Annotated in this window: 95 protein-coding genes and 4 pseudogenes (2 of these 99 only partly in view); 54 read left to right on the plus strand and 45 right to left on the minus strand. The window is 56.6% G+C overall.

Translation table 11 applies throughout. From position 1 onward, the window contains the following. Positions 1–1244: the 3' portion of a bifunctional folylpolyglutamate synthase/dihydrofolate synthase gene (locus SJY13_RS21155; RefSeq protein ID WP_377194060.1), read on the plus strand. It extends 31 nt beyond the left edge of the window; 1244 of the gene's 1275 nt are visible here — the last part of the coding sequence; its start codon lies beyond the left edge, outside the window; its stop codon occupies positions 1242–1244. Positions 1245–1304: 60 nt separating this feature from the next. Here the strand turns inward: SJY13_RS21155 and zapE are convergent, their stop codons facing one another. After that, positions 1305–2363, minus strand: a complete 1059-nt coding sequence (zapE, locus tag SJY13_RS21160) for a cell division protein ZapE (RefSeq protein WP_377194062.1) — start codon at positions 2361–2363, stop codon at positions 1305–1307. 146 nt (positions 2364–2509) lie between these two features. Here zapE and SJY13_RS21165 point away from each other — a divergent pair, with 146 nt between their 5' ends. Beyond that, a complete protein-coding gene (locus SJY13_RS21165; protein ID WP_377194064.1) occupies positions 2510–3748 on the plus strand; it encodes an MFS transporter in 1239 nt (412 codons plus the stop codon). Position 3749: 1 nt separating this feature from the next. Here the strand turns inward: SJY13_RS21165 and SJY13_RS21170 are convergent, their stop codons facing one another. The 5 genes from SJY13_RS21170 to SJY13_RS21190 form a co-directional block, all read right to left on the minus strand. Next, positions 3750–4370 carry an HAD family hydrolase gene (locus SJY13_RS21170; protein WP_377194066.1) on the minus strand — a complete coding sequence of 207 codons (621 nt, stop codon included), beginning with the start codon at positions 4368–4370 and terminating at the stop codon, positions 3750–3752. A 145-nt stretch (positions 4371–4515) separates the two neighbouring features. Beyond that, on the minus strand, positions 4516–4971 hold the full coding sequence (locus SJY13_RS21175; RefSeq protein ID WP_377194068.1) for a YaiI/YqxD family protein: 456 nt from the start codon (positions 4969–4971) through the stop codon (positions 4516–4518). Further along, entirely contained in the window at positions 4968–6416 is a 1449-nt protein-coding gene (sthA, locus tag SJY13_RS21180) for a Si-specific NAD(P)(+) transhydrogenase (RefSeq protein ID WP_377194070.1), read from the minus strand. Before sthA ends, SJY13_RS21175 begins: the two co-directional genes overlap by 4 nt. A 3-nt stretch (positions 6417–6419) precedes the next feature. After that, complete coding sequence (gene fghA / locus SJY13_RS21185; protein ID WP_377194072.1) at positions 6420–7253, minus strand: S-formylglutathione hydrolase; 834 nt, start codon at positions 7251–7253, stop codon at positions 6420–6422. A 95-nt stretch (positions 7254–7348) separates the two neighbouring features. Further along, positions 7349–8278 (minus strand): AEC family transporter, encoded by a 930-nt coding sequence (locus SJY13_RS21190; RefSeq protein WP_377194074.1) that lies wholly within the window; start codon positions 8276–8278, stop codon positions 7349–7351. A gap of 205 nt (positions 8279–8483) precedes the next feature. Between SJY13_RS21190 and SJY13_RS21195 the strand changes: the two genes are divergently transcribed. From SJY13_RS21195 to SJY13_RS21225, 7 genes are all read left to right on the plus strand, one after another. Further along, entirely contained in the window at positions 8484–9101 is a 618-nt protein-coding gene (locus tag SJY13_RS21195) for a TetR/AcrR family transcriptional regulator (RefSeq protein ID WP_085822227.1), read from the plus strand. 731 nt (positions 9102–9832) lie between these two features. Continuing rightward, complete coding sequence (locus tag SJY13_RS21200; protein ID WP_085822228.1) at positions 9833–11416, plus strand: ABC transporter substrate-binding protein; 1584 nt, start codon at positions 9833–9835, stop codon at positions 11414–11416. A gap of 66 nt (positions 11417–11482) precedes the next feature. After that, positions 11483–12577 carry a M24 family metallopeptidase gene (locus SJY13_RS21205; RefSeq protein WP_377194076.1) on the plus strand — a complete coding sequence of 365 codons (1095 nt, stop codon included), beginning with the start codon at positions 11483–11485 and terminating at the stop codon, positions 12575–12577. Further along, on the plus strand, positions 12577–13584 hold the full coding sequence (locus SJY13_RS21210) for an ABC transporter permease subunit (protein ID WP_085822230.1): 1008 nt from the start codon (positions 12577–12579) through the stop codon (positions 13582–13584). Before SJY13_RS21205 ends, SJY13_RS21210 begins: the two co-directional genes overlap by 1 nt. Next, entirely contained in the window at positions 13584–14486 is a 903-nt protein-coding gene (locus tag SJY13_RS21215; RefSeq protein WP_377194078.1) for an ABC transporter permease subunit, read from the plus strand. The genes SJY13_RS21210 and SJY13_RS21215 overlap by 1 nt, the downstream gene beginning before the upstream one ends. Before the next feature lie 4 nt (positions 14487–14490). After that, positions 14491–15468 carry an ABC transporter ATP-binding protein gene (locus SJY13_RS21220; protein WP_377194080.1) on the plus strand — a complete coding sequence of 326 codons (978 nt, stop codon included), beginning with the start codon at positions 14491–14493 and terminating at the stop codon, positions 15466–15468. Next, complete coding sequence (locus SJY13_RS21225) at positions 15465–16421, plus strand: ABC transporter ATP-binding protein (RefSeq protein WP_377194082.1); 957 nt, start codon at positions 15465–15467, stop codon at positions 16419–16421. The genes SJY13_RS21220 and SJY13_RS21225 overlap by 4 nt, the downstream gene beginning before the upstream one ends. A gap of 1 nt (position 16422) precedes the next feature. On the opposite strand, the gene SJY13_RS21230 is transcribed toward SJY13_RS21225, so the two are convergent. Then, positions 16423–17097: a GntR family transcriptional regulator gene (locus tag SJY13_RS21230; RefSeq protein ID WP_377194084.1), complete on the minus strand. Its 675-nt coding sequence runs from the start codon at positions 17095–17097 to the stop codon at positions 16423–16425. Between the two features lie 162 nt (positions 17098–17259). Between SJY13_RS21230 and SJY13_RS21235 the strand changes: the two genes are divergently transcribed. Then, positions 17260–18282: a GlxA family transcriptional regulator gene (locus tag SJY13_RS21235; RefSeq protein WP_377194086.1), complete on the plus strand. Its 1023-nt coding sequence runs from the start codon at positions 17260–17262 to the stop codon at positions 18280–18282. Positions 18283–18314: 32 nt separating this feature from the next. On the opposite strand, the gene SJY13_RS21240 is transcribed toward SJY13_RS21235, so the two are convergent. After that, positions 18315–18848 carry a hypothetical protein gene (locus SJY13_RS21240; RefSeq protein WP_377194088.1) on the minus strand — a complete coding sequence of 178 codons (534 nt, stop codon included), beginning with the start codon at positions 18846–18848 and terminating at the stop codon, positions 18315–18317. Between SJY13_RS21240 and SJY13_RS21245 the strand changes: the two genes are divergently transcribed. The 5 genes and pseudogenes from SJY13_RS21245 (at position 18838) to SJY13_RS21265 (ending at position 22543) form a co-directional block, all read left to right on the plus strand. Continuing rightward, positions 18838–18960 carry a hypothetical protein gene (locus SJY13_RS21245; RefSeq protein WP_377194090.1) on the plus strand — a complete coding sequence of 41 codons (123 nt, stop codon included), beginning with the start codon at positions 18838–18840 and terminating at the stop codon, positions 18958–18960. The two genes, SJY13_RS21240 and SJY13_RS21245, sit on opposite strands and share 11 nt — an antisense overlap. A 120-nt stretch (positions 18961–19080) precedes the next feature. Next, positions 19081–19392, plus strand: coding sequence for a hypothetical protein (locus SJY13_RS21250; protein ID WP_377194092.1), 312 nt, complete (start codon positions 19081–19083; stop codon positions 19390–19392). A gap of 367 nt (positions 19393–19759) precedes the next feature. Beyond that, positions 19760–20781: pseudogene (locus SJY13_RS21255) on the plus strand (aldehyde dehydrogenase family protein). 38 nt (positions 20782–20819) lie between these two features. Further along, positions 20820–21734 (plus strand): LysR family transcriptional regulator, encoded by a 915-nt coding sequence (locus tag SJY13_RS21260; RefSeq protein WP_377194094.1) that lies wholly within the window; start codon positions 20820–20822, stop codon positions 21732–21734. 104 nt (positions 21735–21838) lie between these two features. Then, positions 21839–22543, plus strand: coding sequence for an NAD(P)H-dependent oxidoreductase (locus SJY13_RS21265; RefSeq protein ID WP_377194096.1), 705 nt, complete (start codon positions 21839–21841; stop codon positions 22541–22543). A 79-nt stretch (positions 22544–22622) separates the two neighbouring features. Here SJY13_RS21265 and SJY13_RS21270 read toward each other — a convergent pair whose 3' ends face one another. From SJY13_RS21270 to SJY13_RS21305, 8 genes are read right to left on the minus strand one after another with little or no spacing between them, the layout of a single operon-like run. Next, positions 22623–23465, minus strand: a complete 843-nt coding sequence (locus SJY13_RS21270) for a fumarylacetoacetate hydrolase family protein (protein ID WP_377194098.1) — start codon at positions 23463–23465, stop codon at positions 22623–22625. An 18-nt stretch (positions 23466–23483) separates the two neighbouring features. Beyond that, entirely contained in the window at positions 23484–24239 is a 756-nt protein-coding gene (locus SJY13_RS21275; RefSeq protein WP_377194100.1) for an SDR family oxidoreductase, read from the minus strand. A gap of 8 nt (positions 24240–24247) precedes the next feature. Further along, entirely contained in the window at positions 24248–25750 is a 1503-nt protein-coding gene (locus SJY13_RS21280; RefSeq protein ID WP_377194102.1) for an aldehyde dehydrogenase (NADP(+)), read from the minus strand. Positions 25751–25763: 13 nt separating this feature from the next. Beyond that, positions 25764–26867 carry a fumarylacetoacetate hydrolase family protein gene (locus SJY13_RS21285; protein ID WP_377194104.1) on the minus strand — a complete coding sequence of 368 codons (1104 nt, stop codon included), beginning with the start codon at positions 26865–26867 and terminating at the stop codon, positions 25764–25766. Between the two features lies 1 nt (position 26868). Further along, positions 26869–27699 (minus strand): amidohydrolase family protein, encoded by an 831-nt coding sequence (locus tag SJY13_RS21290; RefSeq protein WP_377194106.1) that lies wholly within the window; start codon positions 27697–27699, stop codon positions 26869–26871. After that, positions 27696–28124 carry an RbsD/FucU family protein gene (locus SJY13_RS21295; RefSeq protein WP_377194108.1) on the minus strand — a complete coding sequence of 143 codons (429 nt, stop codon included), beginning with the start codon at positions 28122–28124 and terminating at the stop codon, positions 27696–27698. Before SJY13_RS21295 ends, SJY13_RS21290 begins: the two co-directional genes overlap by 4 nt. Further along, complete coding sequence (locus SJY13_RS21300) at positions 28114–29166, minus strand: aldo/keto reductase (RefSeq protein WP_377194110.1); 1053 nt, start codon at positions 29164–29166, stop codon at positions 28114–28116. The genes SJY13_RS21295 and SJY13_RS21300 overlap by 11 nt, the downstream gene beginning before the upstream one ends. Continuing rightward, on the minus strand, positions 29163–29900 hold the full coding sequence (locus SJY13_RS21305) for a GntR family transcriptional regulator (RefSeq protein ID WP_377194112.1): 738 nt from the start codon (positions 29898–29900) through the stop codon (positions 29163–29165). Before SJY13_RS21305 ends, SJY13_RS21300 begins: the two co-directional genes overlap by 4 nt. A gap of 83 nt (positions 29901–29983) precedes the next feature. On the opposite strand from SJY13_RS21305, the gene SJY13_RS21310 reads away from it, so the two are divergent. The 6 genes from SJY13_RS21310 to SJY13_RS21335 all read left to right on the plus strand — a co-directional run bounded on the left by SJY13_RS21310 (position 29984) and on the right by SJY13_RS21335 (position 37799). Next, a complete protein-coding gene (locus SJY13_RS21310) occupies positions 29984–31537 on the plus strand; it encodes a UxaA family hydrolase (RefSeq protein ID WP_377194114.1) in 1554 nt (517 codons plus the stop codon). A gap of 39 nt (positions 31538–31576) precedes the next feature. Further along, a complete protein-coding gene (locus tag SJY13_RS21315) occupies positions 31577–33103 on the plus strand; it encodes a sugar ABC transporter ATP-binding protein (RefSeq protein WP_377194116.1) in 1527 nt (508 codons plus the stop codon). Then, a complete protein-coding gene (locus tag SJY13_RS21320) occupies positions 33100–34107 on the plus strand; it encodes an ABC transporter permease (protein WP_377194118.1) in 1008 nt (335 codons plus the stop codon). The genes SJY13_RS21315 and SJY13_RS21320 overlap by 4 nt, the downstream gene beginning before the upstream one ends. A gap of 47 nt (positions 34108–34154) precedes the next feature. Beyond that, entirely contained in the window at positions 34155–35099 is a 945-nt protein-coding gene (locus SJY13_RS21325) for an ABC transporter substrate-binding protein (RefSeq protein WP_377194120.1), read from the plus strand. A gap of 197 nt (positions 35100–35296) precedes the next feature. After that, entirely contained in the window at positions 35297–35941 is a 645-nt protein-coding gene (locus tag SJY13_RS21330; protein ID WP_377194122.1) for a GNAT family N-acetyltransferase, read from the plus strand. A gap of 115 nt (positions 35942–36056) precedes the next feature. After that, positions 36057–37799 (plus strand): tetratricopeptide repeat protein, encoded by a 1743-nt coding sequence (locus tag SJY13_RS21335; RefSeq protein WP_377194124.1) that lies wholly within the window; start codon positions 36057–36059, stop codon positions 37797–37799. Between the two features lie 72 nt (positions 37800–37871). On the opposite strand, the gene SJY13_RS21340 is transcribed toward SJY13_RS21335, so the two are convergent. The 4 genes from SJY13_RS21340 to SJY13_RS21355 form a co-directional block, all read right to left on the minus strand. Next, a complete protein-coding gene (locus tag SJY13_RS21340) occupies positions 37872–38720 on the minus strand; it encodes a hypothetical protein (RefSeq protein WP_377194126.1) in 849 nt (282 codons plus the stop codon). Between the two features lie 150 nt (positions 38721–38870). Beyond that, positions 38871–40166: a hypothetical protein gene (locus tag SJY13_RS21345; RefSeq protein ID WP_377194128.1), complete on the minus strand. Its 1296-nt coding sequence runs from the start codon at positions 40164–40166 to the stop codon at positions 38871–38873. Positions 40167–40209: 43 nt separating this feature from the next. Then, complete coding sequence (locus tag SJY13_RS21350) at positions 40210–41523, minus strand: TfuA-like protein (protein ID WP_377194130.1); 1314 nt, start codon at positions 41521–41523, stop codon at positions 40210–40212. Next, the gene (locus SJY13_RS21355; protein WP_377194132.1) at positions 41520–42725 is read right to left on the minus strand and encodes a YcaO-like family protein; all 1206 of its coding nucleotides are present in this window, start codon (positions 42723–42725) and stop codon (positions 41520–41522) included. The genes SJY13_RS21350 and SJY13_RS21355 overlap by 4 nt, the downstream gene beginning before the upstream one ends. A 178-nt stretch (positions 42726–42903) precedes the next feature. Between SJY13_RS21355 and SJY13_RS23175 the strand changes: the two are divergent. The 3 genes and pseudogenes from SJY13_RS23175 to SJY13_RS21365 form a co-directional block, all read left to right on the plus strand. Next, positions 42904–43306 (plus strand): annotated as a pseudogene (locus SJY13_RS23175) (IS30 family transposase); the annotation flags it as partial. A gap of 303 nt (positions 43307–43609) precedes the next feature. Then, the gene (locus SJY13_RS21360; protein ID WP_377194134.1) at positions 43610–45331 is read left to right on the plus strand and encodes a type I secretion system permease/ATPase; all 1722 of its coding nucleotides are present in this window, start codon (positions 43610–43612) and stop codon (positions 45329–45331) included. Then, positions 45331–46647 (plus strand): HlyD family type I secretion periplasmic adaptor subunit, encoded by a 1317-nt coding sequence (locus tag SJY13_RS21365; protein ID WP_377194136.1) that lies wholly within the window; start codon positions 45331–45333, stop codon positions 46645–46647. The genes SJY13_RS21360 and SJY13_RS21365 overlap by 1 nt, the downstream gene beginning before the upstream one ends. A gap of 10 nt (positions 46648–46657) precedes the next feature. On the opposite strand, the gene SJY13_RS21370 is transcribed toward SJY13_RS21365, so the two are convergent. After that, complete coding sequence (locus tag SJY13_RS21370) at positions 46658–48697, minus strand: dockerin type I domain-containing protein (RefSeq protein WP_377194138.1); 2040 nt, start codon at positions 48695–48697, stop codon at positions 46658–46660. A 210-nt stretch (positions 48698–48907) separates the two neighbouring features. Here SJY13_RS21370 and SJY13_RS21375 point away from each other — a divergent pair, with 210 nt between their 5' ends. Genes SJY13_RS21375 through SJY13_RS21395 form a run of 5 tightly spaced genes read left to right on the plus strand, consistent with a single transcriptional unit; the run spans position 48908 to position 58397 of the window. Then, complete coding sequence (locus SJY13_RS21375) at positions 48908–52735, plus strand: beta strand repeat-containing protein (RefSeq protein ID WP_377194140.1); 3828 nt, start codon at positions 48908–48910, stop codon at positions 52733–52735. Positions 52736–52792: 57 nt separating this feature from the next. After that, positions 52793–53608 (plus strand): SapC family protein, encoded by an 816-nt coding sequence (locus tag SJY13_RS21380; RefSeq protein WP_377194142.1) that lies wholly within the window; start codon positions 52793–52795, stop codon positions 53606–53608. Between the two features lie 7 nt (positions 53609–53615). Then, entirely contained in the window at positions 53616–54959 is a 1344-nt protein-coding gene (locus SJY13_RS21385) for a TolC family protein (RefSeq protein WP_377194144.1), read from the plus strand. Beyond that, on the plus strand, positions 54956–57103 hold the full coding sequence (locus SJY13_RS21390; protein WP_377194146.1) for a type I secretion system permease/ATPase: 2148 nt from the start codon (positions 54956–54958) through the stop codon (positions 57101–57103). Before SJY13_RS21385 ends, SJY13_RS21390 begins: the two co-directional genes overlap by 4 nt. After that, positions 57087–58397 carry an HlyD family type I secretion periplasmic adaptor subunit gene (locus SJY13_RS21395; RefSeq protein WP_377194148.1) on the plus strand — a complete coding sequence of 437 codons (1311 nt, stop codon included), beginning with the start codon at positions 57087–57089 and terminating at the stop codon, positions 58395–58397. Before SJY13_RS21390 ends, SJY13_RS21395 begins: the two co-directional genes overlap by 17 nt. A 57-nt stretch (positions 58398–58454) precedes the next feature. Here the strand turns inward: SJY13_RS21395 and SJY13_RS21400 are convergent, their stop codons facing one another. The 4 genes from SJY13_RS21400 to SJY13_RS21415 all read right to left on the minus strand — a co-directional run bounded on the left by SJY13_RS21400 (position 58455) and on the right by SJY13_RS21415 (position 64737). Next, positions 58455–60221, minus strand: a complete 1767-nt coding sequence (locus SJY13_RS21400; protein WP_377194150.1) for an ABC transporter ATP-binding protein — start codon at positions 60219–60221, stop codon at positions 58455–58457. A gap of 279 nt (positions 60222–60500) precedes the next feature. Then, complete coding sequence (locus SJY13_RS21405; RefSeq protein ID WP_377194152.1) at positions 60501–61202, minus strand: response regulator transcription factor; 702 nt, start codon at positions 61200–61202, stop codon at positions 60501–60503. Next, positions 61202–63067 (minus strand): PAS-domain containing protein, encoded by a 1866-nt coding sequence (locus SJY13_RS21410; protein WP_377194636.1) that lies wholly within the window; start codon positions 63065–63067, stop codon positions 61202–61204. Before SJY13_RS21410 ends, SJY13_RS21405 begins: the two co-directional genes overlap by 1 nt. A 137-nt stretch (positions 63068–63204) precedes the next feature. Then, positions 63205–64737 (minus strand): sulfatase-like hydrolase/transferase, encoded by a 1533-nt coding sequence (locus tag SJY13_RS21415; protein WP_377194154.1) that lies wholly within the window; start codon positions 64735–64737, stop codon positions 63205–63207. A 295-nt stretch (positions 64738–65032) separates the two neighbouring features. Here SJY13_RS21415 and SJY13_RS21420 point away from each other — a divergent pair, with 295 nt between their 5' ends. Genes SJY13_RS21420 through SJY13_RS21435 form a run of 4 tightly spaced genes read left to right on the plus strand, consistent with a single transcriptional unit; the run spans position 65033 to position 68937 of the window. Then, positions 65033–66157 carry an ABC transporter permease gene (locus SJY13_RS21420; RefSeq protein ID WP_377194156.1) on the plus strand — a complete coding sequence of 375 codons (1125 nt, stop codon included), beginning with the start codon at positions 65033–65035 and terminating at the stop codon, positions 66155–66157. A gap of 1 nt (position 66158) precedes the next feature. Next, positions 66159–66974, plus strand: coding sequence for an ABC transporter ATP-binding protein (locus tag SJY13_RS21425; RefSeq protein WP_085822261.1), 816 nt, complete (start codon positions 66159–66161; stop codon positions 66972–66974). A 5-nt stretch (positions 66975–66979) separates the two neighbouring features. Beyond that, a complete protein-coding gene (locus tag SJY13_RS21430; protein WP_377194158.1) occupies positions 66980–68296 on the plus strand; it encodes an MlaD family protein in 1317 nt (438 codons plus the stop codon). Continuing rightward, positions 68293–68937, plus strand: coding sequence for an ABC-type transport auxiliary lipoprotein family protein (locus SJY13_RS21435; protein WP_377194160.1), 645 nt, complete (start codon positions 68293–68295; stop codon positions 68935–68937). The genes SJY13_RS21430 and SJY13_RS21435 overlap by 4 nt, the downstream gene beginning before the upstream one ends. A gap of 50 nt (positions 68938–68987) precedes the next feature. Here the strand turns inward: SJY13_RS21435 and SJY13_RS21440 are convergent, their stop codons facing one another. The 3 genes from SJY13_RS21440 to SJY13_RS21450 are packed head-to-tail and all read right to left on the minus strand — an operon-like array spanning position 68988 to position 73135. Next, positions 68988–70958, minus strand: coding sequence for a vWA domain-containing protein (locus SJY13_RS21440; protein WP_377194162.1), 1971 nt, complete (start codon positions 70956–70958; stop codon positions 68988–68990). Further along, complete coding sequence (locus tag SJY13_RS21445) at positions 70955–71494, minus strand: RNA polymerase sigma factor (protein ID WP_377194164.1); 540 nt, start codon at positions 71492–71494, stop codon at positions 70955–70957. The genes SJY13_RS21440 and SJY13_RS21445 overlap by 4 nt, the downstream gene beginning before the upstream one ends. 60 nt (positions 71495–71554) lie before the next feature. Continuing rightward, a complete protein-coding gene (locus SJY13_RS21450) occupies positions 71555–73135 on the minus strand; it encodes an FMN-binding glutamate synthase family protein (protein WP_377194166.1) in 1581 nt (526 codons plus the stop codon). A 195-nt stretch (positions 73136–73330) separates the two neighbouring features. Here SJY13_RS21450 and SJY13_RS21455 point away from each other — a divergent pair, with 195 nt between their 5' ends. Together SJY13_RS21455 and crcB are read left to right on the plus strand one after the other, a co-directional pair. Further along, positions 73331–73738, plus strand: coding sequence for a fluoride efflux transporter FluC (locus SJY13_RS21455; RefSeq protein WP_377194168.1), 408 nt, complete (start codon positions 73331–73333; stop codon positions 73736–73738). Next, entirely contained in the window at positions 73735–74097 is a 363-nt protein-coding gene (crcB, locus tag SJY13_RS21460) for a fluoride efflux transporter CrcB (RefSeq protein WP_085822266.1), read from the plus strand. Before SJY13_RS21455 ends, crcB begins: the two co-directional genes overlap by 4 nt. Here the strand turns inward: crcB and SJY13_RS21465 are convergent. The 6 genes from SJY13_RS21465 to SJY13_RS21490 are packed head-to-tail and all read right to left on the minus strand — an operon-like array spanning position 74094 to position 80630. Further along, the gene (locus SJY13_RS21465; protein ID WP_377194170.1) at positions 74094–75617 is read right to left on the minus strand and encodes a DHA2 family efflux MFS transporter permease subunit; all 1524 of its coding nucleotides are present in this window, start codon (positions 75615–75617) and stop codon (positions 74094–74096) included. The two genes, crcB and SJY13_RS21465, sit on opposite strands and share 4 nt — an antisense overlap. After that, positions 75614–76597 carry an HlyD family secretion protein gene (locus SJY13_RS21470; protein WP_377194172.1) on the minus strand — a complete coding sequence of 328 codons (984 nt, stop codon included), beginning with the start codon at positions 76595–76597 and terminating at the stop codon, positions 75614–75616. The genes SJY13_RS21465 and SJY13_RS21470 overlap by 4 nt, the downstream gene beginning before the upstream one ends. Before the next feature lie 35 nt (positions 76598–76632). Then, the gene (locus tag SJY13_RS21475) at positions 76633–76959 is read right to left on the minus strand and encodes a cytochrome o ubiquinol oxidase subunit IV (RefSeq protein WP_085822269.1); all 327 of its coding nucleotides are present in this window, start codon (positions 76957–76959) and stop codon (positions 76633–76635) included. Then, complete coding sequence (locus tag SJY13_RS21480) at positions 76952–77584, minus strand: cytochrome c oxidase subunit 3 (RefSeq protein ID WP_377194174.1); 633 nt, start codon at positions 77582–77584, stop codon at positions 76952–76954. Before SJY13_RS21480 ends, SJY13_RS21475 begins: the two co-directional genes overlap by 8 nt. After that, a complete protein-coding gene (locus tag SJY13_RS21485; protein WP_377194176.1) occupies positions 77581–79671 on the minus strand; it encodes a cbb3-type cytochrome c oxidase subunit I in 2091 nt (696 codons plus the stop codon). The genes SJY13_RS21480 and SJY13_RS21485 overlap by 4 nt, the downstream gene beginning before the upstream one ends. After that, positions 79668–80630: a ubiquinol oxidase subunit II gene (locus tag SJY13_RS21490; RefSeq protein ID WP_377194178.1), complete on the minus strand. Its 963-nt coding sequence runs from the start codon at positions 80628–80630 to the stop codon at positions 79668–79670. Before SJY13_RS21490 ends, SJY13_RS21485 begins: the two co-directional genes overlap by 4 nt. A gap of 186 nt (positions 80631–80816) precedes the next feature. Between SJY13_RS21490 and SJY13_RS21495 the strand changes: the two genes are divergently transcribed. The 7 genes from SJY13_RS21495 to SJY13_RS21525 all read left to right on the plus strand — a co-directional run bounded on the left by SJY13_RS21495 (position 80817) and on the right by SJY13_RS21525 (position 90312). Continuing rightward, positions 80817–82052 carry a lytic murein transglycosylase gene (locus SJY13_RS21495; protein ID WP_377194180.1) on the plus strand — a complete coding sequence of 412 codons (1236 nt, stop codon included), beginning with the start codon at positions 80817–80819 and terminating at the stop codon, positions 82050–82052. Positions 82053–82452: 400 nt separating this feature from the next. Then, positions 82453–84081 carry a peptide ABC transporter substrate-binding protein gene (locus SJY13_RS21500; RefSeq protein WP_377194182.1) on the plus strand — a complete coding sequence of 543 codons (1629 nt, stop codon included), beginning with the start codon at positions 82453–82455 and terminating at the stop codon, positions 84079–84081. 66 nt (positions 84082–84147) lie between these two features. Then, positions 84148–85071 carry an oligopeptide ABC transporter permease OppB gene (oppB, locus tag SJY13_RS21505; protein WP_085822274.1) on the plus strand — a complete coding sequence of 308 codons (924 nt, stop codon included), beginning with the start codon at positions 84148–84150 and terminating at the stop codon, positions 85069–85071. Between the two features lie 10 nt (positions 85072–85081). Next, the gene (locus SJY13_RS21510; RefSeq protein ID WP_377194184.1) at positions 85082–86011 is read left to right on the plus strand and encodes an ABC transporter permease subunit; all 930 of its coding nucleotides are present in this window, start codon (positions 85082–85084) and stop codon (positions 86009–86011) included. A 1-nt stretch (position 86012) separates the two neighbouring features. Continuing rightward, positions 86013–87818: an ABC transporter ATP-binding protein gene (locus tag SJY13_RS21515; protein ID WP_085822276.1), complete on the plus strand. Its 1806-nt coding sequence runs from the start codon at positions 86013–86015 to the stop codon at positions 87816–87818. Between the two features lie 311 nt (positions 87819–88129). Further along, positions 88130–89023: a UTP--glucose-1-phosphate uridylyltransferase GalU gene (galU, locus tag SJY13_RS21520; RefSeq protein ID WP_085822277.1), complete on the plus strand. Its 894-nt coding sequence runs from the start codon at positions 88130–88132 to the stop codon at positions 89021–89023. Between the two features lie 212 nt (positions 89024–89235). Beyond that, positions 89236–90312, plus strand: a complete 1077-nt coding sequence (locus SJY13_RS21525; protein WP_377194186.1) for a DUF2793 domain-containing protein — start codon at positions 89236–89238, stop codon at positions 90310–90312. 32 nt (positions 90313–90344) lie between these two features. On the opposite strand, the gene fcl is transcribed toward SJY13_RS21525, so the two are convergent. Then, the gene (fcl, locus tag SJY13_RS21530) at positions 90345–91322 is read right to left on the minus strand and encodes a GDP-L-fucose synthase (RefSeq protein ID WP_377194188.1); all 978 of its coding nucleotides are present in this window, start codon (positions 91320–91322) and stop codon (positions 90345–90347) included. A gap of 10 nt (positions 91323–91332) precedes the next feature. Beyond that, a complete protein-coding gene (gene gmd, locus SJY13_RS21535; protein ID WP_085822279.1) occupies positions 91333–92457 on the minus strand; it encodes a GDP-mannose 4,6-dehydratase in 1125 nt (374 codons plus the stop codon). A 158-nt stretch (positions 92458–92615) separates the two neighbouring features. Between gmd and SJY13_RS21540 the strand changes: the two genes are divergently transcribed. Next, a complete protein-coding gene (locus tag SJY13_RS21540; protein ID WP_377194190.1) occupies positions 92616–93920 on the plus strand; it encodes a UDP-glucose dehydrogenase family protein in 1305 nt (434 codons plus the stop codon). Between the two features lie 13 nt (positions 93921–93933). Here SJY13_RS21540 and SJY13_RS21545 read toward each other — a convergent pair whose 3' ends face one another. Beyond that, entirely contained in the window at positions 93934–94818 is an 885-nt protein-coding gene (locus SJY13_RS21545; protein ID WP_377194192.1) for a phytanoyl-CoA dioxygenase family protein, read from the minus strand. 103 nt (positions 94819–94921) lie between these two features. Here SJY13_RS21545 and SJY13_RS21550 point away from each other — a divergent pair, with 103 nt between their 5' ends. Further along, a complete protein-coding gene (locus tag SJY13_RS21550) occupies positions 94922–95812 on the plus strand; it encodes a LysR family transcriptional regulator (RefSeq protein ID WP_377194194.1) in 891 nt (296 codons plus the stop codon). Here SJY13_RS21550 and SJY13_RS21555 read toward each other — a convergent pair. Genes SJY13_RS21555 through SJY13_RS21565 form a run of 3 tightly spaced genes read right to left on the minus strand, consistent with a single transcriptional unit; the run spans position 95785 to position 98239 of the window. Next, positions 95785–96864, minus strand: a complete 1080-nt coding sequence (locus SJY13_RS21555; protein ID WP_377194196.1) for a helix-turn-helix domain-containing protein — start codon at positions 96862–96864, stop codon at positions 95785–95787. The genes SJY13_RS21550 and SJY13_RS21555 overlap by 28 nt on opposite strands. 59 nt (positions 96865–96923) lie before the next feature. Next, on the minus strand, positions 96924–97670 hold the full coding sequence (locus SJY13_RS21560; RefSeq protein ID WP_377194198.1) for a hypothetical protein: 747 nt from the start codon (positions 97668–97670) through the stop codon (positions 96924–96926). Next, positions 97667–98239 (minus strand): RNA polymerase sigma factor, encoded by a 573-nt coding sequence (locus SJY13_RS21565; protein WP_377194200.1) that lies wholly within the window; start codon positions 98237–98239, stop codon positions 97667–97669. Before SJY13_RS21565 ends, SJY13_RS21560 begins: the two co-directional genes overlap by 4 nt. Positions 98240–98287: 48 nt before the next feature. Here SJY13_RS21565 and SJY13_RS21570 point away from each other — a divergent pair, with 48 nt between their 5' ends. The 3 genes from SJY13_RS21570 (at position 98288) to SJY13_RS21580 (ending at position 102699) form a co-directional block, all read left to right on the plus strand. Continuing rightward, positions 98288–99226, plus strand: a complete 939-nt coding sequence (locus tag SJY13_RS21570; RefSeq protein WP_377194202.1) for a c-type cytochrome — start codon at positions 98288–98290, stop codon at positions 99224–99226. Positions 99227–99307: 81 nt separating this feature from the next. After that, positions 99308–100330: an Ldh family oxidoreductase gene (locus tag SJY13_RS21575; RefSeq protein ID WP_377194204.1), complete on the plus strand. Its 1023-nt coding sequence runs from the start codon at positions 99308–99310 to the stop codon at positions 100328–100330. A gap of 62 nt (positions 100331–100392) precedes the next feature. Then, positions 100393–102699, plus strand: a complete 2307-nt coding sequence (locus SJY13_RS21580) for a Tex family protein (protein WP_377194206.1) — start codon at positions 100393–100395, stop codon at positions 102697–102699. 47 nt (positions 102700–102746) lie between these two features. On the opposite strand, the gene SJY13_RS21585 is transcribed toward SJY13_RS21580, so the two are convergent. After that, complete coding sequence (locus tag SJY13_RS21585) at positions 102747–104006, minus strand: replication initiation protein (protein ID WP_377194208.1); 1260 nt, start codon at positions 104004–104006, stop codon at positions 102747–102749. A gap of 579 nt (positions 104007–104585) precedes the next feature. On the opposite strand from SJY13_RS21585, the gene SJY13_RS21590 reads away from it, so the two are divergent. From SJY13_RS21590 to SJY13_RS21610, 5 genes and pseudogenes are all read left to right on the plus strand, one after another. Further along, complete coding sequence (locus SJY13_RS21590; RefSeq protein WP_377194210.1) at positions 104586–105971, plus strand: AAA family ATPase; 1386 nt, start codon at positions 104586–104588, stop codon at positions 105969–105971. Continuing rightward, entirely contained in the window at positions 105964–107031 is a 1068-nt protein-coding gene (locus SJY13_RS21595; protein WP_377194212.1) for a ParB/RepB/Spo0J family partition protein, read from the plus strand. The genes SJY13_RS21590 and SJY13_RS21595 overlap by 8 nt, the downstream gene beginning before the upstream one ends. 391 nt (positions 107032–107422) lie before the next feature. Beyond that, a pseudogene (locus SJY13_RS21600) lies at positions 107423–108001 on the plus strand (IS6 family transposase); the annotation flags it as partial. A gap of 48 nt (positions 108002–108049) precedes the next feature. Further along, positions 108050–108760: an IS6 family transposase gene (locus SJY13_RS21605; protein ID WP_377194214.1), complete on the plus strand. Its 711-nt coding sequence runs from the start codon at positions 108050–108052 to the stop codon at positions 108758–108760. Positions 108761–109197: 437 nt separating this feature from the next. Beyond that, positions 109198–110067, plus strand: a complete 870-nt coding sequence (locus SJY13_RS21610; protein ID WP_377194216.1) for a LysR family transcriptional regulator — start codon at positions 109198–109200, stop codon at positions 110065–110067. Between the two features lie 78 nt (positions 110068–110145). Here SJY13_RS21610 and SJY13_RS21615 read toward each other — a convergent pair. Together SJY13_RS21615 and SJY13_RS21620 are read right to left on the minus strand one after the other, a co-directional pair. Beyond that, positions 110146–110322, minus strand: a pseudogene (locus tag SJY13_RS21615) (VOC family protein); the annotation flags it as partial. A 73-nt stretch (positions 110323–110395) separates the two neighbouring features. Then, positions 110396–110986 (minus strand): histidine phosphatase family protein, encoded by a 591-nt coding sequence (locus tag SJY13_RS21620; protein ID WP_377194218.1) that lies wholly within the window; start codon positions 110984–110986, stop codon positions 110396–110398. Between the two features lie 215 nt (positions 110987–111201). Between SJY13_RS21620 and SJY13_RS21625 the strand changes: the two genes are divergently transcribed. Next, on the plus strand, positions 111202–112893 hold the full coding sequence (locus SJY13_RS21625; protein ID WP_377194220.1) for a thiamine pyrophosphate-binding protein: 1692 nt from the start codon (positions 111202–111204) through the stop codon (positions 112891–112893). A gap of 485 nt (positions 112894–113378) precedes the next feature. Here the strand turns inward: SJY13_RS21625 and SJY13_RS21630 are convergent, their stop codons facing one another. Continuing rightward, entirely contained in the window at positions 113379–114185 is an 807-nt protein-coding gene (locus SJY13_RS21630) for a class I SAM-dependent methyltransferase (protein WP_377194222.1), read from the minus strand. 98 nt (positions 114186–114283) lie between these two features. Between SJY13_RS21630 and SJY13_RS21635 the strand changes: the two genes are divergently transcribed. Then, positions 114284–114973 (plus strand): winged helix-turn-helix transcriptional regulator, encoded by a 690-nt coding sequence (locus SJY13_RS21635; protein WP_377194224.1) that lies wholly within the window; start codon positions 114284–114286, stop codon positions 114971–114973. Positions 114974–115265: 292 nt separating this feature from the next. Here the strand turns inward: SJY13_RS21635 and SJY13_RS21640 are convergent, their stop codons facing one another. Continuing rightward, positions 115266–115343, minus strand: partial view of a pyridoxal phosphate-dependent aminotransferase gene (locus SJY13_RS21640; RefSeq protein WP_377194226.1) — the end only. Its footprint extends 966 nt past the window's final position; 78 of the gene's 1044 nt are visible here — the last part of the coding sequence; its start codon lies beyond the right edge, outside the window; the stop codon is at positions 115266–115268.

The raw sequence follows: 115343 nt of genomic DNA on the forward strand, positions 1-115343 counted from the left end.
AACGGATGATGGCGCTGCATCCCAAGATCATTGACCTGACTTTGGACCGTGTGTGGCGTTTGCTGGCGGCTCTGGACAATCCGCAGACAGAACTGCCACCCGTGATCCATATTGCCGGAACAAACGGTAAAGGTTCGACCCAGGCAATGATCCGCGCTGGGATCGAAGGGGCAGGGCTGTCGGCACATGCCTATACCTCGCCCCATCTGGCACGGTTCCATGAACGCATCCGCCTAGCCGGTGCGCTAATATCAGAACCCGACCTCAGCGCCGTTCTGGATGAATGTTACGCCGCCAATGGGGGCGAAAACATCACCTATTTTGAGATCACGACATGCGCCGCGCTGCTGGCCTTTGCGCGTGCGCAGGCTGATTTCACTCTGCTTGAAGTCGGCTTGGGCGGTCGTCTGGATGCAACCAATGTCGTCCACGAACCTGTCGTGACAGTGATCACGCCGATCTCTATCGACCACGAACAGTTTCTTGGCAACACGCTGGGCAAAATCGCCTCCGAAAAGGCGGGGATCATCAAACCGGGCGTTCCCTGTATCGTCGGCCCTCAACAGGATGAGGCGCTGGAAGTCATCGAATACACAGCCGCCCGCCTTGGCGCCCCGCTGCTGGTCCATGGCCAACATTGGCATGTGACCGAGGAAAACGGCCGTCTGGTCTATCAGGACGAAACCGGCCTGCGGGATCTGCCGCTGCCCAAACTGCTGGGCGCACATCAGATTCAGAACGCCGGGGCCGCTCTGGCGGTTCTGCGTCACCTCGATCTGGGCGACGACGCGTATGAGGCCGCAATGACGAAACCGGAATGGCAAGCCCGTATGCAACGGCTGAAAGCTGGCCCTCTGGTCGATCAGGCAGGGCAGGCCGAATTGTGGCTCGATGGAGGTCACAACGCCGCCGCCGGCGGTGCTTTGGCCGACGTGCTGACCAAGCTGCCCGCACGCCCCACCCATATGATCTGCGGTATGCTGAACACAAAGGATGTTACAGGCTATCTGGCCCCGCTCGCAAAGCAAGTCGACAGCCTGACCGCGGTTTCAATCCCCGGCGAGGCCAATACGTTAAGTGCCGAAGACACTGCCAAAGCAGCGACCCAAGTCGGTCTCAGCGCCGCGACGGCCGAAAGTGTCGCCGCTGCTTTGCAAGCCATTCTCGACAAAGATCCGCAAGCGCGGGTTCTGATCTCCGGCTCGCTTTATCTGGCAGGCAACATCTTGCGCGAAAACAGCTAGCTTCACCTGGCTCAAAATATTCCGGGGGAGGCGCGCGCTGCGCGACGGGGGCAGCGCACCCTATTTACCCCAGCCCTGATCCTGCATTTCCCGCAACCGTGATGCGGTGCGTTCAAACTCAAACGTTCCTTCGCCTTCGACATACAGCATTTCGGGCTTAGCCGCCGCAGAACAAATCAACCGGACTTTCGCTTCGTACAACGCATCGATCAGCGTGACAAAGCGCTTGGCTTCATTGAAGTTGTTGCGGGACAAGCGCGGAACGTCTTCCAACACCAGCACTTTCACTTCTTCTGCGATTGCCAGATAGTCCGCAGGCCCCAGCATCCGCCCGCACAGGTCATAGAAATTCGCCCGGGCCACCCCGTTGCGAAACGCGGGCAGTTCCACGGCACGACCGTTGACCTGAAGGATCAATGGTTCGGCCTCACCGCCTGCCAGATCGATCCAGACGCTGCGAATACTCTGCCGCGCTTCGGGCCCAATCGGCGTGAAATAGACCGGCGCACCCTCCAGCCTGTTCTGGCGATAATCAGTGGGCGAGATCAGCTCCCACACCTCAAGTTGTTCCTTGATATGCGCGATGAAGGGCAGGAACAGCTGCCGGTTCAGCCCATCCTTGTAGAGGTCATCCGGGTGACGGTTCGAGGTCGTGATCACCACCACACCACCGTCATGCAACATGTCAAACAGCCGACCCACGATCATGGCATCGGTGATATCGGTGATCTGCATCTCGTCAAACGCCAACACCTGTACCGATTTCACGACCGAAGCCGCCACCGGGGTCAGCGCATCCTCAACCCCGTCCTTGCGGGCCTTGTGCATACTCGCGTGGATTTCTTGCATGAAAGCATGGAAATGCACCCGCCGCGCCGGGATTTCACCCAGCCCATCGACAAACATATCCATCAACATGGACTTCCCGCGTCCAACACCACCCCACAGGTACAGACCCTTGGGCGGTGGGGGTGCCTTGCGAAACAAGCCGCGTTTGACCGGTTCGGCCAAAGCTGCGCGAATGCGTTCGAACTGGGGAAGAACGGCCTCTTGCGCGTCGTCTCTGGTCAGGGTGCCGTCGGCGACCTGCCTGTCATAATGCGAAATCAAACCCGTCATAACCCGAGGCATAGCGTCCGGCTTGCCCGTTGAAAACCCGCCTTTTTGGCGTCACATCAATTTTGCTGATCCCAAAGGGCAAAACTCCTGAATTGACGCCGAGCACAATCGGGATAACGTCAGGACAGAAATTCCCAGAGGTCATAATGCCCCAATCCGTCCGTCTTCTGAACCCGATCCTGATCGTTGGCTGCGTTATCATCACGGTCAATTTCGCGGTGCGCGGATCTTTTGGTGTGTTCCAGATACCCATCGCGGACGAATTCGGCTGGTTGCGCTCTGATTTCTCGATGGCGATTGCAATCCAGAACCTGGCCTGGGGCATCGGTCAGCCCATCTTTGGCGCCATCGCTGAAAAGGTCGGTGACCGACGCGCCATTGTTTTGGGCGCACTGGTTTATGCCGCAGGTATGGTTCTGTCGGCGTGGTCTGTCACACCGTTCGAACATCAGATGTACGCTTGGCTGGTCGGATTTGGTATCGCAGGAACCGGGTTCGGCGTGATCCTGGCCGTAGTGGGCCGGGCCTCGTCGGACGCAAACCGATCCATGTCACTGGCTATTGTCACAGCAGCAGGCAGTTTCGGACAGGTCCTGGGCGCCCCCACCGCGGAATGGATGCTGACATTTCTGCCCTGGCAACAGGTGTTCATCGTCTTTGCCATCGCAATTCTGGCAATGATCCTGACACTGCCGTTTATGCGCGCGCCGCAAGCGATCAGCCGGGCAGAACAAGAAGAAAGCATGAGCCAAATCCTGGGTAAAGCGTTCCGGGACCCGTCCTACACACTGATCTTCCTGGGGTTTTTCAGCTGCGGTTACCAATTGGGCTTTATCACCGCGCACTTCCCAGCCTTCGTGACCGAGATGTGCGGTCCAATTCAACCGGGCGGCGTTTTACATTCGATCGGGATCACATCAACCTCTGCACTGGGCGCGGTCTCGATTTCCTTGATCGGTCTGGCCAATATCGGTGGGACACTTCTGGCGGGCTGGGCTGGCAACCACTTTCCCAAGAAATACCTGCTGGCTGCCATCTATACCGCCCGAACACTGGCGGCCGCTGCGTTCATCGTGTTCCCGATCACACCGCTTTCGGTTATCGTGTTTTCACTGGTGATGGGCTCGCTCTGGCTGGCCACGGTGCCGCTTACCTCAGGCTTGGTCGCGCATCTTTATGGCCTGCGCTATATGGGCACGCTCTATGGCATCATCTTCTTTAGCCATCAGGTCGGCAGCTTCCTGGGCGTCTGGCTGGGCGGGCGGATGTATGACCAATACGGCGATTACACCACGGTCTGGTGGATCGGCGTCGCAATCGGAGCCTTTAGCGCCATCGTCCACCTGCCCATCCGCGAATACAGGTCAGCCCCCATCGCCGCCTAAGCTAGACGGCTTCGCCCCGCGTCAGCAAACCGGCAGACACCAGCCGATCTGCCCATCCCTGAGCGCCGGTGAAATGATGCGTCTGCCAGCCTCGCGCCCGCGCGGTTTCGATGTTGTCGATCCGGTCATCGGCAAACAGCAACCGCTCGGGCGGCACGCTACAATCGGCTTCGACCATCTCATAAATTGGCACATGAGGCTTCACTAGTTTCATACGGCCAGAGACATACTGACGGTCAAATTCGTTTAGAAACGGATAGACCGTGGTGGCATAGTCGAAATTCTGCACCCCGAAATTGGTCAGCGCAAATACCGGAAAACGCTTGGCGCGCAAGGCCCGTTGCAACCGTACAGAGTGGGGAATTTCCGGGGCCGCCAGTTCAATCCAATTGTCATGCCACATGCGGATTTCGTCACGCCACTCCGGGTACTTCTCGGCCCAGTTATAGATTGTGTCGGTGAAATGATGCCCCTGATCGACAAGGTCGTTCATCCCGTGCAGATCCACCTCGGCAAACATGGCCCGGCGGCGATCTTCGCCAATCACTTTGTCGTAATAGCGTTCTGGCTGCCACTCGATCAGGACATTTCCAATATCAAAAACAACGGCTTCAATCGGCATGGGTATTTCCCGTTCTCACAATCCCTGTTGCCGGTGACTGAACCAATCCCGGTCGGAATTTACAAGGTCCTAACCGCAGCGCACAGCGCTGCCTGGCCCAACCGGAGGTGGCGCATCCTTGATGCGTCTTCGACGAGCGGGAGCCTTACGTGTGCAACGCGGCCCGCAACTCCCGCTCCAGCGCGTCCAGAAATCGGGAGCGATCAGCTTTACCGAACGGCTTACCTCCGCCACCGGCACCCAGCGGATTAGCGGCCCGCAGATCGGCCATCAAATCACGCATCGCCAATTGTTGTCCGATATTGGCCGCAGTAAAAGCCTCTCCGTTTGGGCGCAGAACGCACGCGCCCGCCTCAACGCATTTCGCAGCCAGAGGGATATCGGATGTCACCACCACGTCTCCGGTCCCGCAGCGATCCGCTATCCATTTATCTGCCTCATCTGCCCCTTCGGCCACGATGACAACCTGCACCAGAGGGTTCGGCGATGGCCGTAATCCTCCGTTCGACACCAATGCCATCGCCACTTTGTGACGGGTGGCCACACGCTCCGCTTCGGCCTTCACAGGGCAGGCGTCGCCATCAATGAATAGCGTCGTCACGCCTTTTTTGCCTGTTTTTCAGGTGGCTTCTTACGCACCTTGAATTCTTCCGGGATTGGCATCCGGTTGAACGCGTCCAGACCGGCGATCTTATAGGCCTCGGCCAGCGTCGGGTAGTTGAACGTGTTCTGTACAAAGTAATCGACAGTGCCTTTCAGGTTCAGAACCGCCTGAGCGATATGGATCAGCTCTGTCGCGCCTTCACCCACGATCTGCACCCCAAGTACACGACGGGTTTTCAGCGAAAACAGCATCTTCAGCATGCCATGCTCTAATCCCATGATATGCCCGCGCGAGGTTTCGCGAAACCGGGCCACACCAACCTCATAGGGAATGCCGCGCTCTTGCAGCTCTTCTTCGGACATGCCGCAGGTTGAGATTTCGGGCACCGAATAGATGCCATAGGGATACCATGGGCTTTCTGGCAGGGTCGGGGTTTCCAGCGCATGACAGGCGGCCACGCGGCCCTGTTGCAAAGACGTAGACGCCAGCGACGGATGCCCGATCACATCACCGGTGGCATAGATATGCGGTACCGCAGTCTGATAGGTTTTGCGGTCCACGTCGATCCGGTTGCGATGGTCAGTTTCCACACCAACCGCATCCAGGTTCAGTGCCGAGGTCGCCCCCATCCGCCCGGCCGCAAACAACAGCATTTCCGCACGTACATGGCGGCCGTTTTCCAGTGTCACCTCAACATGCCCGCCAACGTCTTCGATCTTTTCAACGGCCGACCCCAATCGCAGGTCCACGCCGTTTTCGCGGATCTGATGGGTGAAATCATGGATCAAACGGGTATCGATAAAGTCCAGGAAAGTATCGCGCGGCTCGATTAAGGTGACCCGAACATCGAGGGTTGAGAACATGGTGGCGTATTCCACCCCAATCACCCCGGCACCAATCACCACCAGAGATCGTGGGATTTCCGCCATTTCCAGAAAATCGTCACCATCCAAAACCGTCTTGCCGTTGAACGGCACATAATCGGGCCGGTAGGTCTTGGTCCCCGTGGCGATCAAAAACTTGGCCGCTGTCAGACGTGTGGTTTCCCCGGCATCCGTGGCCACTTCAACGGTGTGTGGGCCGACAAATCTGGCCAGACCGTTCAGGGATTTAACATGGTTGCGGTTGAACTGATGTTCCAGCACGTCGACCTCATGGTCCAAAGTCATGTGCAGGCGGGCTTTCAGATCCTCGGCCCGGATTTGGTCTTTTACCCGGTACGAGCGCCCGTAAAAGCTGCGCTCGCGCCAGCCTGACAGATTCAGCACCGTCTCGCGCAGGGTTTTCGAGGGGATCGTCCCGGTATGAACCGAGACACCGCCGAACCGATCCTTGCGGTCGATCACCAGCACGCGCCGCTTCAACTTTCCCGCCTGAATGGCCGCCGAACGACCTGAGGGGCCGGAACCGATGATAATCAGGTCGTAATCGTAATCGCTCATGGCTCAGTCTCCGTACAGTGCCTCAGCGTGGAAGGTGATGTGATCTTCCATGAAGGTCGACACAAAGTAATACGAATGATCATAGCCGGGCTGCAGCCGGAAAATCGCCTGTTGGCGGCGCATGGCGATTGCCTGTGCCAGGGCTTCGGGGCGCAAAAGGTCGATAAACTGGTCATTGGCACCAGTGTCGATCAGGACGGGCCCGTCAAACCCCCTTTCCGCCATCAGGATTGAGGCGTCATGTTTGGCCCAAGCAGCCTCATCCGGGCCCAGATAGGCCTTGAGTTGCTTGCGCCCCCAATCCGCACCGGTCGGGTTTGAGATTGGCGCAAATGCCGAGACTGACTTAAACCGCCCCGGCAGATTCATCGCCATGGTCAGCGCGCCGTGCCCCCCCATCGAATGGCCGGTGATCGCCTGACGATCACTATCGATGGCAAAGTTCTGGGTCACCAAGGCGGGCAACTCTTCTGCCACATAGTCCCACATGTTGAAATGCGGAGCCCAGGGGGTTTGCGTGGCGTTCACATAGAACCCGGCACCTTGTCCCAGATCGTAATCTTCGTGATCTGCCACGCCTTCACCGCGCGGAGAAGTGTCCGGGAAAACCACAGCAATGCCCTGTTCCGCAGCCCAGGCCTGCGCGCCCGCTTTGGTCATCGCGTTTTCATGGGTGCAGGTCAGACCGGACAGATACCACAGCACTGGAACCGGGCCGTCCTTGGCCTCGGCCGGCAGAAACAGACCAAAGGTCATATCGCACTGGCACGCGGTTGACGCATGGCGATACACGCCTTGCACACCACCAAAACATGCATTCTCCGAGAGGGTTTCCATCAGGCATCATCCTTCGCTTTACGGTGCGACATGGCTAACGGCCCGGGTCCCTGACGTAAAGTCCGAGAGCCTCTGACAGGCGTAATTTCCACAAGTCAGGATGTGCCGACCCACGCGATGACGAAAGGTACCGTCAGAATGCTGGCAGCAGTGGACAACAGGATCGCTGCCGAAGCCCGGTGCGGTGCCACGCCGTAATGCGCGGCCAGCATATAGACATTGCCAGCCACAGGCAGCGCTGCTGCAGCAATCGCAACAGTGGCAGGGAAGGTTTCTATCGGAATAATCCAGATCAAAGCGACGGCAACACAGATGGGGTGGATGACAAGTTTGCAGAAACTCAGCCACGCGGCGATCTGTACCCGCTCGGCTGATTTGCTGGCCAGCGACGCCCCGATTGCGAACAAAGCCCCCGGTGTGGCCGCACCGCCGAGGATTGTCAGAAAGTCATTCAACGGAGTTGGGACCGGAACCTGCAGGGCAGACCAAAGCATTCCTGCGGAAATCGAGACGATCATCGGGTTTTTCAGCAAGCCCAACCCAATCAACCGGAATGTGGCCGGGGTTAGTCGCCCGTCGCGCCCGCCATTGATCAAAATGACAATCAGCGAAGAAAACACGACGAGATCAACCGTTAACACCAGCATCACGGGGCCAATCGCGGCCTCAGAAAACAGCAGAGCCAGCATCGGCAAGCCGAGGAAACCCACATTGCCAATCGCCGCGCATTGCGCCTCGACTGCGGCAGTAGGAATGTCGAGACCACGTAGCCACGCCACCAGAGTTGCCAGCGTATAAACAACCACGGTGCCCAACAGGTACCCAAACACCAGCCGACCGTTGAAAATCTCGGCAAACGGCAACGTCGCGGCAAAGCGGAACAGCATAGCGGATAGCGCAAAGTAAAAAACGAACTTGGTTAGATATGCGGTGGCGTCTTCGGAAAAAAACCGGCTGCGACCGGCCCAATAGCCCAAGCCGATAATTGCAAAAAAAGGAAGCGTACGCAGAAAGATATCGACCATGCGCAAACAGTTAACAGGGTTTTCACGGGCCGCAAGGCCAAGCCGGGCAACTCGGATTAACCGTTCATTGCCTGACCTGAGAGGGCGGTTTCTGACAATAAAATGATCGAAAAGCAAAGTTACGGTGGGTCGGAACACATGAGAATCGTTGTATCTGAACTGATCGGTTTATAGTTTCAGCTAATCATCTACCAAAGGAGAGGTCATGACCCAAGCCGCCGCCATTCTACGAACGGGCCGCAAATTCGATCAGGTTTTGCGCGGCGCCCGAGAAGTTTTCATGGCAGATGGGTTCGAAGGCGCAAGTGTGGATGACATAGCCCGCGCGGCGGGGGTCTCGAAGGCGACGCTGTACAGCTACTTCCCTGACAAGCGCCTGTTGTTCATGGAAGTCGCTCAAACCGAGTGTAAGCGAATGGCGGAAAATGTCATTGCCATGATCGACGACAGCAAGCCTGCGCGTGAGGTCCTGACAATTGCCGCGACTCAGCTGACTGCCTTTCTGGTCTCTGAATTCGCGCAACAAGTGTTCAGGATCTGTGTAGCTGAACGGGACAGGTTCCCCGAACTAGGCAAAGCCTTTTACGAAGCCGGGCCGCAGAATGGTCAGCGACAAATGGCAGAATACCTGGAAAAGGCTGTCAAAAAGGGCGAGCTGGCAATCGAAGACGTCCACATTGCAGCGGAACAATTCTCGGAACTGTGCAAAGTCAGAATTTGGCCCCGTGCAGCTTTTGGAATTCAAACAAGTTTTGAGAAATCCGAAATTGATGCGATCGCTTTGCAAGCAGTAGACATGTTCATGGCCCGCTACGGCGTCTGAATCTGTACAAAACTTTTGCACGCGCAAACCAGACCAATCGACAAAAAAAGTGGCTGAATATTGAGACTGACCAGCTTTCATCCAGACGGTCCATGCCCGGAGAAATTTGGTCAAAATGGTGGTTTCACCGAGCGGACATAGTGCCGGATGCGCAAGCGTATGTCCGTGATTTCCCAAAGCATCACTCCCTGCAGGGTGACGGCATATCCGTCATGCGGATGACTGCGCCATAATCTCGGCCTTGGCGGCAGAACAGGCCAAACGGGACAACTGACCCCAGAAGTTTGTGCCGTCAATGCTCCGGGGTATCTGCGTGATCTGGGTGCAGCCACACGCCCGTTGCTGGATCAGATTGGACCCCACAATCTGGAAATCCACCCGCGGTGGTGCCCCGACCTTTGCCCTGTGATCTCAGGCCAATACCCGCATGGGAAAGGTGCCAGGCCCTTTTCGGCACAGATGACTTTCGTCTTTGGAACTACAGTGTGCAGCACGGGCGACAGGCGTATTCATATTATGCACTTGCTCAGCGCCCGCAAAACTCTCAACGTGAGAGTGTACCCAAATCACTGGCAGACGAGACTGGGGTAGGTTCGGGAAGTCAGTTGACAATGGATTTTGTATTTTGGATACATTGGGCAGAGATGTCGCGGCGGCGAGAGTCGCCAAAGATTGCTCTGGCCAAAATGAGCAACGCGAATGTCTGAAAAAAACATTTCTGGGAGATACTCATGAAACTGAAATTAATGGCTGCAACTGCTGCGATCGCCTTATCGGGCGCTGCGGCACAAGCGAATACGCTGGTTTATTGCTCCGAAGGATCGCCCGAAGGGTTTGACCCGGCGCTGTTCACGGCTGGCACAACCTTTGATGCGTCTTCGCACCCGATCTATAACCGCTTGCTTGAATTTGAGACCGGCACAACCAACGTGATCCCCGGACTGGCCGAAAGTGTCGAGGCCAGCGATGATGGTCTGGAATACACATTCAAGCTGCGTCAGGGCGTCAAATTCCATTCGAATGACGAATTCACCCCGACCCGTGACTTTAACGCCGATGACGTGATCTTTTCATTCATGCGCCAGAAGGACGAAGGACACCCCTTCAACCAGGTTTCTGGTGGCACATGGGAATACTTCCAGGGCATGGGTATGCCGGATCTGGTTGAGTCCATCGAAAAAGTTGACGACTACACTGTGAAATTCAAGCTTTCCAAGCCCGAGGCCCCGTTCGTGGCCAACATGGCGATGGATTTCGCTTCAATCCTGTCGGCAGAATATGCCGACGCGATGATGGAAGCGGGCACACCTGAAAAGCTGAACACCGCGCCAATCGGCACCGGCCCGTTCTCGTTCGTGGCTTATCAAAAAGACGCGGTGATCCGTTACGCCAACAACGGCGATTACTGGAAAGCGCCTGCTGACGTGGACAACCTGATCTTTGCGATCACGCCTGACGCATCAGTGCGTTATCAAAAGTTGAAGGCGGGCGAATGCCACATCATGCCTTATCCGAACCCCGCCGATATTCAGGCGATGCAGGATGACGCCGACATCAACATGCTGGAGCAAGAGGGCCTGAACGTGGGCTATCTGGCCTACAACACCACCATGGAGCCTTTCGACAACCCCAATGTCCGCAAAGCGCTGAACATGGCGATCGACAAGAACGCAATCATCGATGTTGTGTTCCAGGGCTCAGGGCAAGTTGCCAAGAACCCGATCCCGCCGACAATGTGGGGCTATAACGACGCGATCACTGACGATGCTTATGATCCCGAAGCCGCCAAGGCCATGCTGGAAGCAGAAGGCGTGACCGACCTGTCGATGAAGGTCTGGGCGATGCCAGTGCAGCGTCCTTACAACCCGAACGCACGCCGTATGGCAGAACTGATCCAGGCGGATTTCGCCAAGGTCGGAGTGGATGTTGAGATCGTGTCCTATGAATGGGGCGAATATCTGTCGCGGTCGAAGGAACTGAACCGGGATGGTGCGGTTCTGCTGGGTTGGACCGGCGACAACGGCGATCCAGACAACTTCTTGGCGGTTTTGCTGGGCTGTGACGGTCGCGAAGCCTCGAACCGCGCGCAGTGGTGCCACGAGCCCTTCGAAGACCTGATCCTGAAGGCCAAGCAGTCCACAGATCAGGCTGAGCGCACCAAGCTTTATGAAGAGGCACAAGTCGTCTTCAAAGAGCAGGCGCCTTGGGCAACTATTGCGCATTCGGTTGTTTACATGCCGATGAGCAACAAGGTGCAAGGTTACAAAGTGCACCCGCTGGGCGGCCACATCTTTTATGGTGTGAGCGTCGAATAAACCACCACTCACTGACCGGAGCCGCCCACCAGGCGGCTCCGGTTTCTTTTTTGGAGGTCGGCCTGAATGCCGGATTTGTCCGAGTACCGTCACCTGGCAAAGGACATGTCAGTAGACGCCGTGGCCCTTGTGCCCGGCCCGAATTTCACCCGCGCCTTGGGAAAACCTTTCATGAGCCACGAGCGGCCCTTTGTGGTCGTGGTACCGGCCGAAGGGGCTCCGGCTGCAATTGTGCCCAATCTTGAACTGGGCTCGTGGGCACTGGTTGGTTTCGACGGCGCCGTCTTCGACTGGCGCGATCAGGCCGGCTATGATGACGCGTTCTCTGCCCTTGCAGAACATATGCCGCTGACTTCACTTGCCGTCGAAGGGCAGGTCATGCGGGTCTTTGTGTCCAAGGCCTTCACCCGCGCATTGCCCGATCTGAGGATCGTGGACGCCGAGCGCGAAATTTCTGGCCTGCGCATCATCAAGACCGAAGATGATATCGCGGCGCTGCAAACGGCGATTGATATCTCGGAACGCGCGCTGGACCGCGTGATCGCGGATGTGCGTGTGGGCCAGACAGAAAAACAGGTCGAACAGGCGCTGATACAGGCGCTGTTTGCCGAAGGTGCAGCCTCGCTGGCGTTTTCGCCTATCGTGGCCGCGGGTGACAACTCGGCGCAACCACATGGCACGGCACGCGATGACTACCAGATCAAACCGGGCGACGCGCTTTTGTTCGATTTTGGTGCCCGCAAACACGGGTTTGCCGCCGATATCACGCGGACCTTTTTTGTCGAAGAAGCCTCGGACGAGGGCAGGGCGGTCTATGACACCGTGCTGCGCGCCAATCTGGCCGGGTTCGAGGCCTGTCGCCCTGGCACAACCGCCCATGATATTGACGACGCGGTGATCGGCGTGCTCGAAGCCTCGCCCTATGCTGATCGTATCCGCACCAAGACCGGTCACGGGCTGGGCCGTGATGTGCACGAAGCGCCGTATATCATGCGTGGTAACGATCAGAAAATCCTTCCGGGTATGGTCTGGACCAATGAGCCGGGCCTTTATGATCTGGACAATTTCGGCGTTCGCATAGAAGATGACGTGCTTGTTACCGAGGACGGCTGTCGGTCTCTGACCCGCTTTCCCAAAGATCTCACAATAATAGGTCGCTGATGTTTGGCTACTTTCTCACACGCCTCGGCATGTTCATTCCGACATTTCTGGGCGTGACGCTGATTTCCTTCATGTTCATCCGGGTCCTGCCGGGCGACCCAATCATCGTCATGGCCGGAGAACGCGGCATGACCGAGGAACGCTATCAGGAACTGGTTGAAAAACTTGGCTTCGACAAACCGGTCCTGCAGCAATATTGGGACTATCTGACCGGCGTGATGCAGGGTGATCTGGGCGAAAGCTTTGTCACCAAAAAACCGGTCTGGGATGAGTTCTTTGCCCTGTTCCCCGCAACGATGGAGCTGTCGATCTGTGCGATGATATTTGCTGTTGCATTGGGTCTGCCTGCCGGTGTGATCGCGGCCGTAAACCGGGGCAAGTTCTTTGACCGGGCTCTGATGTCTTCGGCGTTGGTAGGGTATTCGATGCCGATCTTCTGGTGGGCGCTGCTGCTGATTATCGTGTTTTCAGGCAATCTGGGCTGGACGCCGGTCTCGGGCCGGATTGATCTGCTGTATTATTTCCCCGACGTAACCGGCTTCATGCTGATCGACAGCCTGTTATCCGGACAGGAAGGCGCATTTAAGTCGGCTGTACGACATTTGATCCTGCCAACAATTGTTTTGGGCACCATCCCTCTCGCTGTGATCGCGCGTCAAACGCGCTCTGCGATGCTTGAGGTTCTGGGCGAGGATTATATCCGCACCGCCCGTGCCAAAGGTCTTTCACCGTCGCGGATCAACGGTTTGCACGCGCTGCGCAACGCTCTGATCCCGGTGATCACCGTTATCGGCCTGTCGGTTGGAACACTGCTGGCGGGCGCGATCCTGACCGAAACGATCTTTAGCTGGCCGGGCATCGGCAAGTGGATGGTCGACAGCATTTTCCGCCGCGATTACCCGGTGGTGCAGGGCGGACTGCTGATGATCGCCGTGATCGTCATGCTGGTAAACCTGCTGGTCGATGTCCTTTACGGCGTCATCAACCCCAAAATCCGGAGGCGGTGATGGCTGAACTGTCCGCAACCCCACCCAAAACCGAGGACCGTCCCAGCGCCCTGCGCGAGTTCTGGTTCTATTTCAGCGAAAACCGCGGCGCAGTGATGGGCCTTTGGGTCTTTGCCGCCTTTGTATTCTGCGCCGCCTTCGCGCCTTTGCTGGCGCCGTATGACCCGACCGAGCAGTTCCGGAATCACATATTGCAGCCCCCTGCATGGCAAGAAGGCGGCAGCTGGGCCTTCCCTCTGGGCACCGATCCGCTGGGCCGGGATATGCTGTCGCGGCTGATCATGGGATCGCGATACTCCTTCTTTGTCGGCATCGTTGTTGTCTGTGTGGCAGTGACAGGCGGCGTGATTGTCGGCCTGCTATCCGGTTTCGCACCCAAATGGGTCGACACAATGATCATGCGGGTGATGGATATCATTCTGTCTTTCCCTTCGCTGCTGCTCGCGCTGGTTCTGGTGGCTATTCTGGGGCCATCCTTGACCAACGCGATGATCGCGATCGCCATCGTGTTCCAGCCCCATTACGTGCGCTTGACCCGTGCCTCAGTGCTGTCTGAGCGGCAAAAAGACTATGTGACCTCAGCCCGCGTGGCCGGGGCCAGCAAGGCGCGGCTGATGTTCAAAACCGTTCTGCCCAATTGTCTGGCTCCGATCATCGTGCAGGCGGCACTGTCGTTTTCTACGGCCATTCTGGACGCCGCCGCGCTTGGCTTTCTGGGTATGGGCGCGCAACCACCAACACCGGAATGGGGCACCATGCTGGCCGAGGCGCGCGAGTTCATTCTGCGTGCATGGTGGGTAGTAACCTTCCCCGGTCTGGCCATTCTGGTCACAGTGCTGGCCATCAACCTGATGGGTGACGGTCTGCGCGACGCGCTAGACCCGAAACTAAAGCGGAGCTGACGCCATGAGCTTGTTGGAAATCCGGAACCTCACGGTTGAATTTGCCACCGCTTCGGGACAATTCCGCGCCGTAGACGGCGTGGACCTCTCTGTCGACAAAGGTGAGCTGATGGCCATCGTTGGCGAAAGCGGCTCGGGCAAGTCCGTGTCGATGCTGGCGCTGATGGGGCTGCTGCCCTGGACGGCCACGATCACCGCTGATCAACTGAGTTTTGAGGGCATCGACCTTACCAAAATTTCGGCCCGGGAACGTCGCAAGATCATCGGCAAGGACATTGCGATGATCTTTCAGGAGCCGATGTCCTCGCTGAACCCCTGTTTCACAGTTGGCTTCCAGATCAAAGAAGCCCTGCGCATCCATCTGGGCCTGAACCGTAAGGATCGTCACCAGCGCGCGATCGAGCTGTTCGATCAGGTCGGCATCCCGGCCCCCGAAAGCCGTCTGAAAACGTTTCCGCACCAGATGTCGGGCGGGATGAACCAGCGCGTCATGATCGCAATGGCCATCGCCTGTACCCCCAAGCTGTTGATCGCGGATGAGCCGACAACTGCCCTGGACGTAACGATTCAGGCGCAGATTCTGGACCTGCTTTTGCGCTTGCGCGATGAACAGGGCATGGGCTTGGTGCTGATCACTCATGACATGGGCGTCGTGGCGGAAACCGCCGAACGGGTCCAGGTTCAATATGCCGGCCAAAAGGTCGAGGAACAGCCTGTCGCCGACCTGTTCCGTACACCGCGCCATCCTTATACAACGGCATTGCTCAGTGCGCTGCCCGAGCGGGCAACATCCAAGATGCTGCCGACCATCCCCGGCGTAGTACCCGGCCAGTTCGACCGGCCCAAAGGCTGCCTGTTCAGCCCAAGATGCCAACATGCGAATGATATTTGCAGAAGCCTGCCACCGACCCCGCATAGCGCCCAGTTTGGCAAAGCCCGGTGTCACCATGTCGAACAGATAACCGCCGGAGAACTGGCATGACCGCACCCATCGTACAAGCCAGTGCATTGGCCCGGCATTACATCGTCAAGGGTGGATTGCTGTCGAAACCGGCGACCGTCAAGGCGCTGTCCGGTGTGGATTTCGATCTGCAACCGGGCAAGACCCTGGCCATCGTTGGGGAATCCGGCTGCGGGAAATCAACCCTGGCACGGGTGGTAACGATGATCGAGGAGCCGACCTCCGGCAATCTGACCATCAACGGCGTCGACATCACCCCATCGAAATGGGCCGAAATGCGCGAGACGGTTCAGATCGTGTTTCAGGATCCCTATGGCTCGCTTAACCCGCGCCAGAGGATCGGGCAGATTCTCCAGGAACCGCTGATCATCAACCGCCCTGACATGTCAGCCGCCGATCGCGAAGCCCGCGCGCGCGAGTTGATTGAGCTGGTCGGTCTGCGCCCGGAACATTACGACCGCTACCCACATATGTTCTCAGGTGGACAGCGGCAACGGATCGCCATTGCCCGCGCATTGATGCTGAACCCCAAGGTGCTTGTGCTGGACGAACCGGTCTCAGCTTTGGATGTTTCGATCCAGTCGCAGATCTTGAACCTGTTGGTTGAATTACAGGATCGCCTGAACCTGGCTTATCTGTTCATCTCGCATGATCTGTCGGTCGTAAAACACTTCGCCGATGATGTGATCGTCATGTATCTGGGTCGCGCGGTTGAAAAGGCCCCCAAGGATCAGCTGTTCGCAGCGCCCCGGCATCCCTATTCCAAGGCACTTTTGTCCACGACGCCACGCGCTGACCCCGAAGCGCGGAAAGAACGGATCAAGCTGGAAGGTGAGTTGCCGTCACCGATGAATATCCCAAAAGGCTGCGCGTTTGCACAACGGTGCTGGCTGGCAACTGAGGAATGCCGTGCAGCACCCCCCGAGCTGAGCGGCGGCACGCATCAGGTTGCGTGCCTGCATCCTCTGGACTGACCTAATCGGCATTTCGCGTGGCGGTAACCATATCCAGCAACTGATCCTTGGTGCGCCGGATGTGTTTGGTCAACAGGTCACAGGCATCCTGCACTTGTCCGGCACGGGCCAGTGACAGCAATTGTCGGTGATCCTTCTTCGCTGGTTCGCGTTGTTCCATCACGCTCAGGTGCATGCGGACATACCGGTCAGACTGCCGGTTCACGCGCTGCAGAATCTCGTTCGTCAGCCCGCGATCTGCTGCGGCATACAAGGCCATATGATACTCGTAGTTCAGGCTGCCCCAACGTCCTACGTCATAAGCGTCATAGGATTTCTCCATCTCGTCCAGGATACGTTCGCATGTTTCATAGCCCGCTTTACGCATCCGGGGGATCGCATGCTGGAACAAATCCACTTCCAGCAGGACGCGCAGATCAAAGATCTCACCGATCTCTGACAGGGAATGCATGGTGACCGACGCGCCCCGGTTGTTCGTCAACTGCACCAGCCCTTCGGCATCCAACCGCTTCAGTGCCTCGCGGATCGGCATGCGCGAGACATCATAGTCCTCAGCCAGGGCTTCTTGTCGGATGGTCTCGCCCTCGGCCATTTCGCCACTCAGGATCCGCTCACGCAGATCATTTGTGATAACATCAGGCAGGCTTTGCCGGGGGATCGCGCGGGTTCTGGGCATACGGTTCGCCTTGGGTACTGGAAACTTGTATCCAAAATACAAAATGAGCGGGTGATTTCCAAGGGCCTTGCATGCAGAGATATCAATTTGGTGTTTTTTGTTTCAATGACCATAAATGAGACAGCCGGTCAGGGACGGTGCAACATCGAAAGGAGCCAATTGATGGACAGTCAGCGATTTCTGCCTAAAGGCGCGATCTCTGTTGACGTGCCTTATGACGGTCCGCCGAAGACCTTCTACTTTTTGCTGTTGCCTAAAACGACCATGCTGGCCTTCAGCGCCGCGATTGAGCCGCTGCGCATTTCCAACCAGCTGGCCAGAAAGCAACTGTTTGAATGGTATGTCTTGTCGCCAGACGGCGCTCCGGTAACCTGTTCGAACGGGATCGGCATTCAAGTCGACCATCAAATGCACGACCTAAGCAAAGAGGCATACACTTTCGTCTGCTCCGGGACAGAACCCATGGCCTCGCTCGACCCCACCGTTTTGAACTGGATCCGCCGCCAAAAAGCCCATGGTTGCGAGTTCGGCGGCATCTGCACCGGCGCCTTCGCCTTGGCGAAGGCCGGACTTATCGGCAGCAAACGTTTCACTGTGCATTGGGAAAACCGCCCCGGCTTTTGTGAGAACTTCTCGGCAATGGTCCCATCGCAGAACCTTTATGAAATTGACGGGCAACTTCGGACATGCGGGGGCGGGCATGCCAGCACGGACATGATGCTTGAGGTGATTGAAGAGATGTTTGGTAACGCCCTGGCGGTGAGCGTATCCGAGATGTGCCTGCATCGGCGGGCAGGGGACAGCGACAGCCAACAGATATCTTCTGTTTCAGCGGTTTTGGGCACGCGGAATGCCAAACTGATCGAGGCCGTGCAGATCATGCGAGACTACATTGAATCGCCCCTCAGCCTTGAGGCGGTGGCTAAGCAGGCCTCACTCTCCCGCCGCCATATGGAACGCCTGTTCCGGCAGCATACCAACATGTCGCCGGGGCAGTTCTACAACAACCTGAGGCTGGATCGCGCCTTTGCTCTGCTGAGCGAAACTGATCTGAGCGTATCCGAGATCGCCTTTGCTGCGGGATTTTCCAGCACCGACCGGCTGTCAGTACATTTCCGCAGCCGTTACAAGATTTCCCCCCATAATTTCCGCCGTTCCTGGGCGCAGGACGGGACACAAAAATAATCCACGGCTTCTATTGATTGGATCAATAGTTATTATCCAAACAATCTGTTGGATCGATGAATGCAATTGCACGAAATTGCGGCCAGTAACTGCGATCCAGATCGCAAACTCCAAAGTAGTGTCATGAACCCACAGGCGAATTCACTCAGGCTAATCTGAACTCCTGCGGCAATTACCTGATTGACCCTGACCGTGGCGAAGAAGTGATGATGAACGACGTGCGCATTTTGCGTGCGCCGACCATCTTTTCGCAATTCCAAGTCGCGGGCTATCACATGGCCATTGTCACGGCCAAAGACAAGTTGCGCGCTGTAGCCTTTTCCCCGGAACGTTCTGGAGCGACGACCAAGTCCGAACATGGCATCGAAACTGCCAGCGAATGGCTGGTCATGCCCGTGCCCGAAGTCTACTCGGCCGAGCTGTTCGAGTTTGTTTTTGCCGCCGGTGTCAAGCTGCTGAGGGAATTCAAACCGGGCATCATGTATCTGTCGACCACAGATCACATTCAACACAAGTTTGCCCCCGAGCAGCAAGGCTGCGCTGGATTTCCCTGCAATGTTCGACAAGTATCTGGCACAATTGGACGACCTTGGCGCCACAAATCATGGGCTGAAGCCCAAACACAATGCCGAAGGAAAACCGAATGTGATCTATGCGCAGGACCTTATTGATGAGTGACTAGGCAAAGATCAGGCCCGCGTGATCCTGCCGATTACCGACTCTTACGTCGTCCACCACGGTGCGCTGGGTGCTTTTGCCACAGCCTATCTGCCCGAAGATGCGGAATAAACTGAAATCATGGCAAGGCTTGACGCAATCGACGACATGGTCCTGGTGATCGACAAGGAAGAGGTGATCAATCGGTTTGAACTGCCCGCTGACCGCATCGGCGATATCGTCATGATCTCGGGCGAGAACATGACCATCGGAACCTCGGAACACCGTCACAACCTGGCTGCCCTCAAGGAACCCTTCCGCGGCCATGGGGGCCTGACAGAGCAAGAGGTGCCCTTTATCGTCAACCGTGTCGTCGATCTGGGCAACACTCCGGACCCGCGGAACTTCGACGCATTTTCTATGCAACTAAAGCTGCGGCGCAATAGGCGATGAAGGATCACATCATGGCCAAATCCGAGATCAGAAACGCAGGGATGCGCATCGCGCGGCGAGGTTGTTTTTACTGAAAAGACAATCCCCGTTCATTACCCCTATACCAACGAGGTTGTGGGCTATGTTCCGGCGGGCACCACAGAACACGCGCGCAACAACTTTGAGATTGCCGCGAACTGCACGCCAAAAAAATCACCCGGAATGAACGCAGCCAGATTCTGCAGCGTGCAGGCGAGCTGATCGGGGAAAAGCGCGAGTTTCTGGCGAAATGACTAACGCTGGTGCTGGGCATTTGCCACCAGCACGCGATTTGCGAGATCAGGCGCGCAGGATGTTTACCAATTCGCCGCTGCCGAGGCGCTGAAAGATGACGCTGAGATTTTCCTTCGACCTGACCGATAGCGGCAAAGAGCGCAAGAATTTCACCGAGCGCGTGCTGGTCAAAGCCATCAGCGCAATCACACTCTTCAACCACCCGCTGAACATGGTTAGCCATGAGTTCGCGCCGTCGATTGCGGCCAATAACTGTATGGTGTGCAAACCAACCGAACTGACGCCGCTGACCGCGCTGACCCTGGCTGATATCCTGTACTAGGCCGGTCTGCCGCCCGAGGTGTTCCAGGTTGTCACCGAATGGTCGCAAGACATCGATGATGAGACGAACACCAATGATAACATCGACATCATCACCTTCACCGGGAGCATGCCTGTCGGTAAGGTGATCGCTGAAAAGGCGGTCTATAAACGTCAAACTCTTGAGCTGGGCGGTAATGACCCGCTGATCATTCTCAATGACCTCAGCGCTGCTGATCTGGACAAGGCCACGACCATTGCCGAGGCCAGCGTTGTACGGCGATCAAATGCGTTCTGGTTCAGGACAGTGTCGCCGATAAGTTTGTCCCCCTGATGTTGGAAAAAGTCGAGGCAATCAGGTTTGGTGATCCGCAGGACCCCGGCACGCAACTGGGCTGCGTGATCTATGACCAGGGCGCTCAAATCCTCTGTCATCCCGGTCGTCAGGGGGCCTTGCTGCCGATTGTGATCGGCAAAGTGCCCCAGAACAGCGTGCTGGTGATGGAGGAAACCTTTGGTCCCATCGTTAGGGAGCTCGACAATGACCCAGAGGTCATTGCACTTTCAAACTCGACCGATTTCGGCCTGTCATCGGGTGTCTGCAACAACGATCAGAACCGGGCGATTGCCTCTATCAACGGGCTGGACGCGGGCACCTGCAACATCTGGGAACAGCCCGGTTATCGCATCGAGATGTCTCCGTTTGCTGGCATCAAGGACAGTGGCAATGGCGTCAAGGAAGGTGTGATCAAAGCGATGAAGTTCTTCAAAAACGCCAAGACTTACTCGCTGCCTTGGCTGCGGGTAACGACGTAGGCTGGCGCAGGCGAGAATTCCGTATTATCCCAAGACCCATGTCTTTTGATCTGAAAAACCTTCAACTGTTCGTCCGTGTGGCAACTTTGGGGGCTATCGGGCGGGCAGGGGCCGAGTTCGGATTTTCAGCGACAAACACGTCGCAACGCCTGCAGGCGCTGGAGTCAGAGTTGGACGTCAAGCTGCTGAACCGGACTACGCGCGCCATTTCTCTGACCCCGGACGGAGAACTGTTTCTGGATCACGCGAAACACATTCTCGAAGATATCGAGGATGCCCGCACCGCTCTGTCCCGCACTTCAGGGACTGTCTCAGGAAAGCTGCGGGTCACGGCATCTGCGTCTTTTGGTCGGTCTCATATCGTACCGTATGTGCCCGATTTTCTGGGCCTCTACCCTCATGTCCAGCTGGACCTGAACCTGACCGACACGGTGATTGACATTGTTGAACAGGGCTATGATCTGGCCTTCCGCATTGGCGATCTGGGCCCGTCCAGCTTGCTGGCGCAGAAGCTGGATGATGATCCCCGCATGCTGGTGGCATCGCCAAAGTATCTGCAGCGCGCGGGCATCCCGCAATCACCAGCGGACCTGACCAACCACGCCTGCCTGACCATGCAGCCCCGAGAGATCTGGCACCTGATTGACCGGTCTGAAACCATGCACGATGTCCGGGTGTCCGGGCCTGTAACCGTCAGCCTTGGTGACGCGATCGTCGATTGGACACTGGCGGGACTGGGTATCGGCAAGGCCTCGCTCTGGCAGACCGGAGAGCACATCCGCGCCGGGCGGCTGGTTCCAGTTCTGCCCCAGATGCGCGATTTGTCAGATTCCAAGATCTGGGCGGTGCGCCCGCCCGGTCGTTTGATGCACGCGCGCGTCAAAGCATTCCTCGACTTCATGCGCGCCCGCATCATTGAGACCAACAAAGCCTGCTATGCCGATCTGATCTGAGCCATTCTTTCGCAGGGCGGGATAATCATTGCCGAAAGCCGTAGATAGTGGCGACGGGCCGACAATCTTAGGTACGGTTCATCAACGAACCGGAGCCCATTCCCATGAAAGACCTCATCGACAACCACGATGTTCAGACCCAAATCATCGATGCCTTCAACTTTCGCCACGCAACCAAGGTTTTTGACCCTGACCGCAAAATTCCGAACAGCGAGTTCAACACTATTCTGGACGCAGCCCGCCTGTCTCCGACGTCCTTCGGCACCGAACCCTTCCAGCTTTTGATCGTCCAGTCGCCAGAAAAACGCGCGTTGTTTCGCGACTTCACCTGGGGTGCAAATGGGGCCAGCAATGGAACCGCGGGCCAGTTGGGAACCGCGAGCCACTATGTGATCGTCCTGTCCCATACCGGGGCAACCATGAAAGCAGGGTCAGAGTATCTGGCCAAACACAATCGCGAGGTCAAACAGCTGCCCGAAGACGTTGTCGAGATGATCCACGGGGCGTATAGCAAGTTTCAGGACAGCGATTTCCATTTGGAAACCGATGCGCACATCACCCAATGGGCCGCACGTCAAGCCTATATCGTGCTGGGCAACATGATGACTGCCGGGGCACTGATGGGGATCGATTCCTGCCCGATCGAAGGATTTGGACTCGACAAGACCGAAGCCGTTCTGCGCACGGAGTTCGGCATCGACACGCGCGTCTACAAACCCGCCGTCATGGTTGCGTTTGGCTATCGCGCGGATGGGCCGATGTTCCCTAAAACGCGTCGCGAGATGTCGGATATCGTAACCTGGGCCTGACGCCCCGCTACAAAAAGACCCCGGATTGGCAGTCAACCTGGGGTCCTGAATGTCTGGTCGAAGGTTCTGGCGAAGGGGCTTAGCCCTGCACAACCTCCTGTCGCTGTACGCCCAACCCTTGAATTCCCAGCTCAATCTTGTCGCCCGGCTTCAAATAGGTTTGCGGGTTTTGCCCCATCCCCACGCCCGGAGGTGTCCCGGTCGAGATCACGTCACCCGGCTGCAGCGACATGAACTGCGACAAGTGCGAAACGATCGTGGCGACGCCAAAATGCATCGTGCTGGTTGATCCGTCCTGGTACCTGTCGCCGTTTACCTCCAGATACATCAGCAGGGCCTGTGGATCGCCGACCTCATCCCGGGTCACCAGCCACGGGCCGATTGGGCCGAAGGTGTCCGCTGATTTCCCTTTGACCCACTGGCCCGAGCGGTGCAGCTGAAAGTCACGCTCGGACAGGTCATTGACCACGCAATATCCGGCAACGTGGTCCAGCGCGTCCTCTTCAGAGACGTATTTTGTTTCCTTGCCTATCACGATGCCCAGCTCGACCTCCCAATCGGTCTTGACAGAGCCGCGCGGGATTTCGACCGCGTCATTGGGACCCATGATCGCCGAGGTTGCCTTAAAGAAAACTACCGGTTCTTCTGGCAGTTCCAAACCGCTTTCCGCTGCGTGGTCCGCATAGTTCAGACCGATGCAGACAAATTTACCCACCTGACCGACGCAGGCGCCAATGCGGGGATTGCCTTCGACAATCGGCAGCGCCCCAAGGTCCACCCCCTGCAACTGTGCCAAGTTGTCCTGGCCCAGCATCGCCCCCGAGATATCGCTGACCACGCCCGACAAGTCGCGGATGTTGCCATCGTCGTCCATCACCCCGGGCTTTTCCAGGCCAACCGGTCCATAGCGTAATAGCTTCATTTCGTTTTCCCTTTCAACTCAGATAGTCCAGCCGCCGTCGATGGCAAAAGGCTGACCAGTTGTGTATTTGCTGGCGTCACTGGCCAGATACAGCGCAAGCTCGGCGATCTCATCCGCAGTGCCGATCCGCCCCATCGGCTGGCGTGCGATGAAATCAGCCATGGCTTGGTCATAATCGCCAGTCGCGCGCAGACGGTCATGCAAACTGGGGCTGTCGACTGTTCCAGGACAGATCGCGTTGCACCGAATGCCTTGGGTGACGAAATCCGCCGACACGGATTTGGTGAGCCCCAGTACCGCCGCCTTTGAGGCGCAATAGGCGAAACGGTTTGGCACGCCCTTCATCGACGAGGCCACCGACGACATATTGATGATTGAGCCACCCCCTTTGGCCAGCATTCCCGGCAATGTCAGACGGATCAGCCGGTACATCGCCTTCACATTCAGGTTAAAACTAAAATCCCAAGCGTCTTCGTCACACTCCAATATCGAACCACCCGCGACATAGCCGGCACAGTTGAACAGCACGTCCAGCGGCGGCATTTCGGCCACTGCAGACTGAACAGCCGCGGCGTCGGTGACGTCCAGTTTCAATGTTTGGATGCCGTTAACCACATCTAACTCGGCCAGGGCCGTCTGATTGATGTCACTGGCGATGACCTGCGCGCCTTCGGCTGCAAACAGCTCTGCCGTGGCTCGGCCGATGCCCTGACCTGCAGCGGTGATCAGAGCGGTTTTGCCGGACAGGCGATTGGATTGGGTGGAGTTGGTCATATGGTGCCTCACAGCTTTTCCGGCAGCAAGTCCACCGGGATGTCCTGATAGCAGACGGGGCGCAAGAAGCGCCGGATCGACAGGGTGCCTACGGATGTAGCGCCGAAGTTGGTTGAAGCCGGGTAAGGGCCACCGTGCACCATACTGTCGCTGACCTCGACTCCAGTTGGAAAACTGTTGGCCAAAAGGCGTCCGGCCTTGCGTTCAAGCAGCGGCAGCAATGACTGGGCCATCGGTTTGTCGCCCTTGTCCAGATGCAGGGTACAGGTCAGCTGGCCTTCGATTGCCCGGGCTATCTGAAACATCTGATCCGCATCGCGCACGCGCACGACGATCCCAAGCGGGCCAAACACCTCTTCTTGCAGTTTGTGATCGGCCAGCCAGTCATCCCCCGAGACGGTGAACAAGTAAGGGGCTGCAGCGCGAGTGTCACAACTGGTGCCCATCACTTGGGTCACTCCTGTGCCCGCAGCAACACGCGCCACACCATTGCGATAGGCATCCGCAATGCCGTCGGTCAGCATGGTTTGATCGGCAACTGCGGCCAGACCGGCCTCAGCCGCAGATTGGAAGGCATCCGCATCCGGGCCGTCGATCACTACGGCGATCCCCGGGTTGGTGCAGAACTGGCCTGCGCCCATGGTCAGGGATCCGGTCCAACCGGCACCAATTTCCGCCCCGCGTGCAGCGGTGGCCTGTGGCAACAGGAACATCGGATTGACCGACCCAAGCTCGCCGAAAAACGGAATGGGTTCATCGCGCCGGGCGCACAAATCAAACAATGCACGGCCACCGGCAAGGCTGCCTGTAAAGCCCACCGCACGGATCAGCGGATGCTGTACCAGTGAAGCGCCGACCTCAAGATTGCCGCCCTGCACCAGTGAAAACACGCCGGGATGAACACCCGTTGCCTTCACCGCCGCATCAATTGCCTGAGCGACGATCTCACCCGTGCCGGGATGGGCGGAGTGCCCTTTCGCCACAACTGGGCATCCTGCGGCTAGGGCCGCAGCGGTATCACCCCCTGCAACCGAGAAGGCCAATGGAAAATTCGATGCCCCGAACACGGCGACCGGGCCCAAGGGGCGCTGTATCATGCGCAGATCCGGGCGGGGCAGGGGCGCGCGCTCCGGCAAGGCCGGGTCGTGGCGTTGATCCAGATAGTCCCCTTGTTCGATGTGATCGGCAAACAGGCGCAGCTGACCCACAGTGCGTCCCCGCTCACCCTGCAAACGGGCGTCGGGCAGTCCGGTCTCCTGGGTTCCGATCTCGGTGATGGCGTCACCAAGCGCGTCGATCTCGTCAGCAATCCTGCGCAACAGCGCTGCACGCTCGGAACGGGAGGACCATCCGAATGAGGTGAACGCCTCTTCTGCTGCTTCTACCGCCGCATCCACGTGGGCCATTGTGCCGATTGCAAAATCGTGGCTGGTCCCGTGCGCGGGCTCTGAGGCAAACGTGGCCTCTGCGCTTACCCATTCCCCAGCAATCAGGTGTTTTCCGGTCAACATGTTTAGTTCTTTCTTACAGCAGGCCGCGTCGGGCAAGGTTTCGCATAAGGTGAGACGCACCAAACTGCCATTCAGGGCATTCGGTCGACAGCCGCACCGTATTGGTTAGCGCGCCCAGCTTGTCGTTTGAAATCGTGACGACATCGCCAAGCTTGTGGGTGAACCCCGCACCCGGAGTATCGCGATCTTGCGTTGGCGCAAAGAGGGTTCCGAGAAACAGCATGAAACCATCTGGATACTGGTGATGCCGACCGATCGTCTGAGTGACCAGATCGACCGGATCGCGGCTGATCTTCGCCATCGAGGAATGACCGTTCAGCACAAAGCCATCTGGTCCCGTGACGGTCAGCGTAAGTTCGGCGGTGCGCACATCATCCAGAGTAAAGTGCGCATCGAACACTCTGATCATCGGACCAATCGCGCATGAGGCGTTGTTGTCCTTGGCCTTGCTCAGCAACAGGGCGGAACGGCCTTCGACATCGCGCAGGTTGACATCATTGCCCAGTGCCGCGCCCTTGATATGCCCCTGCGAAGTAATGGCCAGAACCACCTCGGGTTCCGGATTGTTCCAGGTCGAGATCGGGTGCAGCCCAATATCCGCACCAAACCCAACCGAAGACAGCACCTGAGCCTTTGAAAACACCTCGGCATCCGGGCCGATGCCAACCTCAAGATACGGGCTCCACAACTCTTCCGTGATCAGTGCCTCTTTTACCTGTGCCGCTGCATCCGAACCAGGCACGATGTTCGACAAGCTGTCCCCAATCCGATCGCCAATGCGCGCGCGGATGGCTTCGGCCTTGGCGGGATCACCGGCGGCTTGCTCTTCGATCACCCGCTCGACCATCGACCCGGCAAAAGTGACACCACAGGCTTTGATGGCCTGCAGATCGCACGGGGCCAACCAGTGAAAATCGCCACTCAAAGCCTGGCCCGGCGCATTGCGCAGGTAGTCGGGCGCATCATTCCGTTCCAGAACATCCCGCACAGTCGGAGCGGTTTTGCACGTAATATCAAAGACCTGACCGTTTCGCAGGGTCACAATTGATGGGCCAATCCCCGCGCGCTCGACACGCCCAAGCCACAGCCCACCGGAATCCAGTTTCGGAGAGGTCATTTCAATCCCTGAGGTTATAGGCCCGGGCGGCATTGCCCCCCAAAACCGCTTTGCGTTCGCTGTCTGATACTGCGCCAAGCAGCACGTCTGTCGTTTCCAACCAACGGTCGTAACTGCTGGCCAAAGTGCACACCGGCCAGTCGCTGCCCCAGATCAGGCGAGAAGGGCCAAATGTATCAAGCAGGTGATCAACATAGGGCCGTAAGTCTTCAATTGCCCAATCCGACGCTGCTTCTGTGACCAAGCCAGAAAGCTTGCACCACGAATCTGTGTCGCGGGCAAGAGCTGCCATGTCTTCTGCCCAACCGGCCATCACGCCATCGCGGATCAGCGGCTTTGAGCCGTGATCGATGACCACACGCATGCTGGGATGTCGCGCCAACAGCCGCCGCAAAGGGCCAAGGTGCTGCGGCAAGGTCAAAGCGTCAAAGGTGAGGTTGTGGGTTTGCAGGGCATCAAAGGCGGGGGTCAAAGCCTTACCCATCATCCACAGCGGGTCGGCGATATCCTGTATCATCGGGCGCAAACCCACCAGCGCCGGGTGCGCAGCTAGCCCAGCAATCTGATCCGGCGCAATTGCGGCCTCAAAATCAACCCAGCCCACTACGCCTTTGATGAACCCGTTCTGATCCGCCAGAGACAACATGTATTCTGTTTCAGCCAGCGTTGGCGCGGCCTGCACCAGTACGGTGCCCTCAATTCTGTCTGCTGCCAGAATGGGGGCTAGATCGTCGGGCGCAAAATCCCTGTAAATCGTGGTTAAGTCCGGTGTGAGCCATCCATAGTCGCCGCGCGCCAGCGACCAAAAGTGCTGATGCGCGTCGATCCTCATGCAATCACACCTTTCTTGAGGATGATGTTGCCGTAAAGCCTGCGTTCCCCAGTCTGGACGATGGCAAAGGCAGTGGCGGCGCGATCGTAAAATGCAAATCGCTCTAAACCTTGAATGTGGGCGCCGTTGTCTGCCACCTCATCAATGATTGTCTGAAAGTCTGCCACTGCTTCGGGGATCGCCTCTGGTTCGCCAACCACTTGCATCGTCAGCGCCGGGTCGGGCACAAATGTGTCCAGTGGCATGACCGACAGGATCGCCCTTAGAACTTCGCTGGCCGAGGATCCATCAGCACGGATGCAATCCGGCCCGGTGCTGGAGCCCGGAAAGTTCGCATCCGCGATTACAATTTCGTCCCCATGCCCCATTGCCCGCAACGCGTGCAGCAGGTCGGGTGACAGGATCGGGTTGATGTTACGCAGCATCAGCAGCCTCCGTTGGTACAGGCGCATCGGGCCGGATCAGGCCCGCGCTTTGCAGATCAGACCAAAGACCCGGTGGAATATCACGATCCAAAAGCGCCACATTGGCTTGAACCTCAGCCGCGCTGACCGCACCGGGGATCACTGTTTTCACACAAGGATGACCCAGCACAAATTGCAAAGCGGCCGCAATCAGAGGCGTGTTATGAGCGGTACAGACGGCCTCGATATTGCGAACTTTGTCCAGAACCTCGGCCGAGGCGTCGGCATAGTTGTACTTGGCCCCTGGCACCGCCCCTGTGGCCAGAATGCCCGAGTTATAGGGCCCGCCCAGAATGATTCCGACATCGCGTTTTTCGCAAAGCGGCAGGAAACTGTCCAATGCCTCTTGTTCCAGCAGCGTATAGCGACCGGCCAGCAAAAAGCCGTCAAAATCACCCAACCCCAGAAGCCTTTCGCAGACCTGCCATTCGTTCACGCCTGCGCCAATCGCTGCGATCTCGCCCGCGTCGCGCAACTCGACCAGCGCCTTGTAGCCACCGCCATCGAACAGCTCACGCACTTTGGCGTCCGACATCTCCGGACTGCCTTGACTGAAGACACAGACGTCATGCACCAGTAGGATATCTGCATTGTCCACGCCGATCCGCTGTCGGCTAGCCTCGTAAGATCGCATTACGCCGTCATAGGTGTAATCGAACACGATCCGTTTCTGCGGCACGTCGACAAAAGCTTCGGGCGTCACTTCGTGAGCGGCACAGTCCAGCAACAGGCGCCCAATCTTGGTGGATAACTGTATGGTGTCGCGCCCGAACCGGGCAATCGCTTCGCCGAAACGCTGCTCAGATCGGCCCAACCCATATTGCGGGGCGGTGTCAAAGAACCGGATACCCGCATCAAAAGCGGCCTGCAACGCAGCTTGTGCGTCATCGTCCGAGACCTTGCGATAAAGGTTACCCAATGGTGCGCCACCAAACCCCATACGCGTCAGCGGAACGGGTCGGGCGGTACGATTGTTCAAAAGCTCTGTTTGGGAAACGGTCATCCGGCCTCTCGCGTCGATTGGTAAGTGATGTTGAACAGCTGAGGTTTTTCCTGTTGCAAAATCTCGATCCGCGGCATCAATTGTCCCAGATGATGGCGCATCGCGTTTTGCGCTGCCTGTTCGTCGCGGCTGAGGACCGCGTCATGAATGGCGCGGTGTTCATGCAGCGTCTCAGCGGTGCGTCCCGGTGTGGGCAGCAACAGCATCCGGGCGCGGGTGACTTGCAGAGACACGGTTTGGGCCACATCGGCCAGACGCTTGAAACCCGTGAATTCCATCAGCAGGGCGTGAAACTCTTCGTCTGCCTGATAGAAACCAGCAATATCTTCGTCCTCAATCAACAGTTCCTGCAAACGCATGTTGCGGCTTAGCTTCTTTTGCTGGTCCTCGGTCAAATCCCGGGCCACTTTTGCAACGGTGGCCAGTTCCAATGCCTGACGCAAAAATGCACCCTCGCGAATTTCGGACATTGAAAAGTATGAGACCCGCGTGCCCGATTGCGGTACCACATCCACAAGACCTTCGGCTGCAAGTCGAGCAATGGCTTCGGTCACCGGCGCACGCGATACACCCAAACGATCACAGATTGGCGCCTTCCTGAGGATGGCACCCGGCGCGAAATCCAGCGACAAGATGGCATGTTTGATCGCCAGGTACACCCGCTGCGCAAGTGAGCCCTCGACCGCGTTGATGTTGCCCAACACGTGTGCGTCGATGTCCTGAGGTTTGTTCATGATGTTCGCTCTAGCATACTAACATGTTAGTTGACAAGTAAGGGTTCGGTGTTTACCCATCTGTTTCAGCAAGTGGGGACAGGATGCAAGCTGACAGCACACCAAAGGCCCAGAAAGTGACGCACCGCGACACGGTCAAACTGAATCCGGTTGACAATGTGGTCATCGCATTGCGCGAGCTTGAGGTCGGCACGCAGCCCTTTGGCCTTTCTGTGCCGTTGGTCGCATCCATTGCGCGTGGGCATAAGATTGCTGTGACTCCGATCGCGGCAGGTGAGAATGTCATCCGCTACGGCCAGATCATCGGGCAGGCGAAAACGGAAATTGCGCCGGGCGAACATGTGCATGTGCACAATCTTGGTATGGGCGCTCACCAGCAGGACTATGCGCACGCCACGGCAAATGCGGCTTTGCCTGCGATCAACGAAGGGCGGGTGTTTCAAGGCTATCACCGCGCTGACGGCAAGGTTGGAACGCGCAACTATATTGGCATTCTGACAACCGTGAACTGTTCGGGCTCGGTGGCCCGATTCATTGCCGAGGCTGCCGAGAAAACCGGCCTGTTGGACGCCTATCCCAACATCGACGGCGTGGTGCCAATTGTGCACGGCACTGGCTGTGGCATGTCTGCCAAGGATGATGGCTATGCCACTTTGTTTCGCACTCTGGCAGGCTATGCGCAGCATCCGAACTTTGCAGGCATTTTGCTGATTGGTCTGGGATGTGAAGTGATGCAGGTGGCCGATCTGGTTGGCGGTCGGCCGATCCGCAAAGACGGCGCATTGCGGTATATGACCATCCAAACCGAAGGCGGCACCCGGCGGACCATCGAACGCGGGATGGAAGAATTGCGCGGTATCGCGGAACTGGCCAACCAGGTCACGCGCGAACCCGCCCCGGTCAGCGCCATGACAGTTGGAATGCAATGCGGAGGGTCCGACGGGTACTCTGGCATCACAGCCAATCCAGCACTGGGATATGCCTCGGACCTATTGGTGCGCCACGGCGGGACGACAATCCTGTCCGAAACCTCCGAGGTTTACGGGGCCGAACACCTGCTGACACGACGCGCGGAAACGGCTGACGTCGGCAAAAAGCTGATCGACCGCATCCGTTGGTGGGAGGCATATACCGAACGCAATGGCGGCGAGATGGACAACAACCCCAGCCCTGGCAACAAGCGCGGCGGGTTGACGACCATTCTGGAAAAGTCTCTGGGCGCTGTTGCAAAAGGCGGCACCGCGCCGCTGCGCGACGTGTATCAATTCGGCGAGATCATCGACAAAAACGGGTTTGTGTTTATGGACAGCCCCGGGTTTGACCCGTGTTCGGTGACGGGGCAGGTGGCCTCAGGGGCCAACCTGATTGTGTTTACCACCGGACGCGGCTCGGTCTCGGGCTATCAGCCGACGCCTTGCATCAAACTGGCCACGAACTCTGAGATGTATGCCCGCATGGCCGAGGATATGGATCTGAACTGTGGCGACATCGTCACCGACGGGGTCAGCATCGAGGCAAAGGGCGAAGAACTGTTTGAAATGCTGATCCGCGTCGCCTCGGGCGAACACACCAAAAGTGAGGAGCTTGGCTTCGGGGGCGTTGAATTCGTGCCCTGGCAAATCGGCGCGGTAATGTAAGCCGCACCCCCGTGGGGAGACGGGTCAATGGGAGAGACAATGGACAAACTGGTCGACATGACGGGGATCGATAAACACTTCCCCGGTGTGCACGCGCTTAAATCCGTGCAGTTCGATCTGTTTCCGGGTGAGGTGCACGCACTGATGGGCGAAAACGGCGCGGGCAAAAGCACGTTGATGAAAATCCTGTCGGGGATCTATCAGCGCGATGGCGGTGACCTTGTGATCGAAGGCAAATCCGTCAACCCAACAACCCCGCGGGAAGCACAGGATCTGGGCATCGGCATCATCCATCAGGAACTGAGCCTGATGAACGACCTGACGGTGGCGCAGAACATCTTTATCGGACGCGAACCGCGCAAAAGCTTTGGACGGCTCGATGAGGCCGCACTGAACGCTCAAACAGCCGGGATTTTCGCCACCATGAATCTGGCTTTGGACCCCAGGGCGCTGGTTGGAAGCCTGACCATCGCAAAACAGCAGATGGTCGAGATTGCCAAGGCGCTGTCATACCGTTCCAAGGTTCTGGTCATGGACGAACCGACGGCGGCACTAAATGATGCCGAGATTGCCGAGCTATTCGTGATCATTCGCCGCCTCAAGGCCGAAGGCGTGGGCATCGTCTATATAAGCCACAAGATGGATGAGCTGAAGCAGATCGCTGATCGCGTCACTGTCATGCGCGACGGCGAATATGTTGGCACTGTGGATGCCGTCGACACACCGATCAGCCGGATCATTGCTATGATGGTGGGGCGCGAAGTCAACGAAGACCCTCTGATTGTGCCGGATCTGGACGGTGCCGAGGTATCCTTACAGGTTGCGGGCCTGAACCGGGGCAATGTCCTTCACGATGTCAGCTTTTCGGTCCAGAAAGGTGAGATCTTGGGTTTTGCTGGATTGATGGGGGCAGGCCGTACCGAAGTCGCGCGCGCCATTTTCGGGGCTGATCCGAAAGACAGTGGCGAGGTTCGGGTGCATGGCAATCCGGTCTCAATCAAGTCCCCCAAAGACGCCGTGCAGGCGGGAATTGGGTATCTGTCCGAGGATCGCAAACACTTTGGCCTGGCCACGGGAATGAACGTTCGGGACAATATCGCGTTGGCTTCGATGGACCTGTTCACCGGGGCAGGGGGCGTGCTGAACGACAATGAAATCGGCACCGCCGCCAACAGCTACATCACTCAACTTGGTATTCGCACACCGTCGGACATACAGGAAGTCCGCCTGCTGTCGGGCGGGAACCAGCAAAAAGTCGTCATCGCCAAATGGCTGTTGCGCGACTGCGATATCCTGATCTTCGACGAACCCACGCGCGGCATAGACGTCGGCGCAAAATCCGAGATTTACAAACTGCTCGAAGACCTGGCCGAACAAGGCAAGACGATCATCGTGATCTCGTCGGAACTGCCCGAGATCATGCGCCTCAGCCACCGTATTGCGGTTATGTGCGAGGGACGGCTGACAGGCATTCTGCCCGGCGGAAAAGACACCACTCAGGAAGACATCATGCATCTGGCCACCCAAAGGGCAGCGGCAATGCAGGTTACAGGGACAGCTCAATGACGACAGCAACCGATATCGACAAGAAAAAGCCCCTGGCGGGCCTGTCGGAAAGCGGCGCGTATCAAAAGATGCTGGCCTTTGCCAGTCTGATCGCTCTGTTGATCGGCTTTTCGATTGCCTCGCCCAACTTTATGCAAACATCAAACATGATCGCCATTTTGCAGGCCACATCAGTCAACGGGGTGCTGGCGGTCGCCGCAACTTTGGTAATCATCACCGGCGGTATTGACCTGTCCGTTGGGACGTTGATGACCTTCTGTGCCGTGATCGCAGGTGTGGCGCTGACTTATCTGGGCTTGCCATTGCTGATCGGCGTTGCCGCGGCCATCGCGGCGGGCGCTTTGTGCGGGCTCTGCTCAGGCACGTTTGTGGCAAAGATGAAAATTCCGCCCTTTATTGCAACGCTGGGCATGATGCTGATCCTCAAAGGCCTGTCTTTGGTGATCTCGGGCACCCGGCCGATTTACTTCAATGACACGCCGGGCTTCGACCAAATCTCTCGCGGGTCGCTGATCGGCGAGGTCATTCCCGCACTTCCCATCCCCAATGGCGTTCTGATCCTGTTCCTTGTAGCCATTGCGGCATCCTACATTCTGGGGCGCACGGTTCTGGGCCGCTATACCTTTGCGCTAGGGTCGAATGAAGAGGCGGTGCGCCTGTCGGGTGTCAACACCGACGCCTGGAAGATGCGTATCTATGCGCTGGCCGGGGGCATCTGCGGGATCGGAGGTATCCTGATTGCGTCCCGCCTGAACTCGGCCCAGCCCGCCCTTGGCCTGGGTTACGAACTTGAAGCCATCGCCGCCGTCGTGATCGGAGGGACATCCCTGTCCGGCGGGCGAGGCACGATCCTGGGCACCCTGATTGGCGCTTTGATCATGGCCGTCCTGACCAACGGGCTACGCGTCCTTTCGGTGGCACAGGAATGGCAGACCGTTGTCACAGGGGCAATCATCATACTGGCCGTTTATGCCGACATGGCGCGGCGCAAAAAGACCGGGTGACGCGAACATACGCCCAAAAATCAAACCAACAACTGGAGGAAAAGAATATGTTTTCACGTCGTTTCATTCTGGGGGCACTCAGCGCGGCCGCCCTTGCAGCCCCGGCCTCGATGGCTGCGGCAGAGGATATTTATATCCCCTTGGTCTCAAAAGGATTTCAGCACCAATTCTGGCAGGCGGTGAAGTCCGGCGCCGAACAAGCTGCTGATGAATACGGGGTCACGATTACTTTTGAGGGGCCCGACAACGAAACCATGGTGGATCGCCAGATCGACATGCTGGCAGCCGCGCTGGCCAACAACCCCAAGGCGATCGGTTTTGCAGCGCTGGACAGTCAGGCGGCCATTCCGCTGCTGAAACAGGCGAATGATAAAGGCATCCCCATTATCGCCTTTGACAGCGGCGTTGACAGCGATATCCCTGTGTCAACGGCAACGACGGATAACCTGGCTGCGGCAAGTCTGGCGGCAGACAAGATGGCCGACATGATAGGCGGCAAGGGCAAGGTTGCGGTCGTGGCCCACGATCAGACCAGCCGCACCGGTATCGACCGCCGCGACGGTTTCGTGAACCGCATGGCCGAGAAATACCCGGACATCGAAGTTGTGACAGTTCAATACGGTCAGGGTGACCATCTGAAATCCACCGAGGTGACCAAAGCTATCCTGACCGCCAATCCTGATCTGAACGGCATCTTCGGCACCAACGAAGGCTCAGCCATTGGCGTGGTGAACGGCGTGCAGGAATTGGGTACCGAAGGCTTGATCATTATCGGCTACGACAGTGGAAAGGCCCAGAAAGACGCGATCAAAAGCGGCTTGATGGCTGGCGCGATCACCCAGAACCCGGTTGGCATCGGCTATGAAACGGTCAAGGCCGCTGTGGCCGCAATGAAGGGCGAAGACGTACCCGCGCTGATTGACACCGGTTTTTACTATTACGACGCCACCAACATCGACGATCCAAAGATTTCGGCTGTTTTGTACGATTAAGACCCAAACCACTCACGGTTTGCCGGCCCGCCCAAGACTGGTGGGCCGGTTTCCGTTTCACTGGTTGCGTCGAGCGGCTGTCAAATCGGTAAACATCCGCCAAAGGAAGTGGGTTTCCCATTTCGTATTTACGTCGTTTTTGTGTTAGTGTTTTATCAGTGTTTTATTTCTAACATTGATTAAAGGTAGTTTTTCCCGTGCCCGACAAACACACCAGCAGTTTTAAACTGCGACCTCTGGAAAAGGCCGACCTGGAAGTTGTCACCCCCTGGTTTCAGGATATCGAAGACCTTGCTCGGTTCGACCGGACCTCGCGGATTCCTCTGAACCTTGCGCAAACCGAAGAAAACTGGAGCGATGTCTTCAGCGCTTCGGCTGGCAGTGGCAAGTGCTGGTTTGTTGCCGAGTTGCATAGCGGCCAGATTGTCGGCATGTCCGGACTAGAGGCCATTTCCCCAATCAACCGCGACGCGATTGTAGCGATGTTTGTGGACAAGCCCACTCGGCGCCTTGGGGTCGGGATCAGAGCAACTGCTTTGGTCGTCGATTTCGCCTTCCGCCAGCTGGGCCTGAACAGGCTGACATCGTATTACCGCGTCGACAACGCCAACAGCCGGGATCTTGTGGCCAAGCTGGGTTGTCAGATCGAAGGGACAATGCGCCAGGCCTGGTTTGCCGACGGACAGTTTCAGGATATGGTTGTGGTTGGTCTTCTCAGACAAGATTGGGAAAAACAGCGCGTGAAACTGGCGGCAGAACTGGGTTCGGAAACGGTTGTCAGTTTTGGGCCCAGTTCCTCTACCGACTGGTCCTGGCCTCCTCAAATTCGGGGAAGCCAGTGAAAGGCATGCATTTGCTGCCGGTTTATCCAAGTTTTTTGCTATAGATTATACACCGGGTTTGAAAAAACCCCTTAAACGAGTATCGCCTGTGAACACCAACAGTCCCAACCCTCCTATGATGCAGAAACTGGGTGCAGTTCTGTTCGCCGACGTGGTCGGTTATTCCCGCCTGATGGGCGAGAATGAGTTGGATACATACAACACGTTGAAATCATTGATCTCTCAACTCGAGGCCACCTGTGCCCGCTTTAACGGCCGTGTGGTTGAAGTGCGGGGTGACGGGATTCTCGCACTGTTCGAAACTGCCACGAGCGCGGTGGAATTCGCAGTGGAATTGCATCGCATCGCAAGCGAGCACAATCAGTCGGATGACGAAAGCCTGCGAATCAAGTTTCGCGCCGGTGTACACTTGGGTGAAATCCTGATTGACGAGCGTGGAATCCACGGTGACAACGTAAACATTGCGGCCAGGCTTCAGGAAATTGCTGAACCCGAACGCGTTTACGTCAGTTCCACCGTCTACGATCAGGTCTGCAACCGGCTTCGTTATGGGTATGAGTTTCTGGGCCCAAAACAGCTCAAGAACATCCTCGCGCCGGTCTCGACCTATTGTGTTCGCAGCGAAGTCGCAGGCGCCACCATGGCCGGTACGATGCGACCGGAAGTACCCGGAGATCTGCTGGAACGGCCTGATACCCCATCCGTGGCCATCCTGCCGTTCAGCAGCAATAGCGGCGACGAATCCGACAGCTGGATCGCCGAAGGATTGACTGACGACATCATCATGAACTTGTCCAAATTCCGGAACCTGTTCATCATCGCGCGAAACTCCTCGTTTTTCTTCAAAACACAATCGATGCCACCCCAGGAAGCCGCACGAAAACTGAACGTGCGCTATGTTGCGCGCGGCAGTGTGCGCCGATCGGCCAGCCGTATCCGTATCACGGCTGAATTGGTTGATGCCAACACAGAACGCACCATCTGGGCGGAACGGTTCGACCGCAAGATTGACGATATTTTTGACATCCTTGACGAAGTGACCGAATGCATCGTGGCCGCCACCGCCGTAATGATCGAGTCACATGAAAAACAGCGCATGATACAGGCGGTCCCGTCCGACCTTGAGGCGTATGGTTCGGTTCTTCAAGGCCAGTACCACATTTTCAAATACACCCGGACCGACAACAGAAAAGCGCAGGACTTCTATCAATCTGCGCTCGACCGGGACGGCCGCTATGCCCGCGCAGCAGCTGCCCTGTCGCGCACGATGAATATCGACTGGCGCTATTCCTGGACCGAAGACCCCTCGAGCGCACTGGATCAGGCGCTTAGTTTTGCGCAACGCGCCATCGAGCTGGATCCAACGGATGCCCGTGGATTTGGTGAGTTGGGATATGTGCATCTGTACCGAAAAGAACATGATGCGGCGCTGCAATCCTATAGGCGGGCTTTGGCGTTGAACCCCAATGACGCCGACATGCATTCCGATTTCGCCGACGCACTGGCTCATTATGGTGACAACGAAACAGCAATCATTCATATCCAACAAGCGATGCGATTGAACCCATATTTCCCGGACCAATACCTGTGGCATCTGGGTGGGGCGTATTTCAACCTCAGGCGCTATCAGGAAGCCATTGAAACCGTCAACAAGATGAACAACCCCACGGAAGGGCAACGCTTGTTGGCGGCAAGCTATGCGCAGCTTGGCCAAACTGACCTTGCCCGTCAGGTCGCGGACAAGCATCGTGCCGCGCACCCGAACTTTTCACTGGATCGCTGGGAAACCGTCCAACCGGACAAGTTGGAGGAAGACACGCAACATTTTGTTGAGGGTCTGAAAAAGGCAGGTTTCTGAAAGAGAAAGGCCCTGGTCTGCCAGGGCCTGTCGCGAAGTTTTCCTGATGTGAACCTTGATATTGGTTCCGCGTCAGTCTTCCGATCCCCGTGCCCGCGCACCGCTGACTCTGGCGCCGCTGACCCTGGCGCCACTGACACGCGCACCGCTGACGCGTGCACCACTGACACGAGCTCCACTCACGCGGGCACCGCTAACCGCCGGGCTGTCGAAACCGAAATAGATGTCCAGCAGGACCTGTTCGAACTGACCGGTCGTGATGTCCATGCGGATGGTATAATCAGCCTTGTCGTAATCCCACACGCGAATTTCGTTTGAGATCTGATATTCCGCCGAGGCAACACCAGAGATTGTTGGGGTAACAGGGGCACGAGAACCACCGCCCTGTGGGGCGCCACCCATAGTCGCAGATTCGCCCGCACCGTGGACCAGAAAAACCGAAGGCTCTGGCAGCTCGTAATAAGTGCCTTCGTACGCGAACCCATAGATCCTTGCCAACTGCGCGTCATCGTCCAGTTGAGCGGATAGTTGATTGTTGTTTCCCCGCCCACTTCTTGGCCTATTGGTTTCTTCGAACTCTTGTTGTCCGAGGCCAAATTCGCCCATCTGTTTCCAGAACCCCTTTTGGGTGCCTTTTCTGACTTTAATCACCGTACCGGATTTGAACTGAATTTTGTTGAACCAGGTATTGGTGCCATTATCTCCTACGGTGTAAACACCGTTTTGGGTCAAATCAGTCTGGTTCTTGACCAGAACTTTGTCTCCAACTTTGAGTGTCTCGGCATCAACTGATAAGCCTTCCAAATTCGGCAAATTCACTGTCGTGGCAGCCTTGACCTTGGTTTGGGTATCAATCTTGATATCGTCTAATACTCGTCCGTATAACAACACTTCTGAAAAACTCAGCAATGACTCAGCCATAACGTTTTCTCCCAATTGCGGGATCGACGAAGCTCGAGACTGCGCCTCCCCCCTCTTTGTCGGCCCGATCAAAATCGTGCCAAATCTCACACATCAATCACCCCACGCCTAAATGCCATAAAACCGCTTCAAAATAAAGGATTTTAGACCCTATCCCGGAACTTGCGTGCGCACTGAATTTGAATGGCTGTTGCCATCGGGGTCAGGCAGGCGCGGGCCTGCCGTTGTCAGTCCAATATCGCGCATGCGGAAATTGCCTTCGATCATCCGTTGAAAGGCACCGCCAGTGATTTCCTGATCCACCGCCAGCAGGGCTTTTTCGACCCCGAAATAGCTGAGCATATCTGCATCCAGCTTTTCCCACGTATCAGCCAGATAAGTTCCCAGGTAATCCCGGGCTTCAAGCAGGGCGAGGCGAAAGCCTTCGGGATTGTCGGCATATCTTTTGTCGAATATCCCTTGCATCACTTCGCTGTAATCCGGCGAGCCTTCCATCTGATCCGAAAGATCTTCGTCTGCGGGTGAGATCAGGCCATGCAGTAACAATCGTTCGTGGTAAATATCGACGAAGATGTCGAACATTGCTCCGGTCAACGGCTCGGACAGGGCATGCTCGCTGGACCATCCAGAAGAGAACTCGGACAGTGATCGGTTATTGGCTGCTATTCTGATCTGCGCATTCTCGGACAGTTCGGCAAATCGGCTTAACCGGTTGAACGTGTAGAGATTGCCGTGCGTATTTTCCAACAATGTATCAACAACTGATCCGAAATGCAGCGAGGCCAGCAACGCCACCATATCAGCCGCAGATTCATGGAACCCGTAATACTCACCTGACGCATCCCCGTCCGAGGGCATACCGATGACGGAGTAGATGATGGCATGCCCAATCTCATGGGCGACCACGTCGAAATTCAGGCTATAGGGGCGGTACTCGTCCCCGTGTTCGTGGGTGCCGCCGGTTTCCAGAAACCCCCAGCCGATATGCGCATTGTCGAGGCTGGGCAGTAGTGACAGTTCCAGCCGTTTGAAATCGCGGGCGAAATGCCAGGGGATTGGGCGGTCGAAATATCCCTGCCAGACATCCATGGTGAAATGCGCAGACCCAAACAGATGCGCTGCCTCAAAGGCCGGATCAGTTGGATCGATATGGATGAAATTGCCAAATTCATCGGGCATGGCAGGGGGGTGAATGTTACCGTCCCAAGGAGGCAGATACATTCCAGGACCATTCGGCCCCGGAATAATCGCGCCGTAAGGTGTCGTTTTACCGACCGGGTTGACCGTATACATACGCGGCCCGGACGGCCCGGGCCCCAGGCTGCCTTGCGGAGCGGAGACCTCGACCAGTTCCAAGGGCGCGTTCGGCTCAAGAAAGGGTGACTGCGGGTACAGCAGGAACCGCGTGCCGGGTTCTTCATCCTCAGTATGTGCGGGTAAGTTCACAAAACGCCCTCCCGTATCGTGCCTGAAAAACGATCAACCCCTCTTAGTCCGAGGTGTCATCCGGGCCCGTATCCATATGGCAATACAAAAATTCAGTCTCTATCAGATCATAAAACGCGTCTCGCCCGGTTAAACCAAGTGAGATTGCGTATGATTCAAGATCATCCGGCACGTCCTGGTCAAGACATGATTCAAAATACCACATTAATAGGCGCAAACGGTTTGGCCCTGCATTGCCTCCGAGCCTAACCTGGTCTGCTTTCTTTACAGCCCGGTCACGCAACCCGGCATATTGGTCCGTGCGCCGCAACTCCGAGAGCAATAGCGCGTCCATATGATCTGCGCGTGTGGCTGTTGACAGCTCGACCCGCGCCCAGTCCGCCAGCATCGCCTCATAGCTATCAGAGGTCAAATCATTGGCCTTGATCCAGGCCATCAGATCCGCCTGTCGTGTCAGGCCTGCCCTGGCCCGGTGCTCTGACATTTGGGCAACCAACGCCTCGCGATCCGGTTCGCGATCTTGTCTGGACGTATCCTCGCGCGACAACAGCGCTAAAGCCGCCCTATCACGCAGCTGAGAATACAGCTTTGGGTTCAGGCGCAATTCATTGATCACCGCATGTACATCTGCCGGGGCAGCGCCATCCACACGCGCGCATAGCGCCTTCCACATCAAAGTTCGCTCGGTTCGAACAGGCTCAGATGAGGGCAGGGGAGGGTCGCCCAGATGTTCGGACATACGTAAAAGCATCGCCTTGGCGTCTTTTGCCTTGGCGTCAATTTTGCCCTTAGGCAGCCAGTCGGCAAATTCAGCCATACCTGGGAGCTCTTTCAGCGCGTCCAGAATGCCGGCCCACACGCGACGCCGATAGTGCAAGTCTTTGGCGTAACGTAAGATTTCGACCGCGGTTTCCTGCGGCACAACACCAGTCTTCTGCGCGTGATCCAATGTAGTGCGGATCGACACCATCGGCTCGCTCAGCGGCATGAACCCCAATTCAGACGGGCTGTGCAGAACCGCGACCTCATCATCGTCCTGCAGGACGCCACTGTGGTAGTCCTCGAAAATGCTGCCAACACCAATCATTCCGAAATCAGCCAGTTCAGCGGCGCGCAACGCGCCCATACTTGCGCTGCCAAAAACAGGAATGCCTTGCTCCATCGCCCACAGGATTTCCTTGTGCCAGACCGACGGTACGCCTTCGAAAAAGCCATCAATGATCCCGATTGCCTTGGGCTTGTCACGCGCTGCGCGGTACACATCGCCCTGTTTGACCGGGGGCAGAATCGTGGCATCCAGATATTTGGACACCGCTTGGGGCCGAAGAGTCGGCCCCACAAAAACCACGGCCGTCATGGCTGCGCTTCCAATACGTTTTGCGCCCGCGTACCTGGCACATAATCTGGCTCATCATGCGGCGCTTCCAAGCCGGGAATAACGGCCCGGACAACCGCAACACCGAATTCCGGTCGTGACAGATCAACTGTCACCACCTGCGAGATTGCAACGTCGGCAAGCCGGTCCAATAACAACCTCAGGTCTTCCTCAAACGAGCCGGTCTCGACCGAGGGGCAATCAGCAAAACGCTGCTCTGCCACGGTCTCTTCAATAAGGTCATGCACATAGCGGCCGCGGTCTGTCTTGGCTTGGTCCGTAAACTCCGCCGGATCCAGATCATCCCGTGCACCTGAGATGTAGGTAAGCCGAGTCTGCGCTGCTTCGGTCACCGCGCGCAGCAGGGCGATGGCCCGGTCTGGATGACATCCATCACCGATCCCAATATGGCCGGGCTGTCCCCCGGATTCGCAGATTACACAGCGAAAACTGGCGATGCCGATGTCAGAGGTCGTATTCCACAGACCGATCTGCAGCCCCGCGTCAGTAATCATCTCAATTGCCCGGCGGCATCGTTGGTCATCCACACTTTCCGGATCAAGGCGCGGTCTATGCGACCGGTGATCCCAGAGAGTGGTCGCATCCCGTTCAATCAACTCGCAAATAGCATGGCAACTGGCCTCGACCACGTTGTTGCCCGACGCCAGGCCGTTCGTCGTCCGTGGAAACGCGGACTGGCCGCCAGCAGGAGCAGAGGTATAATCCGTATCAACCATCTCAAGCGGCACCCAGCAGTTCGTGCCTGCACCCAGGTCATTCCCCTGAACCCAAAGCATCGCCTCATGGGGGTCGAACTGCCCACCCGTCACCCGTGGCAAACCCGCGACGTCAACAACAGGCGCATCGCTGACAAGATCCGCGTATCTTGCAAGTCGCTGAGGCAAATGCACCCGTTCGGCGTGCCAGGCTTCAATTGCCTCCATCACACCCGAAGCTTCGGCGGCGTGCAAAGACAACCCCTTGCCCAGCGACACCGCCACGGATCGGGAGTTCGGGCGCGACACCATCACCGTCGGCAACCCAATCCGATCCAGCCCCGTGAGGTTGGCGATCCTGGTGATACCCATGTCCCGCAAAAACGGCCTGACGATTGCCAGCGTTTGTTCAGGATCGCGCAGCCGGTGTGTATCCAGCACATATTGCTTCTGCGATAGATCGGGCATGTTGCGGGCCTTGCCAATATCCGAGCCAATGACCACAGCGTTAAAAAAAACCGCGCCGGGCCAATCTGCTACAATTCACGATGATGGATCAAACCGAATGGGTCAACATCGGTATTTCAATCTTTGTTTTTACCATAATCCTAATTATGCGAAATTTCCTATTCGAGAGATGGCACGTGTGTTGAAGCGCTCGACCAAGCGTACGAAACCTGTCATAGGCAAAATCATGAAAGCGGTGCGTGACCTGCCCCACCTAGCGCGCAAATCCGTCACCTTCGACCACGAGCACCGAATTCGTCAGCTGGCCGCATCTGAAAGCCGAGATTGGCACTCAGACCTGGTTCTGCGACCCATCCTCTCCGTGGCAGAAAGGAACCGTCGAGAACGCCAACCGCTGAGTTAGGCGCTGGCTTCCCCGCAAGCGCGACATCTCGGCGGTCTCAGATCATGAATTGAAAATGATCAGCGACCGCCTCAACGCGACGACCAGAAAATGCCTGGGATGGAAGACGCCAGCAGAAGTGTTCCGGGAAAAGATGATGGTGGAACTGGACCAAGCCCCCTACCCTCAGAAGCAATAGGAGTCGCGGTTCAGGTATCGCTCACACGAGATGTTATCTGGCTCGTCTGAACGACCGATCAGAAACCAGACTGGTTCGGTCGTTTTGCGACACAGCGATGGATGCTAGCCTGGGCCCGCACTAAAAACGTGTAAGGCGTAACGTTCAATCGCCATAACGTTGACTGCCAGTGGCTTTTTGCCGATGCAGCAATTCTCGCGTTTCCAGCACTGCGCGGACGTATTAGAATGCCGCACATCCCAGGTTCGCATGCATACTGCATGACAAATAACAAAGGTCCCGTTTGTGAATACTGAAAACCGAATGCCCGTGCCACCCCGCTATGAGTTGCGCCAGGTGCGCAATCAGGGTGTGACCTTTATGGCGCTGGCCTTTTTGTTCAGTGTATTTGTCAACTTGCTGATGCTGACCGGACCTCTGTTCATGCTGCAGGTTTATGACCGGGTGCTCGGTTCCCGCGCTGTCGAGACATTGACGGCGCTGTTTTTGCTGGTGGCTCTTCTCTATATTCTCATGGCTATGCTTGACTATGCCAGGGGTAGAATTGTCGCCCGCTTTGGTGCCAGGTTTCAATCGAGTTTGGACGAGCGGGTATTTGACGCCACTTTGCGCCGATCTCTTCACCCTAAGGCGCGCTCGGCCCCGGCAACGGCGCTACGCGATTTGGAATCCATTCAAAACCTGTGCGCATCGCCCGTTTTACTGGCTGTGATGGACATTCCGTGGACACCTGTGTTTCTGGCAGCGATTTTCCTATTCCACCCTCTGCTCGGTTGGCTGGCGGTTGCGTCCGGAGTATTGCTGATCGGAATTGCGCTGCTGAACCAGGCTCTGACCCATCGCAAGGTCATTGCTGCGCAACGAGCTTCAGCTCAGGCCAATGCGTTTTCGGAACATGCCAGGCAGGCCGCCGAAGTGGTGCGGTCCCAAGGCATGCAGGAAGACATGACAAAGCGGTGGCAGCGGCAACGCACCACTGCGCTTAGTCAGACAATATCGGCAAGCGACTGGACTGGCAGCTTCACGTCACTCACCAAATCTCTGCGTTTGTTTCTGCAGTCCGCGATGTTGGCGCTTGGGGCGTGGTTGGTGCTGCGCAACGAATTGACACCGGGCGCGATGATTGCAGGGTCCATCTTGTTGGGCCGTGCCCTTGCGCCGGTGGAACAGGCGGTTGGGCAATGGGGGATGATCGAAAGGGCCCGTGCGGCCTGGACATCGCTGAACCTGTTTCTGGACGCGACCCCGCCTGAAATTCAACGCACAAAACTACCCACCCCTGAGGCGCGACTGACGGCGAAAGGCCTGACCGTTATCCCTCCGGGCGCCGACACACCGACACTGCGCAGTGTTGCGCTGCAGCTTGAGCCCGGCAAGGCGCTGGGTGTGATCGGCAAAAGTGGATCCGGCAAGTCGACGCTGGCCAAGGCGCTGCTGGGGATATGGCGACCTGCTGCCGGAGAAATCAGACTGGGCGGTGCTACGCTGGAACAGTACGATCCAACCGATCTGGGCCAGCATATCGGCTATCTCCCGCAAGAAGTCACGCTGTTCAACGGAACAGTCGCAGAAAACATTGCCCGCATGTCCGAAGAGCCAGACCCTGAGGCCGTGGTCGCGGCCGCCAAAAAAGCAAAAGCGCATGAACTGATCCTGAGCCTTGAGAAAGGCTATGACACCTTTCTGGAAGGCAATGACAGTCAGCTGTCCGGCGGGCAGAAACAACGCATCGCGCTGGCGCGTGCATTGTATGGCGACCCGGTTTTGCTGATCCTGGACGAGCCCAACTCGGCCCTGGATGCCGATGGAACCGAAGCGTTGAATGCGGCAGTCCGAGAGTTAAAGACGGCTGGCAAGTCCACCATCATCATGACCCACCGACCCCAGGCGATTTCCGAATGCGACGATCTGGCAGTTGTTGAACGTGGTCAGGTCGTGAAATTCGGCAGCCGTGACGAAGTTCTGGGCGCAATGGTGCAAAACGCTGGCGCGATCAAACGCGGCCTCAGCAAGGTGGGCGAATGATGCAGGGCAACAAAGTTCAGGAAAAACGCCCGGTGTGGCGCATCACTCTACCGGCGATGGTCGGATTTATTGCCTTGGGTATTCTGGTTGGAGGCGTTGGCATTTGGGCCGTGCAGACGCGCCTGGCCGGGGCTATCATATCGCAGGGAACCATCGAGGTGCAAAGTAGTCGGCAGGTCGTGGAACACCCCGATGGTGGCGTTGTCGGCGAGATTTATGTGCGGGACGGCGACGAGGTCGCCGACGGGGATATGCTTGTTCGTTTGGATGATACTTTTTTGTCTTCGGAAAAAACCATCGTCGAATTGCAGCTATTCGAGCTGTTGGCGCGTAGAAGCCGGTTGGTGGCCGAGCGGGACGGCGAGGATTCCGCAACCTTGGCGGTACAACTTGAAGACATTCAAAAGCTGGACAATATCGATGCCGAACTGATTGCTGGTCAGCAACGCTTGTTCGAGGCGCGTCTGGAAACGCTGGACCAACAGACCCAGCAACTCGGCAAACAGAGGGTTCAAATCGACAGTGAAATCGACGGTACCGAGGCACAGCTTGTATCTCTGCGTCGACAGGTCGAATTGATTCAGAATGAGTTGAAGGATCAACAGGACCTGCTGAAACGCGGTTTGACCCAGGCCAGCAGAGTGTCGGCTCTGCAACGGGAAGAGGCCAGCCTGACGGGTGAGATTGGCCGGCTTGAAGCTGCTGTGGCCCGTCTGAAAGGCCAGATATCAGCAACCGAGATCGAGATTGTCGAATTGACGGCCACTCGGCGGGAGGAAGCCATTACCGAGCTGCGGGACGTACAGACACAGATCGCTGAACTGTCTGAGCGGCGCCTCTCGCTGGAAGAACGGCTGTCACGGCTGGACATTCGCGCGCCCGTTGCCGGGAGAGTCTACGGCAGTCAGGTCTTTGCCTTGCAGTCGGTGATTCAACCCGCCGAACCGATGATGTATGTTGTACCTCAGGACACGCCTTTGCTGGTGGCAGCCCGCGTGGATGCCATCCATGTGGATCAACTGCATATTGGACAGCCGGTAGCGCTACGATTCCCAGCGTTTAATCAGCGTGAAACGCCCGAGATCGACGGTCGTGTTACGACTGTCTCAGCGGACACTTTTACTGACGAAAACACAGGACAGGTGTTTTACCGCGCCGAAGTCGTACCCGAGGATGATCAGATCGAGCGTCTGAATGGGCAGGCCCTGTTGCCGGGCATGCCTGTGGAAGCAATGATCAAGACGGACGAAAGAACGCCCTTGTCTTACCTGGTCAAACCCATGGCCGACTATTTTAACCGCGCCTTCCGCGAATAACCCCCCGGTTTCAGACAGGTTCCAAATTCCCCAACAGGATCGAGGTCATGTCAGTAGAGATCACATTGTCGACCGCCACAATGTCCACCCCGGTCTCGTAGCTCACGTCCGTCCTTGTGATCCCCGTCAGGTCTGCATCGTCGTCCAGAAACACCCACTCTGGCTCATGTTCGGTGGGCAGGCCAACCGCAACCTGAAGGATCGCCAATGCGTCCAGCGCATTGACCGTCCCATCCTGCGTGATGTCCGCAGCGATCAGGTTTTCCGGCGATGCCGGCCCCCAGGTGGGGTCCAACCCAACTGAAATGCGCAAAACCTGCAATGCGTCCAGTGCGGTGATCTCATCGCTGGCTGTGGAATAGGATTTGATGATCTCAAGCTCACCGGTGAAACTGCCGTCTGGCAAGCCCAAGTCAAACCGGCCCTCGTCATCGGCCCGCGCACTAATAGTTCCGCCCCCGTCCAACGTGAATAGGATTTCAGCATCGTTCAACCCGGCATTTGCGGTCTCAGAATTCACCGAAACCGCGCCCTGAATTCCGTCAGAGCTGCCTGGGTCCAAACCGCCGAAATCGCCGAAGTCAACCGGGATATGATCCGGGCCGCCGAAGCCTGCCCCAAACACGTCGGTGCTGGATAAGGGGGTTTTGGTTGCCGCGTTAATTACGATCACCTCATTGATGTACTCAATCCGTGCACCCTGCGCCGTGGATGTAAATGTCAGCTGCCCGGGGTTGCGCAGCATGGGATAATCGAACAGGTCAAGCCGATCAAAACCAGCCTGAAACCCAGTAATTGTGGTTGGGTCACTGCCATACTGCATGACATAGATATCCGCCCCGAGGGCGCCTTTCATTGTTGTCGCCCCGGTGCCCGCGATCAGGATATCGTCACCCGCACCGCCCAAAAGGGTGGTCTCTAACACACCACCGCTGAGTATATCGTTCTGCGCAGTTCCGGTAACCGTGCCAAACCCGTCACGCACAACTCCCAAGTTGTCTATCGAAACGTTTAGCTGGGTCAGCCCGGCGTCCTGCTGCGAACCGACTATTATCTGAAGCTCGTCGCCGATATGCGCAACGCTGAGGGTTTGAACATTCTGCAGACCGCTTTGGACAGTGTCTTCAAAACTATCCATATGCACCAGCTGACCACCTGGCGTCAGTGTGAACAGCGAAATGCCGTCATCCCCGCCCCCGGCCACGACGAACACCTGCCCGTCTGCCTCGACCACGGCCAGATCCTGTACCGATTCAAAACGGGTATGTAGCGAATCCAGCACGTGATCAGTTGGCACCAATCGACCATCCCCGGTCAGCTCCATCACGCTGAGCGAGTTGCTGCCCGCGCTGGCCACAACCACCCAAGACTGACCATAACCCTGAATAACCTCAACCGCTGTCGGCGTCGCGATTCCCAATGTCGCTAGCGTGTCACTGTTATCAACGACTCCAATTGCACCAGAGTTGTCATCGACGTTGTAGGTGCTGATCGTGTTCGTCGCCGCATCGGCTGCGATCACAAAATGATTTGAACCGGACTGCAGCACCTGCATCGAATCGGCCTGCCCTGCGGCTGAGGCACTGTAACCCAGGGTTCCATCCCCATTCACAACATACGTGGTAATCTGATCGGTGGTCTCATGCGCAATCGCCAGCACATTGCCAAACTGAACCACGGCCGAGACATCTCCACCACCTACCAAAGTACCGGTTTCCTGCAGCGCTCCCACTGTTCCATTGGGGTTCAGCTCATACCCAACCAAACCCGTCGCGGAATAAACGTCCAGCACAAGCTGATCACTGCCCGACATAGAAACAGGCGTACCGCTGCGGCCCACCTGAAAGGTGATTGTGCCGCTGAAATACTCGGTGTCCTGCAATTGCGGGACCGTACCTTCAACCAATTGCCAGACTGCAATACCGCCGCCTGGACCAGTCACGCTGTACAGATACGTGACCCCGTTAAACGTTTTTAAAGCCACATCGCCGATACCTGAATCGAGCGCTGCGCTCCCCGTTGCAACCACACCTTCGAATTGAAGCATCATACCAAATCACCCCACGCCACACTTGGCCCCAGCAATAGGATGATCCGATGCCCAGACCGAAACCAAAGCGGAAATGTGTTGAAAACGAGGTGCTCGGCTTCAGTTTAACTCAAATTTTTCTGGTCCGACCGCATGAGTCACCAAAGGCAAAGACAGATGAACAAGTGCTGGATCCTTCGGACAGACGCGGCAACCACATGAGAGGGCAAGATGACCAAAGAACCTGAATTCAACACAGCTCCGTCTGGTGACCAAACCGAGCCAGAGCGCAAGCAAAAAATCCGCCAGTGGATTGATGGAAAACTGCGCCGTTGGACAGGTCGCGGTCTGGCGGGCGGGCTTGGATCCACCCTGATGGCGTTGCCTGCCCTGGCGCAGGCCACAATCGAAGAACTGTATGAATACCAGTTTGCCGAAACCATCCCCGGTGTACGTTCGGTCAAGCTGCTGAAGAACGGCGATGTGCTTCTTAAACTGGCCGACGGTCGGACGGTCGTTGTTGCGGCGGAAAACGTTCAGGTTCTGGACAGCGGCGCGATCATGATCGCGGAAGAGGCCGTTGCCGAAGTTGCGCAGTTCAGCCTTGCTGCCGAAGTGGGCGGGGCCGCAGCTGGCGGATTTGGCGGTACAGGGGCCGTATTGGGCGGGCTCGGTCTGGCCGGTGCCGCGGCTGCAGGCGGTGGTGGCGGCGGCGGCGGTGGTGATGCCCCTGCGCCAACACCTCCTCCCACGCCCAGCTATGCCATTCTCAACCTAGCCGGCGCACAAACCAATGCGCTGAGCAGTACATACACCAACCTCATCGCGCCGGAGGGGACCCAAACGATCGAGGTGACAATTGGATCGCTAACCAAGACAGTGACGCCCAACGAAGACGGGACATGGAGCGTGTCCCTGACACCGGACGAAGCCGCCAACCTTCCGCAGGGCGTCGGAACGGTAACAGTCCGCAATCTCGACAGCGCCGGAGAAGAACTGTCTGTCGAGACCGTTACGTTCAATGTCGATACCGTGCCGCCTACAATCTCCATTTCGGGTTTTTCCGATGGCGCGGTGATGAATGCATCCGAGCAAACAAGCGATCTTACCGTGACCGGGACTACCGATGCTGAAAACGGTCAGACCGTGACCGTTGATGTGAACAGCCAAACCTATTCTGGTACCGTATCAGACGGGCATTGGAGCGTTACCATCCCAGCCGCAGACCTGAACGCGCTACCGGATGGCGCAACAATCACAGTCACCGCCGACGTGACCGATCAGGCGGCTAACCCCGCAGCCCAGGTTGGGGCCAGCTTTGACACGGACTTTTCTGCCCCTTCGATTACACTGGATCCGGTGTCGGGCGGATCGATTGAACTGCTTGACGTGGCAAGCGACCTGACCCTGTCAGGCACGACAACTGCCGCAGACGGGCAACCGGTAACAGTTGAGTTTAACGGCCAGACCTATTCCGGAACGGCCACAGGCGGCAGTTGGAACGTCACTGTCCCAAGCGCCGATCTTGCAGGCCTGTCCTCAGGCGTACCCGCCGCCGTTAGTGTAAGTGTCAGCGACACGGCTGGGAACAGCTCTGTCCCAGCCTCTGCCTCGGTTCCGGTAGATCTGACAGGCCCGTCGGTGGGCATTTTACCACTTTCCGTTGGTGCCGTGGTCAACGCCGTCGAAGTCGGGTCGGACCTCACAGTTGCAGGCATCACTGCGAATGTTGAGGACGGTCAGCAAGTCACGGTTACAATTGACGGTCAGACCTATACAGACACGGTCTCAGGCGGCACCTGGAGCGTCACAGTTCCTGCCGTTGATCTGGCTGCACTGGCAGATGGCGGCAGCTTTTCTGTGACGGCCGATGTGTCTGACTTGGATGGCCTAGCCGCTCCACAGGCCAGCGTACCGTTGGCCAAAGATGTCTCGGCACCTACTCTGAGTATCAATACCTTTTCAGACGGCACTGTTCTGAACGCCCAAGAGCAAGGTACAGATCTAGATATCTCGGGCGCGACAAACGCCGAGGACGGGCAGATTGTGACCGTTTCCGTGAATGGTGAGACATATACCGGCACTGCCACGGGCGGAGCGTGGACAGTAACAGTTCCCGCATCCGATCTGGCGGCTTTGGGTGATGGGGCCACGGTGGCCGTCACGGCCGACGTCTCTGATGCGGCCGGTAACCCGGCGGTACAGGCAAACAACAGCTTTGACACTGACTTCACCGCTCCGTCAGTCGCTGTCACGGGTTTGTCGGATGGTGCAGTTATGAACGCTGCGGAACAGAGCACTGACCTGACGGTAACCGGCACCTCCGACGCGATCGATGGGACGGTTGTAACGGTCGAGATTGCCAGACCAGACGGCACGGTTGATACCTCTGGCACCACAACCATCAGCGGCGGAAGCTGGAGCTTTACCGCCCCGGCGTCTGACCTGGGCTCTCTGCAGGATGGCACATCCTATGATGTCACTGCATCTGTGTCGGACACTGCCGGCAACAGCGCTGATGCCAATGCAGGGTTTGACACTGACTTCACCGCACCCACCATAACGCTTGATCCGCTGCCGTTGGGCTCAGACCTGGATGTGACCGAACAAGGCAGCGACCTTGTCATATCCGGATCCACAAACGCGGCCGACGGTGAGACGGTGACCGTCGCTCTGAACGGCCAGACCTATACAGGCACAGCAACCGGAAGTGCCTGGTCCGCCACGGTTCCCTCCGGCGATCTTGCTGCGCTTTCTGACAGCACGGGCTATCCCATCTCGGCGACAGTAGCGGACGCAGCTGGGAACGTCGCCAACCCGGCGACGACAACGCTCACCACCGATTTCCGCCCAATCCTGAACATGAACCCGGTTGGTACGAACAATGCTGTGTCTTTGACCGATGCTCAAAGTACCGGCGTCACGGTGACGGGTACATCCAGCGGGCTAAGCGCAGGTCAGGCGGTGGACGTTACGCTGAACAGCGCATCAATTGGCACCGCCGCTGTCGGCACTGACGGAAGTTGGTCTTTGACCGTCCCTAACAGCAGCTTTTCCGGCATCGACGCCGGAGACGACCTGAATTTCGTTGCCCAAGCAACTGTGTCCGATGGGCCCGACCCACTGCCGGTATCCGACGACAATGCTGCCCATGTGCCGGCGGCCTATGTCATCACCCAGACCGATGTAAGCGGTTCAACCGTGACTTTCGAAGTCTACGCCGAAGCGGATCGGGATATCTCGAGCGGGCTGGCCATGACGGCGGAACTGGGATTCGACCCGTCGGTCGTCACGTTCGACACAGGTTCCGATACCGAAAATGGCGCCTTTGATCTGTTCCTGGCCAACCCGGTTGGTGGCGCAGCCATCAGTTTCGCTGGGGCGGCCACCACGTTTACGGATCTGACGCAACCATTGGTAACGTTTACCATGACGGTTCAGGACCCGAACCGGCCAATTGAGCTGACAATCACCACTCCGGATGGCGGGCCTAAGGTGTTTCAGATTGGTACAGACGGCGATGACGCCCTGGTGGCCACCAATGTGGACAACGTCATTCGCGGCCAGGATGGCGACGATACTATCGATGTCTCAGATGCCGGGCGGGACGTGATCGTGTTTGAGGCGGACCCGGCGGAAAACGGTGTCGACACGATCACGGGGTTCACCCTGGGTTCCACAGCCGAAGTTATGGACGCAGTGATGTTCAGCGGGCTGAATGTTGCAGACCTGCGTGGCGACGGCACTGACGTTGAAACCCTGGCGGTGGGCGACACGCTTGGTGCTGATACCGGGTTTGTCGGGCTCACAACGGTGTTGGGTGACCTGTCGTCCGGAACTATTGAAGCCGCTGTCGAGTCCGTGGCCGGCGCTCAGGCAGGTGATGAAGTTTACGTTATGGCAACAGACGGGACTGACAGCGTTCTGGTCAAGGTCGACTACACAGCCCCGGGCGCTGCATCGGTCGAGACCGTCGCGCAGTTCTCAGGGCTGGATGACCTGACCGGCCTGACTGCGGACAATATCCTCCACACAGACCCGACCGGGGCATCTGCCTGATCATTAATGTGCTGCCGGTCACCCCGGTCGGCAGCACACCAAATACATGAGGCTTACATGGCACAAAACGGCCTGTTCCCGGTGACATATGGACGGTACGGAAACCGTTATTGGAAACGGTTTACCTCTTACGAATTCGCGGCAGACCAATCCAACTGCGCAATCGTTTTTGATGAAATTGCACAAGCCGCTGCGGCCTTTCCAATCGTTTTCAATGCGACAGAGCGAGGTGTTGAGCCCATTGCCTTGTTGTCTTTATCGGCAAACACACCCAATCCCTTTGTGTCGCAGAACGGTCGATGGATGGCTGCCTATGTTCCGTCCTTTATTCGGTGTCACCCATTTGTCGCCGATCCGGTCAATTGCGAAACCGACCGGGATCCAACGTATCGGCTGATCGTGAACGAAACATCCGGGCTGATCACGAATGATCCAAATCATGAGGCTTTTTTCAACGACCAGGGTGGTTTGTCGCCTGCGTTGAAAGAGGTCCAAACCTTTCTTCAAACCCTAGCCGCCGCGCGTCTAAAGACGCGAAGACTATGCAACAAAATACTGGACCTCGGGCTACTTGACCCAATTTACACTTTCGGCGGAGTTCGCCTTCCGAGCGAAGCGCTTGCCATTTCCTCAAGCCGTTTAGAACACCTGTCGCACTCTGAAAAGATTCACTTGTTCGATTGCGGCGTGGTTCGATTGATCCACGCGCATCAAGTTTCACTGTCACATTGTACGTGGGTGCGGCAGGCACAATTTCAAAGAAAGCAGACGCGAAGAAGCGAAAAATACACCGAAAATTCAGACATTTCCGGTTTTCTGAGTGCAGTGGCCAACGCGCAGAATGACGATTTTCTCGGAACCTATGGGGTGTGAAACACCTATGCCAATATTCAACTGCACATTCAAATCTGTACTGCCGATCCTTCTTGTCGCAACCCTGTCGGCGTGCACAGCGACCCCTGACCTGACGGGAGTGGAGGTTTCGTTATCGAGGGGCTCGGTAGGGGCAGGCGCAAGCGCGCCATCGCCCAGGCTGACTCAAAGCGCATTTGGTCAAAGGGTGCGAGCGGCCGTTGATTCCAGCCCTGACCTATCCCAAAGCGCAACCAGAATGGACATTGCTTCCGCCAATGAAGACGCAGCCAGAGGGGCGTTTTTGCCACAACTGTCAGTGGGGGTTAATGCGCGGTCAGAGCGTGTTGACTCGGACATCGCGGATGTCACGCCGTATCTCCGTATTTCTCAGCTTGTCTATGATGGTGGCGCGGCTTCAGGTGATCTTGCAGCAGCCAAGGCGCGTGTGTTGGAAAGTATGGGAAATCAACTTCAAGCAGCATCAGCTACTGCGCTGTCGGCAATCGAAGCCTATGTTGTCGTGCTGGACCGACGTAAAATCCTTGAAATCTCGACCCGAAATCTCGCTGTTCATGAAGAACTAGTCCAGCAAATCACTGAACGGGCCACACAAGGGGTGGGTTCAAACGCGGACGTTCTATCTGCGCGGTCACGAATGGCTGATGCACGCACTCGCTTGGCCGATGCCAACGCACGTCTGGATCGTTCAAATGCCCGGTTCAGAGAAGTGTTTGGAACAGCGCCTGGCACCTTACAGCCCCCTGTCGAAGCTCCTAAGCTGTCGCGGACATACACTCAGATTGTGATGGACAGCCCACAGGTACGCAGAGCAGACGCAGCGCTACTATCGGCTCGGGCAGAACAAGCAGCCGCGCTTGCACGGCGGAACCCAGATGTAAAAATCGCAGCGTTTGCTGATCGGGATGAAGACAACGATGCCAATTTCGGGGTCGACCTTTCCTTTAACTATGAGCTGGACAGCACAGGACAACGACGCGCGTCGATTGCAGCGGCAGAAGCACAGGTTAAGGAGGCTGAATTCGTAAGGGAATCTGTCATCCGCGAAATCCAGCGAGAACTGGAAATCGTGCGCTCCGACCAACAGGCCGGAGCGGTGCGGCTGCAAGCGGCACGCATTGCCGTTCAAGCCAATGCCGACAGCGTCGAAGCGGCGCGGGAACAGTTCACAATCGGCCGCCGCAGCCTGAACGAAATCCTGGACGCGCAACGAGACTACGTGATTGCGCAGGAGCGGTTGATCCTCGCCGAGCAGAGCTTTTTCCTAACCAACTATGCCGCGCTCAGCCTTACAGGTGACATCCTGGATCTTCTCGGGATTTCGACAGCCAAATGGGGAGGGCTGCAATGACGGAGTTGCCGAGTGTCAAGAAAGTGCCGGAGCTTTCGTCTTTGGAGACGTGCATCCTGCATGTTGCGGCCCATTTGGATCGACCGCTAAACGTTGCATCCCTCTACGCCGCTCAAACTGGCAGCGCAGGGGGCCTCAGCATACGCGACGCAATCGAAGTGGCACAAAAGGCAGGCCTGCAGGCAGGGTACGGGAAACGACGGTTGGCAGAGTTCGATGACAGTTTGACCCCTGCGTTGCTGATATTGGACGGCGGCAGAACCGTCGTCTTTCATGGTCGCACACGGCAAGGGCATCCCTTGGTATTTGATCCCTCCCTGGGGGAAGGAATTGGTGAGGTAACTGAAGACGCCCTGCGCCAAACCTATACCGGATATGCCATTTTGTTTCGCCGCAACCACCGGGAAGAAAACTCCGGTAGCAAAACTTCTATGACCGGGCACTGGTTCTGGTCGGCGATGTCCGCAAACAAGTGGTCCTACACGCAGGTTATCCTTGCTGCGGCGCTTGCCAATTTGCTGGGGTTGTCCACCTCAATTTTCATCATGGTCGTGTATGATCGTGTACTCCCCAATGAGGCAACCGAGTCCCTGATTGCACTGACAGTTGGTGTGGGCCTCGCACTTGTGTTTGACTTCGCTCTTAAGCTGTTGCGCGCGGGTTTCATTGATCGTGCTGGTCAAAAGGCTGACATGCTCATGGGAAGGCGCGTTTTCGATCAGGTGCTGAACATCCGGATGAAGTCGCGTACAGGATCTACCGGCGCCATGGCCAGCACCATTCGCGAGTTTGAGACATTGCGCGAATTCTTTACGTCAGCCACTCTGGTTGCGCTGGTCGATCTTCCGTTCATCGCGTTGTTTATTTTTGTAATCCATATGGTGGGTGGGCCGTTGGCAATGATCCCGGCACTTGCTGTTCCCGTTGTGCTACTCACTGGTGTAGCAGTTCAGCCGATCCTTTCGCGTCTGGCTGAGAAAAGTTTTTCTGACGGGCAGTCTAAACAATCCGTTTTGGTCGAGACGGTTTCGGGCCTTGAAACCATCAAGACAACTTCGGCGGGCCAGTCGATGAAGGCAAGATGGGAAAATGCCATAGAGCGCCAGTCTTCACATGGCGCACGCAGCCGTGCTGTAACCCAGCTCGCCCTGAATCTAACCGGGTTTGCACAACAGGCAGCACAGGTGCTGATCGTTTTCTATGGTGTATTCCTGATCACCGCCGGGCAAGCCAGCATGGGTGCATTGGTTGCATCGGTGATGTTGACTGGGCGGGCCTTGGCGCCGTTGGGACAGTTGGCGCAAACTCTGACTCGCGTTAATCAGGCCCGCAGTGCCTTTCGCAATCTGAATGCGTTGATGCAGGCCGATAGCGAGCGGCCAGTGGGGCGCACCTGGATCAGCCGGTCAGGGTTTGAAGGCCGCATATCCTTTAACAATGTTCAATTTGCCTATCCGGACCAGGCGGACGACACATTAGCCGGCATTTCTTTCACAATCGAAGCCGGTGAGAAAGTCGCAATTTTGGGTCCAATCGGGTCGGGAAAAAGCACGATCGCGCGCCTTTTGCTGGGGCTTTACGAGCCCAAGTCCGGGTCAGTGATGCTGGACGGTGTCGATATCCGCCAGCTTGATCCAGGTGATCTTCGCAGAAACGTCGGATCAGTCCTGCAGGATATCTGGCTGTTTTCCGGGACGGTCCGTGAAAACATCAACAGCGGTGCCGTTCGCCCGCTTGACAAGGATCTGATCCATGCGGGCAAAGTGGCGGGTGTCGAGGAATTCGTTGCCTACAACCCAAACGGTTATGATCTGAAGCTGGCAGAGCGTGGCGAAGGCCTGTCTGGCGGGCAGCGTCAGGCTATTGCCCTGGCCCGTGCATTGATTGGCCGCCCCCCAGTCCTGCTGCTGGATGAACCAACCAGTGCAATGGACGTGAAAACCGAGGCAGATGTGATCAAACGTCTCAAACAAGCAACAGAAGATACGACAATGGTAATCGTAACGCACCGCACCAGCCTGTTGGAACTGGTGGACCGCGTGATTGTCATTGAAGGTGGGCGCATTGCCGCGGACGGACCCAAAAGCTTGCTTGCACAACACGCCCGTAAAGCTCGGAGGCATCTGAATGTCGCGGCATCCTGACCTCGCCCTCCTAGCGCGTGAAATGCGCGGACGCTCTCCAATTCGTGGCTCACTTCTTTTGCTGGTGATTTGTTCTTGCCTGATCGCCATGGTGTTTTGGGCCCATCTGGCGGAACTGGACGACGTTACACGTGTTGACGGGCGGATTGTGCCCTCGGCGGATATTCAGGTCATCGAGGCCACTGAACCCGGCGTCTTGCAATCATTGAACACGCGCGAAGGGCAAGTTGTCGACAAAGGCATGCTTTTGATGGAGTTCGATACCACTCAAATCCAAAGCCAGCTTAGTCAGGAACAACAACGCGCATATGGTCTGATGGCACGAGCGCAAAGGTTGCAGGCTGAAATCGACGAGGTGGAACTGTCTTTCGAGGCAGCGCTGATCAAAGGGGCTCCGAAGGTCGTGAAATCGGAAACTGCTTTGTATCAGGGCCGTCAATCGGAATTGCACGCAGAAATCGCAATCTTTGAGCGGCAAAGGCAGCAACGGCATCAGGAATACGAAGAAGGCCTGGTAGATCGGGTAACCGCCAACGAAACGCTCAGTTTACTGGCAGAAGAGCGCGCGATGATGGAACCTTTGGTCGAAAAGCGAATGGAGCCGGCAACGACCCTGCTCACCTTGCGCCGCAGCGAAGCAGAGTGGGAGGGCCACAAAACGCGAGCAGAGGCTGCGACCAACAGGCTGAAAACCGGGCTGGACGAAATTGATGATCGCATCCGGGCGACCCGCAGCAGATTCCGAAGCGCTGCCCTGACGGATTTGGCGCTGGCCACAACCGAACTGGCAGCGCTTCAACCGGTCTTGCCTGCCCTGCAAGACCGGGCCGCGCGAGCGCAGGTCAGGTCGCCGGTCCGAGGTATTGTCAATCGTATCCACCGCTCAACGGTTGGAGGGATGGCACGCAGTGGAGAAGAATTGATCGAAATCGTGCCATTGAATGATACACTTCTGGTTGAAGCCTATGTCCGTCCAGAAGACATCGCCTTTTTGCACGCCGGCCAGCCTGTCAAAGTCAAAATCACGGCCTATGACTTTGCTCGGTATGGGGCGCTGAACGGTGTGATAACGCGTATCGGTGCGGACACCATCACGCGATCAGAACGTAACGACGAAGAGGTGTTCGTGGTTGAAATCGAAACAACCAACTCGATGCTGGACGCGAACGGTGTCGCCGTTGAGATCATCCCGGGGATGATTGCCGAAGTTGATATTTTATCCGGCAAGAAGACGGTTTTGGAGTACTTGCTGCAACCTGTTGTAAAAGTGAAAGACCGAGCGCTTCGGGAATGAGAATTACGCCTCGTCAAACACAAAACGCCCCAAAACGTTTTCCAAAATCTTTGCCGATTAAGACGCGGGCTGTTTGAACTGCTGGTCAAACAGCCTTCGGAAAGCCCCATCTTTCTTGATCAAGGTGTCAAGGTTCCCTTCTTCAATTACTTCACCTTCCTGAATGACGACGATGTTGTCAGCCTCAAGGACCGTCGAAAGCCGATGCGCAATTACGATGGTTGTTACGTTCTTGGTCAATTTATCCAAAGCGGCTTTTACCAGAGCTTCCGATTCCGCATCAAGCGCACTGGTGGCTTCGTCCAGAAGTAGAATTTCGGATTTGCGCAGAATAGCCCGAGCAATAGCCAGGCGCTGTTTTTGACCGCCGGACAAAAATGCACCGTTCTCGCCAACCTCGGTATCATACCCATGGTGTAACTTGGAAATGAAGTCATGCGCATGCGCCGCGCGCGCGGCCTCCATCACTTCTTCATCTGTCGCAGCGGGGTTCGCAAAACGAAGGTTCTCCATCACTGTTGCAGAGAACAAAAACGTTTCCTGACCAACATATGAGATCTTTCGGCGCAAAGAGGCGAAGGTGACACCATGCAAATCCTGATCGTCAATTTCAACTGTGCCACTGGCCGGGTCATAAAACCGCATGATTAACCCGAAGATTGTAGACTTTCCTCCGCCGGACTGCCCAACCAGAGCAGTCGTCTTTCCAGCCTCGAAAGTCATGTTCATATTGTTGATAACCTTCGGTTTTCCGTGGTATCCAAAGGTCAAGTTTTTCAGGCAGATTTTGCCCGGCCCTGAGCTCAGTTCTTTAGCATCAGGGCTTTCGCGCATAGGCTCTTCTTGATCCAGAAGTTCGAACATCATGCCAATGGGAACCAGCGTTGTTTCAATCACAACGCGCATTTTCGACAACCGTTTCGCGGGCTCGTAGGCCATTAGCAGTGCGGTAATAAACGACATCAGCTGTCCGGCCGTCGTAGGCTGACTTCCTGCGAAGCCCACAGTACTGATGATCAGGACCCCTGCGACGGCCAAGCCTGCGAGAAATTCCATCAATGGGCTAGCAACGGACTGTAACTTGGAGATCGAGTTTGCTCGCTGCTCAACCGATCTGATCGCGCCGTTCATGCGCTGACTCATGTGATCTTCAAGCGCCAAAACCTTGATGATGGTAATGCCACCTGAGGTCTCTTGCATGACTTTGATAATTTCCGACAGCGCCTTCATTTCGGACTGCATAATCGCCCGAACGCTTTTCAGCAGAAACCGGACACCAAACATTGCAATCGGACCGACCACAAAAAACAAGACTGACAGCATCGGTTGCTGATAGACCATGACTACCACGAGCCCAACCAACGTTAGTGCATCGCGAACAAAGCCAGTAACGATAACATCAACCAGCCGCCTGGCGGCCTGGGCCCCTTGCGTGACGCGCATCAGCAAACTGGATGATTCCGTTCTTTCAAAAAAGCCGACGCCGCGCTTGATCAGCTTGGCAAAAAGCCGCTCTTGTTGCACGGCGATTATTCGGTTTCCGGCACGCGCCAGGAAAATCGCCTGCACATACGATGCTGCAGCTTTGCAGAAAAACAGCGAAGCGACTGCTCCGGCAACCAGATAAACTTGGGATCGCTTGTCTGGTTCGGTCATCGTGTTGACGATGTTTTCCATCATCCACGCGGTGCCGGCGGTTGTCGCGGCCACCAGGACCATCGCAATCATCGCTATCCCGTACAACCACCCCTGATTTCGGAGGCTTTCGCCCAAAAGGCGGCCGATATGACCAGAACGCCATCTCGTCCAGGCTTCTTTGATCATTCTTCTCTCCAAAAACCTTTAGTCGTTTTAACGCTCAAGCGTGGTGCAGCCATTTCTGTTTCAAGCGGCATATAAAAGCAGAGCATGCCAGACACTCGGGATGCTGTTAGTTATGCGCGCCAGTCGCAAGAATCCATAGCGTGCTTACAGATAATGCCGTTTGTTGTGTCAATGTCAGGGCTTGCCTCACAAGACTTTCATCTATCTCCATGTTTTTAAAAGATAACCACATAAAGTTCTATCAGAATCTCGGTGCAAGAGCCCTGCCCCATAAGCATTTTATCGCCAATCAACATCTCCCAGAAAAATGTAACCGGCGCCATAGATCGTCTTGATCAGACGCGGATTTTTCGGATCCTCCCGCAATTTAGTGCGCAGTCGGGAAATACGCACGTCCATCGCACGGTCGAAACTGTCACCTGCTGCTCCGCCCAATGCTTCCTGCATTTGCGCGCGGCTAATCAAGCGTTTTGGACTGTCCAGAAACAACCGCAAAACCTCGCCTTCTGCATGGCTGAACGGTGTTTCTGCACCCTTGCCGTCCTCGAGTACATAACGGTCGAAATGCGCGGTCCATCCGTTGAACCTGGCGATATCAGATTGGGTGGTCTGCGTTCGTGGCGACCGCAATCTGGCGCGGATACGGGCGACGACTTCGGCCGGGTCAAACGGTTTGGTTATGTAATCATCCGCCCCCAGCTCGAGCCCGGTGACACGGTCCTGAACCTGCGCGCGACCCGATATGATGATGACCGCAGCCCCCTGTTCCAGCGCTAACCGATGAACCAGCGCTAACCCATCAGTATCCGGCAAAGACAGGTCCACCAAACAGACATCCGGTGTTACACGTTTCAGGGACGCTTCGAATTCTCGGGCCCGAGAGAAGCTCTGCGTGCGAAATCCAGCATCCTCAAGGGTTTCGGTCAGGATGCGCCTAATCTCGGGTTCATCATCAACAATTGTGACCAGCGGTTGTGTCATCAGGCAGCCTCGCTTCGGATCAGGGCAGATAGTTGAGCCTTGGTAAATGGTTTGCGCAAGACCGGAGCTAGTGTCAGCGCCTGGCGGTGCAACGGGTCGGAATACGGCAAGGACGTCATAAGAATACATGGCAGAACAGAACGCAGTTTCGTCAGCAGGTCCAGACCAGTACCCTGCCCCTCTAAACGAATATCGGACAAGACGAGCGTGATATTGTCGATATCCGCAGTCAGAGCCAAGGCTTCATCACATGACGTTGCCTCGATCACAGTAAAGCCCAGATCTATCAGCATGTCCCGAAACTGCCCACGCAGTTCGTCATTGTCTTCAACCAACAGCACCAGACCGTCATGGGCAGACGGTGCAGGTCGGTACGGCAGGCGCAGGATGACGGATGCACCTGAAGGAGTATTACGCAGACTCAGATCGCCCCCGGCCAGTTTCACAGTGTCATAAACCATGGGCAGGCCCAGACCCGACCCTTTACTGCCTTTGGTGGTGAAAAATGGATTCATGGCCTTTTCCAACGCGTCATCGGAAAAGCCGGAACCGGTGTCTGACACAGAAATCTCGATCCAGATTGCACCGATTCTATGGGCACTGATGGTAATCTGACCAAAGCCGCCACAGGCATCACGTGCATTCAGAACCAGATTAAGCAAAGCATCCTGCATCATGCCCGGATCCAGCATCATCGCTTCGTCTGGCAAAGTGTTGACCACTGACAATCCGACCCCACGCGGCAAAGAAGGTGAGGCCAGAATGCGCAGGTCCTCCAACAGGCCTCGCATATCCGTTGCTTTAGGTTGCGGCGTCCGATTGCCAGTCATGTCGGCAATTCGGTTCAGCAATTGCCCGCCACGCCGCGCGGTTTGCTGCGTCGCTGCCACAAGCTCACGTGCGTCCTCGGATAAGTCCATCTTTTCCAGACGGGATTGCATGCCCAGTATGATCGTCAACAGGTTGGAAAAGTCATGCGCAAGCCCACTGGTCATCTGGGCCGCCATCTCGCGTCGCCGGGTTTGTTGCAATGCGACACGGGCCTGAGTTTCCTCGGTAATATCTACGGACATCACGTATACACCGCCGTCACCATCCGGGGTGAACGAGACGCGAATGCGCCGCGAATCCTGATCTTCGGTAAACTCAAACACCGAGGTTTCGCCGCCATATGCCATTTGCAGATGCGGTTCGACACGCGTGAACGCCGTCGACCCCAACGCTTGGGAAATGTGCATACCCAAAATGTCAGACGGACGACCGGGCAGAACCGAACTTAGACGCCGGTTGGAGTAGTCGTACCGCCCATGGCGATCCAGATGCGCGATATGGGCCGGCATCATTTCTGTCGTCATGCGTGTGCGGGCTTCGATCTCGGTCAGTTGACGCTTGGCCTCTTCCAGTGCTGCGTTGGTCGCGGCAAGCTTTCGGTTGGCCGCCGACAGTTCTTCAGCGCGGGTCAGCAATTGGCCGGACAGTTCCTCGGACCTTGCGCGCAACAGCGCCTCGGCCTGTTTGGTGTTGGTGATGTCGGTGTAAACCGCAACCCAACCCCCTTTTGGCAACGGCGCCCCTTCGACCGAGATGACCTGGCCATCGGCCCGCACACGTTCCATATAGTGAGGTTCAAATGCCAGAGCCTGTTTGACGCGTTGTTCCACCATATCTTCGACATCTTCGGTCGCGCCGTATTCGCCTCTGGACGCCAGAAACCGGATTGTATCCCGGAACAAAGCCCCGGGCTGGACCAGCTCGTCCGGAAGGCTGAACATCACCTGAAACGGACGATTGCTGACCACCAGCCGCAACTGGCTGTCATAAATCGACAACGCCTGTCCGATCAGATTCAAACCGGCTGTTGTCATCTCTTTGATATGGTGTTCGGTAATGTCCAAACTCACCCTCCCCGCCCCATATCCGTAGCACCGGAACGACCACAGGTGTAGAGGTCACGGTCGCGACACTTTGCGACTCCTGACGATGGTACTTTGTCGGCGTGCAGTCAGTATCGAGGCGTAGATTTCGGCCCGTCTTTGGTGATCGAATGCAGGGACAGCGTGTGATCCATATTGCGCATCCGATGTCGTAACATTTGGCGGCTCAGGCGGGCCAGGTCCGCCGCGTATTCGGGGTTTTCCGCGACATTCTCCATTTCCCCTTTACCCTGATGGTCGAAAAGAAGTGGTGGCATGTCCGCCGCAAACTCTACCAGAGTGAACCGCTCGTCCCGCAGGATGCCCAGACAGGAATTGCTGTGACCTGTTCCCAGTTCTTGTTGCCACAGCGTTGGTGTCTGAGGGTCCGAAAAGTCCAGTTCGCTAAAGGAATACGTGCGCCAGTCCTTCGGCACCTGACCTTTCAGCAGAGGTATCAGTGACCGCCCATCCATCGCGTTTGGGATGGGCTGACCGACCCAACTCAGAATGGTTGGCGTAACATCGATGGACTCGGTCGGGACGGTGACGGCCGACCCGGCCTGTGCCTGATCACCGGGCACCCGAATGATCAGCGGAATATGATAGGCCGCATCATAGACCGACATTTTGCCCCAGCTGTGCCGGTCCCCCAGCATCTCGCCGTGATCTGCGGTGATGACCACCAAAGTATTATCGTATTGACCGCTGTCTTTCAGGAACTGCACGACACGACCAATGTGGTGATCAACCTCGGTCGCCAATCCAAGGTAGACAGCCCGCAAGGTCTGGATGTTCTCGGTGGTTGGTTCGACATTGTCAAAACCCTCAACAACATCGGTAGGCGTTTGTTTGTCCATAGTCGGACCGAAGAACGGATGCAGGGCCAACTCGTCCTCCCGGTCGGGGAATCCCGCTGGCAGAGGCAGGGTCGATCCGTCATACATCACGTTGTAAGGTGCCGGCGCAACTAGCGGTGGATGTGGCCGGATATAGGTCAGATGCGCAAACCAGTTCTGCCCAACAAAAGGCGCCATGCTGGTCACGAATGAATCAGTCAGAAACGCGGTGTCGCTGTCTTCTGCCCGGTACAGCGCGGGATCGTTTAGGCGTGGCGCACCACCGGTTGGCGAAACCGGGGAATGCACGTCCCAGTAATCTTCGAACGCATAGCCTTTTTGCATCAGATGCGCACGCCAGGGATAGGATTCCTCAAGCCGCATTTCGAGCATTTCGTGGAACCCGGCCATCGGATGTTCATAGGATTTCAGGATCGGATCGTTGGGATGGTGCGCACGCGGATCGGCAGAGGTGTCAGTATACCCGAACAACATCGGCAGATAATCGGCCTTGCGCATCTCGGTCGCGATGTTTGGAGTGTCATGGCGCAAAGGCGTTCCGTTGCGAACGGACCGGTGGTTCATCGCATATTGCCCCGTCAGGATCGAGGCACGCGACGGACCGCAGGGGTTGGTCACCGAGAAATGCCGCTCAAACGTGACCGCTTCGTTCATAAAGGCGCGCAGGTTCGGTAAGTCGATATACTCTGCCAAGGCTCCGTTCAGGCAATCAGCCCGCAATTGGTCAATGATTATGAAAAGGACATTGCCGTTTTGCTGCATCTTGTACCCCTTGATTCCACGCGTGTGGGTGCGTTGCAAACTCTGTCGTGGTTCCGGGGTTCCGGCAACCGAATTGTCGCGCACGAGGCAGGGAATACAAACAAAGACGCGCGACGCGGATCGAGCTTCGATCGGCTCTGTTCAGACAGTCAAGTCGGTTTCAGACCTTGCAACCGATTGTTGTGTCAGCGCGGTATCAGCAAACTGTCACACGGGTGCAATTGCGCCCGGACAATTCCCTGTTCAAGGGCAAAAATGCGTTGCAGGTCAACGCGGTTTGGCTTCACATACGGCCATGACGCAGCCAATGATACATTCGGACCGCGACTCCAACGGTGTCTGTCTGCGGGTGACGGGAGAATTGCTGACGCAGTCTCTGGAAACCGTTGAACAGGCGTTTTCGGCGTTCCAACCCGATGGTGGCAATGTCACTGTTGATCTGTCTAAGATCGAAGCGCTGGATACCGGCGGTGCATGGCTGGTTGCGGATCTTGCGCGACGCGTCCGGGCCGCAGGGGCGCATGTAGCCTTCAAGGGCCTGAAACCGGCCCATTCTGCACTGTTGGATACGGTGGCTCAGAATATCCCGGATGAGCAAGGTGTTGAGGCCGAACACCGTAGTTTCGTTGATTGGGTTGCAAGCGTTGGCGAACGGTCTGTGGGGTCTTGGAACGACTCGATGTCGCTGCTGGGATTTCTGGGCCTGACCCTGCACCGTCTAGTTCGGACAATCCTGATGCCGCACCGGTTGCGCCGGGCCGCGCTGGTGTCTCAGATGGAGGAAACCGGGTTCAAGGCGATCCCGATTGTCGCGCTGATGGGGTTTCTGATCGGTGTTGTACTGGCCTTTCAGGGTGCCACGCAGCTTAAACAATTTGGCGCTGAGATTTTTGTGGTTGAGCTGATCTCGATCTCGGTTCTGCGGGAACTGGGCATCTTGCTGACGGCTATTATTGTCGCCGGTCGTTCCGGATCAGCCTTCACTGCTTCAATCGGATCGATGAAAGTACAAGAAGAGATCGACGCCATGCGCACGCTGGGGCTGGACCCGATCGAAGTATTGGTGATCCCGCGGGTTGTTGCCCTGCTGATTATGCTGCCGATCCTTGGCTTTATTGCCGACATTTCCGCCCTGATCGGCGGCGGATTAATGAGCTGGATCGACCTTGACGTCAGCCCCGGCATGTTCATGACGCGGCTGAAGGAAAACACCGGTGTCTGGCAATTGGCCATCGGCATGATCAAAGCACCCTTCTTTGCCTTGGTAATTGGCGTCATAGCGTGCTGGCAGGCAATGCAGGTCAGAGGATCTGCCCAGAGTGTGGGTCAGAGGACGACAGCTTCCGTGGTGCAGTCGATCTTTATGGTAATCGCGCTGGACGCCCTGTTCTCGATCTTCTTCTCAGTGATGGGGGTCTGACATGGACGGCACCGTGCTGGAACAGACCTCCAAGGCCGGCGCACAGCGCGAGGCCGTGATCCGTGTGCGCAATCTGACAAACCGGTTTGGGCCTCAGGTCGTGCACGATGACCTGAACCTGGATGTCTGGCGCGGTGAAGTTCTGGGCATCGTGGGCGGATCAGGCACCGGGAAATCGGTCCTGCTGCGCACCATTGTGGGGCTTAACAAACCCGCCGCAGGCAGTATCGAAGTGCTGGGGGTCGACGTTTTGAACGGCCCCGAACAAGAACGTCGTCGCATTGAAAAACGTTGGGGCGTGGCGTTTCAGGACGGTGCGTTGTTTTCCTCGCTGAGTGTTCTGCAGAACGTCATGGCCCCACTGCGCGAACATACCGGGATCAGCGAAAACCTGATGAAGGCACTTGGTAGTCTGAAGATTAGCTTGGTCGGTCTGCCGCAACTCAGCTGTGGCAAGCTTCCGTCTGAATTGTCAGGCGGGATGCGTAAACGTGCGGCGCTGGCCCGCGCGCTGGCACTGGACCCCGAGATTGTGTTTCTGGACGAGCCCACCGCAGGTTTGGACCCGATCGGCGCGGCAGCCTACGACGAGTTGATCGGCGAGCTGCAACATGCGCTTGGATTGACCGTGTTCATGGTCACGCATGATCTGGACAGCTTATACGCCATTTGCGACCGCGTCGCGGTGCTTGCAGAAAAACGCGTGCTGGTTGAAGGTCCAATTGAAGAAATGACCAAAGTCGACCATCCTTGGGTACAGGAGTATTTCACTGGCCCCCGGGCGCGCGCGGCGCAAGAGAAGGGGCAGGACAGGTAAAGGCAATGGAAACCCGAGCGAATTACATTCTGATTGGCGCGTTTACCCTCGCGGGTATCCTTGGCGCCTTTGGCTTTTTCCTATGGCTCGCAAAGTTCGAGGTATCGCGTCAATATGCCTACTACGACGTTCTGTTCGACAATGTGTCCGGCCTGTCTGCAGCCGGCGGCGTCAGCTATAACGGCCTGCCCGTCGGGCAGGTGATTTCGCTGCGATTGGATGAGGAAGATCCGTCCAAAGTCCGGGTCAAACTAGAGGTCGACGCGGAAATTCCTGTGACTGAAAACACCATCGCACAACTGGATTCTCTGGGCGTGACCGGCGTCAGTTACGTTGAGCTGACGGGCGGCACCTCAGGTGGAAAAAGGTTGGAACAAAACAGCGTAATCAAAAGCAAACGCAGCGCCATTCAATCGCTGTTTGAAGGGGCGCCCAAAGTTCTGGATGAGGCCATCACCTTACTTGATAACCTCAACAAAGTTGTCGACGACAAGAACCGCAAGTCGGTCAGCGACATACTCAGCAATCTTGCATCGGCATCGGGCAAACTGGAAAACACCTTATCGGACTTTGAAAACCTGTCCTCGGATCTGGGTGGTGCAGCCAAAAAACTCGGCAATTTCACGGATCGGTTGGATCAACTGGCCGATACCGCAGAAACAACGCTGAAAACCGGGACGGATACTTTAAAAAGTGTGAAGGCAGCCTCTGAGTCCGCGACGGTCGCACTGGACAGCGCCAAGGGCACAATCGAAACGGCTGATCGCCTGATCAAGGAAGACGTCAAACCCTTCATAAGCCAGGCTACGGAATTGGCTGAACGTCTGTCAGGCCTGACTGAAGAAGGTGGCGTCGCATTGGCAACCGTCAACGAAACCTTTCTGAACGCAAACAAAACGCTGGGCTCGATTACCGGCGCGATGGAGACAGCAAAAGGAACGCTGACCTCGGCCGAGCAGGCATTCGACTCGGCCAACAAGGTCATAAACGAAGATATTGGCGCTGTGATGAGTGATGTGCGCACAGCCGCAAACGAAGTTGCGTCGACGGTGAAAAACGTCACTGAACGGCTGGACGATATCTCGGCAGACATCCTCAGCGCGTCCAAATCCGCATCAGAGCTGTTAGGCACAATCGATGGCATCGTACAGGACAACCGGCGCCAGCTGTCTGATTTCCTGCGTGTCGGCCTGCCGCAATTCACGCGCTTTATCGAGGAATCGCAACGACTGGTGATCAGCATGGATCGGCTGGTGGACAAGGTCGAACGTGATCCAGCACGCTTCTTACTGGGCACCCAAGCATCGGAGTTTCGCCAATGATCAGGCTTTTACTTGTGGCACTTTCGTTGGTGTCGCTGGGCGGGTGTACGGGGCTGGATACGCTGCGGCAAGCGTCCAAGCCAAACGACCTCTACCTGTTAACACCGAAAAGCACGTTTTCGTCTTCCTTGCCGCGCGTTCAAAAGCAGATCGTCGTCCAAGAACCAACAGCAACCGCCGCCGTAAACACCGACCAGATCGCCATTCAGCCGACACCGTTGCAGGTCCAGTATCTGCCACGTGCCCGCTGGGTAGATCGCGCGCCTTTGATCGTTCAGGCTTTGCTGGTGGAAAGCTATGAAAACAGCGGTAAAGTCGCTGCCGTGGGCCGTTCCACTGTCGGGCTGCGCGCTGATTACGTGATCGTACCCGATCTGCGAGAGTTTCAGGGCCTCGTGGTCAGTGATGTTGAGAACACCAAAACCATACGTGTCGAAGTGCGCATGAATATCAAGATCATCGACGAGTTTGACGACAAAATCATCGCATCGGATTCGTTTAGGGAATACATCGTCTCGGCCAGTGATCAGACACCGGATTTGGTCAAAGCGTTTGATGAGGCACTGGGCAAGACTATGAGGGATGCCGTGGAATGGAGCGTCCGCAAAATCAACGCCCATGCGGCCAATAACCCAAGATAAACCGGGCATAGAAGTGGGTGCTGTCAGAATACAGCACCCACAACTCAGACCTACTGGGCCAGAGTTTCTGCCAATCGGATCAAAGTGACGGCTTCTGCCCGATACCCAAACGAATCCTGACCTTTCGCGGAATTGGCCAATGCAATGGCGTCCTCGTACGACCACGACCCCAGGTATTCGCCGCCGCGCAGCAACTGGCCAAACCCGGCAATGGCGTAAGAAAACTGCACGTCTTCGCTTGCTACGCCTTGCCCGGCAAAGATCGGCTCTTCGATTAATTGGCTTTGATTTGCGCCAGGTATCTTGTAGCGCAGCTTGAAGAACCCAATTTCATCTGATCCGTCGGTCGCTACCTGCTCGGTATAGCGCAGCGGTCCGTTCCTGATCGCATCCGATCCAACGGGGGTAACCTCATAGATCGCCGTCACTGTGTGTCCCGCGCCAATATCCCCTGCATCTACCATGTCATTCGAGAAGTCCTCGCGCCGCAACGCGCGGGTTTCATATCCGATCAGGCGATACTCGGCGATCTGAGTCGGGTTGAATTCGACCTGTATCTTGACGTCGTTGGCAATCGGGAACAGAGCACCGGTCAACTGGTCGACCAGCACCTTGCGTGCTTCACCCAGCGTGTCGATGTAAGCAGCCTGCCCGTTTCCGTTCTGAGCCAGCGCCTGCATTGTCGCGTCATCAAGGTTACCGCGGCCAAAGCCCAAAACACTCAGAAACGTCCCGCTGTCGCGTTTTCCCGCAATGAAGTTCTGTAGCGCATCAGGGTCCGACAGGCCAACATTGAAATCCCCGTCAGTAGCCAGGATCACCCGCGTCACCTCACCCTCGGCAGTCATGCCTTCGGCCACTTGGTAGGCTTGCTGCAACCCGGCTTGACCTGCGGTTGAGCCACCGGCCTCTAACTGTTCCAGTGCGGACAGAATTTTTGCGCGTTCCGAGGCTGCCGTGGGCTCCAACACCTGCCCGGCACTGCCTGCGTATGTAACAATCGAGACCTGATCTTCGGGCCGCAATTCCGACAGCAACAGACGGAAGGATTGTTTCAACAGGGGCAGCTTGGTCGGGTCCTGCATCGATCCGGATGTATCGATCAGAAAGACGAGGTTCAGTGGTGCGCGTTCTGCGATCTGAGGCAATTCACCCTGAATGCCGATATGTACAAGCTGAGTACCCTCGTTCCACGGGGTTTGCGACACCGTGATTGTCGGACGGAACGGCATTTCACCTTCTGGCGCAGGATAGGCATAGGGGAAATAGTTCACCATCTCTTCGACCCGTACTGCGTCTTTGGGTGGCAACTGGCCCCGCATCAACGAAGACCGGGCGATTGAATAAGACGCCGTGTCGACATCGATCGAGAAGGTCGAGACCGGCTCTTCGGTCGTGACTTTCAGCGCGTTTGTGTCGGAATTGGCGAAGGCCTCGGTGTCAGCCTCGGGCACAACTCTTTGATCAAGCTCAATCGGCGAAGGTGCTATCGACGGAGCCCGTTCGTACAATGCCCCACCAGCAATCCCGGATTCCATTGTCGCGCCCAGCGAACTGGACTCTTGCGCATTTGACTTACGCACTCTGGGCTTAGGCGACGTTGCAGGGGCATCCGCGACCAAGCCTTGCAGGTCTGACACAGCACCATCATGAACCGATTCAGAGTTTGGTGTTGGCAAGATACCAGCAATCGGCTCAGCCTGCCGATTTTCTGCACGACTGGTGGGATTGACGACATAGTCCCGCGTCTGCGGCACGATCATCACCAGCGCCACGGCGGCAATTGCGGTGGTCGCTGTCAGTGCACCGCGATGGGAGAGGGCATTCAACATGGTTTTCACTCCTTCTGTCAGGCGGGCTATCCGGCCTCGCTTGTCAGTAGGACGTGCGCCAGTTTGCAATCCTTGGGCGCGATTGAAATTTTCCTGCGCTATCGACAGGTTTTCGGCCCGGCGCTGTGCATCGGGCGCGGGCGTGGCTGCGTTCATCAGTGTTTTAAGGTCGTCAAGATCGTCTGTCATTGGGCCAGCTCCTCTTGTCGCAGGGCGCGCAGGCGCTTGCGGATATCTGACATGCGCCAGGAAACGGTGCCCTCGGAAACACCCAGTACGTCGGCGGCTTGGGCATGAGTCATCTCATCCTCGAGTGTCAGGGCCAGCGTGTCCTGCAGGTCCTGCGGCAAAGACTGCAGGGCCCGCTGCAACCAATCGACAGCCTCGGCGGTTTCCGCGGCTTCGGCCCGGCGCATCTGTTCAACATCCCCCCACCCGGTCGCGGCGCGGCTGTAGCTGGCCTGACGGCGGCGCGCGTCTTCGGCGGCGTTCACGACCACCCGGTAAAGCCACGTGGTGAACTTTGCCTGCCCCCGAAATCCGGCAATTTTTGCTGGCAAGGCCGCGCAAATGTCTTGCGTCAAATCCTCGGCCTGGTCGGCGCGGCCGGTCAGACGAAAAGCAAGGCGAAACACCCGGTCGTAATGCCGCGCCAACAGCGCGGCAAAGGCATCTGCGTCACCTTTCGCCGCTGCCCCGGCCAGATTTTCGTCCGTTGTTGTCATACGCATCACGATGAGTAAGACGGATCGAAAAGGTCAATCCTTGGCGTTGGCGAAAAAAAATTAAAAATGATCTGCCGAAGCCATTTTCCATTCGGCTGCATATTGATCGGGGACTGTACCCGTCAGAAGGGCGCCATCCTCGACAAAATCGTAAAGCTCGGCATAAGACCGTTCCCTTTCATCAGCTGTGCGGCGGCGAATATCGGCGGGGCGCAGCTCTGCGACCTGGTCTTTGCCCATCGCACCCAAAAGCTCGCGGAAGCTCTCCAGCGTTGCGTCGTGAAAACGATGCACCCGCACGCGTTTTTGCGGCACATTTACCGCCCGACCCCGGATCGGATCCTGTGTGGCGACGCCCGATGGACAGCGGTTTGTGTTGCAATGCAAGGCCTGAATGCAGCCGACCGCAAACATCATCGCACGCGCCGCGTTGCACATATCGGCCCCCAGCGCGAATTTTTCGACCATATCATACCCAGTGGCCACCTTGCCCGAGCAGATGATCCGGATCTTGTCGCGCAACCCGACCCCGCGCAGGCAGTTGTTGACGAAAATCAATGCTTCGTTCAGCGGCATGCCCAGGCGATTGGTAAACTCGACCGGTGCCGCGCCGGTGCCGCCCTCTGATCCATCAATCGTGATGAAATCCGGCAGGATACCGGTTTCCAACATCGCCTTGCAGATCGCCATGAACTCGGACGGTCTACCAATACACAGCTTGAACCCGATGGGCTTGCCATCCGACATCTCGCGCAGGTGTTGCACGAAATGCAACAATCCCGTTGGCCCGTCGAAAGCTGAATGCACAGGCGGGGAAATCACATCCTGGTGCTCGGGCACGCCGCGGATTTCGGCGATTTCCTTATCTACCTTAGCCGCAGGCAGCACCCCACCATGGGACGGTTTTGCCCCTTGCGAGAGCTTAATCTCGATCGCTTTGACCACGTCGCGCCTGGCATTTTCAGCGAATTTGTCCTTGTCAAACCCACCCTCGGGCGAGCGGCAGCCGAAATAACCCGTGCCGATTTGCCAGATGATATCCCCACCTTCGGCCAAGTGGTGCGGAGATAATCCGCCCTCGCCCGTGTTATGTGCGAAACCACCGTCTTTGGCGCCACCATTCAAAGCCCGGATAGCATTGGCACTGAGCGCGCCGAAACTCATCGCCGACACGTTCAAACGCGACGCGAGATAGGGTTGCGTGCATTGCGGCCCGCCCAACATCACACGTTCTTCGCTTTCAGCCACATCCTTGGGCGCAAGCGAATGGTCGGCCCGGTGATAGCCAACGCTCAGAATATCGTATTGGGTACCGAAGGCCTGCGTGTCCACCTGCCCCTTGGCGCGGGAATAGACCAAACTGCGAACAATCCGATTGTAGGGGCGGCCGTTTTCATTTGTTTCCACAAAATACTGCCGGATTTCCGGGCTCACAAATTCCAACATATAGCGGAAATGACCGAGCACCGGGTAGTTGTTCAGGACGTTGTGCTTGGTGGTCAGCATGTCATAGAGGCCGATCACTGAGTAAGGGACCAATACCACAAGCAGCCATAAGATGGGTGGCCAGAAATACCCCAACAAAACTGTTAACGGCAGGCAAACATAACTCAGGATGTAATAGAGTCTGCGTACAATCATTCGTGCTCTCCCTAAGTGATGCGCAATCGGTTTTGTGGCAACGTGGTACAATTCGGTATTTGGTTGCAAGCATTTGTACCCGAAATCACAGGTTCGGGGGAATTTGTGAAAAGAGGCAGAGGTTTAGGCACAGTTGATCCATCCGCCAGCAATAGGTATGCCCAAGAAAAGGCGAACCAGGCAGGATCATCGACCGTGACACAAACCCGACCCGCTGTCCGGACCTTGGTCCTGATGTTCACCGCTGTTTTCGTTGGCGGTGCAGTGGGTTCTGTGCTGCGCGAGGTGTTTGCCGCCCAAATACCCGGTGCTCCGATCCTGACCGCCACTTTTGGCATCAATATCGTGGCGTGTTTCATACTTGGTTGGCTCTATTCCATACGTCACCGTGTTCATGCGCATGTGGTGCATCTGGGTGCGGTAGGGTTTTGCGGTGGGTTGTCCACGTTTTCGTCCTTTGTGGCCGAGCTTGAGCGCCTGGCATCATCGCATTTGTGGGTTGCGGTGTCTGCCGCAGGGTTGGAAATCACCTTGGGTTTGGGGGCCGCCATTCTGGGCGAGGTCGTTGGGCGCAGGCGAGACGGACCAAGGGCCTCGGAATGAGCGAGCTGTACCTGCATGTCATGTTCGGCCTGGGTGGCGGACTGGGGGCCGTGTTTCGTCACTGGATTGCGCTGCGGATCAATCATGATCTGCCACTGTCAACGTTGATCGTGAACGTCTTGGGCAGCCTGCTTCTGGGTCTGTGGATCGGGTATCTGGGTGGCCCGGTCGATATGGGAGAAGAAGAAAAGCGGTTGGTATTTGGCTTCTGCGGCGGATTCACCACCTTTTCCAGCTTTGCCTATCAAACGCTGGAGTTGCGGCGCGAACGGACGATCGCGCTGGCCGCCGGGAATATCCTCCTGAGCCTTGCTTTGTGCTGGCTTGCCCTGTGGATGGGTCTGGTCGTGATGCGCTAATGCGCATGAACCTGCGCTTGGGTTTCTGCCTTGGGTGCTTTGCAGAAAAACAACAGCGGTATAGTCGCAAGGGCCAGCAGACCCAGATTGTTGAACACCGTCAGATAAGAAATCAACTCGGCTTGCCGCGAGATTTCCTGACCTAAAAAGGCCGCTCCCTGGGCACTGTCCGGCGTTAGCCCAAGCGGTGCCAAATAAGCCTGGGCCGCCGGATTATAGGGCGTCACATTTTGGCTGAGGACAGCCGTATTCGTCTGCAATCCGCGCACCACCCAGGTACCCACCAGCGAAATTCCGACCGAAGACCCTAGTTGTCGGGTTACGTTGAACAGGCCTGACGCCTCGTCCTGCCGGGATTTTGAGATGCTTTCAAAAGCAAGAATGGACATGGGTACAAACACCAGCCCCATTCCAAGCCCGCTCACGGCGCCCGGCCATGCCAGTTGCCAGAACCCGGCATTCAAATTCAGCGCCCCGAGCATGAAATTGCTGATGGCTGTCAACAACATGCCCACCCCGGCAAGGACACGCGGATCGAACCGGGAAACCAGAATAGCTCCTGTCGCAACCATTGAGATCCCCGCAGCAATCCCGCGCGGGATGAATAGATGGCCGGATTCGATAACCGGATAATCCAACAGGTTTTGCACAAAGGTCGGCAAAATGGCGATGCCACCAAACAGTGAGATGGCAAACCCGGCGATGACCAGGTTACACAGGGCAAAATTGCGATCTGCAAACAGGCGCAGGTCGACAACAGAGTTTCTGGATGTCAGCGCGTGGTAGAGGAACCCCAGAGCCCCCAGAACAGACGCAATCACCGCCAATTGAATGGCGTGCGACGACAACCAGTCTTTGGTCTCGCCCTGATCCAGAACAAATTGCAGACACCCGATGCCGATGGCCAGCAACGCCAGACCAGCCCAGTCGATGCGAACTTCTTCGGTTTCGTCCTCCGGCAACTCTCCGGCCAAAAGCAGCAGTGCCATAGCCGCTACCGGGAGGTTGACAAAAAACACCATTCGCCATGAGAAATATTCGGTGAGGATCGCACCTACGGTCGGCCCAAGAACCGGCGCAACCACAACACCAAGCCCAAATACCGCCATCGCCTGCCCGCGTTTTTCGCGTGGAAAGGCATCAAACAGAATGGATTGTGACAAAGGTATTAGAAACGCACCGAACATGCCCTGCGCCAGCCGAAAGATTACGATGGTTTCAAGGCTCCAGGACAGGCCGCACAAAACGGACATCGTGGTAAATCCGATGATGGCGGTCAGGATGAGCCTTCGCCTCCCGACCCGGCGGGCGACAAATCCGGTCAAGGGCATGACCACGACAGCCGAGACGATATAACTGGTCAGAATCCAAGTGGCCTGATCGGTTGTGGCCCCGAACGCTGCCTGAATATGCGGCAGCGCGACATTGACGATGGTACTGTCCAGCACCTCGAGTATCGCACTGAGTACAACGGCGACGACGATCACCGAGTTGATGCGGCTTGCCGCCGGGGCTGTCATTGCCCGGCCTGAACTTCGCTGGTGTCCACGGTCACTTTGCTACTGCCACCCACGCGCAGCGGTGCGTCCGTTGGGTCAAGCGCGACGCGCACCGGGAAACGGCGCGTGACCTTGACCCAGTTGCCGCTGGCATTCTCGGACGGCAACAATGAGAAGGTATCCCCCGAGCCCCGGCCGATCGAAACAACTTTGCCCGTCAGGGTCACACCGGGCAGCATGTCGATCAGTATACGAACCGGCTGCCCCGGGCGAATACGGGGCAGCGAGGTTTCCTTAAAATTTGCATCTACCCACCAATCCGAGGATTCAACGATGGAAAACTGCGGTGCGTTTGCGGATACAGCGGACCCAGGCCGCAGGGTCAGGTTGGCGATCCAGCCATCTGCGGTGGCATACACTTTGGTCCAGTCTAGATTGGCCTTGTCAATTTCCAACTGTGCCTGTGCCGACAGAACCTCGTCCTGCTTTGCCGCCACCCCGCTTTGCAAGGCCAGTAGGCTGGACTGCGCGGTGGTCAGACGGGCCGAGGCCTCTGCGAATTCTGACGAAACCTGATCCAACGATGCCTGAGCCAGATCACCATCCGAGAACAACGCCCGTGCACGTTCGAGGTTTTTCTTTGCCGTGTCATACGCAGACTGGGTGGATCCGACCATCGCCTCTGCCGCCGTGATCTGCGTGGAAAAGGACTGAGCCTGTTGTATCGCGCTGTCCAGATTGGCCTTGGATTGATCAACCGCGGCCTTGAACTGCGTGTCATCAATGGTGAACAGCAGATCCCCTGCCTTAATCGGCTGATTGTCTGAAATCGGCACTGCGGCCACCTGCCCCGTGACCTGCGCGGCGACATAGATAACATTCGCCCCAACATAGGCGTCTTTGGTGGATGGGTAACGCTCCTCATGGCGCCAATACAGAAACAGGCCAACGGCGATTGCGGCCAGCATTGCGGCAACGGCTGCGGCTTTCATCGACTTCATGGGTTGGGCCTCATTCGGGTTGCTGGGGTCGACGCTTACATTGGATAGGTGTGCATACGCACCGCCAGATTCCCCATGATCCACACGGTTCCAAGGATAATGATCAGCAGGACAAGAGTAGAAAACAGAACCAGATCCAGGTCTTCACGGCTGCTGCGGCGCCGGTCGATATGCAGAAAATAGACCAGTTGCACAATCAATTGGGCCAGCCCCAACAGGCTGATTGCCAAATAAACGCCCTTGGTTTCGATCCCATAGGTATAGGCGATCAGGAACACTGCCAGCGTCAGCAAAAGTGACCCGCCATAGCCGATCACATAACGGCGGCGCTCGCGACGATGCATCTCGCTCCGCTTATCCATAGGTCAGGCCTCCGAAATAAACGATGGTGATGATACCGATCCAAATCAGATCGAGGAAATGCCAGAACAAGGCCAACCGCACCACACGGGACATCAACAGGTCAGTCAGGCCAAACACGCGCAGTTGAATCCCCAGCACGATCAGCCATAGACACCCCACAGAAACGTGCAGACCGTGCAGCGGCACCAATCCGTAGAACGCAGACAGGAACCCGCTGCGCTGGGGAATCCCGCCCTTTTCAGCCATGGCTATGAAATCGCGGATCTCGAGCACCAGAAAGCTGAGTCCTAATACCAGCGTGACACCAAACCAAAGAACGATCCTGGAGCGCGGCAGGTTGTATTTAAGGGCCAACATCGCCAGCCCTACCGTCAGACTGCTGGTCAGCAGGATCATGGTTTGGGCAAATATACTCTTCAGGTCGAAAAGTTCGTGTGGCCCCGGCCCGCCCGCCTGCGCATCGATCATGGTGATGTAGATTGCAAACATCAGGCCGAAATAAACCAGATCGCTCATCAGAAAGACCCAGAAGCCGAAGGTAACCACTTCGGTGGCTTTGTGGGCACTTTCATGCCGCCGCCCAAGGTTAAGTCCCGGATAGCTATGCGAAGGCGCGCGTTTCATGTCACCACCTCCAGATCAGGTCGGGCAAGACCAAGGTTTTCCGGGGTTGTTTCGTCGTTGCGATCAACCGGCGTGGAGGTGTGAACCAGATCCAACCATGCCTCGTGCCGCTTGCGCACTTCTTCGGCCGGAATGATCTCTTCCGTGTCGCCTTTGAACGTCCACGCGATGAATGTCACAAGCATCACAACTGTCATCAAAGCGGCAAGCCACCAGATCCACCAGACCAGTGCGAACATCCAGACACCACTGAAGACACACAGCATGAAGCCGATACCAGTATTGCGCGGCATCGCAATATCCTCATAGGCATCAGGCGTTGGGTAGGCCTCGCCCCGCTCTTTCGCAGCGGCGAAATTGTCCCGGTCCGTAATCTGCGGAATGATGGCAAAGTTGTAGGGCGGCGGCGGTGCCGGGGTTGACCATTCCAAGGTTCGTGCATCCCAGGGATCGCCAACGGGTACGCGGGTGTTGGCGCGGTTGCGGATACTGACCCACAATTGAACGATCACCGACAACAAAGCGGCCAGTATCACCAGCGCACCCAAAACCGCGACGATCATGTAGGGGTGAAAGCTTGGATCCTCCCAGCTAAACGACCGGCGCGGCATCCCCATAAGCCCGACAAAGTAAAGCGGCAGGAAAGTCAGCATGAACCCAACCGTCCACAGGACAACCGTCACCCGGCCCCAAAACTCGTTCAGGCGAAAGCCAAAGGCCTTGGGAAACCAGTAATTGTAGCCCGCCAGCAGGCCAAACAACACACCGGGTAACAGAACATTGTGGAAATGCGCCACCAGGAACAGCGTGTTATGAACCTGATAGTCGACCGTAGGATTGGCCAGGATCACCCCGGACAACCCGCCGATGACAAACAGCATCAAAAAAGACAGCCCGTAAAGCATGGGCACAGAAAACCGGATACGCCCCCGGAACATTGTTGCCATCCAGTCATAGACTTTCACGCCAGTCGGGATCGCGATCAGCATCGTGGCAATGCCAAACACAGCGTTGATCAACGCACTTTGCCCCATAGTAAAGAAATGGTGCAGCCAGACGGTGAACGACATCACCGCAATCGACATTGTGGCGATCACCAGAGAATTATATCCATACAGCCGCTTGGCCGAGAATGTCGCGAAAACCTCTGAGTAAATACCGTAGGCGGGCAGCACCAGCAGGTAGACCTCGGGGTGACCGAACAGCCAAAACAGGTTGGCATAGTTCATCATGTTTCCGCCCAGGTCATTGGTAAAGAAGTGGAAGTCCAAATATCTGTCCGCGGCCAGCATCAAAGCGGCAACACCCAGAGGCGGCATCGCAAAGACAATCAGGATCGAGCTGCAGATGATCGTCCAGCAATACATCGGCAGCCGCATGAATGTCATTCCCGGTGCCCGCAGCTTATAAATCGTCACGGCAAAATTGATGCCGGTCAGCGTGGTGCCTATCCCTGAGACGACGATGGCCCAGATCCAGTAGTCTGGCCCTACTCCAGGGTTGAAGGCCGCGCCGGTATAAGGTGGGTACGCCGTCCAGCCACCGGTCGAGAATTCACCCACCACCAGTGACACCATCAGCATCATACCCGCAGACACTGTCAGGCCCAGGCTGATCTGGTTCATCACTGGAAACGCCACATCGCGCGCACCGATCATCAGAGGGACCAGAAAATTCGCCACGCCAAACACAAACGGCACGGCCACAAAGAAGATCATGATCGTCCCGTGCGTGCTGAACAGTTCGGCAAAATGTTCGGCTTCAAGAAAGCCGTCACCCGGCCCGGCCGCCTGTTGGGCACGCATCACCACACCTTCCAACACGCCACGTGCCAGCATCACGATGGCAAAGACCACATACATGATGCCGATCTTCTTGTGGTCCGCGCTGGTCAGCCAGTCGCGCCACAATGGCCCCCAAAGCCGGAACCATGTCAGAAGGCCCACAACGGCAACAACTCCTACGATCACGATTCCAGCGGCAGTATTTGCCACGATTTCATTCGCGTTGGGTGTTTGGATCAGCCCGGCAAGGGGGAAGGCATCCCAGCTCAGACGGCCAAAGAAGCCGGATTCGGCAGATGTCATTGGGTGGCCTCCTGCCCAAATTCGGCTGTTCCCGGCTGTTGATCTGCCGGCAGCGACTGCCCGCCGTGATACCGGTGCAGGATTGAGTGGAACAGATCACCATCCTCCAGCGTGAAATACAGCGCTTTTTCCGGCATTTTTTCTGTTCCCAAGGCAGTCTGAACTTCATCCCGGTCCGTGCGCATGGCCAGTGTTTCATAGGTTGCAGCATCCAGCGGGATTCCGTTCGCGCGCACGGCCTCTACCCAGGCATTGAAATCCGTGGGTTGCATCGCCAGCGTTTCAAACTTTTGTTTGGTAAACCCACGGCCATTGTACTGAGTGTTTTCGCCCTGCATCGTCTCGGGCGTGTCTGCAACAATGTGCAGTTGAGTCGTCATTCCCGGCATGGCGTAAATCTGACCGGCCAGTGCCGGGATCATGAAAGATTGCATTACCGTGTCGGTGGTCAGCGTCATCGCCACTTGTTGTTTCACTGGAATACCCAGCTCTCCCACACTGGCGATGCCCAGATCGGGATAGATGAACAGCCATTTCCAATCCAACCCGACAACCTGCACGTTCAGCGCTGGCGTTTCACCAAATGCGGCGGTGTAGGGATCAAGTCGGTAAGTCGCCTTCCACAGGTAAAACGAAAGGATCGCGACGATAATCACCGGCACGCCCCACATCACGAACTCCAACCGGGCTGAAAAATCCCATTTTGGCTTGTAAGCGGCGGCGCCTCCCTTGCGCCGACGATAGCGTAATGCGATCAGCGGAACCAGAACAAGTACCGGAATCACCGCAAGCAGGATCAAAACGGTTGCCCGCAACAGATGCGTTTTCTGGATGGCCGCGATGGGTCCTTGAGGATCCATGAAACTGTTGCTGGCCCAGGCCATCTGCGCAGAAGTGGCGATGATCGCACAGGCCGCTGGAACTGCCAGTAACTTTGCTGAGGTTTTGAGTGGGGCCACGCCTGATTGTCCTCTTATCCCTTCGCCTCCGGCCAACTATCGGCAGAGTCACAGGATTTCACAAGGCTTTTTCCGAAACCCCCGATTGTCCGGCAAACAGTTCAAACAACCGATCACTTACGAACGCTCAAAAGGCAGAGGCCATCCGGTTGACTTGAGCGTGAGGGCAGGTGAGATAGGTGACCAATGCGCTGGATCATTCTTGCCCTTTGTACGTGGTGCCTGGCCACTGCTGCCTCTGCGCAGGATCGCGCAGCGGTTGAGCGGCAGTTTCAGGCGTGGTTGCAAAACACGATCTGGCCCGCGGCCAAAGCCAAAGGTGTTTCACGCCGTACCATGCAGCAAGCCTTTGACGGTGTGACCTTGAATTGGAAACTGCCTGATCTGGTACCGCCAGGCACCGCGGCTCAGACTCCGAAGCGACAGAAACAGGCCGAATTTGGCTCACCTGGCAAATACTTCAATGCCAACTCAGTACAGGGCGCAACTTCAGTGGGCCGCCAGATGGCACGGCGCCATGCGGCTACCCTGGCCCGCGTCGAAGCCGAAACCGGGGTGCCAGGGCGCATCATCCTGGCCATCTGGGGACGCGAAAGCGGATATGGCCAAGTTCCCATACGCCACGACGCGTTTCAGGTACTGGGAACCAAAGGCTTCATGAGCACCCGCGCGAACTATTTCACCGAAGAGCTGATCGCGGCGTTGCAAATTGCCGAGGCGGGGCACGCCCCATCCGACAGTTTGAAAAGCAGTTGGGCCGGGGCGCTTGGGCAACCGCAATTCATGCCGTCGAACTTTTTGGCCTATGCGGCGGATGGAAATGGGGATGGGAAGGCCGATATCTGGACCTCGCCCGAGGATACGATCGCCTCCATCGGCACTTTTCTGGCCCAACATGGCTGGGTCGTCGGGCGCGATTGGGGGTTCGAAGTATCGGTGCCCAAATCCGTCTCCTGCGCGTTGGAGGGGCCGGACCAGGGCAGACCTATCCACGACTGGTCCGCGATGGGGATCACCCGCGTGTCGGGCAAGACTTTTCCGAAACATGAGATGTCAGGCGAGGGGTATCTGATGATGCCCTCAGGCCGAAACGGGCCTGCCTTTGTGGTCACGCCAAATTTCTACGTTCTCAAGGACTACAACAAAAGTGACCTCTATGCCCTGTTTGTGGGCCATGTCGGCGACCGCATCCAATACGGTGTTGGCGATTTCAACGGCCGGTGGGGTAATGTCGGCAACCTATACCGATCCGACGTTGCGACCATGCAGCGCGCGCTGGAACAGCAGGGCCATGATGTCGGCGGCGCCGACGGGTTGCCAGGATACAAAACGCGTCGTTCAATCGGACGCTGGCAACAGGCGTCCGGTCGCGCGCCTACCTGCTTTCCCGAGGTCGGCATGAAAAGCGCTCTGAAACCCTAGCGATTCGCGCTGAACTTTGCGGAAAACGCCAGATCAAACCCTCCATTCAAAAAAACCAATGCGGCACCCTTCACAAAAGTGTCAAGAAGACCCCAAGTTTCATTATTAAATTTCCGATACTCCCCCGGTTTCGTTCACAATCCACCTCTAGTTGCTCAATTTGCAGGCAAAGGCTTTAACCCGTTTTCAAATAATGCCACCTTCACCGGCAGTGAAAGGCGACTTTCGCAAACACGTTCCCGACTGCAAACCGAAAGACTGCGACGCGGTGTTCATTGCGATCTGAAAAAGCAAAATCTGAACCAGTCCCGGTCTCTTTCAGGGTCGGACAAACATGGTGGCCAGCAGCCATCCTGACAGGATGCGCGTGCCGTGCCCCCAAAAATGGGAGTATAAAAACATGAACAAGTATATTCGGACATCTTTGGCGGGGCTAATGACCTCGACCATGATCACCAGTGCTGCATTTGCGGCCGGAACCCATCCGGATACCGGCGAGGCGCTGGCGGATGACCAGACCTTTATCTACCGTCTGTTGGATGAGCACAGTTCAGTCGATCCACAGGTTGTCGAAGACACGTATGGTGCCGAAATTGCGCGGGACTTGTTTGAAGGCCTGATGAATCAGGACGAAGAGGGCAATCTGATCCCCGGCGTGGCCACTGGGTTCACCACCAACGACACCAAAGACGTCTATACCTTTACGCTGCGCGACGAAGCCAAATGGTCTAACGGCGAACCGGTTACAGCAGGTGATTTTGTTTACGCCTGGAAACGTGCTGTCGATCCCGCCCTGTCGTCACCTTATGCGTGGTTTATGGAACTGATGTCGATCGAGAACGCGTCGGAAATCATAGCTGGCGACAAGCCGATTGATGATCTGGGCGTTAAAGCCATTGACGACAAGACACTGGAAGTCACGCTGACAGCGCCCCTGCCCTATTTCGCGCAGATGACAACACATTCCACCACTTTCCCTGCTCCGCAAAAGGTGATTGAGGAATTCGGCGACGCATGGACCAAACCAGAAAACATCGTCTCGAACGGCGCTTATATTTGGACCGAACATTTGCCGCAGGAACGGTCTGTTCGTGAACGCAACGAGATGTACTGGGACAATGAAAGTACAATTCTCGACAAGGTTGTCGCCCTGGTCATCAACGACGAAAACGTCGCCCTGACCCGTTATCTGGCCGGCGAACTGGACCGCACCGAAGTGCCCGCGGGTCAGTTCCCACGTCTAAAGCAAGAGCACCCGGATGAGGCCATCAGCTTCCCGCGTCTGTGCAACTATTATTATACCTTTAACGTATCCGACAGCGGCCCCGAAGAATTCAAGGACCCCAAGGTGCGTCAAGCCCTGTCACTGGCTGTTGACCGGGACATCATTACCCAAAAAGTAAAAGCAGGTGGTGAACCCCCAGCCTATACATTTGTTCCAGAAGCAACCGCTGGGTTCACCGTTCCCGCCGTTGAAATGGCGTCTATGGATCAGGCCGAGCGCGATGAGCTGGCCAAAGAACTGCTGGCCGAGGCCGGGTATGGCCCGGACAATCCGCTGAGCTTTGAAATGGTCTACAACACTGATGAGGCACATAAAAAGGTCGCCGTGGCGCTAAGCCAGATGTGGAAACAGAAGCTGGGCGTACAAGTCGAACTGGCCAACATGGAATGGAAAGTTTTCCTGGAAGAGCGGGGCAACCAGAACTTTGATCTGGCGCGCGGCGCATGGTGTGGCGACTATAACGAAGCATCCACCTTCCTGGATCTGCTGCAGTCGGACTCCGGCTATAACGACGGCAAGTACAACAACGCCCGCGTTGATGAACTGCTGGCAGAAGCCAAAACTTCTGACGATCCAGCCCCCCTTTACACCGAGGTCGAGCGCATCATCGCACAGGAAACCCCAGTTATTCCGATCTACCACTATGCTGGCGTCTACATGATGGACAGCGATGTCGGGAATTGGCCGGTGAATAACGTCGAGCAGAACTGGTATTCGAGAAACCTCTACAAGCTCGCCGAATAATCATCCTTTGATCACGCACTGCCCCGGAAGGTCTTCCGGGGCAGCGCCAATAAATGGGGGCATAGAATGCTTGCCTATTGTATCCGGCGATTGCTGATCGCCATTCCGACGATCCTGTTGCTGATCGTTGCCTGTTTCTTTCTGATGCACTTCGCGCCCGGCGGGCCATTCACCTCGGAACGGCCATTGCCACCGGCGGTACTGGCCAATATCGAGGCGCGGTACGGGCTGGACCAACCGCTGTGGAAGCAGCTGTGGGATTACCTGTACAACATCGTCGTGCATTTCGATTTCGGCCCGTCCTTCAAGTTCAAGGACCGCGATGTGAATGACATCATCGCACAGGGTTTCCCAATCTCTCTGACCTATGGCTCACTGTCGTTTCTGGTTGCGACCGCTGTGGGCGTCAGCCTGGGTATCGCGGCGGCGATCCGGCACAACAGCTGGATCGACTATTTCGCGGTCGGTCTGGGCATCGCGGCACAAGCCCTGCCGAACTTTATCATGGGCCCGATCCTGATCCTGACCTTTACCCTATGGCTGGGCTGGTTGCCCGGCGGTGGCTGGAACGGCGGGCAGTGGCAATACCTCATCATGCCGGTCATTGCGCTGGCGACGTCTTACATGGGGTCCATCGCGCGGATCACGCGATCGTCCATGCTTGAGGTTCTGAACTCGAACTTCATCCGCACCGCGCGGGCCAAGGGTCTGCCGACCCGCACCGTGATCTGGAGACATGCGTTGAAACCCACGCTGCTGCCGGTTGTGTCCTATCTGGGACCGGTCTTTGTCTACGTGCTGACCGGTTCGGTTTTCGTCGACATCTACTTTTCGACCGGCGGTCTGGGGCAGGCTTATGTTGGCTCGGCCCTATCGCGAGACTATGCGGTGTTGCTGGGGGTCACGATCCTGTACGGCGCGCTAACGGTAATCGTGAACCTACTGACCGACCTGGCCTATGCCTGGTTCGATCCGAAAATCCGGTACTGAGGGGCTGGCAATGCTTGGAAAATCACAAAAAGCCGCCCATCTGGCCGAAGACATCACCGATTTCACGGTCGTTCAGGGGCGCTCGCTTTGGCAAGATGCGCGGATGCGTTTTGTCCGCAACAAAGCCGCTATGGCAAGTGTCTTCATTCTGGCGCTAATCATACTGTTCACCGTTATTGGCCCGTACTTTGCCGTCTGGAGCAATGAAGAGATCGACTGGAATGTCATGGGCGACGTCCGCGGAATGGGGATGCCGTCGATCGAGACCGGCCACTATTTCGGCGTCGACGATCTGGGGCGTGACCTTTACAGCCGGGTCATTCAGGCAACGACCACGTCGCTGCTGGTGGGTCTGATCGGGGCTGCAACGGCCCTCATCGTGGGCACATGCTACGGTATAGCCGCCGGCTATATCGGTGGCAGGACCGACGGCATCATGATGCGTTTTGTCGACATCCTGCTGGCAATCCCGGCGACGCTGGTGATCATCTTGCTGCTGGTCGTCGCAGGCCGGTCGTTCTTTATGCTGTTCATCGCCCTTGGCGCAGTTGGGTGGCTGACTATGGCGCGCATCGTTCGGGGGCAGACCCTGACCCTGAAAAACCGAGAGTTCATCGAGGCAGCGCGCGCCGCTGGTGTCAGCGAATTTACCATAATGTACCGCCACATTCTGCCAAACCTGTTGGGGGTGGTAATCGTATATGCCTCACTTCTGGTGCCTGAAATGATCCTGATGGAAAGCTTTATCTCTTTCCTCGGGCTTGGGATTTCGGAACCCTATACCTCGCTGGGGCGTCTTATCGCCGAAGGTGCCGGTACGATGGGATATGGCACCCTGTGGCAACTGATGTTTCCCCTGACACTCTACGTCGCGATCATCATCACCATGTTCTTCATCGGTGATGGCCTGCGCGATGCTCTGGACCCGAAGGATCGCTGATATGAGCCTGTTTTCCATTAAGGACCTGAGCGTCCGGTTCAACACTCCCGATGGTGTGGTCGAAGCCGTCAAGGGCATCAGCTTTGACATCAACCCGGGCGAATGCCTTGGCATCGTGGGTGAAAGCGGGTCGGGCAAAAGCCAGACCTTCATGGCCGCGATGGGGCTTTTGCCGCCAGCGGGCCACGCCAGCGGGTCGGCCATGCTGAACGGCAAGGAAATCCTGAACCTCCCGGTCAACAAGCTGAACAAAATCCGTGGCGACGATGTCGGCATGATTTTTCAGGATCCGCTAACCGCACTGACACCGCATCTGCGGATTGGTCAGCAAATGCGCGAGGTTCTGCAAGTTCATGAAGGACTGCAGGGATCTGCAGCACGGGGGCGCTGTCTGGACTGGCTGAACCGGGTGCGCATCCCAGAGGCGGCGCGCCGTCTGGACCAATACCCGCACGAGCTGTCCGGCGGAATGCGCCAGCGTGTCATGATCGCGATGTCGATGCTGTGTAATCCCAAGCTATTGATCGCGGATGAACCAACGACGGCGCTGGATGTCACCGTACAAGCCGACATCCTGGATCTGATGGTGCGCTTGCAAAAAGACGAAGGCACCGCGATTGCCCTGATCACCCATGACATGGGTGTCGTTGCGCGGATGTGCGATCGCATTCAGGTCATGCGCATGGGCCAGTTTGTCGAGGCGGGCGAAACGCGCGACATCTTCCGCGCGCCGCAGCACGAATATACACGCACGCTGCTGGACGCGATGCCCCGTATCGATGCAGGTGACGCCCCAAAGGCCCTTGAAAAAGACGACGAACCGCTGCTGAAGGTCGACAATGTCCAGGTGCACTTCCCGATCCACGTCTCGGGCGGGTTGTTTGGGCGAAAGGTTCCTTTGAAGGCGGTGGATGGGGTCAGTTTTGACATCCGGAAAGGTGAAACGCTAGGGGTCGTGGGCGAGTCTGGCTGTGGCAAGTCCACATTGGCGCGGGCCGTCTTGCAACTGATCGAGCCCAGCGGCGGCAATGTCAGCTGGCTGGGCCATCCGATTGTCGGGCTGAAGCGGGCCGAACTGAACAAGTACCGTAAAGACCTGCAGATCGTGTTCCAGGATCCGCTGGCAAGCCTTGATCCGCGGATGACGATCTCGGCCTCGATTGCTGAACCGCTGAAAACCTATCGCCCTGACCTGACCGAACGGGAACGCAAGGATATGGTCGCCGCGATGATGGAACGCGTGGGTCTGAACGCCAACATGATCAACCGCTACCCGCATGAGCTGTCAGGCGGCCAGAACCAGAGGGTTGGCATTGCACGCGCGATGATCAACAAGCCCAAGCTGATCATTTGTGACGAGGCGGTCTCAGCGCTGGACGTCTCGATTCAGGCGCAGATCGTTGAATTGCTACGTGAGTTACAGCAAGAATTCGGCCTGTCGATGATTTTCATCAGCCATGACCTGTCCGTGGTACGCGCCGTCTCGAACCGCATCATGGTGCTGTATCTGGGCCGGATTGTTGAATTGGGTGATGGCGAGGTGATCTGCTCGGACCCGATCCATCCCTATACCAAGTCCCTGATCTCGGCGGTTCCGATCCCCGACCCCGATGTGGAGCGCAGCCGGCAGCGGCTCAAACTGCCGGGCGAGCTTCCATCACCCATGGACCCCAAGGCCGCGCTGCGGTTTTTGCCCAGCCGGTTGTCTACAGGTGAGCACGATTACGTCCCACAGCTGAGCGAAGTGAAGCCCGACCATTTTGTCGCCGAACATGATCCGTTGGAAACGCTCATGGCCGGAACCTGATACCCGCGCCCCAAAGCCACCTTATGGTTTTGGGGCTATTTCCACCAAACCCCCGCATCGGTCAAACTCCGCTCACAACACAGGACCAATAAGGGTGGTTTCGGCATCATTACGCCTTAATCGAGGACAATTATACGGGGTTAAGCGGAGTATATCCCTTGTTCGTTTTGACTTCCCCACCCCCTGGTGGCACCATCCTTGCGGATTGAATCCGCACATCCCTTTGCGTTGATTGTTTGCGGCACAGGGCCTAATAGAAAGCCCATCAAACACGATAAACGACCAGGTATTGTTTTAACTTGAGAGGTAACATGGCACGCAAGGTCACAAAGGCGATCTTCCCCGTTGCAGGGTTGGGTACCCGATTTCTGCCCGCCACCAAGTCGGTCCCCAAGGAAATCATGACCCTGGTTGATCGCCCGTTGGTGCAATATGCCATCGACGAAGCCCGCGCAGCCGGCATCACCGAGTTCATTTTTGTAACATCCCGTGGCAAGTCCGCGCTTGAAGATTATTTTGATCATAACCTCGTGCTGGAACAAGAGTTGAAATCCAAAGGCAAAGACGATCTTTTGGAAACTCTAAATGCAACCAATATGGAAAGCGGGGCGATTGCCTATATTCGCCAGCACAAAGCGCTAGGTTTGGGACACGCGGTTTGGTGCGCCCGCCGTTTGATCGGAGATGAACCTTTTGCCGTGATGCTGCCCGATGACGTGATTGCCGCCGACAAACCATGCCTGCAGCAGATGATCGAAGCCTATGAAGAAACCGGCGGCAATATGGTTGCGACCATGGAAGTTCCCTCAAACAAAACCAGTTCCTACGGCGTTTTGGACGTGGGTGAAAACGTCGGCACGGTGGTTCGTGCCAAGGGTATGGTCGAAAAGCCGAAACCCGATGAAGCGCCATCCAACCTTGCCGTCATTGGACGATACGTGCTTGGGCCCTCTGTTCTGTACAATCTCAACCAAGCGAAAACGGGCAGTGGCGGTGAAATTCAACTGACCGACGCAATCGCCGAGGATATTTGCAACGGTGTGCCTGTTTTTGGTTACAAATTCGATGGTCAACGTTTCGACTGCGGCTCTAAATCCGGCTTCCTTCAAGCCACGGTTGCTTTTGCACTGGCACGGGATGACCTGCGCGACGATCTGAATCAGTATTTGCAGGATTTGTACGCCACCGGTCAGGCAGCCCAATAACCGGTCGGTCTTTCTATTGAAAACTACCCGCTCCGACCCTGGCATACAGGGTCGGTTTTTTTGCTCTAAGCTTTTGCCGAATGCTGAGGGTTAGGACAAAGGGTTAGCAAATCATTGTGTGGGCGTTCGGCCCGGTCAGACAGGATTCATGCACGTCACGGCACTGTGGCGCGCAATGAAATTGTCGGATCGACAGCCACAGGAGGACGCCCGTGTCACAAATCTCACCCCGATTGAACCTGCCGTTTCTGCAACCCTCACAGGCGCAGAAGCACGTCACCCATAACGAAGCTCTGCGCCAGCTGGACATGATTGTCCAACTAAGTGTCGCATCTGTGAATGCAACGACCCCGCCTGTCGCTCCAAATCAGGGAGAGACCCACGCGCTAGGCGCGGCCCCTCTTGGGGATTGGGTGGGTCAGGCGGGTACGTTGGCAGCGTGGCTGGACAATGCCTGGCATTTCGTCTCTCCCGACACAGGTTGGCGTGCATGGGATGAAAGCGCGGGACAGATGAAGATCTGGGATGGCAGTGGCTGGATCGAACTCCCGATGGCCACGCAGAATCTGAACGGCGTCGGCGTAGCGACAGGGTATGATGCCACAAACCGTCTATCTGTTCGGTCCCCGGCAACCTTGCTCAGTCATGACGGCACCGGGCATCAGGTTAAGATCAACAAGGCCGGCGCGAGCGACACGGCCTCTTTGCTGTTTCAGTCCAACTGGACTGGTCATGCCGAGATGGGGCTGTCCGGCAGTACGGCATTCTCAATCAAGGTCTCGCCGGATGGCGGGTCCTGGACCGAGGCGTTGGCCTTTGATCCCACGGACGGGACTGCAAGTGGCGCAGCTGTTCAAGCCAGCGCCGTAGACACGACTGCCGGTCGGTTGATGCGAGCTGATTTTGGCTATGGTCCGGGCAATCTGGTGGGGCCCGTGTCCGAGAATTCGGGCGTGCCGACCGGCGCGGTGATTGAATCTGGAACCACGCCGAATGGTGATTACGTACGGTTCGCGGACGGGACCCAGATCTGTACCGCTGCTCTCGCCGCCACCGACTGCACCATTGCCGAAGGCGTGCTGTTTGCAAGCAGCAGCTCGTCCTGGCTCTTTCCGGTCGCATTTGTGTCGGGCACTTCGGTTACGGTCAGCGGTAGTGGCGGTGTGACTGGTCGGTTCGCCAGTTTCGACGCTCCGACCAATAGCCAAGTGACCTACAAAGCTCTGTCCACAGTCAATGATGCTACGTTGCAGTCACCAACGGCCACTGCGATCGGCCGCTGGTTCTGAACCCGATACCGCCCGGGCCATTGCGCGGGCGGTTACTTTGCGCGAATGTCCGTGTCGGCCTGGTCCAGAAACCAAGCATAAGTCTCGCGAACACCGTCTTCTAGGCTGACCCCCGCGCGCCATCCCATATCGGCTAAACGAGACACATCCATCAACTTGCGCAGAGTGCCGTCCGGCTTGCTGGCATCTTGGGTAATGCGGCCTGTGAAACCAATTGTCTTGGCGACCAAAGCGGCAAGTTCCGCGATTGAGACATCCTCTCCACATCCTACATTGATATGGCTTAGCATCGGTTGGGTGTTCGCCTCATAAACGTCGCGCGGCAGGTCCAGTACGAACAAGGACGCTTCGGCCATGTCTTCGACATGCAGGAATTCACGGCGCGGTTTGCCTGTGCCCCAGATCACCACCTCGTCCACACCATCGCGCTGAGCTTCGTGGAACCTACGGATCAATGCGGGCAGGACGTGGCTGTTTTCGGGGTGGAAATTGTCGCCCGGCCCATACAGGTTGGTTGGCATCACCGAGCGGTAATCAACCCCGTGCTGACGGTTATAGCTTTCACAAAGTTTGATACCTGCAATCTTGGCCACGGCATAGGGTTCGTTGGTGGGCTCCAATACACCGGTTAGCAAGGCATCCTCGCGCATGGGTTGCGGAACCGCGCGCGGATAGATGCACGAACTGCCCAATTGCAGCAGGTGTTTGACGCCCGCGTCAAATGCCTGATGGATAACGTTACATTCGATCATCAGGTTTTTGTAAATGAAATCTGCTGGGTAGGTGTTATTCGCGTGAATACCACCCACTTTAGCAGCGGCCAGAATGACCACATCGGGACGCTCGACCTGCATGAATGCGCGGACAGCTGCCTGATCGGTAAGGTCCAACTCAGAGTGCGTGCGAGTTAACAGTTCAAGCGCTTCGCCCGCAGCTTGTCGATCTTGCAGGCGGCGCAGGATAGCACCGCCAACCATGCCACGATGCCCGGCAACGTAGATCTTACGCATGTCGCTCTCCTCAGCCGTTTTCAAGGCTCACCGGCAAATCAAAACCATGCTCTTTAAGCAGCGCATGACGTTTTGCCGTTTTCAGGTCATCCTGCACCATCTCGGCGCACATTTCCTGTACGGTCAACTCCGGCTCCCAGCCCAGTTTGTTTTTGGCATTCGAGGGGTCGCCAAGCAGCGTTTCTACCTCGGCCGGGCGGAAATATTGCGGGTCGATGCGCATAACGACATCGCCGGGCTTCAACGCTGGCGCATTGTCACCTTCGATGGATTTAACTGTTGCGACCTCGTCTACACCTTCACCGGAAAACTCTACGGTTACACCCAGCTCAGCTGCCGACCATTCGATGAACTGGCGCACCGAATACTGTACCCCTGTTGCAATCACAAAGTCTTCGGGAGTGTCCTGCTGCAACATAAGCCACTGCATGCGTACATAGTCTTTCGCATGACCCCAGTCCCGCAGGCTGTCGATATTGCCCATATACAGACAATCTTCGAGGCCCTGCGCAATGTTGGCTAGTCCGCGGGTGATCTTGCGAGTCACAAAGGTTTCGCCGCGGCGCGGGCTTTCGTGATTAAACAGGATGCCGTTGCAGGCATACATGCCATAAGCCTCACGGTAGTTTACTGTGATCCAGTACGAATACAGCTTGGCAACCGCATAAGGTGAACGCGGGTAAAACGGTGTGGTTTCGCGCTGAGGGATCTCCTGGACCAACCCATACAGCTCGGACGTGGAGGCCTGATAGAAGCGTGTCTTTTTCTCCAACCCCAGGAAACGGATAGCTTCCAACAGGCGCAAAGAGCCAAGCGCATCCACATCGGCCGTATACTCTGGGGATTCGAAGCTGACGGCCACATGTGACTGCGCCCCGAGGTTATAAACTTCGTCCGGCTGCACTTCCTGAATGATTCGAGTCAGGTTCGATGTATCGCTAAGGTCGCCGTAATGCAGATGCAGTTTCGGATTGGGCTCATGCGGATCTTGGTAGATATGGTCAATCCGCTGCGTGTTGAAAGAGGACGCACGTCGCTTAATGCCGTGCACTTCGTAGCCTTTTTCAAGTAAAAACTCGGCCAGGTAAGATCCGTCCTGACCGGTAATCCCAGTAATAATTGCCTTTTTTGTCATCGCTTTTGTCCCACGCAACCCAATTTGCACTATCGTCGCCCAAAAACAGCAAGAAGTTCCGAATTGCAACCCAAGGCACCGCACAACCATTGAAACCGGCGGAAGTTTCCTGAATGTATGCCTGTTAAGAACGGTAATTGGTCGAAAAGGATTTGAGTATGCGTATTGCGATGATTGGCACCGGCTATGTGGGTCTGGTGTCAGGCGTGTGTTTTTCCGATTTTGGCCATGACGTAATCTGCGTCGACAAAGCCGAAGAGAAAATCCGGACTTTGCAGGCTGGCCAGATCCCGATCTACGAACCCGGGCTTGATGTTCTAATGGCCAAGAACGTGGCTGCGGGCCGCCTGAGCTTTACCACCGATCTCGCAACGGCTGTCGACGGCGCGGATGCTGTATTTATTGCAGTCGGCACGCCCACCCGGCGCGGTGACGGGCACGCGGACCTGACCTATGTGATGGCCGCCGCGGAAGAAATCGCACAGGCGGTCACCGCCTATTCGGTGATCGTAACAAAATCGACCGTGCCGGTCGGGACTAATCGCAAAGTGCACGCGGTCGTTTCTGCCACCAACCCAAGCGCTGCGTTCGACGTAGCCTCAAACCCCGAGTTTCTGCGCGAAGGCGCGGCGATAGATGATTTCATGCGCCCTGATCGGGTTGTGGTCGGAGTGGAAAACGACCGCGCAGCTGATGTCATGGCCGAGATTTATCGCCCTCTCTATTTGCGGGACTTTCCAATCCTGACTACCGATCTGGAAAGTGCCGAGATGATCAAATACGCGGCGAATGCGTTTCTGGCGACCAAGATCACCTTTATCAACGAGATTGCAGGGCTGTGCGAACGTGCAGGCGGCGACGTTAAGGAAGTGGCACGCGGGATTGGTCTGGATGGTCGGATCGGCAACAAGTTCCTGCATGCCGGCCCCGGCTATGGTGGGTCATGCTTTCCCAAGGACACCGCAGCGCTGGCGCGGATCGGGCAGGAACATGCGCATCCGATGCAAATCACTGAAACCGTCATTCGCGTCAATGACGGAGTCAAAAAGCGCATGATCGAGAAAATCCGTGAGGCCTGTGATGACAGTTTCAACGGCAAGACCATCGCAATCCTCGGAGTGACGTTCAAACCCAATACCGACGACATGCGTGACGCGCCCTCTCTGACCATCGTCCCAGCGTTGATCGGCAGCGGTGCCAAGGTGCGCGTCGTGGATCCGCAGGGCAGGACCGAGGGCGAAGCGCTTTTGCCCGGCGTCGACTGGGTGTCTGATCCGTATGAGGCCGTAAAAGACGCGGACGCGGTTGTCCTGCTGACCGAATGGAATGAGTTCCGCGCGTTAAACCTGGCTGATCTGGCCAATGCGATGGCCCATCCACGCATGGTAGATCTGCGCAACATCTATTCTGCGAGGGCCGTGTTGATATCAGGGTTTGACTCTTATGTCGGGGTGGGACGCTGACTTCGACGACCGCTCAGGTCGCCGCGTACAAGGGTACTGAATCCTGTGCGCCGTCGGCCAGCGCCTTGCTTTGATCCCGACGGACCTGTTCGTAAAGGGCCAGAGCCTGCTCTGAGAATAGCGCACGCGGCGGTTCGACATGCACAAAGTTTGATTGCCCATCCTGCCCCCGGGCCAACAGCGCATAGTCGCGATCTGCAACCAGCTGTTTGGCATTGGGGTTCAGATATCGGATCGCCAGTCCGATCCTGCGGTCATCCGACCGGTTCGGACCCGAGCCGTGAATCGTCAGCCCGTGATGCAGCGACATTTGCCCCGGCGCCAGTTCGATGTGGGTCTTGTCCTGTTCCGCCACTTCTACGGCGATCTCTTGCCCGCGCGACAGCAGATTGGTCTCGGAATACGTATCGGTATGCGGCAGGATCGGGGTTTTGTGGCTGGCCTGTACAAAATCCATGCACCCGCTTTCGACCGTGGCCGGGGATAGGGCGATCCAGGCTGTGACTTGATCCGGCGTCTCTCCCATTCCCCAATAGGTTAGGTCCTGATGCATCCCGACGGTGTGGGTCGTGCGGGCCTCTTTGATGAAAAACTCGGCCGACCAGACCATGATATCTGGCCCCAGGATGCCTTGGACCACGTCCAGCACCCGCGGATCCAAGGAAATCCGCGCCGCCAGAGGAATCACCAGATGCGCATTTACACGTTTGTATGTGTTCAGTGGCAGGGGCAGGTCGGCAGCCAGCCAATCCCGTTCAATCTGTTCCAACTCAGACCGGAACCCTGCGGCTTCGTCTTGAGAAAACACGGACAACGGCGTGAGAAACCCGTCCACCCAATATCGGTCTCTCTGGTCGGTTGTCAGAACCGAGCCGGGCATAGTATCTGCTTGCGACATTGGACACTCCGGTGATGCTTGCCCTGTCAGGGTAATGCAGACTGTCTATTCGTCAGAACACAACCTCTTGCCCGTTAGACTAAGTTAAGCTTAGCCTGCTCTCATGTCGTCCCGCATCCCATCACTCAACTGGCTACGCGTGTTCGAGGCTGCCGCCCGAACCGAAAGTTTCGCCCGGGCTGCCACGCAACTGAACATGTCCGCCGCCGCTGTCAGCCAGCAGGTCAGGGCGCTGGAAACTCGGTTGGGTACACCGTTGTTTCACCGTCACGCCCATGCGGTAACCCTCACCGAAACCGGCCGCGCCTATCTTCCCTCAGTCCAACAATCGCTTTTGATGCTGGAAACCGCCACCACCGGGCTGTTTGGTGAGACGCGGGAACAGCGGCTTTACGTGCAATCGGTGTTGTTGTTTGCACATGGGGTACTGGCGGGTGGGCTATTGGCGTTTCAGCAGGCCCATCCGCAGGTCAACCTGTCTATGTCCACCGGCAATCTGGTTTCAGATTTCGCCAACCGGTTTACGGATCTGCAAATTGTGTTTGGCAACCCCACGCTTTACGGCACCGAAGGGGATGAGTTGCTGACAGAGCGTTTGTACCCCGTGGCCCCACCGGAAATCGCCGCACAAATACGCCAGCCACAGGATCTGTTCAACTTTCCACTGATCGAGGTTTCAACCCATCGCGCCAGCTGGCCGCATCTGTTCGAAACCCTGCGCCTGCCACCAGGACGGGCGCGCTATTTCTTCGCCGACAATTCCCTGATGGCGGCTGAACTGTCCGCCAGTGGAGGCGGCGTCGCGCTGGCCCGGGCTCCGGCGTCTGACCGTATCATGACCCTGTCTGGCCTTGTCCCCTGTTTGCCGAGGATAGAGGTCGCGGGGCAAGAAGCCTATCACCTGATCTACCCGTCCCGCACCGCGCTGCGCCCGCCTGCCCGAGCCTTTCGCGACTGGCTGTTGGATTACAGTGCCGCGGTCCAGACCCGGTAACGCCCCTGCCCTGTCACTTCGCGGATCAGGCCCCGCCGGGTGAATCGGTCGATGTTGCGTTGCACCGCCGCGCGCGATGCCTGAGTCAATTCTTCCGCCAACGGAGCTGACACCATCGGCCATGCGGTCAGAGTATCGATCAGCCGAGGTGGTGTCTTGCCACTTAGCCCACTGGTCGCCTCGCGGGCGCGTTTGTCCCAGGTTTTGACTCGATCCAGGTGCAGCAATGCTGCCAGCGCCGCCTGCCCTGCCCCTTTGATCCACGCCGAGAGTTTTTCGTCAACATCGCCCATCCCGCGCAGCGCACCCGGACCGGACAGGGCCAGCGGCATAAACAATGCCCCGCCCCGTCCCATCGTTGCCGCATGCCGGGCCGCGATGATCGCAGCTTCGGTATCTTGACCGATGCCCTGTGACAGCGCACGCCAGGCGTGAAACCCAATCGCGGCCTGAGTGACCGGATGCAACCCGTCGGCGTTGCCCATCACTTCGGCCAGATCTGCCACCGCTTCGGGCACAGTCTCAATCCCTTGCGCCATCCGATCCAGGAAAGCGGTTAGACCGACGGCCCAACCTCCTTCCGACGGGCCCGGCCCCGAAGTCAGGCGCCGCACAGCCCAACCTGCGCGAAACAAGGCCTGGACATCGTCGCTGGTGGCGCCAATCCGCAGGCCAGTCCACAAAGCCAGACGATCCACACTGATCCGGTCGCCGGTCCACCAGCCCAGATCCGATACATCCATCAGGGCCAGTCGGTGAGTCCACCCCTGTGGCCCGGCCCGCAAACGTTCATCCAGCGCGCCAAAGGTGGCGGCCAGATCTGCCAACTCATAAGACAGCTCTGATTGCGCAGCCCGCCAATCCCGCGGATCAAACAGCTGCCGTTGGTTCGCTTTGGGACCGGACAAGAAGAAATCATCACCCGCGTCTTCGTCCTCGGGCGGCAGAAACCAAAGATCGGCCTCGTCAGGCGGGTCCGTGTCATAGATACTGGGAGGACCAACCGCATCGGCGTCCTCATCCGGATCAGGTTTGACAGGCTTCGTCGTCATGAACGGCATATTTCGGGCATTTGCTCTGGTTCACAAGGCGATTCTGCACGCCTGAGATGTCAGCCTGCGAAAGTTGTGGTCAGGATGTCCAGCTGCCCATCCAGATCAGTCTGGTCACTGCTGCCGATCAACATGTACCCAAAGCCGTCTTGCGCCCAGGTCGCGGTGGCGAGGCCGCTCAGCACAGCCTCGTTCACGTCCTTGTTCGGCGCGCCTTCACCCTGTCGGATTACACAGAAGGCAAAAGGCTGTCCCTGCGCGTCTGCAAAAACGACCTGAACCAGCGGCTTACCTTTGAATGACAAGGTTTGCGCGCGTTTCAGCTCCATTCCCGGCAGCGCCTCCAGTGCTTCGCGGTTCAGGGACCGCCCGAGACGCTCTTCGGCATGCGCGAACTGAACGTCCAAAGCCTCGGGCGAGGTGTCCAGCACTGCGATCGTGTCAGGCGCATAAAGCGACTGGTAAATCGCGGCCTGCTGCGCCCACCCCATCGGGGCCGGGCGCGTGGCCCAGAATGTCGCCGATACCGCCACAACCGCGACCGAGGCCGCGACAGCCAGCAACCGCAACGCGCTACCAGCGGGTGGAACCGGGGCAGCGGTTAGCGGATCAGGCAAATCTATCTGTGGCGCTGCAGCAGGCAATTGATCGAACACGCCGTGCACCACTGGTGCAAACGGGTCCAGCGCCATCAGGCGCTGTTCCAGTTCGGGGTCAGCCTCAACCGCGCTTTCGATTGCGCCAGCCTCGGCCTCCTCCAGATTTCCTACCAGATACGCCATCAGCGTCTCATCGGAAAACGTCATTTGCCACTCCGTCGACCGGCGTCTGCCGCGTCATGCTGCATCACGGTTTTTAGTTTCTGCCGGGCGTTGGATAGCCGGCTCATGATAGTTCCTATCGGCACTTCCAGCAACGCGGCGGCTTCGCGGTAACTATAGCCCTCGACGAACACAAGCATAACCGTTTCTCGCTGCGCTTCTGGCAGTTGCATTACTTCTGTAAACACCTCAGCGGCGTAAATATTCGTTTCTGAATCCGGCCCGGACGCAATTAATTCCGCCTCGGGCGTTACTGACAGCGCCTGCGCCCTGCGGACCGAGCGTGAGCGCACTTCATTCAGCCAGATCGACCGGCAGATCGTCATCAGCCAGCTGTCCAGCCGATCATACGAAGTAACTTGATGGTGACGCTCCAGCGCGCGCAGGCAGGTGGATTGCAACAGATCGTCTGCCACGTCCGAAGCCCCGGACAGCGCAAGCCCAAACCGCCAGACGCGCCTTGAATGCGTCTGGATCGCGCCGCGCACGGCCTGTTCTGAACTAATTTCGCCGCCCATCGAATAATTCACGACCTGTGTGTGTTTGTTTTTCACGGACCGGGCCCGCTGGGTCAGGACTGACATAACCCGTGGAGGAAAGAAATGAAACTTCTGTTGAAAGCGCTCACGATTGCGTCGGCGATTGTTGCAACTCCGGTACTTGCCACGGGCTGGACACTGTCCCCCGAAGGATCGCATCTGGCCTACGGCACGATCAAAAAAGACACTGTGGGTGAAGTCAATTCTTTCACCGGGCTCAGCGGGCATATCACCCCGGACGGCAAGGCCGAGATTGAGATCGACCTCTCTTCGATTGAAACAAATATCGACATCCGCAACGATCGGATGATCGAATATGTGTTCCGCAAGGCTAGTACTGCGACATTGACAGCCGAGTTTGACATGGCCGAGGTTTCGGGTCTTGGGGTTGGCGAAACCACCAATGTTGACGCCGAGACCACGCTAAGGCTGACCGGCACAGCCGTCGCCTTCGACGCCGAGATGTTCGTGGCCCGCCTGTCCGAGACCACGGTTATGGTGACCACCAACGATATGGTTTTTCTCAGCACCGAAGATGCCGGGGTAAATGCCGGCGTTGATAAGTTGATGGAGCTGGCCAACCTGCCCGGTATCACCCGGACCGTGCCCGTGACCGCGCGACTGATCTTTAACATCGGTGAGAATAAAGCTGAGGCTGCAACAGTCGACCCCGTTGCCGTGGCCGCGGTCGAAGGAGACATCAAGGCAGGTAAAAAGGCCTTTCGCAAATGCAAGGCCTGCCATCAGGTGAAGGAGGGTCGAAATGGTGTGGGACCTTCGTTGCATGGCATCATCGGTGCGTCAGTTGGTCAGGCCGAAGGTTTCAAATACTCTGCCCCCATGGCAGGCTCAGGCATTGTCTGGACACCCGAAAGCCTGACCGCGTTTCTGGTTGACCCCAAAGGCACCATCCCTGGCAACAAGATGCAATTCCCCGGCCTGAAGAAAGACGACGACATTACCAACGTCATCGCCTATCTGCAGGATGTAGGGCAGGAATGACCCCTGCCCGTTGAAATGCGGTTTCCCTGCCCTCTCTGCCGCGCTATCCCTTGTCTCACCTCAGAAAAGGGAGAGCGGGGCATGAGCGAGACGGTCAAACTGACATTGGATGAGATTCAGGAGATGAGCCTGACCATCCTGACCAAATCCGGCTTTGGTCCCGATCACGCCCAGGCCATTGCCGATTTGCTGACCACCTGTCAGATCGACGACTGCCAGTCCCACGGCCTGTTTCGCCTGTTCATGTGTGCCCAGACCATGCGCACTGGCAAGGTGGACGGGAATGCCAAACCGATCGTTGCTCCGTCCGACGACGCCGTTGTGCGGGTGGACGCACAGGGCGGCATGTCATTGTTGGCGTTTGATCTGGCTCTGCCCATTCTGATCGAAAAGACCCGAACACATGGAATCGCCGCGATGGCCATCAACCGGTGTTTTCATTTCTCCGCGCTCTGGCCCGAAGTAGAAAGCCTGTCTGCGGCCGGTCTGGCCGCGATGGCGATGGTGCCTAGCCACGCCTGGGTTGCACCCGCCGGGGGCACACGGGGCAGCCTTGGCACCAACCCGCTGGCCTTCAGTTGGCCGCGCCAAGGCAAGGATCCGTTCACCTTCGACTTTTCTACCAGCGCAGTTGCTCGGGGCGAGATCGAGCTTTACCGCCGCGCAGGCAAGCCTTTGCCCGACGGTATCGCCCTCGACAAAAATGGCAACCCGACAACCGATCCGACCGCGGCCATGGACGGCGCAATGCTGACCTTTGGCAGCTACAAAGGGTCCGCGCTGTCGATCATGATCGAACTTTTGGCTGGGCCGTTGATTGACGATCTGACCAGTTTGGAAAGCCTCGAGTTCGATGGCGGTACAGCCAGTGCACCCTATCACGGCGAAATCATCCTTGCCTTTGACCCTGCCCGGTTCAGCGGCGGACGGGTGGCGGAAAACGACGCCCGTGCCGAACGTTTATTTGCCGACATCACCGAACAGGGGGCCCGCCTGCCTTCGCAACGCCGTTTTGCGGCGCGTGCGCAAAACACCGCCCGCGGATATGTCGAGATCGCTAAAACTCTGCACGACGACTTGATGGCCCTAAAGGATCAGGCCTAACCCCTTCCCCTTGGCGAATTGGCTGGTTATGAAGTCCCTCCGGACATTTTCAGGAGGCCCCATTGGACCGCATCGCCCGCACCATCGCCACCGAGATTAAAGCCCGCCCTGAACAGGTCGGCGCCGCGGTCAAACTGCTGGACGAAGGGGCCACCGTACCCTTTGTCGCGCGCTACCGCAAAGAGGCGACCGGCGGATTGGACGACACGCAACTACGCACCCTGTCCGACCGGCTGACCTATCTGCGGGAACTGGACGCGCGACGCAGCACTATTTTGGGGTCAATCAAAGACCAGGGCAAGCTGACCGACGATCTGGTCAAGTCCATCGCACAGGCGGACACCAAGGCGCAGCTGGAAGACATCTACCTGCCCTACAAACCCAAGCGCCGCACCAAGGCGATGATCGCACGGGAAAACGGGTTAGAGCCTTTGGCCGATGCAATCCTTGCAGACCGGTCCGCCGAGCCGGAAACTTTGGCGCAGGGCTATGTGACCGAATTGGTCCCTACAACCAAGGACGCCCTAAACGGCGCGCGCGATATCATCACCGAACAGCTGACTGAGAACGCCGGCCTCTTGGGCGAGCTGCGCCGCTTCATGCGGCGCGAGGCGATGCTGACATCGAAAGTGATCGGCGGCAAAGAACAGGAAGGCGCGAAATTCAGCGACTATTTCAGCCATTCCGAGCTGTGGTCCAAGACCCCATCGCATCGTGCTTTGGCCATGCTGCGGGCATCGAAAGAGGGGATCGTAACGCTGGACATCGCGCCCGAGCCCGATTCTGGCGCAGCCCGCGCCGAATCCATCGTGGCCGCCCATCTCCACACACGCAGCGAGGCCCCCGGCGACAAGTGGCTGCGCAAGGTGGCGGGATGGACTTGGCGGGTGAAACTGTCTCTGTCGATGATGGTCGAGCTGATGGCCGACCTGCGTAGTCGGGCGCAGGATGAGGCAATTCAAGTATTTTCTCGCAATCTCAAGGACTTATTGTTTTCTGCCCCGGCCGGAGCCCGGGCGACACTGGGCCTAGATCCAGGAATTCGGACCGGTGTCAAAGCTGCTGTGGTCGATGCTACGGGCAAAGTACTCGCGACTGAGACGCTGTACCCTTTTCAGCCCAAGAACGATTGGCGTGGCGCCCAGGCAAGCCTTCTGAACCTGATCGCCCGCCACAGCATCGAACTCATCGCTATTGGCAACGGTACTGCCAGCCGTGAGACTGAAAAGCTGGTCGGTGATACTCTGAAACTGCTGCCCAAATCCGTCACCAGCCCCACCAAGGTTATCGTATCTGAGGCTGGTGCTTCGGTCTATTCCGCCTCGGAACTGGCCGCGCGTGAATTTCCTGATTTGGACGTGTCACTGCGCGGAGCGGTCTCGATCGCCCGGCGGTTGCAAGATCCACTGGCCGAGTTGGTCAAGATCGAACCCAAGTCCATCGGCGTCGGCCAATATCAGCACGATGTGGACCAGCATCGGTTGTCTCAATCTTTGGCATCCGTGATTGAGGATGTGGTAAATGCCGTCGGCGTCGATCTGAATACGGCCTCGGCCCCCCTCCTCTCTCATGTGTCGGGTCTGGGGCCTGGATTGGCCGATTCCATTGTTGCCCATCGCGACCTGAACGGCGCGTTTCATTCCCGCAAGGAATTGCTGAAAGTCGCCCGCCTAGGGCCCCGGGCTTATGAGCAATCTGCCGGGTTTTTGCGCATTTGCAACGGGTCAGAGCCGCTCGACGCATCTTCGGTTCACCCCGAAGCGTACGGCGTCGCAAATCGTATTGTGGCTGCCTGCGGCCGCGACATTCGGCAGATCATGGGACATGACGGAGTTCTGAAAGGTCTGCGGGCCGAGCAGTTTGTCAACGAAACCTTTGGCCTACCTACGGTGCGTGATATCTTTGCTGAGTTGGAAAAACCTGGCCGTGATCCGCGCCCAAGTTTTGTGACCGCGAGCTTCACGGACGGCATTGAAACCATCACCGACTTGAAACCCGGTATGGTGCTGGAAGGCACCGTTACCAACGTTGCAGCGTTTGGCGCATTTGTAGATGTCGGCGTTCATCAGGACGGATTGGTGCATGTCAGTCAATTGGCCGACCGCTTTGTCAAAGACCCGCATGAGGTGGTCAAGACGGGACAAGTGGTCAAAGTCACTGTGGTCGAGGTGGACGTGCCGCGCAAGCGGATCGGTCTAACCATGCGCAAGGACGGAAGTACATCCGCTCGCGACGACCGTACCAGTCAAGGACCCGGGAAGACGTCAGGACATACAAAACCCAAAGAATCGCAACGCGCAAAAAATAGCAATAATGCGCAGCACAGTGCGCTTGGTGATGCCCTCAGATCTGCGATGAAAAACCGCTAGCCTGTTCGACTGGTAACGGGCTTCCTGCCAAGTGCGATCAACTCCAATCAGGTGAAGGCATCCGGCTCCAACTCTTGCCAGAATTTGAAGATGGCGGTTGCGTTCAAACCAGATCGCCATCCATGCTTTCGGAAGTGCTCGCGATCCAGGTCGTTGTCCAGCCCTGCCAAAAACAGCTGTTTGTCGGCATCACGCTGCGTAGGGTTTCGTCGCGAAACCAGCTCCTCTACAACCGAGAGCTTACGAGACCTCTCTGTCCGTTCCGCCGCGCGGTCCGCATAAGCGCGGTCTTCCTGCGCCTTTTCAACCTCCCTCTGCCGGGCGGCTTCAACCGCCTCAGGGCTGGGTTCAGGCGGAGTTTCCACCTCTGGCACCTGATAGTCATTGCGCAAGGCTGCTGACAGATACCCAAGAGTGGATTTGACATCCCCCTGCCCGCTCACGTAATCGAGTTTTTGCTGCACATACTCCTGACCATGCTCGGCAATCCATTGACGCGCCAACCGGTCTGAGACACCACGATCGCGCAGTGTCTTGTAAACCCGCAGGTTCCGCACACCATCATTGTCGTCGATTTCGAACATCGCCTTTTGCGGATTGCCTTTGATGAGGAACCGAATGTCGGTCACCGTGCGCCCCTTTTTTTGAAACTCCGGCTCTATCAGAATGTCCGAGCTTTTGTTGACCTCAGCCACGGCAGGTTTGATGATCTTTGCGTTGAGGTGCTTGAAGCTGCTGTAGTAGTCGCTGCCATCAACGCCCATGAGCTTGCGGAAAACGTCCAGAGGCCACCACCCGGTCGACCCGGTCCGGACGAACCGATAGCAATTTTCATACAGTGCCAGCCCGTGCCCGGAACTGAAGTTCCTTTGAATTTGCACATTGATCAGGGCATAAATTTTGGGATCATACAGCTTTTGCGCCAAGGCCGGGGAATAGGCGTATTCACAAACACCGCTTTTCAGCTTGGCAAAACTGAGCAATGACGACACCCCCCATTCCTGGCGGCCCTGCTCGTCCAGCATGTCCCACTCTGCCACGGTTTCAGCTAAGGCCCGAAGACTGGCGCGCAATGTGTCAAAGTCGTTGGAGTTATACCCCACCATCATCGCCAAAGTACGCGCATCGATCGTGTGCGTCGATGCCGAGGTCAAGGCATCGTAAGCATTCAGCAACAGGACGTTCGACAGCTTCCGCTGCAACAGCGAAAGCTTGCCGCTGATATGAATAGCGGCGACGTTTTTCTTAACCGTCTCCCGGCGCAATGCTCCGGAAAGGTGATCCATGTCCAATTGTGTATCCGGCATGATTCTGCCTGGCTGCTCGTTTTCATATTTGTGGCATGAAAAGCACCTTTGGATCAATTTGTTTTGGGTACCCAAATACAGGAGGCGTTGAATCCCGTGGACGGGTACCTTAGCGAAAAGGGACCCGACTTATCCCCAGAACCATAAGCCTATGTCACAATCCGGAGGCGTCGGAGCCGGACAAAGCCGAGAAAAACACGCTGAGTAGGGTCTAATAAGTGCGAGTATCCAAGCCCCTGCGAATCGGGCCCCTTCTTCCCGGAGTCTGGCACTTAACCACCCGTATATGGGTACCATCCATCCTGTATTTGGGTGCCCGTGCCCCTGTATTCAGGCACCGAAACCCTTGTTACCGTTTGTTCTTAAACGTTTTTTACCGCGCAAAGATTCTAAAGTAACTAAAAGTAATAAACTCTTTGTTGCCCTGTGTTCTTCATTTTTTGTCGGTTTCGTGACGAAACCAGCAGCTTCTCCCAAATTCTGTGGAAAACGCCTCTTAGAAGGATAGCTTCGGAAACCAATGTTCGCTATGTTGGGGAATATACGCCGACAAGGCGAACATTATCTGAGGCATCGACAGTGAATAAATCTAACCAACCTCCTCTGCCGCCCTATTTCAATCTGGATCCACAAAAGGCGGCAGGAAAGTTACCTGATCCTATAGGAACTTCTCGATTCGCCAAGGCTGCCGCATTTTGTGCCAAAGGACGAGAGGATCTTGCCCGACGTGGATACGCGCCTGACGGAGAAAAGCGTCTTCGCCGGTTCTCAGTATGGGAAATTACCAAGTATCTAATTCCGGTGGCCCCGGCACATTTGCGGCGTGTGCTCAAGGCCAATCCCGAACTCCCCCAGGGTGAAGGAGAGGCCCGATCCAAGTGGTTTACATTGGACGAAGTGTTGCTGCTGAGAAAGCACTTCGCCGCGGAAGGCGTAAGCACTAAGGAATATCTTCCTTACCGTCCTGAAGGTTTGCCAGCCAAGGTCGTGGCGGTCGCCAATTTCAAAGGGGGGGTCGGGAAAACCTCGACAGCGGCACATCTGGCAATGTCGGCCGCGTTGGATGGGTACAAGGTTCTTGTCATCGATTTGGACAGTCAGGGATCAATGACATCTATCCTGGGTGGTAAGGTTGCGGATGAATGGCAGACTGTGTTTCCCTTGATAGCCAAGGATTACGCCCGCGCCGTACAGGAGGAAAACCATGTGCGGACAACCGCGGGGCAGCCTGAAATTCCTTTGGATGAAACGCTGAGCGAAGCCCTGAACACCCTTCCCCGCGACGTTATTCAAAAAACCCACTGGCCCAATATCGACCTGATCGGCGCTCAGTTGAACTTGTACTGGGCCGAATTTCAGATTCCAGTCTGGCGTATGGGGCTTCGCAGTTGGCCGTTATGGGATGGGCTTACCAACTTCCTGCAAGACGAAGGCGTGTTGAATGATTACGATATCGTTTTCCTCGATACGCCTCCTGCACTTGGGTACCTAACGATCAACGCACTGGCTGCGGCGGACATTCTTTTGGTGCCGTTGGGGGCGTCGTTTCTGGAGTTTGATTCCACTGGCCGATTTTTTGACATGCTCTACACCACCTTTGCCAGTATCGAGGACGGTGAAAACACCGCCCAACGCGCGGCGGGCTTGCCCGAGCTAAAGTTCGAATGGGACGTTGTGCGCGCCATCATCACCCGATTTGACACCAATCAGCAAACCGATATGGCAAACGTGATTCAGGCCTATTTCGGCGATTTCATGAATGCGTACCGACAAGATTACACGGCGTTGGTCGGGCAGGCCGGAGAGCAGGTCAACGGCATCTACGAGGCCGATTACCGTGACTTTAACCGAGACACTTATGTCCGTGGACGAGAAACCTTTGACCGCACTTACGCTGAATTCAAAGAGGTTTTGATCGGTTGCTGGTGGCGCGACGCCGAAATGGGAGGAGAAGCAGATGGCTAAACGCAGAAGACTGACAGCCCCGGATACTTCGGAACTTGAGCAATTGGAGGCGGGTTTCGCGGCGAAACCCTCGATCAGCCCGTTTGAAACAAAATCATCACCGCCGCCGATCGCTCAGGTTGCCGGAGAAGCGGCCGCTTTGAACGGAATGGCGGGGGTCACGGATCGGCTGGCTTTAGCTCAGGATCAGGGCGACGCCGCACGATGGCGCGATGCACAGGACGCTGGTCTGGTTGCGGAAATGCTGTCGCTGGATCAGATTGATGCTGATTTCATTCGCCGGGACCGCATGGTCGAAGATGTCGAGGCAATGGATGAACTGCTGGAGTCTTTGCGTGTTCACGGGTTGCGAACACCCATTGAGGTCACGCGCGAGGGCGAAGGATTTGGGTTGATCTCCGGATTCCGTAGGCTAGAGGCGTTCCGCAAGCTTGCTGAAACTGATCCACGCTTTGCTGAGATTCCTGCGTTCATTCGTGAGGCGGGGTCGGGGCAGGACGCTTATGTCTCAATGGTCGAAGAAAACGAGCTGCGCGCCAACCTGAGCCCCTATGAGCGTGGACGGATTGCAGTGCTGGCAGCAGGGCAGGGTGTGTTCGCATCGACCGAAGCTGCAGTTGACGTTCTGTTTGCTGCCGCGTCCAAAGCAAAGCGATCAAAGGTGCGCAGTTTTGCCGTGGTTCACGAAGCCTTGGGGGACTTGCTGCAGCATCCGGTCGCGTTGTCGGAAAAGGCGGGTTTGAAAATAGCGTCGGCCTTGCGCGAGGGCGCTCAGGCAAAGTTGCGCCAGGCTTTGGCTGGGGCAGGGGCGTTGGACGCTAAAACCGAGTGGGGTTTGCTTGAGGCCGCTCTCAAAACGGACTCCGCGCCAGGAAAAGACAAAGCACGGGGCGGACGCCCCCAGCAAGTTCAGCGTTTGACGCTTGTCCCTTTGCCTGGCGGCGGGGATGTTTTGGGTGAAGTTTCTGCCAGAGAATTGCGCCTGCGTATCCGCAGGAAAGACTTGTCTAAGGATGAGGCAAAAATCATCGTTGAACAGATTGCTCGGTACTTCACTTAAATTCGTGGCAAACCCGGAGATGGATTTCTCTCCATCTCCGGTCCTAAGTTACATGGGCAGGTACAAGGACAGTGTCCAGGCGCAGAAATACGCAGAAGACAGCACGCCGCGGGATCTGACGAGTAGTGCGCATAAGGCGTAATTTATGAGTATTATTATTTGAGGCCAAAGAAAAACATACCGTTCATCGGGGGCTCTGTTGCAAAGTTTTGGCTGTTGACGGGTTCTGTTGCGAAGTTTCAGTTGGAAGAAGAGAACGCGCTGTAGCAGCAGGTTTATGAGGCAAGTTCCGCGAACTGGCGAAACGGACAGAGTCCGGGTGTGATTTGGGTGTTGTCACGTTAATTGCCGTTCGGTTGCTCATGCCCCTAATTGGACGTAGGTGACATCGATGAAGTCATCGTCAATCAGCTACAAACGCCACCGATTTCCTCCTCAGATCATAGCGCACGCGGTATGGCTGTACGTTCGCTTCAATCTGAGCCTGCGGGAAGTTGAAGAGATGCTGCTGCAGCGCGGGTTCGATGTGTCCTACGAAACAGTCCGGCGTTGGGTCATCAAATTCGGGCCGGCGGTAGCTCGAAATCTGCGGCAGAGACAGAACCGTCCAGGTGATGTCTGGCATTTGGATGAAGTTGCCGTGAGAATCTCAGGTCGCATGTATTGGCTTTGGCGCGCAGTCGATCAGCATGGCGTCGTGCTGGACGAAATTCTCCAACCCAGGCGGGACAAACGGGCGGCAAAACGGCTGTTGCGCCGCCTGATAAAGCGTCTTGGTTTTATTCCCAAGCGGATCATCACGGACAAACTACGCTCGTATGGCGCCGCCAAGCGAGAGGTCGCGCCGGGTTTGGATCATTGGTCGCACAAAGGCCTCAACAATCGAGCTGAAAACAGTCATCTCCCTTTCCGAAAGCGGGAAAGGACGATGCAGGGCCATCGCTCTCCAGGAGGGTTGCAAAGGTTCGTAGGGCATTGCCAACTTGTATGCGCATTTTGAACTGGTTACCGCTCACGCATGAGGATACCGCCCACAATGCCGCGCCTGAAGGGTTTTCGCTTTCCGCGCGAGATCATCGCTTATGCCGTCTGGATCTACCATCGCTTTGCGCTCAGCACCGCTGATGTTGAAGATCTGCTCGCGGAACGTGGCGTGACGGTCAGCCGGGAAACGATCCGGCAATGGGTCAACCGCTTTGGCGGCCATTTCGCGAATTGCATCAGGCGGGACCGGCCAAGGGCAGCCGACAAATGGCACTTGGACGAAGTGGTCATCCCGATCAATGGTCGGAAATGCTGGCTCTGGCGGGCGGTGGATGCGAACGGAGATACTCTTGATATCCTCGTCCAACCACGGCGGAGTGCTAAGGCAGCCCGGCGCTTTCTGAAGCGGCTGATTTCGCAATTCGGCGAACCCCGTGTTGTGATCACGGATAAGTTGCGAAGCTATTTCAAGCCGATCCGCGATCTTGCGCCGGGTGCGGATCACCGAGCACACAAAGGGTTGAACAATCGGATCGAAGGATCACACAGACCCACTCGAAAGCGTGAAAAGCTCATGGGACGCTTCAAGTCGCCAAAGCAAGCGCAAAGGTTCCTTGCCGCTCACGACCAGATCAACACCGTCTTTCGACCCCGCCGCTATCAACTCTCCACCTTCTCATACCGTCACGCCAGAACCGATGCTTTCGGCCTCTGGGACGGTTACGCTCTCGAAATGACCGCCTGACAGACGTAGGCCAGACCGCCGTCAGCCCCGTGCAAACAAGTTGGCAATGCCCTCGAAGGCAATCGGATCATGGATGTCTTCCTGAAAAATAACGAATGCAGTCATGTTGCCATACCTTTCAGCTTTAGACATACGCGGCCCCTGAAGGCTGCGTATGCTTGAGAAAACCAATCGTTATCGTCCTCTGAGAAACCGTTTTTCGTGTGTGAGACGATGACGAAGCTCTTCTCCTTTGCGACGTTCATGTTCTAAAAACATGGAAGCGTGCGTTGGATCAGCCTTATCATGGGCAGAGGGCCCGGCGATGAATGCACCAAATAGATTTAACATGCCACTTCTCCTTGAGTATTTGACAATTCTTGAAATCTATATAGGCATGCAGGCAGTATATCGGCCAATCAATATGCTTCTCCATTTGTTAGTTCAGGTATCATATAATGAACTGGTCACGAATACCGTCACTCGCAGCATTGCGTGCCTTTGAAGCTGCAGCACGTCACCAAAGTTTCAGCAAGGCAGCATCCGAGCTGAACGTCACGCACGCGGCAATAGCTCATCATGTCCGCAGTCTTGAGGCTGAATTTTCCGAAAGTCTGATGGTTCGGCAAGGCCGTGGGATTGCTACGACAGCAGTCGGCTCACGGTTTGCCGAGGATTTGCAGATCGGTTTCGCAAGCATCGCCGACGGTGTCGAAAATTTACGGGCGTTGGGCGAACAAAGACCACTCAACATTGCGGTGACCCCGATATTTGCAGCAAACTGGCTGATGCCTCGCATTGGCGATTTCTGGGCACAACACCCAGAAATTTCCCTGAACATCAATCCAGGCGTCGATTTGGTCGACTTGCGAAAAAGCGGAACCGATCTGGCAATCAGATATGGCAATGGGAAATGGCCCGCGCTCAAGTCTCAACTGCTGACAGATGGCGACTTCTTAGTTGTCGCGCATCCAGACCTGATTGGCGACAGAAAGGTAGATTGCTTACCGGATGTTTTAGACCTGCCGTGGATCATGGAACGTCATATGATGGAACGAAAAGCGCTTGTTGAGCGGGAAGGCGTCGACTTTGAAAAGGTCAAACTCACACTCTTGAACACCAACGCATTGGTGTTGTCAGCGGTTGCTGCCAAGCTTGGAGTCACGGTCCAGCCCAAGTCCATTGTTGAGCGGGACATCACCTCTGGGGACCTGGTCAAAATATGCGCGCTAAACCAGGAAAACCTTGGCTACTACATCGTTACATTGCCGGATCGGCGGCCTAAAGGGCTGCGTGAATTTATGAAGTGGCTTCGGACAAACAAGTGAACTGGGTTCCTAGAAGCACAATGATGATTGAAACATCGACAGCGCTTAGTGATATCACCCTTTCCAGTTGCTACAACCCTAGTCGTCCCGGCCGGGTTTGTCCGGATTATCGCAAAGCAATGCGATCTTGTTGCCAAAAGGATCGGGAAGGTAGCCAACATAAAAATGAGGCCCGTATGAAGCCCGGAAACCTGGCTGATCCTCGTCAGAACCGCCCGCAGCAAGTGCGGCCGAGTGAAGGTCACGAACACTTGCAAATCGGCCCAAAATTGCCTTCGGCGACGCTACCAATCGCTGCATTGCAGCTTCCCGGAAGCGGACTCTGATCTTAGTGGGGATCGAATTTTATCACTTCACAGTTATTCGGTTGAATTCCGGTTAGCACGTGAATGAAATTCCCATGGGTGACAATCGCAGTGGAGTGAATGCGCTCGTGCTTGAGAAAAGCGGAAAACTCAATCGTTCTATCCATCAAGACCTCATGGGGTTCAACTGAGATACCTCTGTGGTCTTTTTCGCCGTCATGCCACCAACAATCATCGAGGTGATCGAATTCGAGATGGGGGTAATTTTTAGCAAGCTCATGCGGCGGGCTTCCAACATCACAGCTGTTGCAAAGTTGCTCTCGTACCATTGCATTGATCTGAAACGGCCGCGTGTTTCCAAAAATCAAGTGGGCTGTTTGCAGCGTTCTCGTGAATGGCGAAACGATGACATTAACAAGACTAAGTTGATTGATTTCCGCCCGCGCCTGCTTTGCCTGAGATTCTCCGAGAGTTGTGATCGGTGCATCGAAAATCATAGGATCTGGCTTGTTTCGGTCATAAACCGCATTGAAGGCCGATTGAGCGTGTCGAATTAGGTAAATTGTCACTTTTAGCGTTTCCGACGTGCTAAGAAATGTTGAGTTGTTGTTCAACTGTTTGGTTAATTTATGCCATTCCCGGTCCCAACTCCAGAGTGAGTCAAATCAGCCCAAGGGCGACATTAAGCGTACCTACTGTTTGCTGAGGTGCGGCTCTTCAAACCGGCCGTTCTCCTAGTGCTTCGCAAGGTGCCGCTGTTGCGCGAATCCGGGTTTCGCGCCTAGGCTAGTTGAAAGACATTTTTAGCATTCATAGTGGAGCGCGCGACATGACGTCAGAACGTTGGACAGTTGGATCCTATTTAGCAAAGAGATTGCAAGAGGCTGGAATTGCAGACTATTTCGTCGTGCCGGGCGATTACAACTTGGTTCTTCTTGATGAATTGTTGAGCAACCCGGATCTGCAAATGATCAGCTGCTGCAACGAACTCAACGCGGGCTATGCAGCGGATGGATATTCCCGTGCGACCGGGGGGCCTTCGGCGGCGGTTGTAACTTTTTCTGTAGGTGGCTTAAGCCTGCTAAATGCGGTTGCAGGTGCCTATGCAGAAGACCTCCCGATGATTGCTATATCAGGTGGTCCCAACACGAATTCCGAGGCTGAGTGGGAATATCTGCATCATACACTGGGCGAAGTTGACTATGGCTATCAGCGTGAGATGTACGCCCGCGTCACCGCAGAAACGGTAAGGATACATCACCCCTCTTTAGCTCCGGTGGCCATTGATCGCGCTATCGATACGGCAATGTTGCGTCGAAAACCGGTGTATATTGAGATCGCTTCAAACATTGCAGGTGCACAGACATCCGCCCCCGTGCCCCGCAGTTTTGCAAGGCAGGTGACCAGTGACCCAAATTCCCTTGCTGTGGCCGTCAAAGAAGTGTCTGAATTTTTGAATGCCGCGGATCGTCCGGTTCTTGTTGCTGGCAGCAAAGTGCGCGCGGCTCAGGCAGAAAGCTCATTGCGTCGTCTAGCGATTGCGAGTGATTACGCCCAAGCATCGATGCCGAACGCCAAAAGTTTTTTATCGGAAGCAGATAATAGTTTCATGGGCATCTATTGGGGTCCGGTCAGCACACCTGGTTGCGGTGAGATCGTCGATGCCGCGGATGCGCTGCTGTTTGTGGGGCCGGCATTCACCGACTACACCACGACTGGCCATCAACTGGGATTTGACACCAGTAAAGCAGTAATGGTCCACCCAAACTCAGTTCAACTCGGAGAGACTCATTTCAGCAATGTTCGTATGAGCGAGTTTCTAGGCGCTTTGGCCGAGCGGTTAACTCCAAATAATGGAGCAATTGCAGCCTATCAGCGCGTGCAAACTCCCAAACATTTACCGCAACCCGGCGCGGCCGAAACACCCATTACAGTGCGCCAGTTGTTTGCGCGCATTCAGACCATGCTTGATGGTGATAGCACCTTGCTTGTTGAGACAGGAGACTCCTGGTTCAATGGCATCGACATTGACCTGCCCGAAGGGGCGCGTTTCGAAATTCAGATGCAATACGGTTCAATTGGTTGGTCCGTCGGGGCAACGCTTGGTTATGCACTTGGCCAAAAGGGGCGCAGATTGGTCTCTTGTATCGGCGACGGATCATTCCAATTAACCGCGCAAGAAATCTCAACAATGATCAGATACAATGCGAACCCGATCATTTTTTTGATCAACAACGGCGGCTATACGATCGAAGTAGAGATTCACGACGGTCCGTATAACACCATCAAGAACTGGAACTATGCCAGTCTAATCGATGTATTCAGTGCTGGCGAAGGCAACGCATGGGGCTGTAAGACAACAACAGAAGGTGAGTTGGACGCCGCAATCAAGGAAGCGCATAGCCGGGATGGGCTATGCTTTATCGAAGTGATGATTGACCGCGACGATTGCAATGTGAACCTTTTGCGTTGGGGAAATCAGGTCGCGCGAAACAACGGTCGGGCTAACCGATGTCGTTAGTGAGATTCAATCCGAACTTTAACGCTCCATAGGGTCAATCATCCTGTGATCCCTGGGAGCGACATGGGCAGCCCATTGCCGGCATTCGACCTGTCGAAAGTCGCAGCAAATTTGATAATTGGTTGCGCTGCCCTCGGCAGGCACGGCCCTTTCCTGCCGTTGACCGGCACCCATCATTGCTGCGGTCGCAACCCGCTTTGCGGTCATTCGCTGCGCCTGCCAGGTCAACTGCTGTTCCAACTCCACAGTAGCGGGACGAAGCGTTCGCTAGAATTGTGCTCAAGAATGACAGCTGTTCCTGCCATTGTTAGGTTTTCTGAAAACCATGACATGGCTCGTCCAAGGTCTCCCAAATTAGAAAGACGCACCGTACTGATGCGGAAACCACGCCCCAAAGCCGGTCTCCACAAACTGCCCGGCATACTAATGCACGCATATGCACAAGGCCATGTCCGGCGCTCCTGGCCAAAACAGCAGGTTTTTCGTCAGTCGCCGGTCCACGAAACCAAATGCGCGGGTGCTGGAAATTCCACTGCCCCATCCGGGGCAGCAAATTGCCCCAGCCGTTGTTCCGCTTCTGCGACTAATTTCTCGTACCCGGCATCGTCGATGAATTCTGACAGTGTCCAGCCGCGAACATCCATACGAACCCATTCACGAATCGAGGCAAATCGCGCTGTGCCAGTGACAGTCGTTACAGTTACTTCCTGCAATCCACCCTTGCCAAGAACACTTTCAAGAAAGTCCAGTTTGCCAAGGATAAAGGGCGCCCGCAGCGCACTCGCTGCGTTCGAACCAAACATTTCATCGATCAATGTGATCATCGCCGCATATCCGGGTGAAGTGTCAACGTCATCCCAGACTGACAGGGCAATCTTACCAACCGGTCTCAGCACGCGTCGCATTTCCTGAAGCGCTTTGGCCCTATCGTCAAAGAACATCAGACCAAATTGGCAAAGAACAACATCAAGTGAACGCGTAGGGAATGGGAGCTCCTCGGCCAGACCCTCGGTCCAATCAATGCCCGCCGCACGTTTTCGTGCAACGTCAAGCATCCCTTGGTTGCGGTCGAGGCCGACAACGCGGCCCTTTGATCCAATCCGCAGGACAGCTTCGCGTGTGGTGGCACCGGTGCCACAAGCGACATCAAGAACGGTATGCCCTGGTGCAATTCGGGCAAGGTCACAAAGCCGCCCCGCCCATTCACCAAAGAGAGCGGGGACAAAGAACTCATCGTATATTTCGGCTGCGGTTTTCGATACCTGTCCCGCAGTTGCGGTATCTTGCGACATGCTTTCACCCACCTTTAAGGTTACGTTTGCACCATTGGTGACACAGTGCTGCTTGGCGGATATAGTTCGGAATCTGTAGCAACATGACGGGGGTTCCGATGAAATCCTACGGTCAGTTCTGTCCAGTCGCCAAGGCAGCCGAGCTTTTTTGCGAACGTTGGAACGCGCTCATTGTTCGTGACTTGGCTGTTGGACCGCGCCGGTTCACCGAGCTGAAACGCGGCGTGCCTTTGATGTCACCGTCACTTCTGTCTTCCCGACTGAAATGGCTCATTGAAGAAGGTGTTGTTGCGCGCCACGACATGGGCGAAAAACGCCTCGGATATGTGCTGACGGAAGCGGGGCGCGAGTTTGTACCCCTGGTCGAGGCTCTCGGCATATGGGGGCAACGCTGGACGAGGCGTCAATTGAAGGAGCATGAGGTCGATCTGGGATTGTTGGTCTGGAGCCTGGAAAGCACGACCAACCCAAATGCGTTCGGTACGAGACGCTGCCTTGTTCGGCTGGAGCTGACCGATCAGACAGAGGCCAAAAGATATTGGTGGTTTCTGAACCGGAACGGACAATGCGAATTGTGCGTCGAGGATCCCGGTGGAGACGTTAATCTCTATCTGGCATGTACCCTTCCGGACGCGATCTACATCGTCAGAGGAGACCTCACCCCAGCCGGGGCAATTGAAACGCAGAGCCTCGAAGTGCTTGGCGATAGCTGGGCCAGCCATCAATTGGTGAGTTGGCTCAATCTCAGCCCGTTAACGTCCATCAAATCATGTCGCCAAACTGCATAGTGGGGTTTCGAGTGACGGACATTGGACATGCGGGAATTGATTCATAGTCATCTCTGGACGGCCCGTAGCGGTCTTTTATCCTAACCACATCCGTTGCATTGCAGCTTCCCCATAGCAGACGCTGATTGAAGTCGCGGCATACTAGCATTGCCGGCATTGCTGACAATTCATCGTTGAAGCGGTTCTTCACGTCTGGCGACGTACGGGATCACCATGATAGGCACGCCAAAAATGCCGCGACACATATTGCGCAAAGGGTGGCCTCTGAACCCTGCCGCATCTGCGACCCAATTTAACCTTGCCAATTCGCCAACAGTTCACCCATTCGCTCCAATCCAAGATCCAAATTGGCTGCAACACCTCCGCCGAC

The sequence above is a fragment of the Ruegeria meonggei genome (assembly GCF_042768335.1).
Lineage (GTDB): Bacteria > Pseudomonadota > Alphaproteobacteria > Rhodobacterales > Rhodobacteraceae > Ruegeria > Ruegeria meonggei.

Excerpts from the sequence above, each read along its gene's own strand:
- zapE (WP_377194062.1), bottom strand. The coding sequence starts at position 2,363 with ATGACGGGTTTGATTTCGCATTATGACAGGCAGGTCGCCGACGGCACC.
- SJY13_RS21165 (WP_377194064.1), top strand. The coding sequence starts at position 2,510 with ATGCCCCAATCCGTCCGTCTTCTGAACCCGATCCTGATCGTTGGCTGC.
- SJY13_RS21170 (WP_377194066.1), bottom strand. The coding sequence starts at position 4,370 with ATGCCGATTGAAGCCGTTGTTTTTGATATTGGAAATGTCCTGATCGAG.
- sthA (WP_377194070.1), bottom strand. The coding sequence starts at position 6,416 with ATGAGCGATTACGATTACGACCTGATTATCATCGGTTCCGGCCCCTCA.
- fghA (WP_377194072.1), bottom strand. The coding sequence starts at position 7,253 with ATGGAAACCCTCTCGGAGAATGCATGTTTTGGTGGTGTGCAAGGCGTG.
- SJY13_RS21190 (WP_377194074.1), bottom strand. The coding sequence starts at position 8,278 with ATGGTCGATATCTTTCTGCGTACGCTTCCTTTTTTTGCAATTATCGGC.
- SJY13_RS21195 (WP_085822227.1), top strand. The coding sequence starts at position 8,484 with ATGACCCAAGCCGCCGCCATTCTACGAACGGGCCGCAAATTCGATCAG.
- SJY13_RS21200 (WP_085822228.1), top strand. The coding sequence starts at position 9,833 with ATGAAACTGAAATTAATGGCTGCAACTGCTGCGATCGCCTTATCGGGC.
- SJY13_RS21205 (WP_377194076.1), top strand. The coding sequence starts at position 11,483 with ATGCCGGATTTGTCCGAGTACCGTCACCTGGCAAAGGACATGTCAGTA.
- SJY13_RS21210 (WP_085822230.1), top strand. The coding sequence starts at position 12,577 with ATGTTTGGCTACTTTCTCACACGCCTCGGCATGTTCATTCCGACATTT.
- SJY13_RS21215 (WP_377194078.1), top strand. The coding sequence starts at position 13,584 with ATGGCTGAACTGTCCGCAACCCCACCCAAAACCGAGGACCGTCCCAGC.
- SJY13_RS21220 (WP_377194080.1), top strand. The coding sequence starts at position 14,491 with ATGAGCTTGTTGGAAATCCGGAACCTCACGGTTGAATTTGCCACCGCT.
- SJY13_RS21225 (WP_377194082.1), top strand. The coding sequence starts at position 15,465 with ATGACCGCACCCATCGTACAAGCCAGTGCATTGGCCCGGCATTACATC.
- SJY13_RS21230 (WP_377194084.1), bottom strand. The coding sequence starts at position 17,097 with ATGCCCAGAACCCGCGCGATCCCCCGGCAAAGCCTGCCTGATGTTATC.
- SJY13_RS21235 (WP_377194086.1), top strand. The coding sequence starts at position 17,260 with ATGGACAGTCAGCGATTTCTGCCTAAAGGCGCGATCTCTGTTGACGTG.
- SJY13_RS21245 (WP_377194090.1), top strand. The coding sequence starts at position 18,838 with ATGTTCGACAAGTATCTGGCACAATTGGACGACCTTGGCGCCACAAAT.
- SJY13_RS21250 (WP_377194092.1), top strand. The coding sequence starts at position 19,081 with ATGGCAAGGCTTGACGCAATCGACGACATGGTCCTGGTGATCGACAAG.
- SJY13_RS21260 (WP_377194094.1), top strand. The coding sequence starts at position 20,820 with ATGTCTTTTGATCTGAAAAACCTTCAACTGTTCGTCCGTGTGGCAACT.
- SJY13_RS21265 (WP_377194096.1), top strand. The coding sequence starts at position 21,839 with ATGAAAGACCTCATCGACAACCACGATGTTCAGACCCAAATCATCGAT.
- SJY13_RS21270 (WP_377194098.1), bottom strand. The coding sequence starts at position 23,465 with ATGAAGCTATTACGCTATGGACCGGTTGGCCTGGAAAAGCCCGGGGTG.
- SJY13_RS21275 (WP_377194100.1), bottom strand. The coding sequence starts at position 24,239 with ATGACCAACTCCACCCAATCCAATCGCCTGTCCGGCAAAACCGCTCTG.
- SJY13_RS21280 (WP_377194102.1), bottom strand. The coding sequence starts at position 25,750 with ATGTTGACCGGAAAACACCTGATTGCTGGGGAATGGGTAAGCGCAGAG.
- SJY13_RS21285 (WP_377194104.1), bottom strand. The coding sequence starts at position 26,867 with ATGACCTCTCCGAAACTGGATTCCGGTGGGCTGTGGCTTGGGCGTGTC.
- SJY13_RS21290 (WP_377194106.1), bottom strand. The coding sequence starts at position 27,699 with ATGAGGATCGACGCGCATCAGCACTTTTGGTCGCTGGCGCGCGGCGAC.
- SJY13_RS21295 (WP_377194108.1), bottom strand. The coding sequence starts at position 28,124 with ATGCTGCGTAACATCAACCCGATCCTGTCACCCGACCTGCTGCACGCG.
- SJY13_RS21300 (WP_377194110.1), bottom strand. The coding sequence starts at position 29,166 with ATGACCGTTTCCCAAACAGAGCTTTTGAACAATCGTACCGCCCGACCC.
- SJY13_RS21305 (WP_377194112.1), bottom strand. The coding sequence starts at position 29,900 with ATGAACAAACCTCAGGACATCGACGCACACGTGTTGGGCAACATCAAC.
- SJY13_RS21310 (WP_377194114.1), top strand. The coding sequence starts at position 29,984 with ATGCAAGCTGACAGCACACCAAAGGCCCAGAAAGTGACGCACCGCGAC.
- SJY13_RS21315 (WP_377194116.1), top strand. The coding sequence starts at position 31,577 with ATGGACAAACTGGTCGACATGACGGGGATCGATAAACACTTCCCCGGT.
- SJY13_RS21320 (WP_377194118.1), top strand. The coding sequence starts at position 33,100 with ATGACGACAGCAACCGATATCGACAAGAAAAAGCCCCTGGCGGGCCTG.
- SJY13_RS21325 (WP_377194120.1), top strand. The coding sequence starts at position 34,155 with ATGTTTTCACGTCGTTTCATTCTGGGGGCACTCAGCGCGGCCGCCCTT.
- SJY13_RS21335 (WP_377194124.1), top strand. The coding sequence starts at position 36,057 with ATGATGCAGAAACTGGGTGCAGTTCTGTTCGCCGACGTGGTCGGTTAT.
- SJY13_RS21340 (WP_377194126.1), bottom strand. The coding sequence starts at position 38,720 with ATGGCTGAGTCATTGCTGAGTTTTTCAGAAGTGTTGTTATACGGACGA.
- SJY13_RS21350 (WP_377194130.1), bottom strand. The coding sequence starts at position 41,523 with ATGACGGCCGTGGTTTTTGTGGGGCCGACTCTTCGGCCCCAAGCGGTG.
- SJY13_RS21355 (WP_377194132.1), bottom strand. The coding sequence starts at position 42,725 with ATGCCCGATCTATCGCAGAAGCAATATGTGCTGGATACACACCGGCTG.
- SJY13_RS21360 (WP_377194134.1), top strand. The coding sequence starts at position 43,610 with ATGCCCGTGCCACCCCGCTATGAGTTGCGCCAGGTGCGCAATCAGGGT.
- SJY13_RS21365 (WP_377194136.1), top strand. The coding sequence starts at position 45,331 with ATGCAGGGCAACAAAGTTCAGGAAAAACGCCCGGTGTGGCGCATCACT.
- SJY13_RS21370 (WP_377194138.1), bottom strand. The coding sequence starts at position 48,697 with ATGATGCTTCAATTCGAAGGTGTGGTTGCAACGGGGAGCGCAGCGCTC.
- SJY13_RS21375 (WP_377194140.1), top strand. The coding sequence starts at position 48,908 with ATGACCAAAGAACCTGAATTCAACACAGCTCCGTCTGGTGACCAAACC.
- SJY13_RS21380 (WP_377194142.1), top strand. The coding sequence starts at position 52,793 with ATGGCACAAAACGGCCTGTTCCCGGTGACATATGGACGGTACGGAAAC.
- SJY13_RS21385 (WP_377194144.1), top strand. The coding sequence starts at position 53,616 with ATGCCAATATTCAACTGCACATTCAAATCTGTACTGCCGATCCTTCTT.
- SJY13_RS21390 (WP_377194146.1), top strand. The coding sequence starts at position 54,956 with ATGACGGAGTTGCCGAGTGTCAAGAAAGTGCCGGAGCTTTCGTCTTTG.
- SJY13_RS21395 (WP_377194148.1), top strand. The coding sequence starts at position 57,087 with ATGTCGCGGCATCCTGACCTCGCCCTCCTAGCGCGTGAAATGCGCGGA.
- SJY13_RS21400 (WP_377194150.1), bottom strand. The coding sequence starts at position 60,221 with ATGATCAAAGAAGCCTGGACGAGATGGCGTTCTGGTCATATCGGCCGC.
- SJY13_RS21405 (WP_377194152.1), bottom strand. The coding sequence starts at position 61,202 with ATGACACAACCGCTGGTCACAATTGTTGATGATGAACCCGAGATTAGG.
- SJY13_RS21410 (WP_377194636.1), bottom strand. The coding sequence starts at position 63,067 with ATGACAACAGCCGGTTTGAATCTGATCGGACAGGCGTTGTCGATTTAT.
- SJY13_RS21415 (WP_377194154.1), bottom strand. The coding sequence starts at position 64,737 with ATGCAGCAAAACGGCAATGTCCTTTTCATAATCATTGACCAATTGCGG.
- SJY13_RS21420 (WP_377194156.1), top strand. The coding sequence starts at position 65,033 with ATGACGCAGCCAATGATACATTCGGACCGCGACTCCAACGGTGTCTGT.
- SJY13_RS21425 (WP_085822261.1), top strand. The coding sequence starts at position 66,159 with ATGGACGGCACCGTGCTGGAACAGACCTCCAAGGCCGGCGCACAGCGC.
- SJY13_RS21430 (WP_377194158.1), top strand. The coding sequence starts at position 66,980 with ATGGAAACCCGAGCGAATTACATTCTGATTGGCGCGTTTACCCTCGCG.
- SJY13_RS21435 (WP_377194160.1), top strand. The coding sequence starts at position 68,293 with ATGATCAGGCTTTTACTTGTGGCACTTTCGTTGGTGTCGCTGGGCGGG.
- SJY13_RS21440 (WP_377194162.1), bottom strand. The coding sequence starts at position 70,958 with ATGACAGACGATCTTGACGACCTTAAAACACTGATGAACGCAGCCACG.
- SJY13_RS21445 (WP_377194164.1), bottom strand. The coding sequence starts at position 71,494 with ATGACAACAACGGACGAAAATCTGGCCGGGGCAGCGGCGAAAGGTGAC.
- SJY13_RS21450 (WP_377194166.1), bottom strand. The coding sequence starts at position 73,135 with ATGATTGTACGCAGACTCTATTACATCCTGAGTTATGTTTGCCTGCCG.
- crcB (WP_085822266.1), top strand. The coding sequence starts at position 73,735 with ATGAGCGAGCTGTACCTGCATGTCATGTTCGGCCTGGGTGGCGGACTG.
- SJY13_RS21465 (WP_377194170.1), bottom strand. The coding sequence starts at position 75,617 with ATGACAGCCCCGGCGGCAAGCCGCATCAACTCGGTGATCGTCGTCGCC.
- SJY13_RS21470 (WP_377194172.1), bottom strand. The coding sequence starts at position 76,597 with ATGAAGTCGATGAAAGCCGCAGCCGTTGCCGCAATGCTGGCCGCAATC.
- SJY13_RS21475 (WP_085822269.1), bottom strand. The coding sequence starts at position 76,959 with ATGGATAAGCGGAGCGAGATGCATCGTCGCGAGCGCCGCCGTTATGTG.
- SJY13_RS21480 (WP_377194174.1), bottom strand. The coding sequence starts at position 77,584 with ATGAAACGCGCGCCTTCGCATAGCTATCCGGGACTTAACCTTGGGCGG.
- SJY13_RS21485 (WP_377194176.1), bottom strand. The coding sequence starts at position 79,671 with ATGACATCTGCCGAATCCGGCTTCTTTGGCCGTCTGAGCTGGGATGCC.
- SJY13_RS21495 (WP_377194180.1), top strand. The coding sequence starts at position 80,817 with ATGCGCTGGATCATTCTTGCCCTTTGTACGTGGTGCCTGGCCACTGCT.
- SJY13_RS21500 (WP_377194182.1), top strand. The coding sequence starts at position 82,453 with ATGAACAAGTATATTCGGACATCTTTGGCGGGGCTAATGACCTCGACC.
- oppB (WP_085822274.1), top strand. The coding sequence starts at position 84,148 with ATGCTTGCCTATTGTATCCGGCGATTGCTGATCGCCATTCCGACGATC.
- SJY13_RS21510 (WP_377194184.1), top strand. The coding sequence starts at position 85,082 with ATGCTTGGAAAATCACAAAAAGCCGCCCATCTGGCCGAAGACATCACC.
- SJY13_RS21515 (WP_085822276.1), top strand. The coding sequence starts at position 86,013 with ATGAGCCTGTTTTCCATTAAGGACCTGAGCGTCCGGTTCAACACTCCC.
- galU (WP_085822277.1), top strand. The coding sequence starts at position 88,130 with ATGGCACGCAAGGTCACAAAGGCGATCTTCCCCGTTGCAGGGTTGGGT.
- fcl (WP_377194188.1), bottom strand. The coding sequence starts at position 91,322 with ATGCGTAAGATCTACGTTGCCGGGCATCGTGGCATGGTTGGCGGTGCT.
- gmd (WP_085822279.1), bottom strand. The coding sequence starts at position 92,457 with ATGACAAAAAAGGCAATTATTACTGGGATTACCGGTCAGGACGGATCT.
- SJY13_RS21540 (WP_377194190.1), top strand. The coding sequence starts at position 92,616 with ATGCGTATTGCGATGATTGGCACCGGCTATGTGGGTCTGGTGTCAGGC.
- SJY13_RS21545 (WP_377194192.1), bottom strand. The coding sequence starts at position 94,818 with ATGTCGCAAGCAGATACTATGCCCGGCTCGGTTCTGACAACCGACCAG.
- SJY13_RS21550 (WP_377194194.1), top strand. The coding sequence starts at position 94,922 with ATGTCGTCCCGCATCCCATCACTCAACTGGCTACGCGTGTTCGAGGCT.
- SJY13_RS21555 (WP_377194196.1), bottom strand. The coding sequence starts at position 96,864 with ATGACGACGAAGCCTGTCAAACCTGATCCGGATGAGGACGCCGATGCG.
- SJY13_RS21560 (WP_377194198.1), bottom strand. The coding sequence starts at position 97,670 with ATGACGTTTTCCGATGAGACGCTGATGGCGTATCTGGTAGGAAATCTG.
- SJY13_RS21570 (WP_377194202.1), top strand. The coding sequence starts at position 98,288 with ATGAAACTTCTGTTGAAAGCGCTCACGATTGCGTCGGCGATTGTTGCA.
- SJY13_RS21575 (WP_377194204.1), top strand. The coding sequence starts at position 99,308 with ATGAGCGAGACGGTCAAACTGACATTGGATGAGATTCAGGAGATGAGC.
- SJY13_RS21585 (WP_377194208.1), bottom strand. The coding sequence starts at position 104,006 with ATGCCGGATACACAATTGGACATGGATCACCTTTCCGGAGCATTGCGC.
- SJY13_RS21595 (WP_377194212.1), top strand. The coding sequence starts at position 105,964 with ATGGCTAAACGCAGAAGACTGACAGCCCCGGATACTTCGGAACTTGAG.
- SJY13_RS21605 (WP_377194214.1), top strand. The coding sequence starts at position 108,050 with ATGAGGATACCGCCCACAATGCCGCGCCTGAAGGGTTTTCGCTTTCCG.
- SJY13_RS21610 (WP_377194216.1), top strand. The coding sequence starts at position 109,198 with ATGAACTGGTCACGAATACCGTCACTCGCAGCATTGCGTGCCTTTGAA.
- SJY13_RS21625 (WP_377194220.1), top strand. The coding sequence starts at position 111,202 with ATGACGTCAGAACGTTGGACAGTTGGATCCTATTTAGCAAAGAGATTG.
- SJY13_RS21630 (WP_377194222.1), bottom strand. The coding sequence starts at position 114,185 with ATGTCGCAAGATACCGCAACTGCGGGACAGGTATCGAAAACCGCAGCC.
- SJY13_RS21635 (WP_377194224.1), top strand. The coding sequence starts at position 114,284 with ATGAAATCCTACGGTCAGTTCTGTCCAGTCGCCAAGGCAGCCGAGCTT.